Below are 115,343 nucleotides of genomic sequence, written 5' to 3'. Positions count from 1 at the left end.
TGCGACTACAAAAATAAAGATGTGAAAAGCCTGAACCTGCGTGAATGGAAGTGTCCTTCTTGTGGTATGTATCATGATAGAGATGTGAACGCAGCGGAAAATCTGAGAAAAGAGGCCATAAGGCTCCTAACCGTAGGAATTACGGGGATTGCCTACTCATAAAACTGGGGGATACCTTAGTGTTCGTAGGAATCCCCCACTTCAAACAGCTCGTTAGAGTGTTAAGTGGGGGTAGTTCAAGCTGCCAATTTTTTGTGTGTATGATGTTTACGATAACGTCCACGCATTGCATAGGCAATTTGCGGGATTGCAATACCGATTAAAATAAGTGATACACCGAACCATTGTGAAGATAGCACAGCTTCTTTTAAAACGAATACAGACATAATGGTTGTAACCGGTAGTTCTGCTGCACCGAGAATAGTCGCTAAGCCAGAACCAATTTTCGGAATACCGATTGTAAAGGCGATAGAAGGAATAACGATACTAAATGTTCCTAATCCTAAACCGTATTTCCAAAGTCCTTCAGAAATTGCACCGCTAAAAATAAATGTTGGCGGGAATACAATCATTACTAAAGTTAAAGCGCCAGTCATTAAGAGAACACCACGTGGTAATGAAGGTACCTCAACAGCAACTTTTCCGCTCACGAAAATGTATGTTGCGAATGTAACAGCAGATAATAAGCCTAGTATGATTCCAGTCATATCGAAATCACCTGCTGATTTTTCTAGTAAACCACTTGATAAAAATGTACCTGCAAGTAAGAAAATAACGGAAATTACCTTTTCTCTTGAAGGTAATGTTTTTGTTGCGACTGCTTCAATAATAATTCCGACCCAAACGAATTGGAATAAAAGTATAATTGCAATAGATGCTGGTACAGTTTTTAATGAAGCATAATAAAAAATTCCAGTGAAGCTTGCAGATGTACCTGCAACGAATAAAATTAATGCTTGTTTTAATGGAACACGATGTCTAGAAAATAGAAGTGTAATAGCAAGCAAAATAATCCAACCGAACAAATATTGGCTGCCAATTACCTCTCCAAGTGAAAATCCTTCTGCATAGGCAAGTTTAACGAAAATAGCTAAAATCCCATAACTACACGCTCCTAATAAAACTAAAAGAGAATAACGAAGCATGAAAAATTCCTCCCATCTATATGAAATTGTTCCGTAACGGACATATATAACTAGAGGGAAGTATACAAAATTAAAAATAAAGGGTCAAATAAAAGAAAAGTGTGACATTTTATAGAATAATAATAAAAGTATGATATTTATGCATAATCTTGAAATTAATAATAATAGAAGTATTATAAAATTAGCTTTGTATTGTATAAAGATAGCATTTGAAAAAAATATTTTTTAATCAATATGTATGTAGACGTACTCGTAACGTGCTAATCATTTGAGAAACTATGTTACCTTTGTTATGTTAATAACAATTAGAGAAGTTTCGTAGTCCAATTGAGATTTTTCTATATAATAGAAGGAAATGAAAACGTTTTTTTGAAACTGTGTGAAAGGGTAGTTTCTCTTATTATCACGTTGGAAAAGTGATTTCACGAATTGTTCACAGTATTTTTATATGTTTTTGCTACAATATGTAAGGAGAGGAGTGGAATAATGCAAGATATTAGTATTTTTTTAGCGTTTGGCGCCGGGTTTTTATCATTTATTTCCCCATGTTGCTTACCGCTTTATCCGGCATTTTTATCGTACATAACAGGTATGTCGGTTTCTGAGTTGAAAGAAGAAAATGCAATGCTTCGCAAAAGAAGTATGATACATACAGCGTTTTTCTTACTTGGATTTTCAATTATATTTATTGCAATTGGATTTGGTACAAGCTTTATTGGAGGCATCTTTACAAATTATAAAGATTTAATTAGACAGTTAGGTGGTATATTTATCATCGTGTTCGGTCTTATTATTGTCGGTGTGTTTAAACCGAAATTTTTAATGCAAGACCGTAAATTTACGTTTAAAAATCGTCCGAGTGGCTATTTGGGATCTGTTTTAATTGGATTGGCATTTGCTGCAGGGTGGACACCTTGTACAGGACCTATTTTAGTATCTGTCATTGGATTAGCAGCAACGAACCCAGAATCAGCAATGATTTATATGATTGCATACATACTTGGATTTGCCATCCCATTTTTCGTGTTATCATTCTTTATTACGAAAATGTCTTGGATTAAAAGAAATAGTATGAAATTCATGAAAATTGGAGGATACGTTATGATTGTCATGGGTATCTTCCTATATTTTAACTGGATGACGAAAATTATCGTATATTTCTCAAGTTTATTTGGTGGTTTTACCGGTTTTTAGTATTATTCTGTGAAAATGTTGGAAATACTAACGGAAAAGCATATAATGAAAGTATATTTTGCATATAGCCACAAAAAAGGATGAGAAAATATGAACATAGTTGTTTTATCCAGTATCGTTGCTGTTTGTATGGCTGTTGGTGCGATGTTTATTCGTTTAAAAGCAGCTAAGAAACCTGCAACATTGAAAAAAATTATACTTCCACCATTTTTTATGAGTACGGGAGCATTGATGTTTGTTTTTCCAGAATTTCGATTAACTCCAGCAGAAATGTTAGAAGCAATTGGCGTCGGTTTGTTTTTCTCCATTTTTCTTATTAAAACATCTAAATTTGAAATTAGAGGACAAGACATTTATTTGAAGCGTTCAAAAGCATTTGTTTTTATATTAATTGGATTACTTGTCGTGCGGATTGTATTTAAAACATACTTAAGTCAATCTCTTGATTTAGGACAACTTAGTGGCATGTTCTTCTTACTTGCATTCGCGATGATTGTATCATGGAGAATTGCGATGTACCGTTCCTTTACGAAATTACAGAAGGAAATGGAAAAAGAAGATGGTTTTTATAATGAAAAAGATATGAAACTAACTTAAAACTGTATATGTAATAAATAAAAAGACAGCGTTTTTGACGCTGTCTTTTTATTTATATTGTTAACACCTTCTGTCCCAGCCACGGCGTATAAAATGTGTACCATCAAAAAAACAATTTAAATTTGGTGATACAAATGGACCGATAAACGGAATGATGTTTGGTTCTGAGGTTTCGTCAACAGAAATCGGTGGTTTAGTAGGGTCAGGTCTAAGCGTATATCTGACTCGCGCCGTATTTCGAATAAGGCCATTTTGTGGTTCGCTTGTTACTTGTACGATGAAGCGAACGATAACTGCTTCTCCTGGATTAACCGTATCAATTAGAATACCAATAGTTGGATTACTTCCAGGACGTAAAACGCCGTTTACTGTTACTGAATCTGGATAGAAAGTAACTTCGGGAGGCAGTGAATCGGTAATGAGTACATTATTTGCAGGAATAGTGCCATTGTTAGTAAAGGTAAGTGTATATGTGATGAAGTCACCGAGTTCCACACTATTTACATTCGCGGTCTTAATAAATGTGTTTGGCTCATTAGGGTTTACTTCTATTGTAATTGGTGGTGTTGTTGTCGTTGTTGTGACGGGTGGTCTAGTAGGATCAGGTTGAGAAGTATACGTAATGGACGCAATATTTGTAATCATTCTATTAGCTGGAATTGTAATAACCTGTACTTGGAATGAAATCGTTACTGATTCTGTTGGATTAAGGCTTCCAACAGGAATTCCCGTGGATGGATTTGCGTTTGGTACTGGAATGTTATTAATTGTGACACTGTTTGGAATGAATGATGTACCGGTAGGAATTGAATCTGTAACAGAAATGTCGGTGATAGGAATCGTACCTTCATTTTGGAATGTGATAGTAAACGTGATTGTATCACCTACTGAAACGATGGATTTATTAGCGGTTTTTAACGGATTAATAGTCCCGATATTTACAGGAGTAATTGTAGTAGGTGTAGGCGTAGTAACGGATACAGGTGGCTTATTAGGATCTGGTTGATATTGGAATGAAACGTTACCTTGGTTTTGAATTTCTCCGCTTGGTGGAATGGAAGTAACTAGGACGCGGAAAGAAATCGTTGCGGATTCAGAAGGAGCAAGTGTTGAAACAGGGATGCCGGCTGCGGGATTTGCGGTTGGTTGCGGCACGTTGTTAATTGTGACACTATCTTGAATGAACGAAGCACCGACAGGAATTGTATCAGTTACAACTATATTATTAGCAGGAATGGTACCTGTATTTTGGAGTGAAATTGTATACGTAATGATATCACCTAGTGTAACTGTTTCCGGCGTAGCTGTTTTTTGCGGATTTAATATAGCTGTATTTACATTCGTTGTGTTAATTGGAGTAGGGTCTGTAATGGTAATAGGGGGTTCACCAGGAACTGGTTCATATGTGAAAGTAACAGTTGCTTGATTTCGAATGATACCACCAGGTGGTACGCTTGTTACTCTCGCTTGGAATTGAACAGTAATTGTATCATTCGGATTGACTGTTCCTACAGGTATACCCGCTACAGGATTTGCTCCAAGATCAGGAACACCATTTATTATAACGGTACCTGGAACAAATGTTAACCCATTCGCTAACGGGTCAGTAATGATAACGGAAGTTGCTGGGACTGATCCACGATTTTGAAACGTTATGGTATACATTATAATCTCATTTATATCTACAATTTGTTTGTCTGTTAGTTTATTTGGGTTAGGTGTAGGTGTAATAACAGATACTTCAACAGTTGGAGTAGGATCTGTAATGGTAATAGGTGGTACGCCAGGGTTTGGCTGGAATGTGTAAGTGACAGTTGCAGTGTTTTTAATTATACCATCTGGCGGGAGTGCAGTTACAGTAACTTGGTAAGTTAGCGTAACAATTTGCCCTGGCGTTACAGTTCCGACATTTACACCATTATTTGGATTTGCTCCAGGTGAAGAGACGCCATTAATCGTAACGCTATCTGGAATAAAAGTAGTACCACTTGGAGTAGGGTCTGTAATAATCACATCTGTCGCATTAATATTCCCGATATTTTGGAACGTAATTGTATAAGTGACAGTATCACCAAGATTAATAATTTGAGGGTTTGCTTGTTTGTTAGGATTAATAGTAACTTCACTTACTTGCGTCTTTGTAGTAGGTGTAGGGGTAGTAACAGACACAGGTGGTCTAGTAGGGTCTGGCTCATATTGGAATGAAATCGTCCCTTCATTTTCGATAAAACCTGTCGGTGGTATTGATGTTACTTGAACTTGGAAAGTTATAACGACCGAAGTGTTAGGTTCTAATGTACCGATAAGAATTCCGGAACTAGGAATGATGCCTGGTTGTGTAACACCATTTATCGTAACGCTATTCGTTATGAAAGTGGTACCGGCTGGAATCGGATCGGTTACAAGTACATTTGTTGCAGGGACAGTGCCTGTATTTTGCAAGGAGATTGTATACGTGATTGTGTCACCTAGTAAAGTAAATACTTTATCAGCGGATTTTGTAGGATTCGTTGTTGCTGTGTTGACATTTGTAGTAGTAGGTGGCGTCGGAGTAGTTACCGTTACTGGAGGTTCTCCAGGATTAGGTTGGAATGTGTAGGTGATAGTAGCTTCATTTACAATAATTCCGTTAGATGGTATTGAAACAACGCGAACTTGGAAAGTTACAACTACGGATTGACTAGGATTTAACGTGCCAAGGGGTATGCCAAGAGCTGGGGCAACATCACTAGTAGGGGTACCGTTAATAGTTACGCTATTTGGAATGAAAGTAGTACCATCTGGAATTGGGTCTGTAAAAACTATGTCTGTCAGTTGTACTGTTTGTAAGTTTTGGAAGGTAACGGTGTACGTAATGACATCATCTATATCAACATTGTTTCGATCGGCTGTTTTTGATGGATTAATAATGCTGTTAATAATCTCAGTATTAACTGGAGGGGTTTTTTCTGTTTCTGTAATAGGAGGTTCATTTGGATTTGGCTGAGAGGTAAAGTTGATTGAACCAACATTTGTAACAACACCGTTAGGAGGTATATTTGTAATCGTTACCTGGAACGTGATGGTTACTATTTGATTAGGCTGTATTGTGCCGATAGGTATCCCGATACTTGGATCAATACCTGGTTGTGGAATACTATTTACTGTAACAGAATCTATAATAAATTGTGTACCTACTGGTGGTGGATCCATGACAGATACATTTGTCATAGGAATATTTCCGATGTTTTTAAGTGTAATCGTATAAGTGAGTGCATCTCCAATGTTAGCAACTGATAAATCTACTGTTTTAGTTGACTCTAACTCTGCGTTTTGTACAATTGTTTCTGCGATTGGAGTAGGTGTGGTTGTTGTAATAGGCGGAAGAGTAGGGTCTGGTTGAGATGTGTAAGTGACATTTGCTTCATTTGAGATAATACCATTTGGTGGTAGAGCAGTTACTTGTACTTCTAAAGTAACAGTTACTATTTGTCTAGGGTTTAATGTATCAACTGGGATTCCTGTTGTTGGTGTTAAATTAGGTTGTGAAATGCCATTAATCGTAACGCTACCAGGAATAAATGTAGTTCCAGTAGGGATAGAATCAGTAATAATAACATCGGTTGCAGGTATATTACCATTGTTTTGGAGAGTAATTGTATAAGTGAGTGTATCTCCAATACTTGCAAACTCGCGATCTACTGTTTTTTGGGGGTCTGGATTAGCAGTACGAACTGGTAATGTTACAGTCGGGGTTGTTTCTGTTGTTGTAATAGGTGGTTCGCCAGGAGTTGGTTGCGAAATATAGGTCACGCTTGCTGTATTTTCTATTTTTCCGTTAGGTGGAATATCATTTATTTGTACTTGGAACGTAACGGTGACGGTTTCGTCAGGGTTAACTGTACCGACGGAAATGCCTGTAATTGGACTTACACTAGGTTGAGGGATAGTATTTACTGTAACGCTATTCGTAACAAAAGTTGTACCAGATGGTAAAGAATCTGTAATGGTTACACTTGTAGCAGGTATAGTTCCTTGGTTTGTAAATGTGACGGTATAAGTTACAATATCGCCAATTTCTGCAAACGTAAGGTTTGCTGTTTTTGTTGGACTTATGACTACAGTTTGGATAGGAGTCGTTGTTTCAGGAGTTGTTTCTGTTTTTGTGACTGGGGGTAAATTTGGATCAGGTTGATAAGTAAATGTTGCACTCCCTTGATTGCGTATTTCGCCGCTAGCAGGGATGTTTACTACGCGTACTTGGAAAGTAATGGTCACTCGTTCGGATGGTGCTAAAGTTCCAAGTGAAATTCCTGATGCTGGATTGGTTCCGGGTTGAGAAATCCCATTAATCGTAACACTATCTGGAACAAATACAGTACCAGCAGGGATAGAATCTATTACTGTTACATTCGTAGCAGGGACAGTACCGGTGTTTTGGAATGAGAGCGTATAGGTAATGATATCATTTAATGCAACGAAGGAGCGATCAGCTGTTTTTTGTGGATTTAGTGTTGCGGTATTAACTGCCGTTTCTGTTTCAGGAGTTGTAATAGTTGTCGTAACAGGAGGTTCATTCGGATTTGGCTCATATGTGAATGTTATATTTGCTTGATTTCTAATAACTCCCCCAGGCGGGATACTATTTACTACACCTTGGAACGTAACTGTAATACTTTGACCAGGATTTACAGTACCGACTGGTATACCGATTTCGGGATTTTCTCCAAGTTGTGATGTTCCATTCACGACAACGCTACCTGGAACGAATGAAACACCAGATGGAAGTGTATCTTTCACAATAACATTTGTTGCGGGGACAGTCCCTCTATTTTGGAATGTTACGGTAAAAGTAATCGTATCTCCTAAATCAGCAATTTGTTGATTTACTGATTTTGTAGTTGTCGGATTTGGATTGTTAACTGCCACATTAACTGTAGATGTTGGGGTAGTTGTCGTAACAGGAGGTTCATTTGGATTCGGTTGATATTGATAAGTGAAGGATGCTTGGTTTCTAATTGTTCCGTCTGGAGGCAAGCTTGTAACGGTAACTTGATAGGTAACTGTAACTGTTTCCCCGACATTGACTGTCTCAAGTGAAATACCGAGCTCTGGGTTTTCGCCAGGTGTAGGCACACCATTAATTGTGACGCTATTTGTAATGAATGCTGCTCCAGGCGGTATAGGGTCAGTAAGGTTCACATTCGTAGCAGGAACAGTTCCTAAGTTCTGGAATGTGACTGTGTAGGTAATTGTATCTCCGATATCGACAAATTGACGATTAGCAGATTTCGTCGGTGTAACAATAACAGTATCTACGTGTGTTTCAGTTATAGGAGTTGGTGTGATTTTAGTAACAGGAGGTTCTGAAGGGTTTACTACATATGTTGAGGATACGGTACCTTGATTTTGAATAATTCCGTTTGGAGGAACGCTAATAACACGGACTTGAAAAGTAATTGTAGTCGCTTGATTTGGATTTAATGTCCCAATTAATATACCGTTTGCAGGATTCGCATTTGGTTGTAGAACTCCGCCGACTGTAACACTATTTGGAATGAAAGATGTTCCATTTGGTATAGGATCAGTAAGAATTACGTTAGTAGCGGGAACAGTCCCATTGTTTTGTAAGCTAATCGTATACGTAATGATATCACCAATATCGACGAAGGCTTGATTAGCAGATTTTGTAGGGTTAACTGTAGCGGTATTAACAGCCACTGTAGTAGGTGTAGTCGGTTCAGTCATTGTAACAGGTGGTAGGTTCGGATCAGGTTGATACGTATAAGTTGTAGAAGCCTCGTTTGTAATAACACCGCCAGCTGGCACTTGTGTAACAAGAACTTGGAATGAGAGTGTTTTTGTTTCACCAGGATTAATTGTACCAACTGGAATTCCAATTGCAGGGTTAGAGTTTGGAACAGGAGCGTTATTTAAAACTACGCTATTTGGAATAAATGTTGTACCAGCAGGAATTGTATCTGTAAAAATTACGTTTGTAGAAGGGATAGTGCCATCGTTGTTAAATGTGACAGTATAGGTAATGATATCGCCAATATCAACAGCGGTTTTATCAGCCGTTTTTATAGGATTCGTAATGGCTGTATTAACGGGTACAGTAGTAGGGGGAGTAGGGTTTGTTGTTGTAATTGCGGGTTTTGTTGGGTCAGGTTGATAGGTAAAGGTTACATTTCCAACATTTCGAATGACACCGCTAGAAGGAAGGGCGTTTACTTGAACTTGGAAAGTAACCGTTGATGTGGAGCCAGCTGCAATGGTTCCAACTTGTATACCGCCAGATGGATTTACACTAGGTTGTGCGGTACCATTTACTGTCACGCTGTTTGGAACGAAAGTAGTTCCAGCCGGGATCGGATCAGTCACAATAACATTAGTTGCGGGTATATTTCCTGTATTCGGTAAAGTAATCGTATACGTAATAATATCACCAATATCAGCAATTTGTGGACTAGCAGTTTTTGTTGGATTTACAATTGCAGTTCGTACAGAAGTGTTAGTTGGAGGTGGTGTTATCGTAGTAGTTATTGGAGGTTCAGTCGGGTTCGGTTGTGATGTAAATGTTACATTTGCTTCGTTAGTAATCGTTCCATTAGCTGGAAGGGAAGTGACTTGGACTTGAAATGTGACAGTTGTAGTTTGACCAGCAGGAATCGTACCTAGCGGAATGTTTGTTGGTGTTACGCCAGATTGTGTCGTTCCATTAACTGTCACGCTATTCGGAATAAAAGTAGTGCCAGTAGGAATGGGGTCAGTGATAGAAACGTTCGTTGCTGAAATATTACCGCTATTTGGAACGGTAATTGTGTACGTAATGATGTCACCAATATTCACAATTTGTTGGTTTGCACTTTTAGTTGGATTAATGATAGTGGCATTAATTTGTGTTTCAACTATATTACTTGTAGAGTTTCTATTAATTGGTGGTTGGTTTGGTGGATTATATTGAAAGCTTGAGGTTGCGCTATTTGGAATAGGGTTTGGTGTAGGGAGAGTATTAACTCGAACTTGAAAAGTAATTGTAGCACTCCCGTTTGCTGCAATTGTTCCTACATTTATACCGGTAGCAGGATTATCGGTTGTAGAAGTACCATTCACTGTAACGCTGCCTGGGACAAACGATGTGCCGGCAGGAGGTATATCTGTAACGATAACATTATTAGCGGCTAATGGAGCCTCATTTGTAGCGATAATTGTATACGTAATCGTATCACCGATCGTAGCGATTGTTTTATCGACTGCTTTTGTTAATGCGACATTGGCTGTGAAAATATTTGTATCAACTATATTGCTTGTTGCTGTTCGATTAATAGTGGGTGCGTTAGGAGCTGGTTGAAATGTGTATCCAAATGATGCTACGTTACTGGCGATAGGTGGGGTAGGAATACTTGTTACATCTACTTGGAAAGTAATTGTAGCAGAACCACCAGCAGGGATGTTATTAATAGGAATTCCAGTTGAGGGATTGCCAGCTGTTGGAGTACCGTTAACAGTTACACTGTTTGGAACGAAAGTGGTGCCAGCTGGTATAGGGTCTGTAAATGTAACGTTTTCGGCAGGAAGTGTTCCAGTATTTTGGACAACGATTGTATAGGTTAAACGACTTCCTATTGTTGCTATTGCCATTAGATTCGTCCTTTCTAAATGAATTTAAATCCGATCAATGATTCTATTCATAAAAATTCATGGAAAATGAGCTCGTCATTGCATCCTATTCAAATATAAATGAATAGGAATAGGCAAAGGCTTTTTTTTCCTAAATGAGCTCGTACGTATATAAATGGAACTTTTTCGTTTTGCTCGCATTAAATGAAATAGCGAGGAAATATTTATTTTCATAGGAAGGAAGTGAAATTTTTGGCTTTCGTACAAACATATACGAAAACGGATTCTTTATTTATGGTGCATACAGGAAATACAGTAGGTATGCGTGGTATTACAACAGCGACGGCTTATCAATACAACGCATTAATTACAAGAAATACTGGATCAACTTTTGCAGGAGTTCCGTCTTCTACAGATCCGTTAACTTTCGCAGGAACGACGAATGATTGGACATTAAATGGTTCTTGGGCAAGGTTAAATCCTTCACTAGCAGACGTACCAGCAACAGCCACTGTAGATTTTGCAATGTTAGTTTGGCAAGGAACATTGGGAGGAACTGTTACAGAAGCGGTAGTAAATGCGAATACTCCGACATTCAGAACCCCGGATGATGTGACTCATACTATTACAAGTACGCCTGCGTGGGGAGAAACAAGATCGAGTGGGACATTTCAAGGTACGATTTATACACGTGCAGCTAATGTAACAAGTATTCTTCAAGGGCTCCCTGGTCGTGCTGTAGGTGATTATTTTGTAGAACGTGTTCCAACGACAAATCCACCTTTGCAAGGAACAGGGGTAGGGTGGGCATTAGTTGTTGTGTATCGTGATAATTCATATCCTGTTAGGAATGTTAGTTTATATAGTGGATTACTTATTTCTACATTGGGTGAGACAGCGACGATTTCAAATTTCATCACTCCAGCTGTATCGCCGGTTAATGCTCGTGTATTTACAATGGCAATTAATGGTGATACAGATGCGACAGGTGATAGATTTAACTTAAATGGTACTGGACTTTCAGGACCTAATAATTTAATAAACAACTTTTTTGCTTCACAGGTAAATAATTATTTAGGAAATTTAGATACAGTTGGAAGTTTTGGGGATAGAAATATGCCAATTGGTACTTCTGCGACTAACCGTCGTGCGGAATTTGATGTGACAAATGTACCTGCAAATGGCGTATTAGCAGCTGCATCCACTTCTACTACGGTTAATATCCCAAATACATTCGATTATATTTACGCTGGTGCTGTTGGTTTGCAAATAGATTTAGCGGAGGCACGTTTAACTGCTACAAAATCAGTAACTGTAAGTTGAAATAATAGGAAAAGTTAATGAAAATTTTTATCCTAATAGGAGTGAGTTCTATTGGCTTTTGTTCAAGCTTACGGTAAAAATGATAACTTATTTATGATACACACAGGCAATACGATGGGAATGCGTGGTACTGCTAATACAAACTTTGCTTACAATGCACTTATTACATTAAATACTGACTTAACTTTTGGAGGGGTTCCTTCTTCAACAGATCCAAATACATTTGGAGGTACGACAAATGATTGGACGCTAGATGGTTCATGGGCTGAATTAAATCCGTCAACTACTATTGTTCCTGTTACGGCGGTTGTAGATTTTGCATTACTTGTTTGGTCAGGTGGGTTAGATACGGCTGTTACAAACGCTGTTGTTGATGCGAATCCACCAAATTTAGTTACGCCTGATGGAACGAGTACACAAGTGACAATAAATTCAGCGTGGTCATCAGGAGGGACGAATTTACCTTTCATAGCCAATGTTTATAATCGAGCAGCAGATGTTACATCGTTACTACAAGGGTTACCTAACCGAGCAGCAGGAAGATATAGCGTAACAAGATTACCTACGCGTCAGCCAGTGGGTTATGGTGCAGGATGGTCGTTAATTGTTGTATATCGTGATTCCTCATATCCGATGAGAAATGTGAGTTTATTTCCAGGTTTTTTATTATCAGGGACACCACAAACTCTTTCAGGATTCTTTACACCAGCTACAGGAACGGTGACGGCAAGGAGTTTTGTAATGGCAGTGAATGGTGATCCGAATTTTACAGGAGATAACTTTCAATTGAACTCTGTAACATTAACGGGACCGAATAATCCGTCGGGGAATTTTTTTAGAGGGCAAGTGAATGACATTAATGGAAATTTAAATAAAATAGGTAGTTTTGCAGATCGGAATTTTTCTGGAACAACTACTAATGCAAATGCGAGAGCTGAATTTGATATTACAAATGTAAATGCAACAGGTTCTATTGCACCAAATACGACATCTACACAAGTAAACATTACAGGTACAGGCGATACGATTTATACAAGTGCGGTTGGATTACAAATCGACTTGGCAGAAGCTAGATTAACAGCTGTAAAATCGGTAACTGTAAGTTAAAAAAGATTGCTATAGGCTAGCAATCTTTTTTACGATGAGGATTTTGTGAGTAAAGATTCATAATGAGAATAATCAATCTCTTTTTCTTGTAGTTTTTTTACTAAAAATTTATGATCACGCTTCGGTGTAGCAATAATATATCCTTTAATGATTAAATCTTGTGTAATTTGAGAGGCTTTTTCTTGTAATGCAAGTTCTCCGATTTTACCAGCGATTTTTGATTTAGCAACATCGCGAAATAGTTCTGGAACAGGACTTACGAGCTCTTCTAACAATTTTTTTTGTTCGTCATCCCATAAATGCCTAGTTTTATTAATATAGTGCTCTTCCCAATCTAAAATGGACATCCCATCTTCTTTCGGTAATCGTTTTAAAAATTTTCTGAACATAAAATATCCACCGATAGACATAAGTCCTAATAAAATAACAGTCCATAGCACAATAAACCAACTGAACCATCCTTCGAGCAAGTATATCCCCCCTTAATGATTGCGGTTTTCTATTATTCATATTATAAACAGTGAGATTCATAGAAAGCAAGAACGCTTGGTCATTTTGACCAAGCGTTATCATTTAAACGAAGTATAGTTGTTCCACACATAAATTATTATTATCATCTTCTACATATTCAATGATTAATGTGCCAACTTTACGATCTTTATCTTCAGTTGTGAAAATAGAGTAAGAAGTAAAACGTGCTGTTGATAGGCCGCTTATATGTGTAGGTAAAGAAATGTAGTCGTTATCGCGGAAGAATTCCATCAGTTCAATATCCTCAAATTCTTTTCGGTCAACTTGTTTGTTTGTATAGCGGCGTTGAAGTTGTTTTAAAGACTCATTCCAAGAAATTGCTTTTGTATCGTATACCATTGTTCTATCTCCTTACTGTATGTAATCATTAAGAACATACGTTCTAAACTAGTATACTCTTTTTATTAGAAAAGGGAAAGCAAAAAATAATGTAAGCTTGGATTTCCAAGCTTACATTATTGATGCATCCGTCATAATCTCTATTTTTTATTATAAGTTAGATAAGAATAAGAAACAAGATGATATATATATTGTTGATAGTATTGAAAATTCTGTATATTATAGATGTACTAAATTGCAAGGGAATGAGAGGAATGGCATATGTAATTTCACTCCAAGGACCGATGGCAAGTGGAAAAACAACATTGGCTAAAAGGTTAGAGCGATGTGGACTTTCAGTTATATATGAAAATCCATATCCAATTGTAGAAAAGCGAAAACAATTAAAATTGGATATGAATTCAAAAGAAGGATTTATTATAAACCAAAAAATGTTTATGGAAGCAAAAATAAAGGAGTTTCAAAATGCGAAAGATTCAGTTTTAATTTTTGATCGTGGACCAGAAGATATTGAGTTTTACACACTTTTTTATCCAACAATTATAGGAAAAGAGTGGGATATAGAAACTGAATTGAAAGATGAATTATATCAATTAAGAGAATGCCGCTCAGATGCGATATTTTATTTAGATGTCACGAAAAAGAATGTATATGATAGAAAAAATAGTGATAGGACAAGAAATAGAAGTACATTTGAGGAGCAATTTAAATTAGTAGAAACTGAAAAGGAATGGTATAAACAATTTCCTGTAACTTATGTGGACACGAATAGGTTAACAATGGACGAATTAGAGACATATTTTATGAGATGGTTGAAGGAGAGAGGGTTATGAAAAAAATACTTTTATTTGTGTACCCAACATTTGCGGAGTTTGAAATAACGGTAGCTACGGCATTGCTGAAAAATAAATTTGAAATTATTACAGCGAGTGTAACAAAAGAATTGATTATAAGTGAAACAGGTTTGCAAGTGCAACCACATATAGAATTAAGTGAAGTGCGTGTAGAAGAATATGAGGGGATTATTATTCCAGGTGGAGATGCAATACATATGAAGGATGCAGAAGTACTCTTTACAGTCATTTGTCAATTTTATGAACAAGAAAAATTAGTAGCTGCTATTTGTGCTGGACCGTATGCGCTAGCAAAAGCAGGCTTATGTAAAGAAATCTCGTATACGGTGACTATCGATTATCAAAAATTAGATTGTTTTCCAGTAGAAAATTTTGTGTATGAAGAAGTTGTGCAACACTCAAATGTTATTACAGCACAGGGGCATGCATTTGTACCATTTGGAATAGCGATTGCCTCTTATTTTGGAGTAGCGAACGAACATAATATAAATTTTTATGGTGGTAAGGGCAATGTGATGATGGAGAAACTTTTACCTGAGAATGTATAAAAGCTAGCGAATGCTAGCTTTTTTCTTTTTGACATCGATAAATGGCTAACGTTTTCGGATCGCGCCATATACCGTTATGAATTGCCAATTCATTTTCTACTTCTTCTTTTAGCCATTCCTTCATTTCGACGTGAAGATATGTATTATCAGGTATATTTAGTGACGGAAACATGCTAGAAATATAGTTTACAATTGGAGTAGCATGATGGAAAACGAGTGCATTATGAATAATAGTTTCTTCGACAGTTGGAAAAACAGATTGTAATATCTCTTTACCATTTTCTAAACAAAATGAAGTGACTGATGATGTTGTTTTCGGTAGATCAAATGCGTCTAGCATGCGGTTGCACATTTCAACGATACGAGATAATGTGGTGTCAGAATTTGTTGTAGCTAAAAGTGAGCCACCAGGACGAATTACTTTATGGAATCCTTGAATTGTTTTTTCGACATCTTTCATATGATATAACATATGTCTTGCGACGATCCAGTCGTAGCAATTAGCTTCGAAAGGGAGTTTACCAGCATCACCTAGTTTCCATTCAATTATGCTATTCTTTATTGCAGCTTCAGAAAGCATCGTTTTTGATTGATCAAAACCGGTTAGTTGTCCTTTATGCCCGTTAGTTTGTAAAAGAGAAAGAAAATTCCCGTTAGCGCATCCAACCTCTAATATTTTTTCGTCTCCTTGAAGTTGTAAATGTTCCGTGACGAGTTCATCTAAATTCACTTGTTTTTCTTCGTAATGTTTATGCGTATCGATACGTATTTGTAAATGGTTGCTTACGTTGTATTGGCGTTTTACATCATTCATTTTTTCACATTCCACCTTCGTGCAAAATTGCTGAATAGCATGTGTTAATACGTCGGTTTTCTTTAAACCTTCATATTGAAGTGCAGATTCAAACCTTTCAAGTAATTTTTCTTCAATTCGAAAATGAATATCTTTTCGCTTCGTCATTGAAATATCGCCCCTTTGCATCTGTTAGTGAGACTATAGCACGCCTGAAAAAATTGTGTAAATCATTTGTGTACACAAATGGAGAAGATGAAAAAAATGTTTGAATGTGAGTTTAAACTATTGACGATTTAACCGTTTTCATATATTCTTAAATTAAGAAATATTCAAATAATTAAAAGAAATGAGAGAGTCACATGCTTCTTCAAGGAACACATCGAATTGGTCGTATGGCCATGCTGTTGGCACTTGCGGATGAGAATGAAAGCCCTGTATTATCTATTCCAAAAGGTTGGAAGTATTGTACTGGGAAAGTGGGTTCGATGAATTCGCAAAAAGTTGTAGCAGCAATGGAAACAGCGGCTAAGAGCAACCAAGTTATTGAAACAGACGTTTACAGAGAAACACATGCACTTTATCATGCAATTATGGAAGCTTTGTACGGAGTGACGAGAGGTCAAATTCAGTTAGCAGACGTTCTTCGTACAGTAGGACTTCGATTTGCGATTGTGCGCGGTACACCATACGACGGAAAAAAAGAAGGCGAATGGGTTGCTGTTGCATTATATGGAACGATTGGTGCACCTGTAAAAGGATCTGAGCATGAGGCGATTGGTTTAGGAATTAATCACATATGATTTGCCCATAGTCTATTAGTTAGAAGGGGGCCTTACTTTTTTTAGGACAGAAGTCTGTCTTAAAAAGATAAGGTCCCCTTTTGCCTTTTTAAGGAGGAAAAAGAATGATTACGTTAACAGGACACACATTGACAATTGAAGAAATGAAGAGGTTGTTACTTGAAGGAGAAGGTGTAACAGCTTGTCCAAATAGTATGCAAAAGGTGGCGGAGTGCCGCGAAGTAGTTGAGAAAATTGTAGAAGACGGAAAAGTAGTTTACGGTATTACAACTGGATTTGGAAAGTTCAGTGACGTGCTTATTCAAAAAGATGATGTAAAGGCACTTCAACACAATTTAATTCAGTCACATGCATGCGGGATAGGTGATCCATTCCCTGAAGAAGTATCGCGCGGTATGTTAATTTTACGAGCGAACACGATGCTTAAAGGCGTATCTGGCGTTAGACCGCTTGTTGTAAATATGCTTCTTGAGTTTGTAAATCGCAAAATTCACCCAGTCGTTCCGCAACAAGGTTCACTTGGTGCGAGTGGTGATTTAGCACCTTTATCTCATCTTGCACTTGTATTATTAGGAGAAGGTGAAGTGTTCTATAAGGGGAAACGCGTTCATGCGATGGTGGCTCTTACAGAAGAAGGTCTTGAGCCGATTGAACTTGAAGCGAAAGAAGGGCTTGCATTAATCAATGGTACGCAGGCAATGACAGCGCAAGGAGTTCTTTCTTATATAGAAGCTGAAGCAACTGCTTATCAAGCGGAATTCATTGCTTCGATGACAATCGAGGGGTTACAAGGCATTATTGATGCATTTGATGAAAATGTTCATAAAGCACGTGGTTATAAAGAGCAAGTGGAAGTAGCGAGCAGAATTCGTGACATCCTTCATGATAGTAAATTAACAACAAAACAAGGAGAACTACGAGTACAGGATGCCTATTCACTTCGCTGTATCCCGCAAGTACACGGTGCTTCTTGGCAAGTTTTAAATTATGTGAAAGAAAAATTAGAAATTGAAATGAATGCAGCAACAGATAATCCGTTAATCTTTGATGGTGGGGAAAAAGTAATTTCGGGTGGTAATTTCCATGGTCAACCGATTGCGTTTGCGATGGACTTCCTAAAAGTAGGAATGGCGGAACTTGCAAATATTTCAGAGCGTCGAATTGAACGTTTAGTAAATCCGCAATTAAATGATTTACCTCCATTTTTAAGTCCAGAACCAGGACTTCAGTCTGGTGCAATGATTATGCAATACGCAGCAGCGTCACTTGTTTCTGAAAATAAAACGTTAGCACATCCGGCAAGTGTTGATTCAATCCCGTCATCAGCTAACCAAGAAGACCACGTAAGTATGGGAACAATCGCTTCACGCCATGCACATCAAATTATTCAAAACGTAAGACGTGTTCTTTCAATTGAAATGATTTGTGCGATGCAAGCTGCAGAATATCGCGGTATTGAAAACATGAGTACAGTGACAAAGAGCTTCTACCATCAAGGTCGTCAGCAAGTACCTTCTATTACTAATGACCGTATATTCTCAACGGATATTGAAAATATTGCGTATTGGTTAAAAACGAATTATTCGATAAAAGAAAGATTAGATGTAAACGCAGCACTATAAAATGAGAAAAGGGAGAGATTGAAATGGAAAAAGTAAAACAAACAATTCGCGCGCCAAGAGGTACTGAGTTACAAACGAAAGGATGGGTTCAAGAAGCTGCACTTCGTATGTTAATGAACAATTTAGATCCTGAAGTTGCTGAAAAACCAGAAGAATTAGTTGTATATGGCGGAATTGGCCGTGCAGCTCGTAACTGGGAAAGTTATCAGGCGATTGTAGATTCATTAAAAACGTTAGAAAGCGATGAAACATTACTTGTTCAATCAGGAAAACCAGTTGCAATCTTTAAATCACATGAAGATGCACCACGCGTTCTTTTAGCGAACTCAAACTTAGTACCGAAGTGGGCGAACTGGGATCACTTCCGTGAACTAGAGAAAAAAGGTCTTATGATGTACGGACAAATGACAGCAGGAAGCTGGATTTATATTGGAACACAAGGTATTTTACAAGGAACATATGAAACGTTTGGAGAAGCGGCACGTCAACATTTCGATGGTTCATTAAAAGGTACAATAACACTGACTGCTGGTTTAGGTGGTATGGGTGGTGCACAACCTCTTGCTGTAACGATGAACGGCGGTGTTGTTATTGCTATTGATGTTGATAAGCGCAGCATCGATCGTCGTATTGAAAAGAGATATTGTGATATGTATACAGAATCGTTAGAAGAAGCATTAGCAGTTGCGAACGAGTATAAAGAGAAGAAAGAACCAATTTCAATTGGTTTATTAGGAAATGCGGCAGAAATTTTACCAGAGCTAGTGAAGCGTAATATTACGCCAGATTTAGTTACGGATCAAACATCTGCTCATGATCCATTAAACGGTTATATTCCAGTAGGCTACACATTAGAAGAAGCAGCAAAACTTCGTGAAGAAGATCCAGAACGTTACGTACAATTATCAAAAGAAAGCATGACAAAACATGTAGAAGCAATGCTTGCTATGCAAGCAAAAGGCGCAATTACATTTGATTATGGAAATAACATTCGCCAAGTTGCTTTCGATGAAGGTTTGAAAAATGCGTTTGATTTCCCAGGATTCGTTCCGGCATTTATCCGTCCATTATTCTGCGAAGGAAAAGGACCATTCCGCTGGGTAGCACTTTCTGGTGATCCAGAAGATATTTATAAAACAGACGAAGTAATTTTACGTGAATTCGCTGACAATGAGCATTTATGTAACTGGATTCGTATGGCTCGTCAGCAAGTTGAATTCCAAGGTCTTCCATCACGTATTTGTTGGCTTGGTTACGGTGAGCGTGCGAAATTTGGTCGCATCATTAATGAAATGGTTGCAAATGGTGAATTATCAGCACCAATCGTTATCGGCCGTGACCATTTAGATTGCGGATCAGTAGCATCTCCAAACCGTGAAACAGAAGCGATGAAAGACGGTAGTGATGCAGTAGCAGACTGGCCAATTTTAAATGCATTAATTAACAGTGTAAACGGTGCAAGCTGGGTATCTGTTCACCACGGTGGCGGCGTTGGTATGGGTTATTCACTTCATGCTGGAATGGTTATCGTTGCAGATGGAACAGAAGCAGCAGCTAAACGTATTGAGCGCGTATTAACTTCTGATCCTGGTATGGGTGTTGTTCGTCACGTTGATGCAGGATATGACTTAGCTGTGGAAACTGCGAAAGAAAAAGGCGTAAACATTCCAATGATGAAATAAGGAGGAGAAAACATGCTGGACACTTTACTAATAAATATCGGTCAATTACTAACAATGGATCAAGAAGATGGCTTGTTAAGACGGGAAGCGATGAACACGCTTCCTGTTATCGAAAACGGTGTGGTTGGAATTGAAAATGGTGTAATTACTTTCGTTGGAACAGCGGAAGAAGCGAAAGGACTACAAGCGAAAGAAGTTATTGATTGCGGCGGGAAAATGGTTTCTCCTGGTCTTGTTGATCCGCATACTCACCTTGTATTTGGTGGATCTCGTGAAAATGAAATCGCACTAAAATTACAAGGAGTTCCATATTTGGAAATTTTAGAACAAGGCGGAGGTATTCTTTCAACCGTAAATGCAACGAAAAAAGCGTCGAAAGAGGAACTTGTTCAAAAAGCGAAATTCCATTTAGACCGTATGCTATCTTTCGGAGTTACAACTGTAGAAGCGAAGAGTGGTTACGGATTAGATGATGAGACGGAATGGAAACAATTAGAGGTAACTGCACAATTACAAAAAGAGCATCCGATTGATTTAGTTTCCACATTTTTAGGTGCTCATGCAGTTCCGAAAGAGTATAAAGGTAGATCGAAAGAATTTTTACAATGGATGTTAGACTTATTGCCAGAAATGAAAGAGAAGCAATTAGCTGAATTCGTTGATATTTTCTGCGAAACAGGTGTGTTCTCTGTCGAAGAATCAAAAGAGTTTTTATTAAAAGCGAAAGAACTTGGCTTTGATGTGAAAATTCATGCAGATGAAATCGACCCACTTGGTGGTGCGGAAGCAGCAGCTGAAATTGGTGCAGCATCAGCCGACCATTTAGTTGGTGCTTCTGATAAAGGAATTGAAATGCTTGCAAACTCTAATACAGTAGCCACCTTATTACCAGGAACAACTTTCTATTTAAATAAAGAAAGCTTTGCGCGCGGTCGTAAAATGATTGATGAAGGTGTTGCAGTTGCGTTAGCAACAGACTTTAACCCAGGTAGCTGTCCAACTGAAAACATTCAGCTTATTATGAGCATTGCAATGCTGAAGTTGAAAATGACACCAGAAGAAGTTTGGAACGCGGTAACAGTTAACTCTTCTTATGCTATTAAACGAGGTGATGTAGCTGGGAAAATTAGAGTTGGTCGCAAGGCAGATGTAGTTTTATGGGATGCTTATAATTATGCTTACGTACCGTATCATTACGGCGTAAGTCATGTGAATACAGTATGGAAGAATGGTAATATTGCATATACAAGAGGTGAACAATCGTGGAGCACGGCCACTATTTAAAGAAGAATACAAAGTTTATCGATCGTGAAGTGACGAAATGGAGTGAGATGATTAAAGATTGGGAGGAAGGTGTAGAAATATTCGGTGCTGCCTTAATTGGAGCACCCCTTTCTAAACCATCTATTAGTCATTCAGGAGCGAGCTTTGCTCCAAAAACAATTCGTGCGATGTTAGATGCGTATAGCACGTACGCAATTACAGAAGAGCACGACATGAAAGAAAGTGTCTTATATGATTGCGGTGATATTACGATGCATGTGACAGATATAAAAGAAAGTCATAACAGAATTGCAAAAACAGTTGGTCATATTACGAAAGTAAATCCGAGCATGATACCAATCGTTCTTGGCGGTGATCACTCGATTAGTTTTCCAAGTATAACAGGATTTGCAAACAGTAAAGGAAAGGTCGGGATTATTCAATTTGATGCCCATCATGATTTACGTAATTTAGATGATGGTGGCCCATCAAATGGTACACCGTTCCGTAGTTTACTAGAAAATGGTGTCATTACAGGGAAACAACTCGTTCAAATCGGAATTCGCAATTTTTCAAATGCGCGAGCGTACCATGAATATGCAAAAGAACATGGCGTGACAGTGTATACAATGAAAGATGTACGAGAGCGAGAAATCAAAGATATTATGACGGAAAGTATTGAAGTATTAAGAAAGCAAGGTGTGACTTCTATTTACATTTCTCTTGATATGGATGTACTAGATCAAGCATTTGCACCAGGTTGTCCAGCAATTGGTCCTGGAGGAATGGATAGTACGACTTTACTTGATGTGATTGAATTTCTTGGTAAAGAACCGCTCGTTCAAGGGATGGATATTGTAGAGATTGATCCAACGCTTGATTTTAGGGATATGACGAGTCGAGTAGCCGCGCAAGTGATTATGAGTTTTCTTTTAGCGAGAGAGACAGTCCAAAAGCAGGTTAGTATATAGGCGTGAAATTAATAGGGAATGTTTAACGATTCCGTATAAAAAACACATTACTACTTATATGTAGTAATGTGTTTTTATGTAAAAAGAGAAGGTAAAATTAGAATGTATATATGTGTGGAAAAGTTAATAAGATTGCGGGTTTTTAGTGATATTTTACGAATTTATTTTCTTAGTTCGAAAGGATTGACATGAAAAATAATTTTATGATAAAATAAAAATTTTGCTAAAAAATCAATTGTGTGTTAAGATTGAGAAGGTTACCATATATGGAGGTGGATTATTTGTTTCAAATTGGCGATAACATTGTTTATCCAATGCACGGAGCAGGTATAATTAAAGCCATAGAAGAGAAGGAAATCGCAGGAGAAAAACAACAGTATTATGTTATAAAAATGTCGGGTAGTAACATGGAAGTAATGATTCCGGCAGGGAGAATATTGAGCTCAAATATACGACCAGTCACGGATATAACGGCAATAGCACACATATTGGATATTTTTCAACATGGAGAATCTGATAGATTACTTACGTGGAAACAAAGGTATAAATTGAACACTGATAAAATAAAGACGGGTAAAATACAAGAAGGTGCTGAAGTTGTACGTGATTTATTACGTATGCAGAAAGAAAAAGCACTTAATGCAAGCGAAAAGAAAATGTTAGATAACGCACACGAATTTTTGATTAGTGAACTGGGATTAATTGAAGGTATCACAGAAAGTCAAATAAAAAGCTTTTGTTAAGATTCATTACAAATAATGTATTACATCCCAAAAAAGATTTTGAATTTTTTGGGAGCATAATTATAGAAAATTAATCCTTTCAAAGACATTCAACTCTTTCAAACCACTTTTAGAGCATTAACCTCTTTTGTTATTACTACAATCAAATCCATTTTTATTTTTTAATTCTTTACGAATGTTCGAAGTTTAATCAAACACTTCGATAGAATAGTTACTTGATTTTTGCAATCCTGATTCACACTGGCGCGGACGAGGAGCCGTAAGGATGAAAGAGAGGTAGGGCTTTCATTGTTTTAGGTTTATAAGTTATTATTTTTAGAAGAATACCGAATTACTTTCACCACTATTGTTAAAGTTTTTTTTATGTGAAGAGATAAACGAATTGTTAGCCATATATGGTCAACAAAAAAAGGTTTCCTGCCTAGGAAACCTTTTTTTAGTTGTATCATTCTATTTTTTGATATTCGAATGTTTGATGGTAAAGGCGTATAAATTGACGTTACTATCTAAAAGTAAGTATGATGCGTTTATAGTAAGAATTTTTTTAGGGGGAAGAAAAATGGCAAGTTCAAATAATAAAGCAGCAAGTATTTATGAAGGAACAAATATAAACGCGTGGGGATCTTTTGAAAATATTGAAGAAATAAAGTTATTTAATCCGATTCAAATTGGACCTTGGTCTCTTCGTAATCGCATAGCAATGGCACCGATGACGAGATGTTTCGCAAATCATGAAACAGGAGTCGTTGGTGCTGATGTAGTAGAGTATTATAGAAAACGTGCCGCTGATGGAGTTGGATTAATTATTACAGAGGGAATCGTCATTAGCCCAAGGGCAAAAGGTAATCCAGGAGTACCTGGGATTTATACACAAGAACAAATCGATTCGTGGAAGCCTGTTACAGAGGCAGTACATAAAGAGGGCGGAACGATTATTGCTCAAATATGGCATGTTGGTCGTATGAGTCATCACGAGATAATTGGTGGGCAAATGCCGCAAGCACCGTCTGCTATCGCTGCAGAGGGAAATGTTCCGCGTTTTCGTAAACCATTTGATACGCCAGAAGCAATGACGTTAGAAGAAATACAAGAAGTTATCGGTCAATACGCACGAGCTGCGAAGAATGCAATTGAAGCTGGATTTGATGGAGTAGAAATTCACGGTGCACACGGATATTTAATCGATCAATTTACTTATGAGTTTGCAAATAAGCGTACTGATAAATACGGCGGAGAATTAAAGCAAAGGTTAATGTTTATGAAAGAAGTAACGGAGGCTGTAATAGAAGCTGTTGGGGCTGATAAAACACTTCTTCGCTTTTCTGCTTTCAAAGGTGATAATCCTACTTATATGTGGGAAAACCCTGAGCTTGCAATTGAAACGTTTGTAAATATGTTTAAAGAAGTTGGATTAACGATGATTCACCCTTCAACGATGAATTATACGGCAGTTATTGCTGACGGAAAGAATTTTCATCAATTAGTAAGAAAATATTGGGATGGTACGATCGTAGGAGTAGGGAATTTAAATCCGAAAGAGGCTGAAGAAGCACTGCAAGAAGGAACGCTTGATGTAGCGGCATTTGGAAGACCTTTAATTGCTAATCCAGATTTTGTTCATCGAATTAAAAATGCTGAAAGTTTAGTTGAATATGATGCGAAAGAGCATCTTGCTACATTAATTTGAATAAAGATAAAAGGAGAACACATCAGGTGTTCTCCTTTTATTATGGATTTTCATAGGAGGAAGCGGGATGAGTGAAACGCTACTCATTATTATTAGTATATTGCTCTTATTAATGCTACTATTAATCATTTTTTTTATTATTACATTTTTTATTAAAAAACGGACGCATCATTCTATATTAAAGTTACATCCATACTTAGGAAGAATGCGTTATTTACTTGAAAAGATAGGGCCGGAATTTAGGCAATATTGGTTTGATCATGATACGGACGGGAAGCCTTTTTCACGTTATGATTTTCAAAGTGTAATGTTTCTAGCAAAGTACCGTTCTGAAATACTTGGTTTCGGATCAAAACGAGATTTTGATGCATCTGGCTATTATATTGCTAATACATTATTTCCAATATTAACAGATGAACTAAGTGTGAATGTAGCGCAAGAACGTGAAGGGAAAAAGTATGTAATTCATAAAGAAGGGTTATTTTCACGGAGAGAAAAATTGACAGCGGATACAACGAATCTGTGGTTATATGAAGAAGACGATGCGGTTATCGTCGGTGAAAATCGTAAATATCCATGGAAACTGTATGGCATGTTTGGCGCATCAGCAACTTCTTACGGTGCGATTGGCGAAAATTATATTTTAGCGAGTGGTTTTGGCGCGAAGCTGGCTGGCGGTTCATGGATTAATACAGGAGAAGGCGGTGTAATACCGGAACATTTACATACAGGTGCGAATATCGTTGCGCAAATTGGTCCAGGTTTATTTGGTTACCGTGATGAGGATGGTAAGTTTTCAATGGAGAAATTCATGGAGAAAGCAAAAGAAAGCAATATTAAAGCATTCGAATTGAAATTTGGGCAAGGTGCGAAAATACGTGGTGGCCATCTAGAAGGACAAAAAGTAAATGCAAAGATTGCTTCTGTTCGTAATGTACGAGAAGGAGAGACAATTAATTCACCGAATCGATTTACATTTTTAAATAATGCTGCGGATACACTTTATTTTATTCAGCGTTTGCAAGAAAATGGCGGTAAACCAGTCGGTATGAAAATTGTAATTGGACAGCAGGAGCCGTTGGAAGATTTATTCAAAACGATGAAAGAGTTAAACATCTATCCAGATTTCATTACAATTGATGGCTCAGAAGGTGGATCAGGAGCAACGTATAAATCGATGGCAGATAGTATGGGAATGCCCCTTATTCCAGCGTTACTAACTTGTATTGATACAGCGAATCATTATGATGTTCGGGACAAATTCAAAGTGTTTGCCTCGGGGAAATTAATTACACCAGATAAAGTGGCAATTGCTTTAGCTATTGGTGCAGATGCTATAAATTCAGCACGCGGGTTTATGATGGCAAGTGGCTGTATTATGGCGCTCCAATGTAATTCGGGGCAATGTCCGTCTGGTGTGGCGACGACGAATCCTCATTATCAAAAAGCGTTAGATCCGTATGAGAAGAAATGGCGCGTAATGAATTATGTTGTTAGTATGAGATATAGTTTGTTCTCACTTGCGGCAGCAGCGGGAGTCAAGAGTCCGCGTCATTTAACGAGAGAGCATATTGTGTTTAAAGATGAGGTGGGGCGGGTGGTGCCTCTTTCGGAATTGTTTCCAACTAGTAAATAGATAAGCTACGTTTAATAGATTAAAAGTCATACAATTGTATGGCTTTTTAATTTGGAAATGAGGAGCGAAGAAGTGCCTGTTTTGTTTTCTGAATATTTTTACTTTAATTCATTTTGAAAGCGGGGTAATCCACTGTGATAAAGGCATTTATAAAGGTTTTTACATGTAGTAAAAAGTGCTTGTTCACTTGAAAGAACAAAAAATGTTTGATAAGGTAGGGAACCATAAGCGAAAACAAGAAAATAGAAAAAGTCATTTTTCGAAATTTTGAATGGCTTATGTAACTAAGGGAGAGATTTTGTGAAGATTGAAATTATGGTTTCGCTTGCTATTTATATGGCAGGTATGTTGTATATCGGTTATTGGTCTTATAAGAAGACATCCGATTTATCAGATTATATGTTAGGCGGAAGGGGACTCGGTCCAGCAGTTACAGCTTTATCAGCTGGTGCTTCTGACATGAGTGGTTGGATGCTAATGGGATTACCTGGTGCGATGTATGCAACAGGATTATCAAGTGTATGGATTGCGATAGGTTTATTAATAGGTGCTTATGCAAACTATTTAGTTATTGCCCCGCGTTTGCGAACGTATACAGAAGTGGCAAATGATTCAATTACGATTCCAGACTTTTTAGAAAATCGATTTAAAGATCGTACGAAAATACTTCGTTTTGTCTCCGCTATCGTCATTTTAGTATTTTTCACATTTTATGCGTCGGCTGGTTTAGTTTCAGGTGGACGTTTGTTTGAAAATTCTTTTAACCTTGATTATAAAATTGGTTTATTTGTAACTGTCGGTGTCGTAGTTGCTTATACACTATTCGGTGGCTTTTTAGCAGTAAGTTGGACCGACTTTGTGCAAGGCTGTATTATGTTTATTGCTCTTGTATTAGTGCCAATTGTTGCTTTTACAGATGTGGGCGGTGTAACAGAAACATTCAATACAATTAAGCAAGTTGATGCATCGCATTTAGATATGTTTAAAGGGACAACAATTCTTGGGATTATTTCATTTTTAGCATGGGGTCTTGGGTATTTTGGACAACCGCATATTATTGTCCGCTTTATGGCAATTACTTCTATTAAAGATTTAAAAACTTCTCGTAGAATCGGTATCGGTTGGATGACGATTTCAATTATAGGTGCAATGCTTACTGGTCTAATTGGTATTGCTTATTACGCTAAAAATAATGCAACGTTACAAGACCCAGAAATGGTCTTTGTAACATTCTCAAACATTCTATTCCATCCGTACATTACTGGGTTTTTATTATCAGCTATTTTAGCTTCGATTATGAGTAGTATCTCCTCGCAATTACTTGTTATTTCAAGTGCAGTAACGGAAGATTTCTATAAAACATTTTTCCGTCGAAACGCAAGTGATAAAGAACTTGTATTTATCGGTAGGCTGTCAGTATTAGTAGTAGCCATGATTGCAGTTGCTTTAGCGTATCATCCAAGTGATACAATTTTAACACTTGTCGGTTATGCTTGGGCAGGATTTGGTTCAGCATTCGGACCCGCTATTTTATTAAGTTTATATTGGAAGAGAACGAACAAATGGGGCGTTCTTGCCGGTATGATTGTAGGTGCAGTAGTTGTAATTACTTGGGTACAAATTCCAAGTTTAAAAGCGACTATGTATGAAATGGTACCTGGATTCTTCTGTAGCTTATTAGCTGTTATTATTGTAAGTTTAGTAACGAAAGAACCAGTGAAAGCAATTCATCGTGAATTTAATGAGATGGAAGCAGTGCTGGAAGAGGAAACAAAATAATTAGCGAAGAGAGTAAACTGGCGTTTACTCTCTTTTTATTTAAAATGAAGATAAGGAACTTGTTGACAACTAAAAGTAAGTAACTTATAATAAATTTGAGTTCGAAGTAATTTGTGCTTTGAATAAAGGTTTCAAATGGAGTAAATATTTTTTTAGGAATTATCTCGAATTTGAGATAATTTTGATAAACTAGACATTTATGTGTGATTTCATAATCGATATCTCGAATTCGAGATAAAATTATCATGACGGATTTTACTTTGCAGTATGGACAAAATGAATAATGAATTTTAATGTATAAAAATTTTTATAAGGGACTAAAAAGGAGTGAACGAAATGGAAAAGAAAACAATGGGGATCCATCATATTACAGCAATCGTAGGACATCCACAAGAAAATGTAGATTTTTATGCTGGTGTATTAGGGTTACGTTTAGTGAAACAGACTGTGAATTTTGATGATCCAGGGACTTACCATCTTTATTTTGGGAATGAAGGAGGAAAACCTGGAACAATTATTACGTTTTTCCCATGGGTTGGTGCTCGTCAAGGCATTATTGGGGATGGTCAAGTAGGCATTACGTCTTATGTCGTACCAAAAGGTGCAATGGAGTTTTGGGAACATAGATTAGAAAAATTCGATGTTGCGTATACAAAAATGACTCGATTTGGAGAGCAGTATTTAGAATTTGATGATCCACATGGTTTGCATATAGAATTAGTAGAAAGAGAAGAGGGCGAATTAAATAATTGGACTTTTGGAGAAGTTACGCCAGAAGTAGCCATTAAAGGATTTGGCGGTGCTGTTCTTTTATCTGCACAACCTCAAAAAACTGCTGAATTGTTAGAGCATGTTATGGGTCTTGAGAAAATTGGAGAAGAAGGTGAATTTGTTCGATTCCGTTCTTCTGCTGATATTGGGAATATTATTGACTTGAGGTTGTCAACAATCGGGCGTGGTCAAATGGGTGTTGGTACAGTTCACCATATTGCTTGGAGAGCGAGTGACGATGCCGATCAACTAGATTGGAAAGAGCATGTATCTCGTTTTGGATATCACGTAACTCCTGTACAAGATCGAAATTATTTTAACGCGATTTATTTTAGAGAACATGGGGAAATTTTATTTGAAATTGCAACAGACCCTCCTGGTTTCGCTCATGACGAATCGTTAGAGACGATGGGTGAGGAATTAAAGTTACCGGAGCAATATGAATCACATAGAAAACAAATTGAACAAACACTTCTACCATTTGAAGTGAGAAATTTAGATTAAAGTGATTGAAAGGGGAAAAGGATTATGATGAAACATGTTTTTCAAAAAGGAAAAGATACGTCAAAACCAGTGTTGTTATTACTTCATGGTACAGGAGGTAATGAATTAGATTTATTACCACTTGCAGAAATAATTGACCCAGAAGCATCTGTATTAAGTGTTAGAGGAAATGTATTAGAAAATGGCATGCCACGTTTCTTCCGTAGATTGGCAGAAGGCATTTTTGATGAAGAAGATTTGATTTTCCGTACGAAGGAATTAAATGAGTTTTTAGATGAAGCTGCAAAAACATATGAATTTGATAGAAATAACATTGTAGCTATCGGTTATTCAAATGGAGCAAACATTGCTGCAAGTTTATTATTCCATTACGAAAATGCGTTGAAAGGTGCTGTGCTTCATCACCCAATGGTACCTAGAAGAGGAATGAAATTGCCTAATTTAGCAGAGAAATCCGTGTTTATCGCTGCCGGGACAAATGACCCGATTTGTTCATCAGCAGAGTCAGAGGAATTGAAGGCGTTATTAGAAAGTGCAACTGCAAACGTAACAATGCACTGGGAAAATAGAGGGCATCAATTAACAATGGGTGAAGTAGAAAAAGCAAAAGAATGGTATGACAAAGCATTTTAAAAAAGAAGCATCTGCTAACAATTAGTAGATGCTTCTTTTATTATTTACGATTGAATCGTAAGATGAGATGAAGAAAGTGGCAATTGAATATCAACGATCGTACCTTTATTTAATTCGCTTGAAATGTGTAATTTACCATGATGTTCCTCAATTATTTTGTAACACATCATTAATCCTAGTCCAGTTCCCTTTTCTTTTAAACTATAAAACGGTTCGCCTAGACGAGAAATACGATCTTCTGGGATACCGCAACCTTCGTCAATAATCCGTATTAAAATGAAAGTATCATCTAATGGTTTTGTTTGGATGAAAATATTTCCGCCATTTGGCATCGCTTCAATCGCATTTTTTAATATATTTATAAAAACTTGTTTTAATTGGTTACCGTCACATTGAATATCATGTGCGTAATCAAAATGATCCATAATGATGTGAACGCTATGCATAATAGCATTTGGTAAAATAAATGTAACTACCTCTTCAATCAATGCTTGTATGTTACAAGTTTTGATTGATAATACTTGTGGCTTAGACATCGCCATAAATTGACTTGTAATAGATTCCATTTGTGAAATTTCACTTAACATAACATCGATATACCATTTCTGCTCCTCATTGATTTCAGGGAGTAACAATGTTAGAAAACCTTTTAGAGAAGTGAGTGGATTTCGAATTTCATGGGCAATTCCAGCTGTCAGTTGTCCGACTACTGCAAGCTTTTCTGATTTTCGTAATAATTTTTCTGTTTCTTTTAGCTCGGTAACGTCTCTTCCCATTACGATAAGACCTTTACGGGAGCCGTCAGGATGATAGAGAGGAACTTTCGATATACTTAAGATTAGGTCGAAATCATCTCTATGAATAATAAATTCCTCACCATGAAGAATTTGTCTTTGTTGCCATGCTAGTTCGTCGACTTCTTCACAATGTAAAAAAGCTTCTCGGTACGCTTCATTATATTGAATGAGTTCACTATCTTTTTTTCCGTGGTAAGGTACATGATGGAAATTAAAGCAAGAAAGTGCGTAGTCATTTGCTTCAAGCCAGCGTCCTTCATGATCTTTAAATATAACAAACGCAGGCATGGAGTCCACTAATGTACGTAATCTCTTCTCGCTTTCTTTCAGCATATTCTCAATTCTTTCTGATTTTTCAAGAGGTTTCATAATGGCATATACGCCAGCTAGACGATTTTGGACAAAAATAGGAACTAGTTTTGTCACGACGTCTAATAAGAATCCATTTTTATGATAAATAGATAAAATATACTCTTGTTGATTATCCGCTTCCGTATTCTTTATATTTTGTAATACTTGCTCAGAAATATGGGCTTCTAAAATAGAGATAATATTTTTCTGTTCTAATTCTAAAGAAGTGTAACCTAATATTTTTTCGGCAGAAGGATTTATATGTAGAATAACTCCCTCTAAATTTAATGAAATAATACTATCAGGATTGTGTTCAAACAGAGATGCATACATTTCTGTTAAAGAACAATCTTGTATATGTTTTTGCAAACGTCTAGAAATGTTCGGATGACGTTTTTTTTGAGTTGATGAATATTTTTTACGACTCATAATAGTTCCTCCGTACAAATAGCATCTAAAAAGATTTGTCTATTCATAACTATAATATAGATGTAATGTGTATTTCTATAAAAAATGGAAGTTATATAATAAATTTTGTTTTCTTTATTTTTGAAAATTGATTATAAGGTGGTAATAAGGGAAGTTTATATTGTTTTATAAATCTTTTGTAAGTTACAGCGGTGTGGTTTCCTTATAATATTAGGATAGAAGAGGGGGAGAGAAAATGAAAAATTATATTCAAGGGATTGATCATGTGCAAGTAGCTGCGCCTGTAGGATGTGAAGAAGAAGCACGAGAATTTTATGGTGAAAAAATTGGTATGGAGGAAATACCAAAGCCAGAGGAATTAAAGAAGCGCGGTGGATGTTGGTTTAAGTGTGGAAATCAAGAGATTCATATCGGAGTTGAGCAAAACTTCAACCCAGCAAAAAAAGCGCATCCGGCTTTTTATGTTATAAAAATTGATGAATTTAAACAAGAGTTAATAAAGCAAGGTATTGTAGTAATAGATGATCATGCACGACCAGATGTAATTAGATTTTATGTGTCAGATCCGTTCGGAAATCGAATTGAATTTATGGAAAATAAAAACTAGGTGGAAATTCACCTAGTTTTTTAACTTTTTCTAAACAATCCTAATACTTCAACCGTTTCTGTAATGTTAACGAATGCATGAGGATCAATTTCAGAGATTGTTAATTTCATACTTGCCAATTCTTCACGAGAAACGACGGTCATAAGTACACGTTTCTTTTCGCTTGAATAAGCACCTTCGCCATCAAGTAATGTAATTCCACGTACAACAGTTGAAAGAAGTTGTTTTTTCATTTTTTCTGCTTCATTTGTTACAATCATAAGTGTAACCTTTCGATGTTTCGTATGAATGGCATCGATAACTTTACCAGTTACATAAATGGAAAGTAAGCTTGTAAGTGCAACATCCCAAGTGAAGAAGAATCCTGCAATTATTACAACGACTGCATTTAAAATAATAAGGAATCCGCCGAGTTTAATGTCTCTTTTGCGAGACAACAACATACCGATAATATCAAATCCACCAGTTGATCCATTACAGTTAAAAACAAGACCGATACCAGCTCCGGCAATGACACCACCAAAGATAGATGATAAAAGCGGATCTGTTGCGACGACTTTCACTGGGACGTAGTATAATGCAACAGATAATACAATAACAGAGATAATAGTGTTAAAAATGACTTTTTTTCCAAGACCTATGTATCCTAAAATAAGGATAGGTAAGTTTAATACAAAGTTAATAATACCTGTGTTTACAGGAGTTACAATCCCTAAAATAATAGCAATTCCGCCAATTCCACTACTTAAAATTTTGTGGGGGATAAGGAAAAGATTAAAGGCAATCGCAATAATAATAGAACCAATAATAACACCAAGAAATCTGACCATCTCTTTCCCGTCCTTCACTAAAAAATTCATATTATTTCAAGATTATATATGATATTGAAAGTTTTGGGTAAAAACAGTTTATTTCGGGAAATTAGATTAATCAAAAGAATTTGAGTATTTTATTATTTGAAAGGGGATACAGTTGTGAATATAAAAACATATCAACAGAAAAGCCCGTTGAAGCAAGAATGTGAGGATTCTTATTTTTGTAATGAAGAAAAAAAGATTTATGGTGTATGTGACGGTGCAACACCGCTCGTACCCTTTCGTGATGAAAAGGGACATAATGGAGCATACATCGCTTCACATTTATTTGCAAGTTATTTTGCTTCATTACGTGAAAATCATAGTTTACCAGTTGCAGTTGCAAAAGCAAATGAAGCATTGCAAAGCAAAATGTTAGAGTATGAAGTAGATACGAGAAAGAAAGAGCATTTGTGGTGCACATGTATTGCGGCAGTGCAAATAGTTGGTGAGAAAATTGAATATGCACAGTTAGGGGACTGTATGATTGTCGCAATATTTCAAAATGGAACGATGCAAGTATTAACGAAAGACACGGTTGAAGGAATTAGTAAAAGAGCAAAAAAGAAGAGAGAAGAAGATCGTAAAAGAGGGTTATCTGTGCCAGAAGAACATGTTTTTCAAAATGTGAAAGAACAGTTAAAATACAATCGTTATCTTGCAAATATGCAGGGCGGGTATTCCGTTGCAAATGGAATGAAAGAAGCGATACATTATTTACAATATGGTGAATTACATATAGATGAAGTAAGCGGGATTTTTATTTGTTCAGACGGATTATTCCACCCAGATTGGCCAATCGAACAAACTGTTGCATATATAAGAAAGAATAGTATAAAGGAATATGTAGCCATTATTGAAGAGCTAGAAGGGAAAAAGAGAATAAGACCAGATGATAAAACAATAATGATTATTGATTTGTAAGGGGGATGTTCAAATGGAAATTAAATGTGTTAATTTAACATTTCAAGATGAATTAGTTCCTTTAGAAAAAGTAAACAAACTGATTATCCACCATACATCCGAAGATGGATGGGATGTGTATAAAACACATGAATTTCATCAAAAAGTAAGAGGATGGAGCGGGATCGGTTACAATTATTTTATTGAAGAAGATGGAACTATAGTCGAAGGACGAGGTTTACATATTGGAGCGCATGCGAAAGATAATAATAGAGATACAATTGGGATATGTATGACGGGTAATTTTGATAAATATGATCCAACTACCGCACAAATGAATGCATTATATTCTTTATGTAAAATGTTTATGAAGCAGTTTGCTATAAAGAAAGAAAATATACTCGGTCATAGGGAGCTAGAAGGCGTTACAAAAAGTTGTCCTGGAAAGCGTTTTTCTATGGTAGAGTTAAGAAACGTACTATCTTACATATAGAGGAGTAATAAATAATGATGAATATAAAAATACCAAATGATAAAAAAGAAGAGCTAGTAGCACAAATTCAACAATTTTTCGTTGAAGAAGATTTAGATGAAATTGGGCGCTTTCAAGCAGAGCGTTTAATAGAAGAAATGATTAAATTAGTAGGACCATTTGCATACAATCAAGCAATTGGAGATGCTAGAAAACTTGTAACAGAGAAACTATCTAATATTGAAGAAGATTTGTATGTGTTAGAGAAGAATGAAGGGAAGTAAACTTTCTCCAATTATAAAATAAGTATTTGCCACGGCTTCTTTCCGATGTTTTGGTTGGAAAGGGCCGTGAAATTGTTTTTGATCATATAAAATAAAACCTCTTTTTGGTCAGGATCCTAGAATTAAAAAACGTTACTCTTTCTTAACAAGCTAGATGAGAAAGAATAACGTTTTTTTAGATTGAGATTAAAAATATATTATCTTAATTTTATCTTTTTTTAATAATTTATTTATGGGCAATTTATAGTTGCTATTTATAATTCCTATATATAACAGCTATGGATACTACGAAAAAAACTTGGAGGTGTAAGCGATTAGCTGTAATTAAAATTTAAAACATGAATTGCTCACATAGAATCTTATTTTGGAAGATAAGTGGTGTAATTCTTTGTTAAATGAAGGAAGGGATTGGAAAGCGATGAATAAAACAATTTTAAAAACATGTATCATATCAGCAGTTTTAGGTGGAAGTCTATTAAGTGAAACGACTGGAGAGGTGAAAGCAGAAGCGGTTACAGCAAACACGAATCATACTGGTGTATTCAAAGATGTTCCAAAGGGACACTGGGCATATGAGGCGATTCAGCAATTAACAGGTAAGAAAATCATTTTTGGCTATGATGATGGAAGATTTGGGTTTGGAGATAACGTAACACGCGAACAGGTTGCAGCTTTAATGTATCGTTATTTTAATATGGAAGAAAACAAAAATTATGAGAACCCATACAGTGACGTAAGTGAAGATTCAACAAGCTATATAAAGGAAATTTTATCTTTAACAGAAATGGGTGTTTTTAAGGGGGATGAGCATGGAAACTTTAGACCGCAGGCATCGTTAACACGTGCAGAAATGGCGCAGGTTCTTACAAATGCTTTTCATTTAAAGGCAAAGAGTGATCACACTTTTACTGACGTTTCAACGAACTCATGGGCAAGAAATGCGATTAGTGCTGTTCAAACAAATAATATTGCAAAAGGAGTAGGAGAAGGGAAATTTGCTCCAAGTATGGATGTGACGCGTGAACAGTATGCACAATTTTTATATAAAGCAATACAAGGAACTGAGCAAACTAAACAAACGAAAGGGCAATTACTAGCTAGCATACTTGGTGAAACAAATTGGCAAGGGACAAAAGTCTATGACAAAGATCATAATGATGTAACGAAAGAAAATCAAAATTTCATTGGGCTTGCAAAATATGATGCTAAAACTGCAAGGTATGAATTTTTTAATGCAAATACAGGAGAGAGTCGTAATGATAGCGGTACCTTTTTTATAACGAATGATGGGAAGAAAAGAGTGCTAATTTCTGAAACGCAAAATTATCAAGCTGTTGTTGAATTAACGCAATTAGATAAGCAGAAATTTACATATAAAAGAATGGGGAAAGATGTAAAAGGGAACGATGTAGAGGTGTTTGTTGAACATATTCCGTACCATGAAAAAGAACTTTCTTTCACGCGGCCTGATAAAAATTTGGAAAGCTCGACAGGTAAAATAGTTAAAGATGTTGATGGAGATGAAATTTTATCTAGTACACTATGGAACGGAACTGTGGTATTAGACGAACAGGGTAATGATGTAACAAAATATAACTCAAACTTAATCAGTCTAGCAAAATACGATAAAAATACAAATAAATACGAGTTTTTCAATGTGAATACTGGAGAAAGTCGTGGAGACTACGGTTTCTTTGATGTTGTACATGGTAATAAAATAAGGGCCCATGTTTCGTTAGGAAATAATAAATATGGTGCGGTTCTTGAACTTACTGAGCTAAATAAAGAGAAATTTACGTATACAAGACTAGGGAAAGATGCGAATGGAAAAGATATAAAAATCTTTGTTGAGCACGAACCGTATACAGGTGACCTAAAACCAATTTTCACAAAGTAAGATGTAAAATAGTTGTTTATAGACAAAAAGATGCCTTCAGGCATCTTTTTGTCGTTTTAAAATGATTTTACAGGTAAATATAAAATACAAATTCTTTTTTCTCGGATCTAGTAACTTCCTACTTGCACCACCATACATCTTTGTTCTGTTTTATTTATTCTCTTTATGATCTTTATATTCATGTACTTTCTCTTTTACATTACCAACCGTATCTTTAGCAGTGCCTTTTACTTTATCCCATTTTCCTTCGGCTTGTAATTTTTTGTTGTCAGTTACTTTCCCAACAACTTCTTTTACTTCACCCTTTACCTTATCAATAGCACCTTCTACTTTTTCTTTTAGACCATGATCATGTTTAGTCATACATTTCTCCTCCTTGTAGTTTGATTAGAATTCTCTTTTCATATTGCAAGTTGAATGATGTATCTAGTAATAGCGTAACAAATCTAGTTTGAATATTCAAATGATTAATAGGATAGAAAAGGAATTGTCATAGAATGTATAAGATTGTAATGGAAGGAGAAAGAATGTTAATTACATGTCTTTTGCAGTCCATATTGATTTTGTATAAGCAATTTTCATATGGGCACGTTCCATATTATTTTGACTGCCGCTACCGAAACTTGCTTGTCCAACTATTAAATTACAATTGAATTCAATAGCTGTTTCAATTCGTTTTTGAATTAATGCAGTATGACAGCCGTTACGTTGAAATTCTGGCAGAGTAGCAGAAGCAGCTAATGAAGCAACACCGTTCTTTATATAGAGAACTCCTATACTAGCAGGAGTGTTTTGAACTTCGGCTATGAAAAAATGCCAGCCGGGTTTATTGTAGAGAATTTCGTTATTTTGGCGCACGCCATCTTTTGTAAAGGACGGCATATTAAATCCACGTACATATATGTCGGCAAACGTATCAAACTCATTTTCTTTCAGGTGGCGTACTGAAATATGAGAAGGAAGAAGGGGCGAATCTTCTCTCGGTATACTATATAAAGCGGTATGGAAGCTGGATTGGTACAACCCTTTTTCAGATAAGTATTGAAATAGTTTAGTTGTGCCTTGAGCTGGTGTAATTTCAAAGCGGCAAGGGATTTGTAGTGATTGATAATAAGAGATAATTTCATCTATCTCATCTGTATTTGTAAAGGTGACGCCTTTTACTGTGTTAAAAGCAGGACCAGCAATTATTTTTGATGAAAAGGCGGTGGCACTCCCGAACTTTTTCATTTGTACTTGCATTGGATTTCCGTTTATTGCTTGCAGTAGCGTTAATCTAGAAGAAAGCATATGTATTTCTGCGCTTTCAATTTCTTGTGCTGTATTGAGCGTTATAATAGTACTCATAAAATTCCTCCATTAATAAATATATTTCATAGTACATATACGATGTTTGTTCTGAGATTCCTGTTGAAATGTAAGAGAATAAGAGGTTTTTTGGAAGGGAAATGGAAGTGAACTGTCGAAGGGAGTGGAAACAGATTAAAGGTGGTGCTCTCATGAAACAGAAAGACGTGCAGACATGCTCTTATTGTGGCTCACATCACATCGGGGAAGGTGAGTTTATCGGCTATGCACAAATACGGAAAAAGGAGACGATGTTCACATCTTCACCAGTAGATGCTTATATTTGTACAGATTGCGGGAATATCCTTTTATTAAAAGTACGACATTATGAAAAGTTTAAACAGAAGCCGTTATGATTATGGAAAAGTGTTTTTATTAGGGAAATTAATAGGAGTAATATTTTACATATATATGAGTATGCCTTATATAAAGAGATGACAACATATACTGTGTGGGATGCTTATTAATCGTTGCACAACGTACAAAAATGTATAGAAGAAATTGTGAATTAGTATGAGAAAGAAAAATTAGCCCTTCCTGGAATATCTTATACCGAAAACTCCTTTAAATGAATAGGGGAGTTTTTGTTTTTTTCTGTAACAATAATTACTTTTAATTGTTATAATTGGTTATTGAGGTGGGGGCGGGCTGCCCATAAAAGTCCGATTGGTTCAACTAATAATCAGTGGGGGGATGAAGAAAACCCCAACTGATTAAAGTTTCACTTTATTAAAAGAAACTGCTGAGAAAATGTGGATGGCTATTACGTAAGTAAAGAAGTGGCAGAAGGATATATAGTGTACGGACAAAAGATTTCAAAATATATCGCGTTAGGGTTTAGTTTGCTCATTTTATCTACAACACCGTATTTATTATTTAAAGAAAATGCAACAATGTCGAAATTCCTTGTCATTATCATTGCCGCCCTTGGAATTGGAGCAATGATGATACCTGCAACGATAGAAGAGAGTCGATACAATGTATTGAAAAAAGAAGAACTACTATTTGATCAAAACTTTCTAAAAGAATTGACAAAAAGATATGAAGTAATTAAGAAGAAGTATGCTGCAGTGATGATTGTTGGATTTTGTTTTATAGCCGCAGGCGCAATCCCGTTTTTGTTTGAGAAAAAGCATATCACTTCAGGAGAATTAGTTCAATATTATCCGTACTGTTTTGTATTTATTGCAATTGGAGTCTATCTTTTTATTCGTGTTGTCGGAGTGTGGGAGATGTATCGAATTTTAGTAGAAAATAAGGAATACAGTAATCGATTTATTTTTAAAATGAAAAAGAAAGTAAGGAAAAAGGTAGATAGTTTATAAAAAATAAAAAACATGTTTCGAATCAACGTATTCAAAACATGTTTTTTATCGTTCTGAATTATTTCTAAAGAAATAATTCAGAAAATACAGAAAAATGTCGTAATCATTTGTAGAAGTCTGTTATAATAAATGAAAAATGAAAAGGCTTTAAAGGGGGATGTAACCAATATGATGATGAATGTACCGCTCACAATTAGTTCTATGATGGAAAGAGCAGAGAAACTGTTTTCGAAGAAAGAAATTGTTTCACGGACACATGATACAATTACGACGTTAACGTATAAGCAGTTAGGTGAAAGGACGAGAAGGCTTTCCAGTTCGTTAAAAAAATTAGGAATTAAAGAAGGCGAGCGTATAGGAACGTTAGCGTGGAATCATCATCGACATGTGGAAGCTTATTTTGCTATTCCTGGTATTGCTTCAGTTTTACACACAATTAATATTCGTTTATCTCCTCAACATATTTCATACATTATTCAACATGCAGAAGATCGCATTCTACTTATTGATGAAGATCTCGTACCACTCGTTGAAAATATTCAATCACAATTATCAACTGTACAAGCCTACATTATTATGACTGATAAAGATGAACTTCCAAATACTACGCTAGAACCTGTATATCATTATGAAAAACTATTAGAAGAAGGCGATCCAAATTTCCAATTTGTAAAAGATATTGATGAAAATACACCTGCTGGTATGTGTTATACGTCAGCGACTACAGGAAATCCAAAAGGTGTTGTATATACGCATCGTAGTACTGTACTGCATTGCATGGCACTCGGTTTAGCGGATACAGCTGCTTTATCGGAAAGTGATGCGGCAATGGCGATTGTACCGATGTTCCATGTGAACGCTTGGGGACTTCCTTTCGCTGCTACTTGGTTTGGATCAAAACAAGTTCTTCCAGGACCGATGTTTACGCCAAAAATTTTATTAGAAATGATTCAATCAGAAAAAGTAACATTAGCGGCCGGTGTACCGACAATTTGGCTCGGTGTATTACAAGAGTTAGAAAATAATAGTTACGATTTATCTAGTATGACGAGAATACTATGCGGTGGTGCAGCTGCACCGAAGAGTGTTATTAAAGCATTTGAACAGAAACACAATGTTCCGTTCATCCATGCATATGGTATGACTGAAACAAGCCCACTCGTAACACTTGCACGTTTAAAAAGTTATGAAACAGAATTATCGTATGAAGAGCAATTAGAAATTCGATCAAAACAAGGGTATCTTGTTCCTGGTGTAGAGATGAAAGTAGTCGGTACGAATGGTGAAGTGAAGTGGGATGGTACAGAGATGGGAGAACTATGTTTACGAGCACCATGGATCGCTGAAAGCTATTATAACGATGATCGTACTGTCGAAGGTTTTCGTGATGGTTGGTTATATACAGGAGATGTCGTTACGGTTGATGAGGAAGGCTGCGTGAAAATCGTCGACCGTACGAAAGATGTGATTAAAAGCGGGGGCGAGTGGATTTCCTCAGTTGACCTTGAAAATGCTTTAATGGCACATGATGCTATATTTGAAGCGGCTGTCGTTGCCGTTCCTCATCCGCAGTGGCAAGAGCGACCTGTTGCCTGTGTTGTTCAAAAGAAAAATAGTACAGTAACGAAAGAAGAAATATATGAGTTTTTAAAACCACAGTTTGCGAAGTGGTGGTTACCAGACGATATTGTATTTATGGAAGAAATACCGAAAACATCTGTTGGGAAGTTTTTAAAGCAGGCGCTTCGGAAAGAACTTGAGCATTTGCATAAAGAAAAATAATTAAATTTATATTTGTAAACCGATACGGAAAATAAGTTGACAAAAACTAAATAGAAATATAATATAACTCCTATAATATGTTATCTAAAAATCATTTTAAGTTTACAAATAGGAGGAGCAAATATGAATACAAAAAACTTAGTTTTCGTCGCTTTATTTAGTTCTATTATGGGAGTGTTAGGGTTAATACCTCCAATTGCTCTTTCTATTACACCAGTTCCTATTACATTACAATCACTCGGTATTATGCTTGCTGGTGGGTTGTTAGGGGCACGTCTTGGTGCGTTAAGTCAGCTTATTTTCTTACTTATTGTAGGAGTAGGAGCACCATTACTTGCTGGTGGACGCGGTGGTCCAGGTGTATTTGTTGGACCAAGTGCAGGATATTTACTTGGTTATATCGTTGGAGCGTTTGTCATTGGTTATTTAATTGAGCGCTTACGTGAAGTTTCTATAATAAAGGTATTATGTATTAATATAATTGGTGGTATTTTCGTAGTTTATGTATTTGGTATTATTGTACAAGCTTTCGTAATGGATATTTCTATATGGCAGACGATGAAAGTAAGTGTCGTATTTTTACCAGGCGATTGCATAAAAGCGATTATAGCAGCAATTCTTGTAACGAAATTACATCGTTCATTGAAACATATTATTACGCCTGCTCTAAAGAGTGGGAAATATACAAATGCAGGATAAGAAAGAGAAGAAACACGTTCATTGCGTGTTTCTTTTTATTATTTTGTAAAGGAAGGACGTCTCAAATGGGGATTACAAAAGAATATAAAGAGCATGCCTCTTTACAACCAAATAAAATAGCAATAAGGGAAAATAATCGAGTTTTAACATATAAAGATTGGTTTGAGTCAGTGTGTAAAGTTGCAAACTGGTTGAATGAAAAAGAATCGAAGAATAAAACGATAGCAATTGTATTAGAAAATAGTATAGAATTTTTACAACTATTTGCTGGCGCTGCTATGGCCGGATGGGTTTGTGTACCATTAGATATAAAGTGGAAACAGGATGAGCTCAAAGAAAGAATTGCAATTAGTAATCCGGATATGATTGTGACAGAGCGATATAAGGTAAATGATCTACCGGATGAAGAAAAAAGAGTAATAGAAATTGATGAGTGGAAAAGAATGATAGAGAACGATCTGCCTACATATTATCCTGTAGAAAATGTAAAAAATGCTCCGTTCTATATGGGATTTACATCAGGATCGACTGGGAAGGCGAAAGCATTTTTACGTGCACAACAATCGTGGGTTCATAGTTTCGATTGCAATATATATGATTTTCATATAAAAAAAGAAGATTCTATTTTAATAGCTGGGACGCTCGTTCATTCTCTTTTCTTATATGGCGCAATAAGTGCATTATATGTAGGGCAAACAGTGCATATAATGAAAAAGTTTATTCCAGATCAAGTACTAGATGAGTTAGAGGCGGAGCATATTTCGGTCATGTATACAGTTCCGACAATGCTAGAATCTTTATATAAAGAAAATAGAGTAATAGAAAATGAAATGAAAATTATTTCGTCAGGAGCGAAATGGGAAGCTGAAGCGAAAGAAAAAATAAAGGGTATATTTCCTTATGTGCAAAAATATGAATTTTACGGTGCATCGGAACTAAGTTTTGTAACAGCACTAGTTGATGATGAGAGCGATAGAAGGCCCAATTCAGTAGGGAAACCTTGTCACAATGTGCAAGTTCGAATATGTAATGAAGCAGGAGAAGAAGTGCAGAAAGGCGAGATAGGAACTGTTTATGTGAAGAGTGATCAGTTTTTTATGGGATACATATTGGATCAGGTTTTCATTCCGGAGCTGACTGCAGATGGCTGGATGACAGTACGTGATGTAGGTTATGAAGATGAAGAAGGCTTTATTTATATTGTCGGTAGAGAGAAGAATATGATTTTATTTGGAGGAATTAATATTTTCCCAGAAGAAATAGAAAGTGTATTGCATGAACATCCAGCTGTTGATGAAATAGTTGTAGTTGGTGTGAAAGATAGTTATTGGGGTGAAAAACCTGTCGCCATCGTAAAAGGAAGTGCTACGAAGCAACAATTAAAAAGTTTTTGCTTACAACGATTATCCTCGTTTAAAATACCGAAAGAATGGCATTTTGTAGATGAAATACCGTATACAAATAGCGGGAAAATAGCTCGTATTGTAGCAAAAAATATGATTGAAAACCGGGAGAAGATATATGAATAGAGCGGTTATTGTAGAAGCGAAAAGGACGCCCATTGGTAAGAAGAATGGGATGTTTAAAGATTATGAAGTTCAGCAATTAGCAGCGCCGCTTCTTACGTTTTTAAGTAAAGGAATAGAGAGAGAGATAGACGATGTTATATTAGGGAATGTTGTTGGGCCGGGAGGAAATGTTGCAAGATTATCTGCTTTAGAAGCAGGACTTGGCTATCATATTCCTGGTGTAACGATTGATCGGCAATGTGGTGCGGGTTTGGAAGCGATTCGCACCGCATGTCATTTCATTCAAGGCGGTGCAGGTAATTGCTATATTGCAGGAGGAGTAGAGAGTACAAGTACATCACCATTTCAAAATAGAGCGAGATTTTCACCAGAAACAATTGGTGATCCTAATATGGGAGTGGCGGCTGAATATGTTGCAGAGCGTTATAATATATCGCGAGAAATGCAAGACGAATACGCTTGTCTTAGTTATAAACGGACACTGCAAGCATTAGAAAATGGATATTTACAAGATGAAATACTTTCTTTTAATGGATCTTTAGATGAGGCTATAAAACGAGAAATGAAGTATGAAAGAATGATTAAAAGAACTAAGCCCGCATTTTTACAAAATGGTACAGTAACGGCAGGTAATTCGTGCGGTGTAAATGATGGGGCATGTGCCGTTCTTGTAATGGAAGAGGGGCAAGCCCGAAAATTAGGATATAAGCCTGTACTTCGTTTCGTTCGTAGTGCTGTAGTTGGAGTGGATCCAAATCTTCCGGGAACTGGTCCGATATTTGCAGTGAACAAATTGTTAAAAGAAATGAATATAAAGGTAGAAGAAATCGATTATTTTGAAATAAATGAAGCATTTGCTTCAAAGGTTGTTGCTTGTGCAAAGGAGTTACAAATTCCTTTTGAAAAATTAAATGTAAATGGTGGAGCAATTGCGCTTGGTCACCCGTACGGTGCATCTGGTGCTATGCTCGTAACACGTTTGTTTTATCAGGCACAAAGGGAGTATATGGAATATGGAATTGCGACGTTAGGAATTGGTGGTGGAATAGGGCTTGCTCTATTATTTGAAAAAGTAGAAGACTAGAAAAGAACTAGTTTTCTACTTTTTGAGGAACATAAGCGTTGCTACCAGGTTTTGCTTTTATTTCATTCCAAGCAGCGATAGCATCAGCTTTTGATTTTCTTTTGTTATTTGGATCTTCGAAAAAGTCGCGAGTAAAGCAATTATATTCAAACTGCGCACTAATAGTTGTTTTATAAGTAGGGTCTTTTTTACGTTCGTTTTCTTCATGCCAAAAAGTTATCGCATCTTCATATGTTTTTCCAACATTCTCCTTAAAAAACTTTTGAAGAGCTACTGTAAAGCGGAAGTTTGCTCCGATTTTTTCTTTGAAAAAAGCACGAACATCTTCGCTACAGCGGTGATTGTTAGTAATAATCGTTTGAAGAGAAAGTTCTTTATAAGAGAGAGAAGCTTTACTCACCTTTTGACTAGAGCTGTTTTTTAATATTTTACCAGTATGTAAATAATGTGAGATACGCTCGGTTATTTCAATCTTAGAGCCACTAGCTGGTAACCCATGCTCACGACAAAATGTTTGGAGTTCTGCTTTTAACCAATAAAAGTTTTGGAAATCTTCAAGTGATATAAACTTTGTTAAAGGTGGACGCATGAATGTAACAACTACTTTCTTCCATAATTTTCTTTGATTATAAAACATACGTTCTTTTTATGGAAGGATTAATTGTAAATATAATGGGAAGAGGAGATTATATATGGAAAATGTAATGCAAGTTCGTGTTACGGGAATTTTAATTGAAGGTGAAAAGATTTTGTTAGTAAAGCAAAAGGTGGCTAATCGCAATTGGTCTTTACCTGGAGGAAGGTTAGAGAATGGTGAAACGTTAGAAGAAGCGATGATCCGAGAAATGAGAGAAGAAACAGGGTTAGAAGTTAAAATTAAGAAGCTACTCTATGTTTGTGATAAACCTGATGCTAGCCCATCTTTATTACATATTACGTTTTTGCTTGAAAGGATTGAAGGTGAAATTACGCTACCTTCTAACGAGTTTGATCATAATCCGATTCAAGATGTGCAAATGGTACCGATTAAAGATTTAAGTCATTATGGTTTTTCGGAAACTTTTATCACTCTTATAAGTGGCGGTTTTGTAAATGCAGGGAGCTATCAAGGCTTGAAACAAAATATAGGCTTGTAAATATAGTTGAAGGATAGCCGTTAGCTATCCTTCATAAACATGTTTTACACGGCTGACTGTAAGGAAGAAACAAGTTGATTTAAAAATTCATCACCGGTCATAGACGCTTTTCCGCCGCCGCGCGCACTCTTTTTATTTCCGCCACCTTTTCCTTCAATGGCAGGAAGAGCATCTTTTAAAAGTGCGTTCATATCAAGTGTGACTGTTTTTCCGCAAGCGAGGATGCATTGTAGTTTGTCATCATTTTCGATAACGAAATATGTAAGGGCATGTTCTTGTTGTTCTGTAATAATAGCAGAAAGCTTTGCGATTTCTTGCATAGAACGATTTTTAAATACTTTAGAAATAAGTATGCCAGCATGTATTTCGGCAGGCTGTTGCAGTAGTTCATTTGCCTCTGCATATAATAATTTTTCATTCATTGTTTGTATTGCTTTTTCGTTTTCTTTTTGAGAAGTAAGCAGTTGTGCTACTTTTGTCGGAATATCATTCTCGCTACTGTTTAATTGTTTAGAAACATCTTTTATAATTTGTTGCTGTTGCCCCATAAGTTTTAGTGTGCGCCAGCCAGCGATAAAGGTTAATCGTATGCCGCCTTTATTACGCTCCCATCCTAATACTTGAATAGGACCTACTTCACCTGTATGTTTCGGATGTGTTCCGCCACAGCCGTTGTAGTCTAAGTTTTCAATTATAACAACACGTATATTTTCTGTTAAAGTCGGTTCTTTACGAAGGGGCAACGTTTTCGCTTCTTCTAAGTTCATCCACTGGATGCGGATTGGATGGTTTTCAAAAACAATTTTGTTTGCAATTTGTACTGCTTTTTCAACCGTTTCTGCATGGAGATTTTCTGTTTCTAAATCAATTGTTACCGTCTCTTTACCAAGATGGAATCCGATCGTAGGTATGTTAAAATGGTCCCAAAAAGCAGCGGATAAAATGTGCTGAGCTGCATGTTGCTGCATATGATCAAAACGGCGCTCCCAATTGATTTTACCTTCTACTTCTTCAGTATGTAATTGTTCTACAATAAAGTGACGAATTTCTCCATTTATCTCTTCTACATTGATTACATCGATATCATTTAATGTGCCGGTATCATACGGTTGTCCGCCACCTGTCGGATAAAATGCCGTTTCGTTTAAAATAACGTATAAGTTACCGTCTTTATCATAATCTTGCTTTATAATTTTAGTAGTAAAGTCTTGCTTATAAGCATCAGTGTAATATAATTTTTTCTCCAATTTTCTTTCCCCTTTCGTGTTCACTAGTTTCATTGTAAAGCAATTGAAATTAGTTTCCTAATATTTCAGAAGAAAGAAACTATTTTTAGAATTTTCTTGCTATAATAAGAAAAAGAAAATGCGGGGGTGGAATGAATATGTTATATGAAAACGGCGTAGATAAAATGCTTAGTTTAAGCAAAAATATTTCTGAATTGTATCGAGAATTAAATGAAATGACCCGGATTTTAACGGACTGTAATCGAGAAAGTGTGAAGTTCGATCGGTTATATGTAAAAGAGGTACTGTGGAAGAAAGAAGATGTAATAGAGAAATATGACCAGCTACTTGTGCAACTTTGTATAAATGAATGCTTTGATCTAAAAAGTGTCATTACAGGGGAATATAAGTATACATATGAAGAAGTAGAAAATATCGTTTTACAATTTAATGAGAAGTATAATGTCACAATTTTAATTAAGGATGTTTGTAAAGAATTACAGTTTACATACGGCATAGATATGGATATAACGAGAACAACTCGAGTATCAACAGCTCAAGTATAAAAAGGGAAAAGAAAGCAGATCCTTTGCTTTCTTTTTTCATGTAAGAACAGGGAGAGTAGGTTTTTTAGATGAAGGGGAAGTTGCAAAATATACATCCATTAGGAATGACAATTATAATAGGGACTTTATTTGCGAGGTTTGCCACGTCAATGAGTATTCCTTTTTTAGCAATTTATTTAACGACTGTTAAAGGTGTATCAGCTGGAATGACGGGTGCTATTATTGGAACGAGTGCACTTGTTGGAGTTTTTGCTAGTTTTATTGGAGGGAATTTATCGGATCGATTCGGTCGAAATATGATTATAATATGGTCCATGATTGTTTGGGTGTTTGTATTTATAGGCTTTTCGTTTGCAAATCATGTTTTAAGTTTCTTTTTATTAAATGCTCTCAATGGATTATGTAGGTCCTTTTTTGAACCGACGTCAAGAGCATTATTATCAGATTTAACGAAACCAGAGTATCGTTTACTCGTATATAATTTGCGTTACGGTGCAATCAATGTTGGAGTAGCGATTGGTCCACTTGTCGGATTACAGATTGGAAGCGCAAAATCAACAATTCCGTTTTTAGTGGCAGCTGGAGTATACATTCTATATACAGCTATATTAGCATTCCAATTTAAGAAGTATCCAATTGAAAAAAAGAAAGTAAATACAGAAAAGCCTGTCACAATGTTAAATGCAATTCGCATTTTGCGAAAGGATGTCGTATTTTTAGTTGCCTTATTCGGTATTATTTTGAGCAATTGTGGTTTTTCTCACTTAACGACAACAGTATCTCAATATTTTGCAAATGCACATATATTTCAGGATGGGGTGAAATTATTTTCATATATGTTAGCTTTAAATGCGATTGTTGTAGTCGTAATTCAATATCCTGTTATTCAAATGTGTAAAAAGTATACACCGTTAGTATCCATTATGGTTGGAACTTTATTTGTGAGCGGAGGATTGTTTGGATTTGGAATAGTAGAATCTATGCTAGGTGCTGCTATGTGCACAATTATTTTTACAATTGGAGAAGTTCTCATGTTTTCAATGACGGACGTATTTATAGATGATATAGCTGTTTCGCATTTAAAAGGTACATATTTTGGAGCAATGGGATTTTCAGGAATTGGAGCAGTAATTGGTCCATGGTTTGGGGGAGTACTTCTCGATTACTACGGGTACCAAAATGGATTTATTGTCTTTTTAGCGCTAGCTATATTTTCAACTGTAGCATTTCCTGTACTTTTAGTTACAAAAGGTTTATTGAAAAAAAGGGATGATAGAAATTGTAATTTAGAATTACATGCGAAATAAAGTGAAACTTTAATCAGTGGGGGGTTCATCCCCCACTGATTATCAGCCCTCACCAATCGGACGTTTACGGACAGTTGATCTCCCACCTAACTTCTTTGCTCCAACTGCATTTTGAGGTGGGAGTTTTACTGTCCGTTAACGCGGGATAAAATAAGCCCCAGCAGATGACTGGGGCTTATTTTTGTATTTATCCCGCTATTGACGGGCAGTAAAACTTCCATTGATTAAAGTTTTACTTTATTTTAATTCTCAATTTGAAAAAGAACTTTTTCCTCATGTTTATTAGCAACTTCGTTTTTGGAAATATGAATGGCTAAATATCCATTCTCTAAGCAGGCTAGCATCTTCTTATAAATAATATTAGCGGGTAAAGGAATGATCCGCTGCAAAGAAATATTTTTATGAAGTATGCAAATGTTTAGGCCTGTCTCCATCTTTTTAATGACTACATTTTGTTCAGATACATTCGGTACATCTGTTTCCAAAATGTACTCTTGTTCAGTTTCGCAAAGGTCAATATGAATTTGGTTTGGGAAACTAAAGTTACTACAAGAATCAGAACAAAATTGATCCATCCATTCTTCGAAACCATCAACATGAAAAAGACAATCCTTCTTTTTCTTGCCCATGTAAGACACCCTCCGTAAAATCTCAATTCATACTATGTTATGCATGAATGAAGTAGGGGTGAAGAATAAATGGAAAAATATAAACATTGTATGTGATAAAGGTAGCTAGTGTGAGCCTTTTGTTTTACATATCATGATGTGCATGATTTTTTTGGCGTGAATGGTTACGGTTTTTTACTTTATGAGATCCGCTTAATGGTTCAGGTTGTCCCTTTTTTTCTTTTGCTTCACGATTGTTTTTTCCCATTGTATGTGACACCTCCTCTTTCTCTTTAGAATGAGAGAAGTTTGCAAATTTATACGAGAATGTTTTTAGAAAAAAAGGTAAAGATAAATGGGACTAACTATTATGGAAAGGGGATTATATAATGCCATATCATAAAGATAAACAACAAGCTTTTCAAGCAGCGCAGCAAGGAGTTACACAAGCAGAACATGCATTTAACAACATTGTAAAAAATGATCCAAACTACGGTCATGACTTAAAAGAGTTGCGCCAAGAGGTTCAGGAGGCGTATGAACAGATTCAAAATGCATTAGAAGTAGCTTCGGAAACACAACGCCCACAACTTGAGCAATACGAAAATAATCTCCAAAATATTATGCAACATGTAGATCAATTAGAAAAGTAAATGAGGTTGTTGTGTATTCGGCAACCTCTTACTTTCATGAACATTATGCGAAAACAGAAAATTTTTCTATTCGTTTTCTCTTTATTATGCGCAGTACATATATTTCAAGTTGAAAAAGTGGAAGCGAAAATGTTGCTCAGAAAAGAGCTAGAACCAACTGGCTATGTAACGTGGGAAGTACCTAATAATGAAAAGATTATTGCCATTACATTTGATGATGGACCAGATCCAACTTATACACCACAAATTTTACATTTATTACGTCAATATAAAGCAGAAGCGACATTTTTTATGATTGGATTTCGAGTTCAGCGTAATCCATATTTGGTGAAACAAGTGTTAAAAGAGGGACATGAAGTTGGAAATCATACGATGAATCATTTGTATGCGAGTAATTCATCAGATGAAAAATTAGAAAATGATATTTTAGATGGAAAGAAATATTTTAAAAAATGGGTGAAAGAACCTTTGCTATTCCGTCCTCCTGGCGGATATATTAACGATGCTGTATTTAAAACAGCTAAAGAAGCTGGATATCAAACTGTTCTATGGTCGTGGCATCAAGACCCGCGTGATTGGGCGAATCCAGGGGTTGAATCCATTGTAAATCATGTAGTGAAACATGCTAAAAGTGGAGATATTGTATTGTTACATGATGGAGGGAATGATCGTAGTCAAACAGTAGCAGCATTAGCAAAAATTTTACCTGAGCTGAAAAAACAAGGTTATCGATTTGTGACGGTTTCGGAATTACTACTTTATAAACATTAGAAAAAATCCCAAAAGGAAATGGACCTTTTGGGATTTTTCGTTACTGGTTCTTTTTACGTTTCTTATTATTTTGTCGCTCTGCGGGAGTTAAAGGCTCATTTGCAAATTCTTCATTGTAACCAGTTCCTTGACCTTGTGCAGATGCAGCATTCATTCCTGAAATAGTATGATTTGCTTTTCTTTTACCCATTTTATTTCACCTCTATAACTTTTTTTGTATGTTGAATGATGAGCAGTTCATAGTATGTATGAACTATAAGCAAAGCGCTAATAGAGCACTTTACTTTATGGTAATAGTATTCATAAGGAGCACGAACACTATTCAAATTTAGAAACATAAAGAAAACTTATGATAATCTATAAGTTTCTTATTATTTACTTATTTAGAAAGTTGTAATAAGATATTATCGTAAGGTATTGAAAAGTTTGTCTACATTTTATATTCAGACAACTTAGCCACGTTTAACAGGGGGGAAACATAATGGTCAAACATAATCCATTTCAATCACGTGCAACTTTTGAAGTAGATGAAAAAACGTATCATTATTATGATTTGAAAGCGCTTGAAAACGCAGGGGTTGGCAACGTATCTCAATTACCATATTCCGTGAAAGTTTTACTTGAATCCGTACTTCGTCAAGTAGACGGACGTGTAATTACAGAAGAACATGTTACAAATTTAGCAAAATGGGGAACGAAAGATGTGCAAGATATCGATGTTCCATTTAAACCATCACGTGTAATTTTACAAGATTTCACTGGTGTTCCGGCTGTTGTAGATTTGGCTTCGCTTCGTAAAGCAATGGCAGACATGGGTGGGGATCCTGATAAAATTAATCCAGAAATTACTGTAGACCTTGTAATTGATCACTCTGTACAGGTTGATAGAGCGGGTACGGCAGACGCGCTTGCATTCAACATGGACTTAGAGTTTAAACGTAATGAAGAACGTTATAAATTTTTAAGCTGGGCACAAAAATCATTTGATAACTATCGTGCAGTTCCACCAGCTACAGGTATTGTACACCAAGTAAACCTTGAATATTTAGCGCCAGTCGTTCACGCTGTGAAAAATGCTGAAGGTGACTTAGTTGCATATCCAGATTCATTAGTTGGAACAGACTCACATACAACAATGATCAACGGTATCGGCGTTCTTGGATGGGGCGTTGGTGGTATTGAAGCAGAAGCAGGAATGCTTGGACAGCCTTCATACTTCCCAGTACCTGAAGTAATCGGTGTGAAATTAACTGGTACACTTCCAAGTGGTACTACAGCAACTGACGTTGCATTAAAAGTAACACAAGTATTACGTCAAAAAGGTGTAGTTGGTAAATTCGTTGAGTTCTTCGGTAATGGACTAAAGAGCATGCCTTTAGCTGACCGTGCAACAATTTCAAACATGGCACCAGAATACGGCGCAACTTGTGGATTCTTCCCAATCGACGACATTTCATTAGAATACTTACGTTTAACAGGTAGAGATGAAGAGCAAATTCGCGTTGTTGAAGAATATTGTAAAGCAAACGGTTTATTCTATACGGCAGACAGCAAAGATCCAATTTACACTGATCTTGTTGAAATTGATTTAAATACAATCGAATCTAACCTTTCTGGACCGAAACGCCCACAAGATTTAATTCCACTTTCAGATATGAAAGATGCGTTCCACAAAGCTGTTTTAGCACCAGTTGGAACACAAGGACTTGGGTTTAATGAGCAAGAGTTCGATAAAGAAGTGAAGGTTACATTAGAAGATAAAGAAGTAACGATGAAAACAGGTGCGATTGCAATCGCTGCAATTACAAGCTGTACAAATACATCAAACCCATACGTATTAATTGGGGCAGGTTTAGTTGCGAAGAAAGCAATTGAAAAAGGACTTGTAGTACCTGAGTACGTAAAAACATCATTAGCACCAGGATCTAAAGTTGTTACTGAATACTTAGATAAGTCAGGTTTAACAACATATTTAGATCAATTAGGTTTCCAAACAGTTGGTTACGGCTGTACGACTTGTATCGGTAACTCTGGTCCATTAGCAGAGGAATTAGAAGAAGCAATCGCAGCAAACGATTTATTAGTAACATCTGTTTTATCTGGTAACCGTAACTTTGAAGGTCGTATTCACCCGCTTGTAAAAGCAAACTACTTAGCATCACCACCACTTGTTGTGGCATATGCACTTGCAGGTACTGTTGATATTGACCTGAAAAATGATGAAATCGGTAAAGACGCAAATGGCAATGCTGTATACTTCAACGACATTTGGCCATCAGCTAAAGAAATTGAAGATGTAGTTCAAAGCGTTGTTACATCTGAACTGTTCAAGAAAGAATATGCTCAAGTATTTAACAGCAATGAGCGTTGGAACGAAATCCAAACTTCAAACGAAGCTTTATATACTTGGGATAATGATTCAACTTATATTCAAAACCCACCATTCTTTGAAGGATTATCTAAAGAGCCAGGTGAAGTTGAAACGTTATCAGGCTTACGCGTAGTTGGTAAATTTGGTGATTCTGTAACGACAGACCACATTTCACCAGCAGGTTCAATTGGTAAGCACACACCAGCTGGACGCTACTTATTAGAAAACGGCGTACAACCAGTTGACTTCAACTCTTACGGTTCTCGTCGTGGTAACCATGAAGTTATGATGCGTGGTACATTCGCGAACATCCGTATTAAAAACCAAATCGCACCAGGAACAGAAGGCGGATATACAACATATTGGCCAACTGGTGAAGTAACATCAATCTATGATGCTGCTATGAAATATAAAGAAGATGGCACAGGCCTTCTAGTTGTTGCTGGTAAAGATTACGGTATGGGAAGTTCTCGTGACTGGGCTGCGAAAGGTACAAACTTATTAGGTATTAAAGCAGTAATCGCAGAAAGCTTCGAACGTATTCACCGTAGTAACCTAGTATTAATGGGTGTATTACCACTTCAATTTAAAGATGGCGAAAGCGCTGAAACGTTAGGTCTTGTTGGTAACGAGTCATTTGAAATTCAAATCGACAAAACAGTTAGACCACGTGATCTTGTAAAAGTAGTTGCAACTGATGCAGATGGCAACGAAAAACAATTTGAAGTAGTAGCTCGTTTCGATAGTGAAGTTGAAATTGACTACTACCGTCACGGTGGTATCTTACAAATGGTTCTTCGTGAGAAAATTGAAGAATCTAAAGTGTCAAACTAAATAATTGAAATGACCGAGAAGGAAGCTAACAACTGTTAGCTTCCTTCTTTTCTGGAAAGGGATGAAACCAAATGGTTTCATCCCTTTCTTTTTAAGATAAAAATGGAGGGAACATCATGAAAGAATATTGTTACCGTTACAGAAAGAAAAATTATTAATAATAGCAGCTATATGCAGTGGTTCCTTCGCAGTTATTTTAAACTTATCCCGTCCAATTTTCATGGGATTAATTGTAGATAACCTTATTCAACGGGAGCCGAAGGAAGCGTATCTTTACATTACTTTGTTTGCAGTTAGTCGTTTTTTGATGGGGATAAACAACCTTTCATTTGATTATGTAAGCTCAAAGGTAAGTCAGCGAATATTACGAGAGAAGCGTATAGATGTATTACGTCATTTTCTCTCATTACCATTTGAAGAGAGTGAGAAGATTAAACAAGGAGAGTTAGAGACGTTAGTTGTGTCTGATATTCCAAATTGGATCAGATTATATGGTTCTATATTAATAGAATATATACACGCTATTGCACAATTTATAGGTGCGTTTATGGCACTACAACATATAGATATAAAGTTCATATTGTGGGTAACTCCATTTTTATTTTTAAGTGCAACGGTTCCGGTGTTGATGAGGAAAAGGTAAGAAATATTGTAAGCACTGCTCTTATCTTTATTCAGCGTCATTTATTTGATACTCGATAGATTCTGAATGATTCAGATCAACGTTAAAAGTAGCAGTCATAAAGAAAGTTGCAATTCCGAGAATTAAAAAAAGGACGAATGAGACTAGAGAGACGTAGAGACAAATACGCCCTACTTTCTTTTTTTCAAGATCTTTACTAAAGAGTGAAATGATCCATGTAATAATACCGATTGGGTATAAAAGAAAACTAAGAATATATAATGTTGTTTTTTCGAATGAATTCATAAACAATCCCCCTTTTGTTGAAGTTTATATCATAACGAGAGTAAAAAGGTGAATGGGTCCATAAGAAGATAAGCGATACTTAATCTGTTTTTCTAATTATATGATAAAAAGGAAAAAATTACACTTTAAATAATAATATTCTAATTATTTCGACTATGAATATTTCCAAGCTTGTCCGTATAAGCTAAAATAAGGTATATAGTATTTTAGTAATTAAGTTATAACAAGATAAACACGTTAGGGTGATATAAAATGTGGCGGAAGCTTACGATTATTGTAGTGTTACTTTGCTTAGCGGGATATGCAGCTTATGAACAGTTTGGTAAAAACGATCAGGCGGTACAAGGGGAGCAAGAAAAAAGTGAAGCTGCTATGAAAGAGATGATTGCAAGTAATGGTATTGAAATAGGGAAGAGTGCACCAGACTTTGTATTAACGAAGTTAGATGGAACGAATGTAAAGTTATCAGATTTAAAAGGAAAGAAAGTAATTTTAAACTTTTGGGCAACGTGGTGTGGACCTTGTCAGCAAGAAATGCCGGATATGGAGGCTTTCTATAAAGAACATAAAGAAAGCGTAGAAATTTTAGCAATAAATTATACGCCTTCAGAAAAAGGTGGGGGAGTAGAAAAGGTAAGTAATTTTGCTAAAGAAAAAGGAATTACTTTTCCTATTTTATTGGACAAGAACATTGATGTAACGACAGCGTATAAAGTAATTACGATTCCAACTTCGTATTTTATAGATACGAAAGGTGTCATTCAAGATAAGTTCATTGGACCGATGACGCAAAAAGAGATGGAGAAACGGATTGCTAAATTAAAATAACGGTGAGAAGGTAGAGGTGGAAAGTTACCATTTCTGCCTTTTCTTTTTCATGTAGTGATAGCAACATGTTATGATAAAAGAAATATAAACGTTTAGAGGTAAAGGAGTGTTTGGAGTGGGGAATATATCCTTACCGTTAGATTATGTTGTAATTGATTTTGAAACAACAGGATTTAACCCTTATAATGATAAAATTATTCAAGTCGCAGCAGTGAAATATCGCAATCATGAACTAGTAGATCAATTTGTTTCCTATGTGAATCCAGAGCGTTCAATTCCGGACCGAATAACGAGTTTAACAGGTATTACAAATTATCGTGTCTCGGATGCACCGACGATTGAAGAAGTGTTACCTTTATTTTTAGCGTTTTTACATACAAATGTAATTGTCGCTCATAATGCATCTTTTGATATGCGCTTTTTGAAAAGTAATGTGAATATGCTTGGATTACCGGAACCTCGAAATAAAGTGATTGATACTGTGTTTCTAGCAAAGAAATATATGAAGCACGCGCCTAATCATAAACTTGAAACGTTAAAGCGAATGCTCGGCATTCGTTTAAGTTCTCATAATGCATTTGATGATTGTATTACTTGTGCAGCTGTTTATCAAAAATGTGCCTCTATTGAAGAAGAGGCGAAAAGGAAATCGAATAGGGAAGTGCTTGATGAAACAGCAGTATATGAAGCAGTAAAAGGGATACTTGTACGAAATAAACGTGATATCGAATGGGTTCGTTGTATGAATGTAGGAAGCTATTTAGATATAAAGGCTTTTTATCCAGTTATGAGAGTAAAAGTAAAAGGGCGAAAGAAATACATATTAACAGAGATATTAGAAGATGATGTGAAAGAAATATGTACGAGTTTAAAATGTGAACCGGCGTTAAAAAGTGAAGTTGGTAATACGAGAATTATGCTTAATAGCTTAGAGGACGTCTTGAAATTAGAAAGTTATATTTTAGAACAGTATGATTTCGTACTGCAAGCGCTAAGTGAATATAAGCGAAGTGAAATGAATGCGGATGAAAAGCTAAAAGAATATTTAAATATGATGGTATAGAAAACTCCGTGTACGTTTTATTGTACACGGAGTTTTTTTAGGAGTATTAAAACATAAAATTTTCTTGCAAATCTGATTAAAGAGTTTTTCCTTTGCTCATACTATGTATAGTAAGAATGCGAAGGAGAGAGGGTGAACAGCGTGAGAAGAAGTCGCCGTAAATCATTTGACGAACTTGTGAAAGAAAATAAACAACAATTATTAAGCGATCGCGATGCAATCGATCGTATTGAAGAGCGTATTGAAAAACGTTATGAAATGAAACTTTTTAAGCAAGCTGAATAATTCTTAACACTAGTACGATACTAGTGTTAAGGAGGCGATAGTAATGGGTAATCCGAAAAAGAATTCAAAAGACTTTGCACCGAATCATATTGGAACACAATCAAAAAAAGCTGGTGGCAATAAAGGAAAGCAAATGCAAGACCAAACAGGCAAACAACCGATTGTTGATAACGGTTAAAAAAGGGAGAATGTTATCATTCTTCTTTTTGTGATGAGTAAAAAAGGGCTGACTTATGTCAGCCCTTTTTCGTAATCGTAAAGTTTTCGACGAGTAAACGCCAATTTTGCGGGAATGGTAAACCGATCTTCCAGTAGCTAATGCCACCAATGCCTTGTTCTTTCATTAAATTGAATTTACTTTGAATAGATCTCGAATCTTCAAACCAAACTTCGTGTTGTACACCATTTTCATCGAAATAATTAAAATGAGGAGCCTGTGCTGTGAAATCATAGCGGATCGGAACATTGTATTTACGAGCTAGTGCAACAGCTGCGACAGAGCTAATTGCTTTTGCAGGCGGGTTTCCTTGTTTGAACGGAAGTTTCCAATCGAATCCGTATAAATTTTGTCCCATCATAATTTTTTGCGGAGGCATTTGAGATTTTGCGTATTGAAGTACTTCTTTTACAGGACCGATAGGAGAAATAGCCATCGGTGGTCCGCCCTGCCAACCCCAGTCGTATGTCATAATGACGACGAAATCAACAATTTGACCTTGTGCTTTATAATCGTGAGCTTCGAAAAATTTTCCTTTTTGATTGGAACTTGTTTTCGGTACAAGTGTTGTACTTAGTGTGTACCCGCTAGGTAAGCGTGTTTTCACATTTCGTAAAAAACGATTATACGCTTCGCGATCTTCAGGTGCTACGCTCTCGAAATCAAAATGAATGTCTCGCATGCCATATTTTTCAGCTGTTTGCAAAATGTTTGTAATAAATTTGTTTTGAATTGTTGGGTCTCGTAAAATAACTGATGTCAGATCGGCACTGAAATTTCCATTTTCGATGTTCGTAATAACGAGCATAGGAATGGTGTTGCCTTGCGTTGCAATATTAGCTATTTTAGCTGTTTCCGTTGGTTCTTTTAACGTACCATCTCTTTTTGCCTCGAAACTGAAGTAAGCTAAATATGTTAAAAATGGATTAATGGCACGTGTAGCATTAACTAAACTTTCTTTAATAGGTATAGTTGAAGGTTGTAAATAAGCGATGGATTCTACTGCTCGTTTCGTCCCTTTCGGTATATATAATTGCTGCCCAACGTGGAGAATGGATTTTAAAGATAAGTTATTCACTTTAGCTAAACTAGCGAGAGGGACGTTATATGTTTGAGAGATTCGATATAGGCTATCGCCAGGCTGTACATAATAATTATTCCCTTTCGTATTCACAATTAGTGCCTGACCAACAACGAGTGTTTCAGCTGGATTGAGTCCGTTGTCTTTTACTATCTCGTCAGGTGTGGATCCGTATTTTGATGCCAAGCTATATACGCTATCCCCGCTACGAACCGTTACAATTTGAATCATATGCTTGCTCCTTTCGGTAAAAGATTCACTGTTTTTATTTTATTTTTGATTCCACTGTATTATGATTAAATGTATGCAAGGTAGCAGAAGTGAAAGAAGGCGAGTACATATGTTTGTAGCAGAACATGAAGTTGAAATCCGTTATGCGGAAACAGATCAAATGGGTGTTGTTTACCATTCAAATTATTTAGTGTGGCTGGAATTAGGTCGCACGAAACTTATACAAGATTTAGGGTTTTCATATGTTGAAATGGAGAAAGAGGGCATTATTTCTCCTGTGTTAGACTTGCAAATTTCATATCGTAAAGCGATGCGTTACGGTGAAAAAGCAATTGTGAAAACGTGGGTGGACACTGTCAGCCCGCTTCGCGTTGTATATGGTTATGAAATATATAACGGTGATGGAGACCTTTGTATTACTGCAACTACGACGAATATTTGTGCGAAAAAAGAAGGATTTCGCCCTGTATCATTTAAAAAGTTATATCCTGAGTGGTATGCGAAATATGAGGAAATTAAGAAAAAATAAAAAAAGTGTGGCAGAAGCCACACTTTTTTTATTTTTCATAATTAAATTGCGGGAAATCATCACCATCGTTAAATGTAACAGATAAATTATGTCCATCGAAGAACCACTCATCATCGCCTTCAATAAAGAAGTTAATACCTTCTTCTTGAGTTTGAACAGCAGGATGTGCAGGGTCATCTTTACGAATACCTAAAGAAAGTCCTTTTTGCACAGTACTGCAACCGCCGTATTGTACGAAAAGGCGTAGTGTTTCACCCGATTGTAAGTTTAATTCGTTTTTATACCATTGTGCTGCTTCTTTTGTTACGGAAAGATTCATGTATAGTTCCTCCAAATTATGTTGCTTTTTCTTTAGTATAAAAAATAACGCAAAAAGACGCTATTAATATGCTTCACGTTTTCTTTTTGCGTTATGTGGGTTACGATCTTATTTTTGCTTTTTTGAAAAGTTTGCTTTCGGTTCAGTTTTATTTATAATTCGTCCGATATTTGCACGGTGTTTATAAATAACCATACCTGCTAATAAACACATCGCAATAATGAAGATTTTATCCCCGCTAACAATGGATGCAATAACAGCAACGACGGCTGTTACCATAGAAGAAAGTGATACGTATCTTGTTGTAAATAAAAGGCTGAAAAAGACAACAGCTAATATTGCAAAAACAACTGGAGAGTAGCATAATAGTACGCCAGCGGAAGTTGCAACAGCTTTACCACCACGGAATTTTGCGAAAATCGGATACACATGTCCAAGAACAGCTGCTAATCCGAACCATAGTGGGTGCACATCTAATCCGAAAATAATCGGTAGACTTGTTGCTAATGTACCTTTTAAAATGTCAGCAATTGTAACGATAAAACCTGCTTTTTTCCCTAGTGTGCGGAATGTATTTGTTCCGCCTAGATTACCGCTTCCGTGCTCACGAATATCGATTCCGTAGCCAATTTTTCCAACGACTAGTGCGAATGGAATCGAGCCAAGTAAGTAGGCAACGATAAATAAAAGATATGTAGTAACCATAAGTTCAGTCTCCTTTATTCAAATGTGTTGATAAAGGGTAAAAAGAGTTTTTCCCGTATATTGTACCATACATTTGTAAAGAGCACATTTCTTTTTTGTAAATGAAAAATTCATTATTTCGTGAAAAAAATTTCACAGGAATGTTACATTTCTCACAGAAACAATCAGACTATATGTAGTAACATTTTAATCAAAAGACAACAACATATTGGTGGAGGGTTATAAATGTTACAAAAAAATACACGTGGAGAAGAATTAATGAGAGTGTTTGAGACGATTGTCCACGGCAATGAACAGGATTTAATGCAAGAAAATGCAAATGTAGATGGCCGCTCTCCGATGGGAGTAATGGGAACGTTCGCATCTGAGAGTGCGAAATATTACGCTGTTGAAAATTTATTGTCAGATCAAGTGAAAAAAGCGATAAATCAAAATATATTATATCCACATGACTTAGACTTTTATGCGACGGGAACGACGACTTGTTCGCAAATTCCGTTAGCGCAAATGCTCGCGAACGGTTTTCATACCGGACATGGGCATATGAGACAACCGCAAGACATTAAAAGTGCATTGGCCCTTTCATCTATTATTTTTCAAGCGAATCAAAATATGCAGCACGGTGGCCAATCGTTTGCACTCTTTGATATTGATTTAGCTCCGTATGTGAGAAAAACAGTAGCGAGACATAAGAAACGATTGCAGTCATATCCGCTTACGAAAGAACAAATAGAAGAATTTGCATGGAAAGAAACAGAAAATGATACGTATCAGGCGTGTGAAGCTTTCATTCATAATTCAAATAGTATGCATAGTAGGGGCGGGGGACAAGTACCGTTTATTTCTATTAATTATGGAACAGACACATCAAAAGAGGGACGGTTATTAGTTAGACAGCTTTTAAAAGCGACACAAGCTGGTCTTGGTAAAGGGGAAACACCCATTTTTCCGATTCAAATTTTTAAAATGAAAAAAGGTGTGAACTTTGAAGAATGCGATCCGAACTACGATTTATTTGAATTAGCGTTAGAGACAACGGCTGAACGATTGTTCCCTAACTTTTCATTTTTAGATGCGCCATTTAATGCCGTGCATTATGACGGACGACCAGAAAGTGAAGTATGTTACATGGGATGTCGTACCCGTGTTATGTCTAACATACACGGAGAAGAAACAGCGATTGGAAGAGGGAATTTATCATTTACGTCTATTAACTTAGTGAAACTAGCGCTAATTAGTGGTTCAAAGGAAGCGTTTTTTGAAGCGTTAAATTATTACTTAGATTTAGGAATCCAGCAATTATTAGAGAGATTTGAGTATCAATGTACGAAGCGAGCAAGAGATTTTCGATTTTTATACTCACAAGGCGTATGGCGTGGTGGAGAAAAGTTACAGCCTGAAGATTCTGTAGCATCCATTTTAAAGCAAGGGACGTTAAGTCTTGGTTTTATCGGTCTTGCGGAATGTTTAGTAGCTTTAACAGGAAAGCACCATGGAGAAGATGAAGAATCATGGAAACTCGGGTATGAAATCATTTCCTTTATGAGAGATAGAATGGATAAAGCGACAGAAGAACATGAATTGAATTTCTCAGTCATTGCAACTCCTGCAGAAGGGTTATCAGGAAAGTTTGTGAAAAAAGATAGGGAAGAATTTGGCGTGATTAGTGGTATAACGAACCATAATTATTATACGAATTCATTCCATATCCCAGTTTACTATAACATTCAAGCGATAAATAAAATTCGTTTAGAAGGACCTTTCCATGCCTTATGTAACGGGGGACATATTACGTATATTGAACTAGACGGAGCAGCTATGCATAACAAACAGGCGTTAAAACAAATTGTACAAGCGATGGCAGATCATGGCGTTGGGTACGGTTCAATTAATCATCCAGTTGACCGTTGTAAGTGCTGTAGTTATCACGGAGTTATTGGTAATGAATGCCCAAGTTGCGGAAATGAAGACGAGGCTAATATAGAAAGAATTCGTCGTATAACAGGTTATCTTGTAGGAGATATGTCGAAGTGGAATAGTGCGAAACGTAGTGAAGAGATGGATCGGGTGAAGCATAAATGAAAGTGATGAACATCATTCATGATAGTGTAGTAGATGGGGAAGGATTGCGGACAGTCGTGTTTTTTGCGGGCTGTCCGCATCGTTGTTTCGGTTGCCATAATCCGAAATCGTGGAATATTTGTAATGGAACTGAAATGACAGTAGAAGAAATTGTGAAAGAGATTGCAAGTAATCCATTAACTGATGTAACATTTTCAGGTGGAGATCCATTTTTTCAAGCTACTGATGTGAAAAAAGTAGCAAAAGCCGTGAAAGAATTGAAAAAAAATCTATGGATGTATACAGGTTATACGTTAGAAGAGATACAGAGTTCTCAAAATAATGATATGATAGAGTTGTTACATTATGGGGATGTTTTAGTCGATGGAAGATTTGAAATCGAGAAAAAAGATTTAACACTTCCATTTCGCGGAAGCTCCAATCAACGTATTATTCGATTGAAAGAGTAAAAAGGCGGGATAGATGATATGAATAAAACAGTATTACTTGTTGAAGATGAAAGAAGACTACGTGAAATCGTTAGTGATTATTTTCGTAATGAAGGCTTTGAAGTAATCGAAGCAGAAGACGGAAAAATAGCGTTAGAATTATTTGCAGAGCATGAAATTGATTTAATTATGTTAGATATTATGTTACCAGAAATAGATGGATGGTCTGTTTGTAGACGAATTAGAAAAGAATCAGCAGTACCAATCATTATGCTAACAGCACGTTCGGATGAGGATGATACATTACTAGGGTTCGAATTAGGTGCAGATGAGTATGTAACGAAACCTTTCAGTCCGAAAGTGTTAGTAGCTCGCGCAAAGACGTTATTGAAACGTGCAGATGGCGTGGTAGGAGTAGCGGAAGAGAATGCTATGTCTTTAGCTGGAATAGAAGTAAATCGTCTATCTAGAACCGTTTTAGTAGATGGAGAAGAAATTATATTGACACATAAGGAATTTGAACTTCTTGTTTATTTAATGGAGAACAAAGGAATTGTGTTGTCACGTCAACATTTATTAGATCAGTTATGGGGATATGATTACTACGGTGATGACCGAACGGTTGATACTCATATTAAAAAACTACGAAATAAGCTAGGAGATAAAGCGAAGCATATCGGTACTGTTATTCGAGTTGGTTATAAATTTGAAGAATAACGGTTAAATTACTATGCACTTTAGCTTCGGGATATAGCAAAATTATACTCTCTTTTGTAGGTGGAATGTACAAAAAATACTTTTCTTGTCTACAATGATAGATAAGAGTATTTTTTTAATTGGATTTCACGATGAGTTCACAAGAAGGACACAGACTGTGACTATACTGAAAGTACGAATTCACCAGAGAGGGGAAATAAAACATGGGATATTACGACGGACCGAATTTAAATGAAGAGCATAGTGAAACGAGAGAAGTGAGAAAATCAGGCGGTAAAAAAGGTTATTTTTTCACAGGTTTAGTCGGAGCGGTAGTTGGAGCTGTCACAATTAGTTTTGCGGCACCTTATATGCCATGGGCTCAAAATAATGGAGCTGCTGTATCATCATTTAGTACGGATTCAAAAGTTGAAGGTACTGTAGTTCCTGTTGTCAATAAAGCAAAAAATGAAACTGATTTACCTGGTATGATTGAAGGCGCGAAAGATGTTGTTGTAGGTGTTATTAATATGCAACAAAATATTGATCCATTTGCAATGCAACCGACAGGCCAAGAACAACAAGCTGGTTCAGGATCAGGTGTTATTTATAAAAAAGCAGGAGATAAAGCATATATTGTAACAAACAATCATGTAGTAGACGGAGCAAATAAACTTGCTGTAAAACTAAGTGATGGTAAAAAGGTAGATGCAAAGCTTGTAGGGAAAGATCCTTGGTTAGATTTAGCTGTTGTAGAAATTGACGGTGCTAATGTAAATAAAGTTGCAACTTTAGGTGATTCAAGTAAAATCCGTGCGGGTGAAAAAGCGATTGCAATCGGTAACCCACTAGGGTTTGATGGAAGTGTAACGGAAGGTATTATTAGTAGTAAAGAACGTGAAATTCCAGTAGATATCGATGGCGATAAGCGTGCAGATTGGAATGCTCAAGTTATTCAAACAGATGCAGCGATTAACCCAGGTAATAGTGGTGGTGCGTTATTTAACCAAAACGGTGAAATAATTGGGATTAATTCAAGTAAAATTGCACAACAAGAAGTTGAAGGAATTGGATTTGCTATTCCAATTAATATCGCAAAGCCAGTTATTGAATCACTTGAAAAAGACGGAGTAGTGAAACGTCCAGCTCTTGGAGTAGGTGTCGTTTCATTAGAAGATGTGCAAGCTTATGCAGTAAATCAATTGAAAGTACCGAAAGAAGTAACAAATGGCGTTGTGTTAGGTAAAATTTACCCAATATCACCTGCAGAAAAAGCTGGTTTAGAACAATATGATATTGTAGTAGCATTAGATGATCAAAAAGTAGAAAACTCACTTCAGTTCCGTAAATATTTATATGAAAAGAAAAAAGTAGGCGAGAAAGTAGAAGTTACATTCTATCGTAACGGTCAAAAAATGACGAAAACAGCTACATTAGCAGATAATTCAGCTACAAAGAATCAATAATTGAAATAAAAGAAAGTCTCTTTCATATTGAAAGAGACTTTCTTTATCGGCTATACTAAAGGAATAGGAGGGATAAATCATGACAATTGAAAACCCAACTCGTACGGAAATTGGTGAAGTATTAAAGAAAAGCAAAACGATTGCAGTTGTTGGATTATCGGATAAGCCAGAACGTACATCGTATATGGTTTCAAAAGCAATGCAAGATGCTGGGTATCGCATTATCCCAGTAAACCCAACAGTAGATGAGGTGCTTGGAGAAAAAGCAGTTGCTTCACTAAAAGATATTAAGGAACATGTTGACATTGTAAATGTATTCCGCCGTTCAGAATTTTTAATGGATGTTGCGAAAGAGTTTGTAGAGATTGATGCAGACGTTTTTTGGGCACAATTAGGAGTACAAGATGAAGAGACATATAAACTTTTGCAAGAAAAAGGCTATACTGTAATAATGGATCGTTGTATAAAAGTAGAACATGCGATGACAAAATAGTATAAATTTAAAGGTAGAAAGATTGATTCAGCCCTCATTAAAGGTAAATAGGGCCGATGAACGAGGTGTTCATCATGAGATTTTTTAAAGGCTGTTTTTGGGGATTGTTACTTGTTATCCCGTTTTGGATATTGATCATTTGGATCATGACAAAGGTTTGGAATGTGTAATCTTGGCATACATATCCATTTCACGTTGACAAACGATTATTTTTCTGAAATAGTAGCCTAGAGGAATCCTTGTGAAAAAACAAGGATTTTTCTATTGAAAATGGTATATAAAAGAGATAAGATAACTTGCCAAAACTATAGTCGAGGCGTTATTCTATAATAGAAACATATGTTCTGATTTGATTAGGAAAGGGGCAAGGAGTTTGGCAAAGCATCAGTTCCAATATAATGAAGATGCAATTCAAGTGCTAGAAGGACTTGAAGCCGTTCGAAAACGCCCGGGTATGTATATCGGGAGTACGGATAGCCGTGGATTGCATCATTTAGTATATGAAATAGTAGATAACTCCGTTGACGAAGCGTTAGCGGGATTTGGCGACGAAATTTCTGTCGTAATACATAAAGATAATAGTATTAGCGTTATAGATAAAGGGCGAGGAATGCCTACGGGAATGCATAAACTTGGAAAACCTACACCTGAAGTTATTTTAACAGTACTTCATGCCGGCGGTAAGTTTGGTCAAGGTGGTTATAAAACGAGTGGTGGTTTACACGGTGTTGGGGCATCGGTTGTAAATGCCTTATCAGAATGGTTAGTCGTAACGATTAAGCGTGACGGAAATATTTATGAACAACGCTTTGAAAATGGCGGTGTTCCTGTAACGACGCTTGAGAAAATCGGAAAGACGAAAGAATCTGGTACGACAATGCATTTCAAACCAGATACAACGATTTTCAGCACAACAAATTACAATTACGAAACATTATGTGAAAGATTACGTGAATCTGCATTCTTATTAAAAGGGATGAAAATTTCAATAAAAGATGAGCGAAACGATTTAGAAGATGTCTTTCATTATGAAACAGGAATTGAAGCTTTCGTTTCATACTTAAACGAAGAAAAAGATTCAATCCATCCGGTTGTATATTTTACTGGTGAACAAAATGGAATTGAGGCAGAGCTAGCATTTCAATTTAACGATGGCTACTCAGAAAATATTCTTTCGTTTGTAAATAATGTACGTACAAAAGATGGTGGAACACACGAAGCTGGATTTAAGACAGCAATGACTCGTGTGTTCAATGAGTATGCTCGTAAAGTTTCACTATTGAAAGAAAAAGATAAAAACTTAGAAGGTACAGATATTCGTGAAGGTGTAGCGGCTATCGTTTCTGTACGTGTACCAGAAGAAGTACTTCAGTTTGAAGGACAAACGAAAGGTAAACTAGGTACAAGTGAAGCTCGTTCTTCAATTGATGCCATTGTATCAGAGCATTTAGCTTACTTTTTAGAAGAAAACCCAGATGTAGCTACACTTCTTGTGAGAAAAGCAATTAAAGCAGCGCAAGCACGTGAAGCCGCTCGTAAAGCGAGAGAGGAAGCTCGTACTGGTAAAAAGAAAAAGAAATCAGAAGGTACATTAAGTGGTAAGTTAACACCAGCACAATCACGTAACCCGCAAAAAAATGAACTATACCTAGTAGAGGGTGACTCTGCCGGTGGTTCTGCGAAACAAGGACGAGACCGACGTTTCCAAGCGGTATTACCGTTACGTGGTAAAGTAATCAATACAGAAAAAGCAAAGCTTGCTGATATCTTTAAAAATGAAGAGATTAATACAATCATTTACGCTATTGGCGGTGGTGTAGGGAATGAATTCGCTGTTGAAGATATTAACTACGATAAAGTTGTAATTATGACTGATGCCGATACAGATGGTGCGCACATTCAAGTATTGCTATTAACGTTCTTCTACAGATATATGAAACCACTTATCGAAGCTGGCAAAGTATTTATTGCACTTCCTCCTTTATACAAAGTAAGTAAAGGAAAAGGTAAGAGTGAAGTGATTGAGTATGCATGGTCTGATGAAGAATTAGATGGTGTAACAAAAAAGGTCGGTAAAGGCTACATGTTGCAGCGCTATAAAGGACTTGGTGAAATGAATGCTGATCAATTATGGGAGACAACTATGAATCCTGAAACACGTACGTTGATTCGTGTGAAAATTGACGATGCATCAAGAGCGGAGCGCCGAGTTACGACATTGATGGGTGATAAAGTAGAACCTCGCCGTAAATGGATCGAACGAAATGTACAATTTGGTATGCAAGAAGAAGGAAATATTTTAGAAAATGAAATGATTATGGAGACGGAGGTGGAATAACATGCAGGCAGAGAAGTTTCATGACCTCCCGCTTGAAGACGTGTTAGGTGACCGCTTTGCACGTTATAGTAAATATATTATTCAAGATCGCGCGCTTCCAGATGCGCGTGACGGCTTAAAACCAGTACAAAGACGTATTTTATATTCCATGTATGTAGAAGGAAACGTACATGATAAAGCGTTTCGTAAATCAGCTAAAACAGTCGGTAACGTTATTGGTAACTACCATCCACACGGTGATTCCTCTGTATATGAGGCGATGGTACGTTTAAGTCAAACTTGGAAAGTACGTAATGTTTTAGTTGAAATGCATGGTAATAATGGTAGTGTTGATGGCGATCCAGCAGCGGCAATGCGTTATACAGAAGCCCGCTTATCACCAATTGCATCTGAGTTATTACGCGATCTTGATAAAGAAACAGTGGAATTTGTGTCAAACTTCGATGATACGAGTGAAGAACCTGTTGTACTTCCAGCGATGTTCCCGAACTTATTAGTGAACGGATCTACGGGGATTTCAGCTGGTTATGCAACAGAAATCCCTCCGCATCACCTTGGGGAAGTAATTGATGCAACGATGATGCGTATTGATAAGCCGAATAGTACTGTTGATGATTTATTAACAGTTATGAAAGGACCAGATTTTCCGACTGGTGGTATTATTCAAGGGATCGATGGTATCAAAAAAGCTTATGAAACAGGAAAAGGTAAAATTATTATTCGTGGAAAAGCGGAAGTTGAAACAATCCGTGGTGGTAAGCAACAAATCGTTATTACAGAAATTCCGTATGAAGTAAATAAAGCGAACCTTGTTAAAAAAATGGATGAATTACGTCTAGATAAAAAACTAGATGGAATTGCTGAAGTACGTGATGAGACAGATCGTACAGGTCTTCGCATCGTTGTAGAGTTAAAAAAAGAAGTAAATGCTGAAGGCATTTTAAATTATTTATATAAGAATACAGATTTGCAAATACCATATAACTTTAATATGGTAGCGATAAATAATCGTCGTCCGACACTTATGACATTACCTAAGATTTTGGATGCATATATTGGGCATCAGAAAGAAGTAGTTACGAGACGTTCACAATATGAATTACGAAAAGCAGAAAATCGTCAACATATTGTAGAAGGATTAAAGAAAGCATTATCGATTTTAGATGAAGTGATTGAAACAATTCGTGCTTCTAAAGATAAGCGTAATGCGAAAGATAATTTAAGTGCGAAATTTGGATTTACAGAAGCACAGTCAGAAGCAATTGTTTCGCTGCAACTATATCGTTTAACGAATACAGATATTACAGCGCTAGAACAAGAAGCAGACGAGCTCAATAAGAAGATTATAGAGTTACAGTCAATTTTACAAAGTGAAAAAAGACTTCTTCAAGTTATTAAAACAGATCTGAAGAGAGTAAAGAAAACATATAGTGATGATCGCCGTGCTATTATTGAAGAACAAATTGAGGAAATTAAAATCGATGTGGAAGTTATGATTCCGCAGGAAGATGTCATCGTTACTGTAACGAAAGAAGGATATGTGAAACGAACAGGTTGGCGTTCACATAATGCATCGAACGGGAAAGACTTCGGTATGAAAGAGGGTGACATCTTACTGGAGCGATTCGATACGAATACGACAGAGACAGTCCTCTTATTTACGAATAAAGGAAACTATATATATCTGCCAGTATATGAAATGCCAGAAATTCGTTGGAAAGATTTAGGTCAACACGTTGCGAATCTCGTTTCACTCGAGCGGGATGAAATGATTATTTGGGCGACCGTCGTACCGAATTTTGAAGAAGAAAAACGATTTATCGTATTTGTTACACGAAATGGTATGATTAAGAAAACAGAATTAAACCAATATAAAGTTCAGCGTTATTCAAGAGCGTTCGTCGCTGTGAATTTGAAAAAAGATGATTATGTTGTAGATATATTTGCAACAGATGGAACGAGTGACATTGTTCTTGCAACCTATGGTGCATATGCACTTATTTTCCATGAAGATGAAGTAAGTCCAGTTGGTGTTAGGGCTGCTGGTGTGAAAGCCATTAATTTAAAAGAAGATGACTATGTTGCTTCTGGTAAACCGTTAAATGGTGAAAAAGATCAACTTATTCTTGTTACGCAGCGAGGAGCTGTAAAACGTCTTAAAGCATCGGAAATTGAAAAATCAACGAGGGCGAAGCGAGGTCTTGTTATTTTCAAAGAATTAAAACGAAATCCATACCGTATTGTCGGTATTGAAATTGTTCGAGATGATGAACTAGTGTACATGAAGACAGAGAAGCACATCGTAGAAGAAATTGATCCGAAAGCGTATCGCAATAAAGACAGGTATAGTAACGGTAGTTTAGTACTAGATGTTAATGATACCGGTGAAGTTATTGAAACGTGGACGAAAAAACGACCGGAGTAAAGAAAAGCATCTTGCTATGAATAATGGCAAGATGCTTTTTTCTAGGCAAATTATTATGTAAATAATAATAATCTTGTTATAATAACTGAATGAAATCGTTCTCATAAAGTGAAACTTTAATCAGTGGGATTTTCTTTATCCCCACTGATTATTAGTTGAACCAATCGGGCTTTTACGAGCAGTTGATTCTTCACTTAATTTCTTTGCTTTCGTTGAATTTTGAGGTAGGAATCTTACTGCTCGTTAAAGCGGTACAGATGGAGGGGCAATATGAAAAAAATAGGTGTAGGGATTGTAGGATTTGGATTTTCTAGTACAACATTTCACATCCCATTATTACAAACGATAGAAGAATACGATATTCGTGCTATTTTATCTTCAAAAGAAGAACTAGTGAAACAAGCATTACCAAATGCTGAAGTTGTTGGCACAATTGAGGAATTAGTAAATCGTGCTGATATTGACTTAGTGGTCATTACTTCACCGAATACAACTCATTTTCCATATGTAAAAGAAGCAATTTTACATGGTAAGCATGTGGTTGTGGAGAAACCATTTGTTGTTTCAATTGAAGAAGGGGAAGAGCTTATTTCGTTAGCAGAGCAACATAATGTGGTAGTAAGTGTATATCATAATCGTCGTTTTGATAATGATTTCTTAACGATAAAGAAATTGTTAGAAGAAAATAGAATAGGGAATTTATACGCATATGAAGCGCATTTTGATCGTTTTCGTCCGAATGTACGTGATCGCTGGAGAGAAAAAAATTTACCAGGATCAGGTATACTGTATGATTTAGGATCGCATTTAATTGACCAAGCATTATCATTATTTGGGAAACCAGATGCGATAAGTGCAGATGTAATCAAACAACGACCAGGTGCAGAAATTGATGACTACTTCCATGTTGTACTTCATTACGGAGTTAAGCGTGTAATTTTACATAGTAGCAGTTATGTAAAGCAAGCAGGTCCACACTTTACACTGCATGGAGATAAAGGTTCTATCGTGAAATACGGTATGGATTCACAGGAAGAGCAATTAAAAAATGGAATGAAGCCAGGCGATAACGGTTATGGAGTAGACAGTGAAGAGAATTTTGCTACTTTAGATAAAGAAGAAAGCTTAGAGCGTATTCCGACAGAAGTCGGCTGTTATGACATGTATTATAAAGGTGTAAGAGATAGTATTGTAAATGGTGAAAAACCACCTGTAACAGCACAAGAAGGCTTAGAAGTTATAAGACTTATTCAATTAGCGATTGAAAGTAGTGAAACGGGTAGAGTCATCACTGTAAAGTAAAAAAGACACGAATTTCGTGTCTTTTTTATTAGGAATATGTGAATATGGCTAATTATTTAGCTTAATCGTTTGTCATACATTAACTGGATTTGTATGCCGTAAGGGTCTTCAATAATACCATATGCTTCACTAAATATATTTTTTTCTAGCGGAGAGATTATTTTCACATGCTTATCGGAAATTAAATTATTATAAAACCTTTGTATTTCTTCTAAATTAGCGCTTTGAATGCAAAGTGACATGTTGTTTCCAACGTTATAACGTTCCTTAGGATTCATTGTATCTTCTGCTATCATTAGCTTTGTATTCCCAATTTGTAAAACAGAGTGAGCAATATGATCTTTATTTTCTTTTGTAATTTTAAAGGAACGATCTCTTTTCGCCAGTTCTTCATACGTAACAATCATTAAATTCTTCGCTTCTAAATTACGTGTATAAAAATTAATTGCCTCCTTTGCTTGCCCATTCATTGAAAGAAAAATAGCTATTTCTAATGTCATAAATATATAACTCCTTTATTAGTTAATAATTATAATATAGACTAAAAAGGTTTCAATACATGACACCTTTCGGGAGGGGAATATGAAAAAAACGGAACGAATAAATGATATGCTTATTTACTTAAATAATAAAAGATATTTTAATTTAAAGGATTTAATGGTTAGATATGATATTTCAAAAAGTACCGCGTTGCGAGATATTCAATCACTGGAAGAAATAGGTGTACCGATATATTCTGAACTAGGTAGAAATGGAAGTTACAAAATTATAGAAAATAGTGTGTTATTGCCAATTTATTTTAGTGTGGATGAAATGTATGCGTTATACTTTTCAATTCTTACACTAAATGGATACAAGACAAAACCATTTAATATAGAAAGTATAGCGCTTGAAAATAAATTGAAACATGTACTACCGGATAATGTGAGTAAAAATATTTCGATTATGGAGCGAACGCTTTCCTTTGAAGTAACAAATCATAGCAATTTTAGCCCGTACTTAAAAGAAATTTTACAAGGGATTTTTACTGAGCGAGTTTATCATTTAACATATTTAAAAAAAGATGCGAAGAAAGTATTGGTCGCCCAATTTATTCGAATCGAATCTAAATTTGGCCAGTGGTATGCTAAAATATTTAACTTTGAGACAAATCATGTTCAAATAATTAGATGTGATAAAATTCTTTCTATTGAGGAAACAAGCAATACGAATCCAAAAAATCTTGAAGAGTTGCTAAGTTATCTTACTAATTTTCATAGAAAGCCTGATGCAACTGATTTTATTGTCATTGTTAATCAAAAAGGAAAAGACATTTTTGATAAAGAGAATTATCCTTCCATGAAGATACAAAAAGAAAATGAAGATTATATTATAACAGGCTATTTTAATAAACAAGAAGTTGATTTTATCTCGAACTATTTTCTGAATTTCGGTGAAACAATTATCTCAATTCAGCCAGTTATGCTAAAAGAGTTAATCTATAATAAGGTATTATCTATAAATCAGCATCTAACTTCTTTAAGATAAAGTTAGTTTTAATCATTTTTTTGACATGAAAAAGCCCTGGAGATTTAAATATCCAAAGGGCTTTTTTGTGATGGTATTTGTTCTTTAGAAACATTATTTTTCTGGGACAGACAGTCCATAAAAGAACATCGTAACGATATCTTGTATATGTTTTTCGCGATCTCCTTCAAGAAGCTGTGCCCCGAAATCATCACCTAATTTAGTGAACATTTGAATGTATAGCAACATCATTTCTTTAGTAAGATGAGGATTAATTTCATTTTTTTGCTGTGCTTGTTCTAATATTTCTAAATACCAGGGTAGGATTTTTTCGTTTTGATAACTATAAATAAACTCGCGGAGCTCTTCATCTCTTTGCATCATTTGCAGTAACATATCGGGCTGAAATAAACCACCGGTGTCCATTTTTCGTACAATCATTTTTTGCATCATATCATGAAAAGGTAATTTTTCTTCTGCAAGTTTTTTATAATATTGAAACTCAGATGTAATAAATTCTTGTATAAGTTCTCTAAATAACGCGTCTTTACTTCCGAAATGATTATAAATAGTAACTTGAGAAACGCTTGCTTTTTTTGCAATATGTTCTATTTTCACTTCATTAAATCCACGTTCTGAAAATAATAAGAAGGCTGCCTCTTTTATGGCACGTTTTTTCTTTTCTTTCACTTTTTCAAAGCCGTTCAATGCAATCACCTCAATTAAAATATACAAGAAAAAATAATGGAAAACAATATTTTTGAAATATGGACATATAAATATTTCAAAAAGTTGTTGCGAATATGAAGGATGAGGAGTACAATGATTTTGAAATATCACATATTAAATATTTCAAAAAATGAGGTGGAATTATGATTTCAGTTCAAAATGTAACAAAACAATTTTCAAATGGAAAAGGTTTGTTTCATATTACATTTGATGTTAAAGAAGGGGAAGTATTTGGTTACTTAGGACCAAATGGTGCTGGGAAATCCACAACAATTCGTAATTTAATGGGATTTATAAAACCGACAGATGGTAAAGCGACAATTTTTGGATTAGATTGCTGGGATGAAGCAGCGAAAATTCAAAGAGAAGTTGGTTATTTACCAGGAGAAATTTCTTTTATTGAAGGAATGAATGGATTAGAGTTTTTGAAGTTAATGCAAGGAATGCGTGGGCTAAAGGATACGAAAAGACGAGATGAATTAATAGAACGTCTACAATTTGATGTGAAAACACCGATTCGAAAAATGTCTAAAGGGATGAAACAAAAAGTAGGCATTGTTGCTGCTTTTATGCATGATCCGGAAGTGTTAATTTTAGATGAACCGACTTCAGGACTCGATCCACTTATGCAGCAAGTATTTATAGATTTAATAGTAGAGGAAAAGCAAAGAGGGAAAACAATTCTTATGTCGTCGCATATTTTTACTGAAATTGAGCGTACGTGTGATCGAGTAGCGATTATTAAAGATGGTCGCCTTGTAACGGTTGAAAATATTCATGATTTACAAAGTATGAGACGACAGGTAATAGATGTAACCGTATCATCGCAAGAAGAGATTGAATCTCTTACAAAATGTAATTTGCAATTTGAAGCGGTGAAAGGAAGAGAAGCATCGATTATTGTACAAGGAAACTATCAAACTGTTTTACAAACACTTTCAAACTATAATGTAACGGCACTTCAAACGAGAGCAATGGATTTGGAACATTTATTTATGCATTATTACGATAAGGAAGAAGGGGTAAAGCATGAATAAGCAATTGTTTTTAGCTAGTTTGAAAGAAACACAAAAAAGTATTTTGAGTTATGCAACTGGTGCAGCTTTATATTTATGGTTGATAATTTGGATCTTCCCTTCAATGGTATCGGCGAAAGGGCTAAATGAATTAATAAATGCTATGCCTGATAGTGTGAAAAAAATTGTTGGTATGGAAAGTCCGATTCAAAACGTAATAGATTTTTTAGCTGGCGAATATTATAGTCTATTGTTTATTATCATATTAACAATTTTTTGTGTAACAGTTGCAACGCATTTAATTGCTCGTCATGTAGATAAAGGAGCGATGGCATACTTGTTAGCAACACCTGTATCTAGGGTGCAAATTGCAATCACGCAAGCATCTATTCTTATATTGGGACTACTGATTATTGTAGCTGTTACGTATGTTGCGGGTATAGTAGGGGCAGAATGGTTTTTAGAAGATAATAACTTAAATAAAGAATTATTCCTGAAGATAAACGTAGTCGGAGGGCTAATATTTTTAGTTGTTAGTGCTTATTCATTTTTCTTTTCTTGTATATGTAATGACGAAAGAAAGGCACTTAGCTACTCAGCAAGTTTAACTATTTTATTTTTCGTAGCGGATATGGTAGGTAAATTAAGTGATAAGTTAGATTGGATGAGAAATATATCATTATTTACGCTATTTCGTCCGAAAGAAATTGCTGAGGGAACGTATAATATATGGCCGGTGAGTATAGGTTTAACTGCTGGAGCACTTTGTATTTTCATAGTAGCGATTGTAGTATTTAAGAAGAGGGATTTACCGTTGTAAAGTTGAAAGTCCACTGCTAGAGTGGGCTTTTTTTGATGAGGAGGAAACGAATGAATCATTTGTTTCGGGTGCAGCTATATGTAAATGATATCGAAAAGTCATTATTGTTCTATGAAGAAGTAATTGGTTTAAAGCTGTATAAAAAAGGTATGCATGTAGCGCGTTTTAATCACGACCAGTTTTCTTTATTACTAGTCAGTGATGCAAGATTGAATAAAAATCATTATTTTTACAATCGAAAAGAAATGAAGGGAATGGCTTTGAACTAATTATTGTGGTCAATCGTATTGAAGAAATATATGAACGTTGTAAAGAGAAGCGGTGCACAATACAAGAAGAAATTTAAACTTACTCATGGGAGATAAGGGAATTTAAAGTTTTGGTTCCAGATGGATATTTCCTTAGAATTACATCTGAGTAAAGGTAAACATGAAGAATATTTACCTTTTTTATGAAAATATTCAAAAAAATGAACCTTTTTCTAGGCTCATCCGTCTAATACATGTAAAGTTAAATTTGAAGTGAGGATGAAACAGGAGGAGCAATTGTGAAAGTAATCCCTTTATATAAAATGATTGTAAGAGAAGAAACGGATGTTTCCTTAGCGAAAAAAGGTGATCATGAAGCGTTTATGGCGCTTATACATACAGAAAAAGTGAAGATGTATCGTATTGCAAAAGCTATGTTACGCGATGAGACAAATATAGAGGATGCGATACAGGCAACAATTTTAAAAGCCTATGAAAATATAAAAAAATTAAAGAAAGAAGAGTTTTTTCAAACTTGGTTAATTCGAATTTTGATAAATGAGTGTAACAATATTATTAGATCATACAAAAAGATAATGGTAATAGAAGAAAATGATTACAATATGAGTGCTTATGATCAATATGAAGATATAGATTTGTGTAATGCAATTCAATCATTACATGAAGAATTAAGAGCTGTTACGGTGCTTTATTATTATGAAGATATGAATCAAGAAAGTATTGCCAAGCTTTTTGAAATACCAAAAGGAACAGTGAAATCCAGATTGTCACGTGCGAGGGAACAACTGCAAAAACGATTAAAGATGGAATAGGGGGTGTATAGGATGGATAACGAAAAATTATTTGATGAGAAATTAAAAAAGAGAATAAAAGAAGAGAATGTTATAGTACCGCCAGAGTTAAATGAAAAGATTAATAGTACACTGCACAATCTTCCGGTCAAAAAGAAAGGTTACAGAGTTTATATGATGGCTATAAGTGCTGCGGCTCTAACACTTTCAATTGTGTCCATGTCGGAGTTTTCTGATCAAATTTTTGCTCAAAATGGTGGGGTATTTGAATATGTAAAGAAAAAGGCGTTTTCTGATTATGAAAACGAAGAAGAAATAAAATCGAACGTAAATTATCCAGATAAAGAAAAGATTCATGAAAAAATGCTGGATTCTATTGATCATTTTAAAAATATTTCAGGACAATTTGAGGAATATTCTAGCTCATCAAGAATTGCTACAACATATAGGTATACGATTGATACGGAGAAACAAAGGGGTATCTCTTCGAAAGAAGATAAGCTAACGAAAAAACAAACAATTATATATAACGAGGGCAAGAAAAAAGAATTTGATGATGAGAAGTACACATATAAAGAAACGAAATGGAGCCCGAAAGAAAGAAATAATGAACTATTAAAATTAAATCCTACAGAAAGGTTATTGAGAAAATCAGGCGAGAAAAAAAGGTATGATGATGAATATATAGGGTTTGCGAAGTATAGTATTCAATCAGAATTTGCTGATTTATTAATCCGATATAAAGATTGGAATTATAAAGAAACAAAGTATCTTGGACTTGATTGCTACAAAATAGAAGGGACAATAAACATAGAAATGCCTGTAAGTACATCTGAAGATTTAAGAGGGAAATTTGAAATGGTTGTAGAGAAAAATACGGGGATTATGCTAAAATTCCTTAGTTTCCACGAAGGTATGATTCAATATTCGATTACGACTGAATGGATACAAATAAACAAAGGATTGAAAGAGAATGTATTTCAAAAGGATAGCGCTAAGTATGAAAAATTGAAAAATATATTAGATGAATAGAAAACGGAGGGAACGATATGGAGAATACCTCTTCTTCAAGAGAAAAGAAAAATAAAAGAAAATATAAGAAGACAATGATAATAAGTGTCTTGTTAGTAGTATTACTATTTGGCGGAGTTGGATATGGTACTTATATATATATGAAAACTTCTAATCTCGTACAAAAGTCTAGTTTGAATTTAGCACGTGGTGAAAAATCAAATTTACGTGAGGAAACTGTAAAGCCAATTGCAAACAATGTTTCACTTTTAATTATGGGAATTGATGAAAATCAAGAACGACAAAAGGAGTATAATGGTGCATTTCATACAGATGCACTCCTGTTAGCTACTTTTAATAAAGATGATAAGACAGTGAAATTAACGAGCATACCACGTGATACATATACATATGTTCCAGTTGAAAAGAAAAAAGATAAAATAACGCATGCGTATGGAAGTGGTTTCGTTAAAAATGGTAAAGATGGAGGACCGCAAGCGTCAGTGGAAGCAGTAGAAAAGTTGCTACAGGTGCCAGTTGATTATTTTGTGAAGTTTAATTTTAATTCATTTACTAAAATTGTTGATGGATTAGATGGGATTGAAGTAAATGTCCCAGTTGAATTTACGGAGCAAAATAGTAAAGATGAACCTGACGCAATCCATTTGACAAAGGGACTACAAAAATTAACAGGGGAAGAAGCACTTGCACTGGCAAGGACGCGTCATATTGATAGTGATGCAATGAGAGGTCAGCGTCAACAACTTGTTATTGAAGCGATGTTAAGTAAATTAAAAAATGTAGGCTCAATTACGAAGCTAGAAAAAATAGTTGAGGCGGTTGACGGCGATTTTAAAACAAATTTAGTAATGGATGATATTTTATCATTTTATAAATACGGTTTAAACGGTTCAGTTGAAAAAATACAATTAGCTGGTGATGATTTATATTTACCTAACGGTCCAAATGGGCAACGTGTATATTATTATAACCCTAATAAAAAAGATCTACAGAGTTTAAGTAATACGCTTAGAACACATCTAGGATTAAGTGAAAAGCAGATTGAGGAGAATTGAAGCAGGCGAAATGTCTGCTTTTTATTGTGTATAATAGTATGGCATTTATTTCTCAATGTTATATACTATTTTAAAATTAAAGATAATAGTGTAACATAAAGTTGTGGTTTAAGTTAAATAACAAGGGGGCTATCACATAGAATACATGTCATTGATTAAAATAGTTTGGGAGAAATGAAAAACAGGGGAGTATTAAAAATGAGAATTGTAAAGAATTTAACATTCCAAGTTATTGTGGCAATTATTTGTGGTATTGCAGTAGGGGCAATTTGGCCTAGTGTTGGACAAGAGATGAAGCCAATTGGTGAAACGTTTATCAATATGATTAAAATGGTCATTGCACCGATAATCTTTTTAACGATTGTGCTTGGTATTGCAAGTATGGGAAGTATGAAAAAGGTTGGTCGTGTTGGTGGTAAGGCACTATTATATTTTGAAATTGTTACAACAGCGGCTTTAATTATTGGTATCATCGTAGCGAATGTTGTACGTCCCGGAGATGGATTAGATCCTTCAAAACTAAAGGGCGGAGATGTTTCACAATATGTACAAAGCGGACAAGAAATGCAATGGATGGATTTCTTTTTACATATTGTGCCGTCTAACATGTTTGAAGCGTTTGCAAAAGGTGATATTTTACAAGTTCTGTTCTTCTCTATTTTATTCGGTGCAGGGTTAACGATGCTAGGGAAAAATGGACAACCGGTTATCGACTTTTTTGAAAGATTATCGAAAGTATTTTTTAATATTTTATCTATTGTTATGAAGTTAGCACCGGTTGGAGCATTCGGCGGGATGGCGTTTACAATTGGTAAATATGGTTTAAGTACGTTAATACCACTTGGTAAATTAATGATTTGTGTATATGCAACAATGGCATTATTTGTTTTTATTGTTTTAAATTTCATTTGTAAACTGTACAAATTTAGTTTGTGGAAATATTTAATACATATTAAAGAAGAATTACTCATTGTTCTCGGTACATCATCATCAGAATCAGTATTGCCGCGAATGATGACAAAGATGGAAGACTTCGGATGTTCGAAGCCGGTAGTAGGTTTAGTCATTCCGACGGGATATTCTTTTAACTTAGATGGAACAACGATTTATTTATCGATGGCTACTATATTTTTAGCTCAAGTCTTTCACGTCGATCTTTCACTAGGTCAACAATTAACTATAATAGCTATTTTGTTAGTTACATCTAAAGGAGCAGCGGCAGTAACGGGCGGGGGATTTATTGTACTAGCATCTACTTTATCTGCAATGAATGTTATCCCGTTAGAAGGGTTAGCGCTATTACTTGGTGTAGATCGTTTCATGTCAGAAGCACGTGCTATCGTCAATTTAATTGGTAATGGTATTGCGACTGTAGTTGTTGCAAAAAGTGAAAATGAATTTGATGATGAGAAGTATACGAGAGTAGTAGAGGAAATGAAAAGAGAGAAAATGGCCGGGTAAAAAGTCAGCTTTGCTGACTTTTTTATTTTTGTAGGAAAAGGGTTGTTAAAAATATACAGTATTTATTAACTATAATTCACAGAGATTTAGGGTGCAAATATAATAAATACTATTAAAATGGTACATTTATATGAATAGAAAATAGAATTTGAATATTATATAGAATTTTTATAAATATTACTGTAAAAAAATAATTTTTTAAAAATTTTCAATAATAATACTTTACAAAATTCAAAAAATTAGTAGAATAAGAATTAATAAGAATCGTCTGATAAATATATAGAGAAAAACAGAATTATCAGAAAATTCTTGATTAGTTATCGTTTAGAATTAGGGAGGGTACAGAAAATGAAAAAGAGAAAAATAAAAAAACTAACAGCAGTTGTAGCACCAGTTTTAGCAATGAGCATGGCATTAACAGCATGTTCTACATCAGGCGGAGATAAAAAGACAAGCACAAACTCAGGTGGAGATAGCAAGTCAGGAGAAAAACTAGCAGCAAAACAAGTGTTAAATCGAACAGTAACACAAGAGATTCCGACAATGGATTCTTCAAAATCAACTGATACAGTATCTTCACAAATGCTAGGGAATACGATGGAAGGTTTATATCGTCTTGATAAAAATAATAAGCCAATTCCAGCAGCGGCAGAATCTAGTACGAAGAGTGAAGATGGTAAAAAATATACATTTAAACTACGTAAAGATGCAAAATGGTCAAATGGTGATCCAGTAACTGCGAAAGATTTCGTATATGCTTGGCAACGTCTATTAGATCCAAAAACGGCTGCTGAGTATGCATTTATTGCATTCCCAATTAAGAATGCAGAAGTGGTTAATAAAGGAGAAAAACCTGTAGCTGACTTAGGGGTGAAAGCGGTAGATGATCTTACGCTTGAAGTTGAATTAGAACAAGCTGTACCGTACTTCTTAAACTTAGTAGCATTCCCATCGTACTACCCACTAAATGAAAAATACGTAAAAGAAAAAGGCGAAAAATTCGGTTTAGAGTCTGATACAACAGTATATAACGGACCGTTCGTTCTTAAAGATTGGAAGCATGAACAAGGATGGCAATTAAAGAAAAATGATCAATATTGGGATAAAAAGACTGTAAAACTTGAAGAAGTTAACTTTAGTGTTGTTAAAGAGCCAGCAACTCTTATCAATTTATATGATAGCGGACAAGTTGATTTCGCTTTATTAAATGGAGAGTTCGTTGACAAATATAGAAGTAAGAAAGATGAATTCGGCACATATTCACAAGTAAGTACGTACTTCATTCGTATGAACCAAAAACGTGATGGACAAGATACACCATTAAAGAGCAAAAAATTACGTGAAGCAATTGCGCTATCAATTGATAAAAAGAATTTAGCAAATGTAATTTTAAATGATGGATCAAAAGAAGCTGACTTCTTAGTACCAAAAGGATTAGCAACTGGACCAGACGGTAAAGACTTCCAAGAAACATTTAAAAACGGTTTGAAACCAGATGCTAAAAAAGCTGCTGCAGCTTGGGAAGAAGCGAAAAAAGAGCTTGGAAAAGATCAAGTTACAATTGAATTCTTAAACTATGATACTGGTAATGCGAAAAAAGTTGGAGAATATGTAAAAGATCAAATTGAGAAAAACTTAAAAGGTGTGACAGTTAACATTAAACTTCAACCATTTAAGCAAAAACTAAAATTAGAATCTGAGCAACAATATGATATTTCATACGGTGGTTGGAATCCAGATTATGCAGATCCAATGACATTCTTAGATATGTTTGAGTCTAAGCATTCTCATAACCAAATGAGCTTCTCTGATCCTAAATATGATGAAATGGTGAAAAAAGCTGGTACTGAATTAATGGGTGATGCGAAAAAACGCTGGGAAGAGTTAGGGAAAGCTGAAAAAACATTACTTGAAGAAGATGTAGCGATTTTACCTTTATATCAACGTGGAGATTCTTATGTTTTACAACCAAATGTAAAAGATGTAGTGAAACATAATATTAGTCCAGAATTTAGCTTCAAGTGGGCATATGTAACTGAAAAATAATAGAGTTAAAAAAGCATTTTAAAGTGGCTTAGCTACTTTGAAATGCTTTTTTTGTCAGCTGAAAATATTAATTTTTAGCGCAGTTAAATACAGAAGAATAAGGTGTATAGTATGTACATATAGTAGATGGGGGATAAATCATACTAAATTACGAAAAATAAAAATCAGAATATTTAAAATAAAACTATTTACAAACGCGAAAAAAAGAGTAGAATAACATTAGTTGTAATTTTCTGAAAAAGCAAATTGTTCGCAAAGGGTCTCTCAAGGTTTGGTAATGTACATATAATTGGGGAGGGTACAAAAATGAAGAGAAAAAAGATGAAAAAGTTAACAGCAGTTGTCGTACCAGTTTTAGCGATGAGTATGGCGTTGACAGCGTGTTCTGGATCTGGTGGGGAGAAGAAATCAACTACGACGTCTAGTGGTGGTGGAGAAGAGAAAAAATCAGAAATTAAATACGCAGCGAAACAAGTGTTAAATCGTACAGAGAATCAAGAAATTCCAACGATGGATACTTCTAAATCTACTGATACGCTAGGGGCGCAAATTTTAGGAAACACGATGGAAGGATTATATCGTCTTGATAAAGATAATAAGCCAATTCCAGCTGCAGCAGAATCTAGTACGAAAAGCGAGGATGGCAAAAAATATACATTTAAGTTACGTAAAGATGCAAAATGGTCGAATGGTGACCCTGTAACGGCGAAAGATTTCGTATACGGTTGGCAACGCTTACTTGATAAAAATACAGCTGCAGAATATGCGTTTATTGCTTACTATATTAAAAATGCCGAGGCAATTAATAAAGGTGAAAAACCTTTAACAGATTTAGGAGCAAAAGCGGTAGATGATTATACGCTAGAAGTAGAATTAGAAAAGCCAGTACCATATTTCTTAAATTTACTAGCATTCCCGTCATATTATCCTTTAAATGAAAAATTCGTAAAAGAAAAAGGAGATAAGTTCGGTTTAGAAGCAGATACAACATTGTATAACGGACCGTTCGTTATGGCTTCATGGAAACATGAACAAGGATGGCAGCTAAAGAAAAATGATAAGTATTGGGATAATAAGACTGTAAAATTAGAAGAAATTAACTATAGTGTAGTAAAAGAAGTTGCGACGAAAGTAAACTTATATGATACAGGATCAATTGATTTCACATTATTATCAGGAGAATTCGTTGATAAATATAAATCAAACAAAGAAGAGTATGGTGAGTATTCAGAAGCAAGTACATACTTCTTACGTTTAAATCAAAAGCGTAACGGACAAGATACACCGTTAAAGAGCAAAAAACTACGTGAAGCAATCGCATTATCAATTGATAAAAAAGGTTTAGCAAACGTAATTTTAAATAACGGTTCAAAAGCAACAGACCAATTAGTACCAAAAGGACTTGCGACAGGACCAGACGGTAAAGATTACCAAGATACATTTAAAAATGGTCTGAAATATGATCCGAAAAAAGGTGCAGCAGCTTGGGACGAAGCGAAAAAAGAACTTGGAAAAGATCAAGTGACTATTGAATTACTAAGCTACGATGATGGAACTGCGAAAAAAATTGCTGACTACTTTAAAGACCAAATTGAGAAAAACTTAAAAGGTGTAACGGTTAATACGAAAATTCAGCCGTTCAAACAAAAATTAAAATTAGAGTCAGCACAAGATTATGAAGTTTCGTTTGCAGGTTGGAGCCCAGATTATTCGGATCCAATGACATTTATTGATATGTTTGAATCGAAGAGCCCGTATAACCAAATGAGTTATTCGAATCCAAAATACGATGAAATGGTAGCGAAAGCAGGTAATGAATTACTGTCTGATCCGAAAAAACGTTGGGAAGCGTTAGGAAAAGCAGAGAAATTGTTCCTTGAAGAAGATGCAGGATTAGTTCCTTTATACCAAACAGGAAGAGCATATGTAATGAAGCCGAATGTAAAAGGCATTGTGAAACATAACATCAGTCCAGAGTATAGCTTTAAGTGGGCGTATGTAACTGAGGATGGCGGAAAGAAATAATAAGAAAAAAGCATTTCAAAAGTGGTTCATATGCTTTTGAAATGCTTTTTTCTTATGGATAGGAGAATAAGATACATAGAAATTTTGAGGTCATCTTTAGAATTCTACAGAAGGAATTTAATAAGGTAGCTACTGATATCATTTATATAAGAAGAATAAGAGGAGGTATGTTTACATATAGTAGATGGGGGATAACTCATATAGTAGTAAAATAACAAGTTACTATCATGAAAAAATAAAATATTTAGAAAATTTATAAAACTACTTTACAAAACTCAAAAAAACAGTAGAATATTAATTAATAAGAATTTTCTGATAACAAAAGTTAATAGAGAATCTCTAAATGTTAATAGCGTACATATAATTGGGGAGGGTACAAAAAATGAAGAGAAAAAAGATGAAAAAATTAACAGCGGTTGTAGCACCAGTTCTAGTAATGAGTATGGCATTAACAGCTTGCTCTGGATCAGGGGATAAAGAGAAAACAAGCACAACACCGAAAAGTGGCGAAAAAGAAGGTGGAAAATTAGCTGCAAAGCAAGTACTTAATTTAACAGAGGCTCAAGAGATTCCATCTATGGACTCTGCTAAAGCAACAGACCAAGTATCGTTTCTTGCTTTAAACAACGTAATGGAAGGTTTATATCGACTTGATAAAGATAATAAAGCAGCACCAGGGGTTGCTGAATCATATAAAAAGAGTGAAGATGGTAAAAAATATACATTCACATTAAATAAAAATTCGAAATGGTCAAATGGAGACCCTGTAACAGCGAAGGATTTCGTGTTTGCTTGGAAGCGTGCGGTAGATAAAAATACAGCAGCGGAATATGCATACATTATGTTTGATTTAAAGAATGCAAAAGCAATTAATGAAGGAAAAGCAGAGCTTGATACGTTAGGAGTAAAAGCTGTAGATGACTACACATTAGAAGTAGAATTAGAAAATCCAGTTCCTTACTTTGTAGAGTTAACTTCATTCGGAACATTCTATCCGTTAAATGAAAAGTTTGTAAAAGAAAAAGGAGATAAATTCGGTTTAGAAGCAGATACAACGTTATACAACGGACCGTTTACATTAACAGACTGGAAACATGAACAAAGTTGGAAGCTAAAGAAAAATGCACAATACTGGGATAATAAAACAGTTAAGCTAGAAGAAATCAACTTTAACGTAGTAAAAGATAGCGGTACACGTGTCAACTTATATGAAAGTGGACAAATCGACCGTGCTGGACTGACATCTGAAATGGTTGACAAATATAAATCAAATCCAGACTTCTATACACAAAAAACACCATCAACGTTCTTCTTACGTTTAAACCAAAAACGTGGTGGGCAAGATACAGTATTAAAGAACAAAGATTTACGTTTAGCGATTGCAAAGGCTTATGATAAAAAGGGCTTAACAAATGTAATTTTAAATGACGGTTCTACACCAGCAGATTACTTAGTACCAAAAGAATTTGCGAAGAGTCCAGATGGAAAAGATTTCCGTAAAGATAACGGAGATATTTTAAAAACAGATGTGAAAAAAGCAAAAGAGCATTGGGAAAAAGCGAAAAAAGATCTTGGAAAAGAGCAAGTAACGATTGAGCTATTAAACTACGATAGCGATAATGCGAAAAAAGTAGGGGAGTTCTTAAAAGGAGAACTTGAGAAAAACTTACCAGGTTTAACAGTGAATTTGAAAAACCAGCCGTTTAAACAAAAATTAAAATTAGAATCAGATTTAGATTATGATTTATCTTACGCTGGTTGGGGCCCTGACTACTTAGATCCGATGACATTCATTGATATGTTCGTTACAGATGGTCCTCATAACCAAACAGGATATTCAAACCCTAAGTATGATGAAATTGTACAAAAAGGTAAAGGTGAGCTATTAACGAAAACGAAAGAGCGTTGGGATAGCTTACTGAAAGCGGAGAAAATGTTACTTGATGATGCTGTAATTGCACCATTATATCAACGTGGTGATGCTATCGTTCAAAGACAGAAAGTAAAAGGTATTGTTCATCACCCAGTTGGTGGAGATTACAGCTACAAATGGGCATATATTTCTGAAGATAAGTAAGAGAGAGGGCGCGCGATGCGCCCTTTTTTTATGCACTTTTCCTCCGTCCCAGAATATATAAAATAAAAAAGGGAGAATCCCATGAAACGAAATACTTACATTGATTTCTTAGCTTATTACGGAATAGGTAGTGCTCATCCTGGAGGTTTTACGTTAACGAAACAATTGTTAGCACAACTACCTTTTAAATATGGAGCGAATGTCCTTGAGATAGGTTGCGGTACGGGGAAAACAGCGGCGTATATGACAAAAGAATGTGGTTATAAAGTAACGGCGGTTGAAAAGAATGATATTATGGTTCAAAAGGCGAAAGATAGATGGTCGTTTGAAGGAATAGATATTCAATTAATTGAAGGAAGTGTAGAGCAATTACCTTGTTTGCATGACTCATTTGAGTTCGTACTTGGAGAATCGATACTCGCTTTTACAGAGAAAGAGAAGGTTATCTCGGAGTGCTATCGTGTACTACAGAAAGACGGTAAGCTTGTTGTCATTGAAATGATTATTGATAGGCACATTGATAAGAATGAGGAAGAAAAAATTGCTCAATTATACGGGATGAAAGAATTATTAACTGAGAGTGAGTGGGTACAATTATTTCAGAAAGCAAACTTTAAGCGGGTTACTATTGCTGGCGGTGGTACAATTGCAGAAACAATCTCTGGCTATATAGAAGAGCCGGAATGGAATGTATCCTCACATATTCCAAATGACTTATATGAGGCATGGGTACAGCATGAAAATGTACGAATTATGTATCAACATATTTTAGGTCATCGCATTTTTATATGTGAAAAATAAAGAAAGAGAGTTGGCTAAAGATAGTCAACTCTTTACTATGTTAAATGAAAAATAATGCAGCTAATGTAATTCCGAAGATGAAACCAAATCCCAGTTCGACGCCCCAGCCACAACCGCCGCCTCCCCAGCCGCCGCAACTACCACAACCACGACCGCCACATCCACAGCCGCTGAATCCACCACCACAACCAAATCCGCAACTATCACATCTGCTAATGCCACCGCAAAGATCACAGCCACCGTTTGCATATGCGTCATAGTATCCAAATCCTGTATCAAAAGATGAGCGCTGTTGCACTGGTTCAATCCATACAGAGCTTTTTGTCACATCAATTATTTTGCCTAAATGAATGCGACCATCACGATCTTCAATTCGAACGACTTTACCGAAATAACGTTGGCACGTATCGTAACATTTTTGTCTATGCATGTTCTTTCCTCCTTCCCATTACAGTAATACGATATGTAATGGGGACAAGTGCGGCTTGTACGAATGCCCTATCTATCATAATTGTTATAGAAAGGGGAAATATAGGAGAAGGATATATAAGGAGGAAAAGGAAATGAAATCTACAGATCAGTTTCAGATATACGAAGTACGGTGGGAAGAGTTTATTGAAGCCTTACGAGAGGAAATGAAGAAGCAAGTTGGGGCAGATATTATTGATACAGTAGTTTGCAATTTAGAAGATGGTTTTGAAGTGTATACATATGTGCAGGGGGATTTGGATTTTGAATATAAGGAAGCGCTGGAAAGGAAATACGGGAGCGATGCAAAAACTCCTAATGTGTTAACGATTATGTTATTAGCAAGTATTTATAGTACAAGTGAAGAGAATATCCGCTTACATGCAGATCATAAAGATAATCCGATTGTTGAAGTGTATGTGAAGCAATAAAACACGCTGTGAAGGCGTGTTTTTTATTTGTATGATAAAATGTTAGAAAATTAAGAAAGATGGTTATGATTTGAAAATTAAACATCTTAATTTAACAGTTTCAGATGTAGCAGCTACTAGAGAGTTTTTAGAAAAATATTTTGGTTTAACTTGTAGCGGGGCAAGGGGAAATGGCTTTGCAGTTATGCGTGATAATGATGGGTTTATATTAACGTTAATGAAAGGGAAAGACGTACATTATCCACAAACATTTCATGTAGGATTTCCACAAGAAAATAATGAACAAGTAGATAAGATAAATCAAAGATTGAAGGAAGATGGATTTTTGGTTGAGGCCCCTAAACGTGCACATGCGTATACATTTTATGTGGAAGCACCTGGTGGATTTACAATTGAAGTGATGTGTTAATTCAAAATCAAACTTTTTGTTATGTGTTTTCAATATAAAAAGTAGGAAAAGTCTGTTTTAAGTGTAGAGCTTAAACAGGCTTTTTTACTTATAGTATCGGATAGGAAACGCTAGAAGGAATCATATTCAGTTTATATAACTGTTTACATAATAAAGTTATGCTGTGTTAGTTGTCCAAAAATACAAGTCATATATCTTGTATCCTCTCATAAATTTAAACATAGGAATTTGTCTACAAAGGTGGCGAAGCCTCATCATGAAAATTCGAATTTGTGCCACATTCATGTTGTTTCTATTTATATGGTTACATCCTTTTTGGACTTTTGCAAAAGGAGAGGAGGCAAAGGAAAGGGTCGTTTCACTTGTATATGATGATTCGGGCAGCATGAGAAATAACGATCGCTGGAAATATGCCAATTACGCTTTGCAAAGTTTAGTTGCGCTATTAGATGAAAAAGATAAATTTTCGTACGTTCCAATGAGCAAGCCTAATGATTCATTAAACATTTCGTTAACGAAGGATAAGAGACAAACAGAAATTGAGGGAATTGGAGCATGGAAAACGTATTTAAATACTCCGTTTAGCGCAGTAGAAACGGCGATGCAATCTATAAAAAAGGAAGCAGATATAGATGGGAAACGTGAATTTTGGCTTATTGTCTTAACTGACGGGGCATTTAATGACTTAGAGAAAGATAAGGTTGGCGGAAAAGAACAAATTACACAGAAGTTAGCACAGTTTAAGAAGGATATGGATGCAAAAAAGATATCGTTACATCCAATTTTAATTACGATGGAAGAGGATTTAGGACAGCAAGAAAAAGCACAACTAAATACGTTTAAAGAAATATGGAAGAAAGAGATAAATGGAGTTAAGATGCCATCTAGTGGAGAGGATGGTATTGTAAAAAGCGTCAATCAAGTAGCAGCATTAGTTGCAAATCGTGATCCATTCTCCTCTGTTGAATCGATTGTAAAAACGAAAGTAGTAGGGAAGAAAGTAGAGATTACAACACCATTTCCATTAAAGCGTATGACGCTTGTACGACAATCGCCTTCCTTGTCTAATTATCAGGTCACACAAATTTCTAAACCATTACAATTACAATCTTCTTTTTCCATACATGCACCAGGAGAAGCGAAATTATTCGGAAATATAGTTCATATCAGTACGGAAAATCAGGAAGTTATTAAACCAGGAACTTATACGATAGAGGTGGACCAGGATATTGAGAAAGAAGGACTACAAGTACTAGTTGAACCGGCGCTTAACTATACTGTTTCTACTTATGACAAAGATGATAGTAGTCAAAAAAATGTGGAAAAAATGTACGAAGGTGCTACTGCTGTTATTGAAGCGAAGCCTACGGAATTACCAATTCAGTCTTCATATTTTCAGGCAGAAGTAGAAATAGACGGAAAACAGTATCCGATGAAGTGGGACGATAAAAAACATGTATTTTACTACGAAATGAAGATTGATAAAGGGTTAGTACGTGGGAAAGTTCATATGAACATAAAGGGTTTTTACAGACAAACGAAAGAATTTAAAATCGAAGTAACAGAAAGACCAAAATTATCACTACAAACGATTACGAAAGATTATGAAGAAAAAGTAACAAATTTAGAGAATAGTAAACCGTTTATTATACAACCACAGTTAGATGGTAAGCCGATGACAGAAGGGGCTGTAAAGAAATTATTAAAATCTACTGGTGTCACATTTAAACAATCAATCAACTATGAAATAAAACAACAGGGTAATCAAATTTATATTTATCCTCGCCCTCATTACTCCGACACATTCAATTTCACAGATACCGGCACCGTAGAAGCTACCATCGTAGTGCAAGATTCAAAATTACAAGAAGTAAAGAAAAAAATATCACTTCATATTCAAAATGCACCGTTTTATGAAAAATATGAGCTTATTTTTAAGTTTGTTATTCCTATCACTTTATTACTGTTAGTAGTAGGAATAATCGTTTTAGGATGGATTGTTCGTCCAAGATTTCACCGGAAAGCACTATTGTATTACGAATGGGATCAAGAAGTAGCGAAAGATTGGCTATATCAATCTGAACCAGAGTTACTTAAAAATAAATGGTGGAAGCACTATTTTGGTATTCCATTCCGAGCAGAAAGAAAGACCGTGCAATCCGTTACGTTTATAGCAAAAAAAGGATCGAAATCGATATTTGTAGCGAAAGATTCCCAAGTAGTAGGAATGATTATTGATGGGATGTTTATAACAGAGGATGAGGTTGGAATGGAACATAAGACGCTATATCCAAATGAACTTTTAGTAATTGATAGAGGATATGGTAAAGAGATTTACAGGTACGAGTGTGAATAGTAGATAGGGCAAAGGGGGGGGATTTTAGCTTTCCCTCCTCTTTTCAAACAAGCAAGAATAGGAAGGTGGTTCACATGACGTTACAAGTTCCAACGATATTAATTGGTTTAGGTGGAATCGGTAGTACTGTGACACATCAAATATATGAAAGGCTACCTGAGGAGCGCAGAAAAAAGGTAGCAATGCACGTATTTGATACAGATGTGAATACATTGAGTAAATTTGATCATATTCGAAAGTTTAAGACGCAAACGAGTTCTAGTAAAACGCCAAGAGAGTATATTGCGGGAGACCCAACGATTCCTGAGTGGTTTCCAATGGATCCGACTATACTTGATAAACCGCTGACAGAAGGGGCAGGACAATTACGCGTCATTTCCCGTTTAGCGTTACGTGCTGCGATGAAAGAAGATAAATTGACATCCTTTTGGCAAGAAATTGAGAAGATTTTTCCGGTTACAAGCGATCAAACGGAATATGGAGTACGTGTCATTATCGTAACGTCACTAGCGGGCGGAACAGGTTCAGGGATGTTTCTGCAAATTGCATTATATTTACGTGAAATGCTTCGGAAAAAACTGCAACATCACAACATTTTAATACGCGGTGCGTTTCTGATGCCAGACGTTTTAGTTAAGACGAGAACGGTTAGTGCGAAAGAGTTTGAAACGGTGCAAGCAAATGGCTACGCATCGTTAAAAGAATTACATGCGATTACACTCGGTTCTACAGGAGAACTATCCAAACGCGGTGGTGTCACGATTGAATTAGAGTATCGTCCTGATCAGGTAGATGAAGACGGAAGAACGAATCATACGATTAAACAGCATCATTTACCGTACAATTATTGTTTCTTATACGATTACGAAAATCTACATGGACACCATCTGCATAATTTATCAGATTATATGGAGCAAATGGCAAATACGATTTATTTACAGTTATTTAGTCCGATGTCTGCCAATCATTTTGCACAGGAAGATAATCAAATTCAGCAATTAGCAGAATCGAGCGGGAAAGGGCGATATTGCGGGGCAGGAACGGCAAAGATTATTTATCCGTATGAGCACGTGTTAAAATATTGTGCTTTAAAATGGGCTGTGCAAGGTTTAGATGAATCGTGGCTTCATTTAGACCAACTGTTTCAAGAGAAGAAACAAAGATACGATCAAGATGTAAAGCGTGGTATGCAACGTGAAAAGCCAGAGCGTGGGAAAAGTTATTTAGAAGACTTAGAACATCTTGCTACTCGTCCAGAACAGGCTCATATTTTCTATAGACAAATGTACAATGAAACACGTGAAGGAGCAGAGGGCGGTAAGGTCGGCGTTGCAAAATCTAAACTGTTTTTAGAAGCTGTAGAAAGTTATGTACAGCGTACGGTGCAAAAAGACGAGGAATTAAATCGTCTACAGCATGAGTGTAAAATTTCAGCTGCGAAGCTGAAAATGATGGAGCAAATGAAAGGTGAAGTAGCAAGAGTGGATCATGCGGTTCGTTTATATGGGTATGCGATTCCGAGCCGTGTACATGAACATGTAACGACACTATTGTATGACATGATTGAATCAGACCGTTTTTCGCCAAGTGGTTCTGAAGGCCAGTCATATCAACTAAATACATGGTTTTTAAAGAAAACAGATCCTGTTCATCCAGTATCAGCTCGCTTTATGTTATATGAGATTCGAAAGCAGTTAGTCGAGAAAATGAATCGACTACATGAAAATAATGAACAAAAGCGCAATTTAATTCAAAACTACGATAAGAAATTTAATGTGAGTAATATTGATGGAACGGTAACAGCTGTTCGCCGAGTAGAAATCGCGCAGCAACAAGGCTGGTTTGGAAAAATGATGAATAATCAGCAGCGTTTGTTTAAAAAAGAATTTGAAGATATTGTAACGCAGTACGTACACAAATTAAATGAGTATCGTAAAGAAATGCTATTAGAACTCGTTTATCAATCACTATATCAAGCAGTTAATAAAATGATTCAATATTGGGAAAGGTTTTTTGATAATTTACACGAGACACGTGAAAATTTATTGTTCGAAATTCAAAAACGAAGCAAGGAATTTGAAGGGAAAACAAACCCAACGAATGTATACGTATTAGCTGAAGAGAAGTTGCAAGAAAAGATATGGCAAGATATGCAGCAACATTTAAATTTAGGAGTATTACCGAAAGATATATCTGCGGAAATTTATATGAGTTTATACGGGGAATATTGCAGGGATGCGAAAACGGAAGAGATTCAATCGAAAAAGGTAGAAGATTTTTATCGTGAGCACATACTAAGTTATTGCTACGATGAATTACAAATACGCTATCGCGATAAATTAGAACTGAATATCGTTGAGGCGTTACGAAAAGAAGCGGATTATAAGAAGCGTGATCGTGATGAATACGTCCGTGAAAAAATTGAAGACTTGTTCCATTTAGCAAGTCCATTTGTGCCGAAAGTTTCCCATCATAGGGAATTACAATATTGGGGTATACATCCATCTTTAAAGAAAGAACTACAAGAGGAATTAATTCAAGAAATGTTTAAAGAAAAAGATACAGTACATGAAGCTTTTTCGCCATTTGAAGTCATTTGTTATCGTGCGCATTACGGTTTATCATTGCAAGACTTCCCTAAGCTTTCGTCTGGGCATATTGCAAATGGATTTATGAATGATAAAGGTGATTATTTTCAGTCATACTATCGCCGTGTGAACAAGTTGAATAGTAAAAAATCTAGTTTAACGCCACATTTAGATAAGTATTGGCACTTACCAGCATTCATGCCAGACTTAAATGCAACGCAAACGAAGTTGGATTACGATAAATGTAATCGAGCTCTTCTATACGCGTATATGTATCGTTGGATTAGTTTAGTTGCTGTTGATGGTCAGTTCGTGTATCAATATAACGGCGTTGGACGTAGCTTCTTAATTCAGTCGATGGGAAAAAATATTTCAAGTGAAAGTTACAAATTACACAGAGCGTTGCTTCATAATCCGTTTATTTATGAAAACATCTTATCCAGATTCGAAGAAGAACAAGAAAAGGCGATGATACAAGGCGGACATTTATATACACATCCGTTTGTATTAGGTGCTCAAGATATTAGATGGCTTCGTAAAGAGCATGTCCATAATATTTTAGATATGATTTTAATGTATGACCGTGAAGCAAAATATGACCCAACGCTAGAAGAAACTTCTGATGAATTATTGAGGCTATTCCTTGATGAAATTGAGTTGTATTTCCAAAACTATTACGGTACAGGTGCCGATATGGTTGCAAAGAAAGAGAAAGAAATGTTTATTAAACAATTGTGGGATCGTTCGTATGCGAAAGGTTATGTAGATCCAAATAGTGCTCCTTATAAAAAATGGCAAAATTTATTAAGCGTTCATGATGAAGAGGAAACGCCAAAAACGAATGTATAATGAATGAAAAGGGAATCCTTAAAAGTGGCAATACAACTTTAGAAAAGAGGGATTCCGATGCCGTTTTTAGGAAGTGTATATCAAATATTTGGATTGTATCCAGAAATTTATTATGGAATGATTTCAGCTGAACTTGCAGAGCAGCAAAGATTGGAACAAGCGGAAAACGAAGAGCCAGAAATAGAAGCTTAACTGTATAGGAAGATTCAAAATAAATATGATAACACGTTACTTGCTCTTTACACGTATAAGAGCAAGTAACGTGTTTTTATTATTTAATAATCCCGTTTTCTAAAATTTTAATAGTAGGTACTACTTTCACATTCGCTTTTGAAAAGGCACTCGGCCAATCGTCTTCAACTTCTTTCCATTCTTTATATTGAAAGGCTCTCGCATAGTCACCAAATCCGAATGGATCAAGTTGTTGTTTTTGAATTTTGTGGATTAAATCGTTTAGATCTTTGTTCAGTTGTTTTGTAATAAGTGAAGTTAATTTCTTTCTAGCTTTATCTATATCCATGTTGAATGTAAGTTCAGATACGGAAATTTTAAAATCCATTGCAATATTAAATTTGAAGTGGTTGTCGCTATAGCCTGTGTGAATGTCGCGATTCATGCTAAGAACATTTATTGTTACGAAATCGTCACCTTCTGTATCTTTTCGATGACTATTACTTTCAACTGAATGAGAAGGGATTTTCAGTGTAAGTGAAACAGGTATATTCGCTTTTTTTTGCAACATAAGAAGAAGGGCACTTTCATATCGATTTAAAGACATCTTATAGATTCCGCGAGAAGTTAATAGTGCAGAGCCGGTAACAATCACATCTTTTTTTTCTTTTTTTATTTCTGAAATAGTAGGTGTTATACCTTTATTAAACGTTTGCCTATGAAATTCATGGAATGTCGTAAACACGGTTCGATTGTATAGTTTGTTCGTATTAATTAAATCTGTTAAATACTCAGGAAGAGCAGGCTTATCCTTAAAGTTATTATATATAACGGAAGAAATGGGACCGTCTACTGCAACCATGCGCATATTTCCAGTGTTTTTAGGGTCGCGATACCAAACATCAAGGTAAGGCATAGCTCCTTCTTGTTTTAAAAACTTCGTGCTAAATAAAATGAGTTGTAACTTTTCTGTAGATACTAAACCGCTACTTGAGCTATTAAATGTCGCTTTTGCTTCTCGAGGTGTATGTACTATTGCTTCATGAGTTTCGAACTTTTTTTCTACATCTTCATTAAAAATAGGGTTTACGTGATACACCATTAATTTTCCTTTTGCTTTTGCATCAAAACCGTAAATTAATGAAATCGATTGTTTTTCTAAGTCGAGTCGATCTCCACAGCCTGTTAAAAATGTTATGAGAAAGCAAAATATAATGAAAGGAATAAAGCGTCTCATTTAAATTTTTCTCCTTTTCCAATATTGATAAAGTGTCATGTATAAGAGAAATACGACTGGGAATAGAAAAACGATAAAATAACTTGCAGTTCCCCAAAATTCTCGCAACGCACTTATTTGATAAGAGGAAGGGATATAAAAGAACAGAATGAAAGTACAACCGAATAATAAAAACCAAATAGGTAATGAACTCCCTTTTTTGTTAAGTAATTGATTGATTCCATCTGAAGCAGTAAAAATATAAGGAATGCAAGAATCAAAAATGATAAAGAGATAAAATGACAAAAAGATAATTTCAAATCGTTCCAGAAAAGAAAAGTGAAATGGTGTAACGAGAGAAAGGGTAGGCCATAAAAACTTCGTTATACCATCTGGGCTAAAATACAGGAAAGAAACGAACGTCACTTGCAGGTAAACGAATAAAGTAATCATATTTGCGATAACGATTCCTTTTCTTGCAGATGATTTATTACTGAGATAAGGATAAAGGACGAATGCAAACTCAAATCCGAGAAAGGCAATAATAGTTGATTTTACTGTGTTGAAAACCGGTATCCATCCCTCTTTAAGGAGAGGAAGAAGATAGACCCAGTGCCCATCTTTAAGTGGGATAAATAATAGTAATGGCATCCAAAGTGTAAATAAGACAGTAAAAACAGCATAGCGGCTAATAATAAGGACACCTTTACATGCGAGCATAACCATTGGAATAGATAGTAACATCATAATTAAAAACATTGGAGATCTAGGCAAAATCCAAATGTGAATAACGTATAAGAGAGAGAAAATTAAGGAAACAGCTGCAAGCACAGCATATAAAACCCAAAAAATCATTCCTACTCTTCCTAGCCACTTCCCAAGATAACGAGTTAGCACATCAAGTAAATGATATCCAGGATGCTTCTCCATAATTTTTACGATACATAGACTGACTAAAGTAGTGATAGCACATCCTATAATAATAGACATCCAGCCATCTGTATTGGCCCCTTGTGCAACTTCACGTGGTAGTGTAAGTACACCGAATCCTACTTGAACACCACTAATCGTTAAAATGTATTGAAATAAACTAATCTCCCTCTTTGCGCGCTTTGTCAATTATTTTCCTCCGTTTCTTCTATATCCGGTTGTCGATTTTCTTGTTTTAAGTTAAGGGATAGTGGTCGTTTCTTCATTAGTTTCCATGGCAAACGCACAAGAACGTCTTTTAAATCCGTAGCAAATGATGGAGAAAAAGGACTACCGTAAGGAACACCAAGTGATTCCATAGAAAGAATATGGATGATGATAACTGACATTCCAACCATAATTCCAATGACCCCGAATAAAGAAGCGATTATCATCATTGGAAAGCGAAGAATCCGAACTCCTGCTGACATTTCCAGATTGGGGATGATAAAAGAAGCGACTGCGGTAATAGATACGACGATAACCATAACATTACTTACGATTCCTGCTTGAACTGCAGCTTGTCCAATGACAATTCCTCCTACGACGCCAATCGTTTGTCCAACGGGACCCGGAAGTCGAACTGCAGCTTCGCGGAGCATTTCAAGTACTAATTCCATCAAAAGTGCTTCTAATATGGGAGGGAAAGGAATTTTAGCTCGAGATTCTCCAATTGTTAATAATAATTTAAGTGGAATCACTTCATAATGGAAGGAAATCATAGCAATATAAAGAGCCGGAGCAAATATTGCAATAAATAATCCGGTGAAACGAAGTAATCGTATAAAAGATGGAATGATAGGTCTAAAGCTGTAATCATCTATTGTTTGAAAAAAAGATGAAAAGGTCATAGGTCCAATTAATACGCCTGGTGAGCGATCGACAACAACAGCGATTCGTCCATCCAAAATGTGATGAGCTGTTGTGTCTGGGCGTTCGGTTATTGATAATTGCGGAAAGAGAGTGTAGGAATTATCTTCAACAAACCCTTCTAATTCTCCGGTAGTAATAATAGCATCCACTTTGATTGATTCAATGCGGCAGGCCATTTCTTGTACGACATCTTCGTTTGCAACGTCTGCTAAGTACAGTAAAAAAACCTTTGAAGTAGCTCGTTTACCAACAGTGAACTCCTTCACTTTTAATTCGCGATTTGGAATATATCGACGAATAAGTGCAAGGCTGTCGCCCGCTACTTCATTAAATCCTTCGTGTGAGCTTTTTATGGAAGTTTCTGTTGTAGGTTCTTCAATACTTCTTTTTGGTGCCGATTGCGTATCTAGTTCTAACGCTGTAAGTTGTCCATGTATGAATAAAATGCTTTTACCATATAAAAGGGACTGTTCAATGTCTGACCACTGCTGAACTTTTTTTACATTTCCGATTGTAACGGAAGATTCCCAAAAATCGTCCTCATTCCACTGTTTAAATAGGAGGGGGCGAAGAATATCAATGTTAATAACAGTTTTATCTACAAGTCCTTCCATATATATAAGAGCGGCTTCTTTTCCGTTTTTTAACGGAAAAGTGCGTGTAATTAATTCTGGAATACCGCTAAACAGTTTGGACAAGTGTTTTAAATTAAGGGGAAGAGAAGAAGAGATAGCTTTATTTAATAAGTGATCAGCTTGCTCTTGTGCAGAAAAAGACTTTTCACCACGTATCCATTTATTAAAAGACCCCATTTATTTGCTTACTCCTTGTTATGTTTTATATGGGTTATTATGGATAGTTCCATGCTGATATATGCGTAGATTAAATTTTATATTGTATAATTTTAGCTTTAACGCTATAATTATAGTGTTAAAGATGGAATCGTGATATGACCTGTTATGAATCTATCGTTTTATTTATGAATAAATGGATTGGTATTTTAGCAAGATGTGCTAATAAACTACTCCACCATGATAATAACGTGCCGAAATGTGGTGCGTATATTTTCGTGGTGGAGTTTTTTTTATTCTCAAAAAGGGGGAAAGACCATGAATGACAACATGGTTCATATTACAATTGACGGAAAAAAGTATGCAGCGGAGCCAGGTTCAACGATATTGGGTGTTATTAATGAGAATGGGATTGAACATCCACAAATTTGTTACGTGCCAGAAGTAGATCCTATTCAAACATGTGATACTTGTATTGTAGAAGTTGACGGAAAGTTAATGCGCTCTTGTTCGACAATGGCGATAGAAGGTATGAACATTGAACGTAATTCTGCTCGTGCAAAAGAAGCGCAAACAGAGGCGATGGATCGGTTATTAGAAAATCATTTATTATACTGTACAGTATGTGACAACAACAATGGGAACTGTAAACTGCATAATACAGCAGAATTAATGGAAATCGAACATCAAAAATATCCTTATGAACCGAAAGTAGATGTAAGTGAAGTTGATATGACGCATCCGTTTTATCGCTATGACCCGAATCAATGTATTGCATGCGGTCAATGCGTTGAGGTGTGTCAAAACTTACAAGTAAATGAAACGTTATCGATAGACTGGGAAGCGGAACGCCCACGAGTTATTTGGGATGAAGGAGTAAATATTAATGACTCTTCATGCGTGAGCTGTGGTCAATGTGTAACCATTTGCCCTTGTAACGCTTTAATGGAGAAAACGATGCTCGGTGAAGCTGGATTTATGACGGGATTAAAACCAGATATTCTTGAACCGATGGTAGATTTAATTAAAGAGGTTGAGCCTGGATATAGCGGTATTTTTGCGGTATCAGAAGTGGAAGCAGCCATGCGTGATACTCGTACGAAGAAAACGAAAACAGTATGTACATTTTGTGGTGTAGGTTGTTCATTTGAAGTGTGGACGAAAGGGCGTAAAATCCTTAAAGTACAGCCTTCTTCTGATGCGCCAGTTAACGCAATTTCTACTTGTGTAAAAGGAAAATTCGGTTGGGATTTCGTAAATTCTAAAGAAAGAATTACGAAACCTTTAATTCGTAAAAATGGAGCGTTTGTTGAATCTACATGGGAAGAAGCATTGAATGTAGTTGCAAGTAAATTAGGATCGATTAAAGAAGAGTACGGTAAAGATGCTATCGGTTTTATTTCTTCATCAAAAATTACGAATGAAGACAATTATGTCATTCAAAAATTAGCTCGACAAGTATTTGAAACGAATAATATTGATAACTGCTCACGTTATTGTCAATCACCAGCAACAGACGGATTATTCCGTACCATTGGTATGGGCGGAGATGCTGGAACGATTAAAGATATCGCACAATCCGGTCTTGTTATGATTGTAGGTTGTAATCCGACAGAAGGTCATCCTGTTTTAGCTACACGAATTAAACGTGCACATAAATTACACGGACAAAAATTAATTGTGGCTGATCTTCGTAAAACAGAAATGGCAGAGCGTTCAGACGTCTTTGTTAGTCCAAAACAAGGAACAGATCAAGTATGGTTAATGGCTGTTACGAAATATATGATTGATCAAGGCTGGCACAATCAACGATTTATTGATGAGAATGTAAACTTCTTTGAAGATTTCAAAGAGAGTCTTACAGAATATACACTTGAATATGCAGAGAAAATGACTGGTATTTCAAAAGAAACACTTATTCAAATGGCTGAAATGATTCGTGATGCAGATGGTACATGTATCCTTTGGGGTATGGGAGTAACGCAAAATACAGGGGGATCTGATACTTCCGCTGCGATTTCAAACTTACTTCTTGCAACTGGTAATTATCGTCGTCCAGGTGCTGGTGCATATCCGCTTCGAGGTCATAATAACGTACAAGGTGCTTGTGATATGGGTACTTTACCAGGATGGCTTCCTGGATATCAACACGTTACTAACGATATGGAACGTGCGAAATTTGAAATGGCTTACGGAGTGAAAATTAATAGTGAACCAGGTCTTAATAATATAGAAATGCTGCACGCAATTGACGAAGGGAAAATGAAAGCTATGTATCTTGTCGGAGAGGATATGGCTCTTGTAGACTCTAATGCGAACCATGTACACGAAGTGTTATCAAGCCTTGATTTCTTCGTTGTGCAAGATGTTTTCCTTTCTAAAACTGCTCAATATGCAGATGTTGTATTACCAGCAGCACCGTCTCTTGAGAAAGAAGGTACGTTCACAAATACAGAGCGCCGTGTACAAAGACTATATCAAGTACTTCCTACGCTTGAAGAGGCGAAACCAGACTGGTGGATCGTGCAGGAAGTTGCGAATAAATTAGGTGCAAACTGGAATTATAGCCATCCAAGTGAAATCTTTGCTGAAATGGCAAGCTTATCACCACTATTCTCACAAGCAAACTATGAAGTGCTAGAAGGATGGAATAGTTTCCACTGGGGAAGCTTTGATGGTACGAATACACCATTACTTTTCCAAGACGGATTTAACTTCCCGGATAAAAAGGCTCGTTTTGCGATTGCTGACTGGGTACGTCCAGCTGAATTCCCAGCGGAGTTCGATCTTCACATTAATAACGGTCGTATGCTTGAGCATTTCCATGAAGGAAATATGACAAATAAATCAACTGGTATTCAAACGAAAGTGCCTGGCGTTTTCGTTGAAATTTCTCCAGCGCTTGCAAAAGAACGTGGAGTGAAAACAGGTTCATTAGTTCGCCTCGTCTCTCCGTTTGGAGCGTTAAAATTACGTGCACTTGTAACAGACCGTGTAAAAGCGAATGAGTTATATTTACCGATGAACTCTACAGATAATGAAACAGCGATTAATTTCTTAACAGGTCCTGCAGTTGATACGCGTACAAATACACCTGCTTATAAACAGACGAAAGTGCGTATGGAAGTGCTAGAAGTTGATGGTGAAAATCCGATGCCAAAAGTGAACCCACGCAATAAAAAACGTCACCCTCAAGCTGGCATTGAGGTACAGCGTAAGTGGGCACGTCCAGGGTATGTGCATTTAACGGATAAGTAGGAGGAGGAAAATATGGCTGCACCTATAAAAATGATTCAAAAACAAGAATTAACTGAGGAAGAAATAAAACAGCAAAAACTAGATGATTTAAAAGAGCTTCTAGCTAATAATGAAGAAGCTTTAAATCAAATGTTTAATATTGTCGGGGAATTAAATGACATCGGAATGCTAGAAGCCGCAAATTCTATGCTAAAGGCGAAAGAACCAATCGCAAAGATTGTTCTTGGCCAAGTGACTCGTGAGCCTGTTACAAATTTAATTAATAATATGATGGGTGCTGCAGGTGCTTTAACAGAACTTGATCCGGAACTTACGAAAAAGCTTATAGGTAGCTTATTAGTAGGACTAGAAGAAGGTAATGAACATCTAGAGAGTAATAAAAAAGTAGGAGTATTTGATCTTATGAAAGTATTGAAAGATCCAGACATTAACCGTGCTATCGGGTTTGGGCTTCATTTCTTAAAAGGTATGGGTAAAGGGTTAAAAGACGAATAATCTTCATAAAGTGAATCTTTTCGCCCAAATGTTTGTACGAAATAGTTTGGGCGGAAGGATCATTTTGATAAAATATATAATAAAGTAAAATGAGGATTTTTTGGAGGTATAATTGTATGTCAAAAAAAGTACATGAATTTAATGATATGATACGAAAACTTCGAAAGGAACTTTTCGGAAAAGGACCAGAAAGAATTCATACTGTTTTTGCTGAAAATATGGCGATTGCGACCCTTTACGGAAACTTAACACCTACTGAAAAATTCATTTCAAGTACGATGGACGGTGCAGAAATGGTTCATTTGGCTAGAACGAAAATGATTCAAGAAGTGTATGCTGCGAATTCCCGTGAACATTTGGAGGAACTTGTTGGAGCGAAATTAGTGAATTTATTTTCAGATATGAAAGTAGAGGAAGATATTGCAGTTTCGGTATTTGTTTTTGATAAAAATATAACGTGAGAGAAGGATACTGATCGTGAAACCGATACAGGTAGAAAGAGAAATCTTTCGTTATGAACAAGGGGCGTTTAAACATATAGAGGACAGCATTGTAACAGAGTTTCCAGTCACGATTAAAATGAACGGACAGGAGTTTGTTACAATGGTTAGTACTCCAGAATATATAGAAGATATGGTAATAGGCTTTTTAGCATCTGAAGGAATTATTCGGAAGTATGAAGATATTGATGACATATGGGTACAAGAGAAAGAAGGATTTGTACATGTCACGGCGACAAAAGTGAATCCGTATTACGAACAAATGCAAAATAAACGTTATATTACTTCATGTTGCGGCATGAGTAGACAAGGGTTTGTTTTTGCAAATGATGCATTAAGCGTGAAAAAAATGAATGGTGTCCATGTACAGGTTACTGCAGAAGACTGTTTTCGATTAATGAAAGAAATGCAGCAATCTGCAGAGACATTTCGTCATACAGGTGGCGTTCATAATGCATCTTTGTGTGATGTGAATGGCATTATTTTAAGCAGAATGGATATCGGTAGACATAATGCATTAGATAAAATTTACGGTTATTGTTTAAAAAATAATATTTCTATAAAAGAGAAAATTATAGTTTTTAGTGGTCGTATTTCTTCGGAAATATTATTAAAAGTTGCAAAGATTGGTTGTGAAATTATACTTTCAAAATCAGCTCCAACTGAGTTGGCTTTGCAACTAGCAGAAGAATTAGGTATTACGACGATAGGGTTTATTCGGAATCAATCCTTAAATGTATATACGCATCCAGAGCGTGTTTTAAATATAAAATAAGTAAAAGCGAGGCAATAAATATGAAATCTGTCACATTAGACAAACTACAACGTCCTTTAAAGGATTTACGTATTTCTGTTACTGATCGCTGTAATTTTCGCTGTCGTTATTGTATGCCAGAAGAAATATTTGGTCCTGATTATTCGTTTTTGTCTAATGATAAAATTTTATCTTTTGATGAGATTGAAAGGATAACACGTATTTTTGTTTCTTTAGGTGTAAGAAAGTTACGGATTACGGGTGGAGAACCGTTACTTCGAAGAGGTCTTCCGCAGCTTATTGAGCGCCTTAATAAAATAGATGGTGTGGAGGATATCGGTTTAACAACCAATGGATCGTTACTTAAAAAGTTTGCTCCTGATTTATATAAGGCGGGTTTATCACGTGTGACAATTAGTTTAGATTCCTTAGAAGAAGAACGGTTTTTCTATTTGAATGGTAATAGAAGCAAAGTGCAAAGGGTACTAGAAGGAATACAGGCTGCAGCTGAAGTCGGTATGAAAATTAAAATAAACATGGTCGTTCAAAAGGGGAAAAACGAACAGGACATTTTGCAGATGGCGCAATACTTTAAGGAAAATAAACATATTCTTCGTTTTATTGAGTATATGGACGTTGGAAATTATAACGGTTGGGAATTAAAAGAGGTTGTATCGAAACAAGAAATAGTAAGTGCTATTCATCAAGTTATGCCATTAGAACGAATCGAAGCGAATTATGCAGGTGAAGTTGCCACTCGCTATCGTTATATCGGAAGTGATGAAGAAATAGGTATTATTTCATCAGTAACAGATTCCTTCTGTTCCTCATGTACGAGAGCCCGTATTTCTGCAGAAGGAAAATTATATACTTGTTTGTTTGCTTCTAAAGGAAATGACTTGAGAGAACTACTTCGATCTGGATACACTGACGATGAAATAATATATATCGTACGTGATATATGGAACAACCGAGAAGATCGTTATTCAGATGAACGCTTAAGTCATACAAGTAAAAAAAGAGCGCCTAAAATTGAAATGTCACATATTGGTGGTTGATATATAAGAGTGATGCTTTGATGAAGTATATACAAAATGGAAAGTATGCAACGTTTGTAGATTTTCTATTTTATAGTAAAAGTGATGATTGATATCTCTGTAAAAGATGTGCAGAGAAATTAAGCAGCATTCAAAAACCTTTATTTTGAGGAGGTTTTTTGAAGCTGCTTTTTTATTTGGAGAAAATGGAGGAATTAGTAATGGCATTTCATAAACCGGAACAAATTGCTGAACTCGTAATTGAGGCCGGTGTTCAAAAAGTAAGTCAAACGTTGCCAGCAATGCTTATTCTCGGTTTTTTAGGAGGAGCGTTTATTTCGCTAGGTTTTTTGCTTAACATTCGCGTTTTAGGTAATTTACCTGAGCGCTGGGGGAGTTTAGTCAATGTTTTAGGAGGAGCGGTTTTTCCTGTTGGACTAATGCTCGTCGTATTGGCAGGAGGAGAATTAATTACGGGAAATATGATGTCACTGTCTATGGCGCTATATGCAAAGAAAATTACATTGGTAAGTGTATTAAATAATTGGGTTTGGATTACTTTCATGAATTTTGTGGGAGCTATTTTCGTAGCGTATTGTTTCGGTCATCTCGGCGGATTAACAGAGGGAGATTATTTAAATAAAACGGTAGCGATAGCGGAAGGAAAGTTACATGAATCGTTTGGGAGAACTTTAATTTTAGCAATTGGTTGTAATTGGCTCGTTTGTTTGGCGCTTTGGCTCGCTTATGGAACGAGTGATTTTGTCGGGAAAATAATCGGAATTTGGATTCCAATTATGGCATTTGTAGTAATCGGATTTCAGCAAGTAGTAGCAAATATGTTTGTCATCTCAGCAGTTATTTTTGCAGGTCATCTGACGTGGATGGACCTTGCTAGAAATTTTGTTCCTGTTTTTATCGGAAATGTAATTGGAGGGGCTGGATTTGTTGGGTTTGCTTACTTTGCTTGTTATCAAAAACAACATTCTAATATGAAATAGAGTTTGTGAGAGGAAGGGTATGTAATGGCTGAGCGGTATTCACGACAACAGTTGTTCAAACCAATTGGGAGTAGAGGGCAAGAAAAAATTCGAAATAAACATGTGTTAATTGTAGGAGCAGGCGCATTAGGAAGTGCAAGTGCCGAAAGTTTCGTACGTGCAGGTATTGGTAAGTTGACGATTATTGATCGTGACTACGTTGAATGGAGTAATTTACAAAGGCAACAATTGTACTCTGAACAAGATGCGAGAGAGAAAATGCCGAAAGCAATCGCTGCTAAAAATCGGCTAGAACAAATTAATTTGGAAGTACAAATACATGCATTCGTAATGGATGCAGTTGCAGAAAATATGGATGACCTATTAAAAAATGTAGATGTAATAATTGATGCAACAGATAATTTTGATATTCGATTTATAATAAATGACTTATCACAAAAACATAATATCCCGTGGGTATATGGTTCTTGTGTTGGATCGTATGGTATGAGCTATACAATTATTCCGCAAAAGACACCGTGTTTACATTGTGTGCTGAGGAATGTTCCAGTTACAGGTATGACATGTGATACAGCTGGAATTATTAGCCCGGCTGTTCAAATCGTCGCAGCATATCAAGTGGCGGAAGCATTTAAAATTTTAGTAGGAGATTTCGCAGCAATTAGAAAAACATTTTTCATGTTTGATATATGGAATAATCAAAACCATTTTATAAAACTAGGGAAAATCAAAACAGACGAGTGCCCTTCGTGCGGCTTAAATCGAACTTATCCTTATTTATCATACGAAAATCAAACGAAGGTAGCTGCTTTATGCGGAAGAAATACAGTGCAAATTAGGCCAGTAGAAAATAGAAAGTACGATTTTGACGATATAGAAAAAGTATTAAATAAACTAGGGAAAGTAGATCGGAATCCGTATTTACTATCTTGCCAACTAGATGATTACCGCGTCGTTATTTTTCGGGATGGTCGTGTTTTTATTCATGGTACAAATGATATTTCGAAGGCGAAACAATTATATTATCGCGTATTCGGTTAATAGAAAGGGTTGTCAACAATGGAAAGAAGAGTGCCAATTACGGTTGAAGAAGCTGTTCGTAAAGTAATGGGATTTGCTAATGAGGGATTAAAGGAGCTACTACCTATTGAATTAGCTTATGGGCGTATATTAGCAGAGGATTTAGTAGCTGACCATGATGTACCTTCATTCAATCGTTCACCATATGACGGATTTGCTATTAGAGCAGAAGATACGAATGTAGCAAGTTATGAAACGCCAATTGTGTTTGAAGTAATTGGTGAAATTGGTGCAGGATCAATATGCCAGGAGAAAATAGGCCCGCTTCAAGCCGTTCGAATTATGACGGGAGCGCAAATTCCGAATGGGTGTGATGCGGTGGTTATGTTAGAGCTGACTCGTCAATATGAGGAGGATGGCAACAATTACATGGAAGTGAAGCGATCATTTAAAACGGGCGACAATATTTCTTTTCAAGGTGAAGATGCTCGTAAAGGAACGGTTCTTGCAAAGAAAGGGTCATACATTCATCCAGGTATTTCAGCTCTTCTGGCTACGTTCGGTTATAGTGAGGTGCCAGTGGCGAGAAAGCCTGTAATTGGACTATTAGCGACTGGTAGTGAATTACTGGATGTAAATGATTCACTACAGCCAGGGAAAATCCGAAATAGTAATACGTATATGATATTGTCTCAAATTCGAAGAGCGGGCGGCAGAGTAAAATATTTTGGGAAGTTTAGCGATGATTTTCATACATGTTTTACAGCTGTAAAAGAAGCATTAAGCCAAGTAGATATGCTTATTACAACAGGTGGTGTATCAGTAGGGGATTACGATTATTTACCAGCTATTTACGAAAAGTTAGGTGCCTCTGTTCTTTTCAATAAAGTTGCAATGCGGCCAGGGAGTGTTACGACTGTAGCACAATTAAATGGCAAGTTATTATTTGGTTTATCAGGAAATCCATCTGCTTGTTACGTAGGATTTGAATTGTTTGTAAGACCTTGTATTCGGACGTATATGTTTAGTGAAAAAGCACATGTAAAAAGAGAAAAAGCGTTATTAGGAGAAGATTTTTTAAAACCAAATCCATTTACAAGATTTGTGCGAGCAAAACTGACATATAACGAAGGACAGTTAATCGCTTATCCGTCAGGGTTTGATAAATCTAGCTCAGTTTCTTCTCTAGCAGAGACAAATATATTTATTGTACTTCCAGGTGGTACGAGAGGTTATAAAAAAGATATGTTCGTAGATGTTCTCTTGCTGGAAGATAACGAAGGTAGTGAATGGCCTGGAACATTTTATAAAGTGAGGGGTGTTTCTAATGGGACAAGCACTATTTGAAATTGTAGATATACCAATTTTAGTTGAAGAAGTAACGAATAAAGTCGCAAGAAGCGAAGCAGGTGCGATTACAACTTTTATTGGTACGGTGAGAGAGTTAACAAAAGGAAAACGAACGCTACATTTAGAGTATGAAGCGTATAAACCGATGGCAGTAAAGCAACTTACGAGAATTGGTGAAGAAATTTATGAAAAATGGCCGGACGCAAAAGTAGCAATTACGCACCGTGTAGGGCGGCTAGAAATCATGGATATTGCGGTCGTTATTGCAGTTTCATCACCGCATCGAAAAGTAGCTTATGAAGCGAATGAATACGCGATTGAACGTATAAAACGAATCGTCCCAATTTGGAAAAAAGAATTTTGGGAAGATGGAACGATGTGGATTGGAGACCAACTTGAAAATACGGCATATCCAGAAGGAAAACCTAAGAAGGAAGAATGAGAAGATGATTACAATTTTATTGTTCGCAAATTTGCGTGAGGAAGTCGGATCGGATCAATTAGTAATTTTAGAAAAACAAGAAATGACAGTGCAGCAAGTAAAAGAATGGCTCAAAGTAAGTTATTGTTTACAATCGCTTGATAGAGTGATGGTGGCTGTTAATGAAGAGTTTGTAATGAATGAAGAGATGATAAAAGCTGGAGATATAGTTGCATTCATTCCGCCTGTTAGTGGGGGATAATAAGCTTTTTCAGCAGTTGAAGCTCCAAGAAGATGTGGTATATAAATTCGAATACGAGAAGGGATGAGTTCTATGATTATGCAAGAACAAATAATGAACGCATTGAAACATGTAGAGGATCCGGAGTTACACAAAAGTATTGTAGAATTAAATATGGTTAGAGATATACAAATAAATGGAACAGAGGTTAAACTTGAAGTAGTGTTAACGATTCAAGGTTGTCCATTAAAGGCAAAAATTCAACAAGATGTGGAAGAGTCTCTGCAGGCAATTGGTGCGTCTAAAGTAGATTTGAAATTCAGTTCTATGACACAAGAAGAACGAGCTGCGTTAACAGAGAAGTTAAAGAAAAATAGTAGAACAGAAACCGGTATGCCGAGCATGCTTCGCCTTGATTCAGGGGTGCGATTTATTACTGTAACGAGTGGTAAAGGTGGAGTTGGAAAATCAACAGTGACAATTAATCTTGCAACTGCTTTAGCTCGTATGGGCAAAAAAGTGGGGATATTAGATGCAGATATATATGGTTTTAGCATTCCAGCTATGATGGAAACGAATCAAAAACCGACGATGATTGATCAAACAGCAATTCCAGTCGTTAGTCACGGTGTTAAAATTATGTCGATGGGATTTTTTACGGAAGGAAATAACCCGGTTATGTGGCGCGGACCGATGTTAAATAAATGGATTCAAAACTTCCTTGCGAATACACACTGGGGAGAATTAGATTATTTACTTCTTGATTTACCACCTGGTACAGGAGATGTTGCTATTGATGTTGCAGCAATGATCCCGCAGGCGCAAGAAATTATCGTTACAACACCACACAATGTAGCTTCATTTGTAGCATCTAGAGTAGGTGTTATGGCAAAACATACGAAACACGAGATTTTAGGGGTTGTAGAAAATATGGCTTATTATGAAGAACAAGATGGATCAAAAAACTATCTCTTCGGAAAAGATGGCGGCGAAATGCTTGCAGAACAATTGCAAACAGAAGTGATTGCGCAAATACCTTTTGCAAAACGAGAAGAAAATAACGGTTCATCTGTATATGATGAAGACTCTCTTGTAGGAGAAGTGTTTACATCGTTAGCGGAGGATATTATTTATAAAGGATAGAGGAGGAATTTTTTATGGCGTGTAATATCGATCATTCTATGGAAGATGTAATGAATAAGCTTGAAAGTCAAAAGGATTTTTTACCGGAAGGGATTTTTACAGGATTGAAGGGATTTTTGCAACGTAATCATCCACAGGAAATATTAAACGATATCTTTCACCTTTTAAAAAAGTATGACTTAGTTAGTGAAGAAGAAAGAGAGACGAGAAATACTCAATTATTGCTGATTATAAAATAAATACGCTTTGGCTTTTGTTTTTTCAGGAGGGGTGAATGTAATGGATATGAAAAAGATGATTGAAATGGTAGAAGCAACTAAAGTGACTGACGAAGAATTATCGATTTCTACTTTACACCAAAAGCTTGTGAAGTTATATAGTCAAAAAAATATTGCTGATTATACGGAGCTATTAAAATATATTTTATCATTATCTGTGCAGCTAAAATTACATCTCGTATTGAAATATTTTGGTGTGCGACCAGTTGTTGCCGCCGAAGAGCGTATGCAATTTCAAGAGATATTTAAATGCCTAGCTAAGAAAGATGATAATGGCAAATGGTTTCTAAATTTCGTTTCTTTATATGTAGGGCTAATTGTAGTTCTTCATTTTGATGAAAAAGAGATTGAGAGAAGTTTTTTCGATGAAATGGTAGTGGGTAAAGGGAATGAAATATAAGATTCTTCTCATAACATCTTTCTTTTTAATAGCTATAATTGGCCTTTTGATTGGTTATGTAAATATGAAGGTAACTCATTAATAAAAAGTGTTCTTCAGTTGTTTCCATCGTTTTTTCATGTTACCATTAAGCGAATTTTTCATAGGGAGAGAAAGCGATGAAATGGATTTATTTTATTATTATTAACGTTATAGCTTTTAGCCTTATGGGGCTTGATAAACGAAAAGCGAAGAAAAAACAGTGGAGAACGCCAGAAAGTACGTTGTTTTTATCAGCGGCAGCTGGGGGAGCAGTTGGTGCTTGGATCGGTATGTATATGTTCCACCATAAAACACATAAAAAGAAATTTGTTTTCGGTATACCGTTACTTGTCGTTATAACAGTATGTTTACTTTTTGCTGTATGAGAAATGTCGAAAGAATTGCAGATTGATTATTGGTAAAGTGAGCACGTGGGACCTTATAATGGAGAAAAAATGAGAAGAGGAGAAAAAGGAAGATGGGGAGTCAAACAGCACAGCAAAAAAAAGGGATTATATATGCGGCTGGTGCTTATACGATGTGGGGAATCCTACCAATCTATTGGAAATGGGTTGAGGAAGTTCCGGCAGATGAAATATTAGCACACCGCATTGTTTGGGCGTTCGTTTTTATGTTACTTGTATTAGGTGTTACGAAGAGGTTTCGTCAGTTTATTGGGGAGTTCGTGAATCTTTTTAAACGACCTAAATTATTAATGTCATTAACAATAGCTTCAGTCTTGATTAGCGGAAACTGGTTTGTCTACATATGGGCCGTTAATCATAATCATGTCATTGAAGCAAGTCTCGGATATTATATTAATCCGCTTATTAGTATTTTACTGGGTACAGTCGTTTTAAAAGAAAAGTTAAACTTTTGGCAATATGTTGCAGTTGGTTTAGCTGGAGTAGGGGTTATCATTTTAACAGTACGTTTCGGATCTATTCCGTGGGTTTCTTTATCACTTGCTTTTTCATTTGGATTATACGGATTAACGAAAAAATTGTTAAACTATGATGCAACAATTGGACTTACGATGGAAACGATGTTAGTGACACCGTTTGCGATTATTTATCTCGTTATGACAGGAGTGCATGGATTCGGTTCATTTGGATCTATTACCATGTTATCGACGTTATTATTAATAGGAGCAGGAATTGTTACAGCTTTACCACTTTTTTATTTTGCAAAAGGAGCACAACTTATTCCGCTTTATATGATAGGATTTTTACAATATATTGCACCAACGATTAGTTTAATTTTAGGTGTATTCGTATTTGGTGAACATTTCACATCTACTCATATGATTGCATTTTTCTGTATATGGGTTGCATTATTTGTATTCTCGGTAGCGAAAACAAAGTTCTTAGTTCAGAAACAACCGAAATTTATAAAAAATAAATCAGCAAAAGTATCATAATGCGTAGTATTTTCTACGCATTTTTCTTTATACTGATACTATATAGAATTTCCATTATAGCTAGTAGGGAGCTGAGAACGTGGAAACAATTTTACATAATGATCCGCTTATGGCCGCTGTAATTTCATGGTTTTTAGCACAATTAACGAAAGTAGTCTTTAAATTAGTTAAAACGGGTGAATTTGATTTTGCAAAGTTTTTCGCTTCAGGTGGGATGCCAAGTTCTCATGCTTCAACTGTTACAGCACTTGCAACCGGTGTTGGCGTTGTGGAAGGTGTGGAAAGTACCTTATTTGCTATTGCTGCTATCTTTGCAATAATTGTTATGTATGATGCTTCAGGGGTAAGACTTGCAGTAAGTAAACAGGCGAAAATATTGAATGAGTTTTTTCACGGTAGACAAACAGAATATAAGAAGTTAAATGAACTTGTCGGGCATACACCGTATGAAGTAGTAGTCGGTGCTTTAGTAGGGATAATTGTCGGAGTTGGATATTGTTTATGAGCGGAACATTTTATATGTTCTGCTTTTATTTGTTTTCATACATATTCAGCTACTTTTTTGAATATCGTTATACGGATTTCGAAAGGGTGGGTGAGTAACTTGTTATTATATGAAAAAGTGCATGAAGAAATAGCGAGAAGAACAACCGCACTTCAAACGATGCAACGGCGAGATGGAACGTGGCGCTTTTGTTTTGAAGGAGCACCGTTAACAGATTGCCATATGATTTTTTTATTAAAATTATTAGATAGAGATAAAGAGATAGAACCGTTTGTAAAAAGATTAGCATCACTTCAAACAAATGAAGGGACATGGAAATTGTATGAAGATGAAGTGGGTGGTAATTTATCTGCTACAATTCAATCTTATGCTGCCTTACTTGCTTCAAAAAAATATACAAAAGAAGATGCGAATATGAAGCGCGCGGAAATGTTTATAAATGAGCGTGGCGGGGTAGCACGTGCTCATTTTATGACGAAGTTTTTATTAGCGGTTCATGGAGAATATGAATATCCTTCGCTCTTTCATTTGCCAACACCAATTATGTTTCTCCAAAGTGATTCACCTCTCAGTATATTTGAGTTAAGTAGCTCAGCACGTATCCATTTAATTCCGATGATGCTGTGTCTAAATAAAAAATTTCGTATAAGGAAAAAGTTACTGCCAAATTTAAATCATATTTCGGGAGGGGGCGGAGAATGGTTTCGGGGGGATCGGTCTCCGTTGTTTCAAACGTTAGTAAGTGATGTAAAACAAATTATATCGTATCCACTATCTTTACATCATAAAGGAAATGAGGAAGTCGAACGTTTTATGAAAGAACGTATTGATGAAAATGGAACGTTATATAGTTACGCAACTGCCTCGTTTTATATGATTTATGCTTTACTTGCGTTAGGACATTCTCTTCAATCAACAATGATTCAAAAGGCTATAACAGGGATAACATCTTATATATGGAAGATGGAAAGCGGGAATCATTTGCAAAACTCTCCTTCAACTGTATGGGATACGGCGTTACTCAGCTATGCGTTACAAGAGGCCCACGTTCCGAAAGATAATAAGATGATTCAACATGCAGTAACATATTTATTAAAAAAACAGCATACAAAAAAAGCTGATTGGAGCGTACATGCACCAGCGCTTGCTCCAGGTGGTTGGGGTTTTTCGGATGTGAATACGACAATTCCTGATGTTGATGATACAACAGCGGTGCTAAGAGTATTGGCAAAAAGTAGAGGGAACGAAAATGTAGATTATGCTTGGAAGAAAGGAGTTACTTGGGTTAAAGGATTACAAAATAATGATGGTGGCTGGGGAGCATTTGAAAAAGGTGTGAAGAGCAATTTATTAGCAAATTTACCAATCGAAAATGCAAGCGACATGATTACAGATCCTTCTACACCAGATATTACAGGAAGAGTGTTAGAGTTTTTCGGGACATATGCGCAAAATGAATTGCCTGAGAAACAAAAACAAAGTGCGATAAATTGGTTAATGAATGTGCAGGAGGAAAATGGATCATGGTATGGGAGATGGGGGATTTGTTATATATATGGTACGTGGGCGGCTATGACTGGTTTACGGTCACTAGGAATTCCACCTAGCAATCCATCATTGAAACGAGCAGCTTTATGGCTTGAACATATACAGCATGAAGATGGTGGCTGGGGAGAATCATGCTACAGTAGTGTGGAAAAAAGGTTTGTTACTTTACCATTCAGTACACCATCCCAAACAGCATGGGCGTTAGATGCTCTCATTTCTTACTATGATAAAGAAACACCAGCCATTCGAAAAGGGGTTTCATATTTGCTTGCGAATCCTAGTGATGATGAACACTATCCTACCGGAACGGGTTTACCAGGTGGTTTTTACATTCATTATCATAGCTATGCCTATATATATCCGCTACTTACTTTGGCACATTATATAAAAAAATATAGAAAATAAACCGAGAGGATATCTCTCGGTTTATTTTGTTGGGTAGTAGGTCCCTGTTGAAAAAAATAAGGTTGTGCTTCCTTATTTTTCTGTTGACTGGCGTTTTTGACGTGCATCAGCGGCATTTGCACGTGCGTTTGCTTCTAAGTCATTGTGGTCAGCGAGTTCACGAGAGAACTCAACATCAATGCCATCAGCAGCTTTGTTTTGCTTGAAATTTTTTTTGTTCATTCGACACAATCTCCTTGCACTTTATCCCGCTTTAATGGGCAGTAAGACCCCCACCTCAAAATTCAGCGAAAGTAAAGAAGTTAGGTGGGGGATCAACTGCCCATAAAAGTCCGATTGGTTCAACTAATAATCAGTGGGGGATGGAGAAAACCCCCACTGATTAAAGTTTCACTTTATGCGACGTTGCAAAGTTAGTTTGACACAAATAGACTTTTTTATACAAAGAGGAATCGGAAGGCAAAAAGCCGAAATATACAGTATAAGTAATAGAAATGGGGGATAGGGATGGAGTTTTTAAATGGGAAAACAGCTGTTGTAACAGGAGCTGCACAGGGAATTGGAAAAGAGATTGCAAGGGTTTATGCAAAACTCGGGGCGAAAGTATTAATTAGCGATGTGAATGAAGAAAAGCTACAAAAAACGACACGTGAGTTATCAGATGAAGGATATGAAGTGAGCTTATATCGATGTGATGTGAGTAATCAAAATGAAGCGAAGTCGTTAATTGAATATGCGGTTCAAAAATTCGGAACATTACATATTTTGGTGAATAACGCTGGAATTACAAGAGATGCAATGTTACATAAAATGGAGAAGTCTTCTTGGGAACAAGTATTGCAAGTGAACTTAACGGGTGTTTTTTATTGTATGCAACCAGCGCTTCTTTATATGAGACAACAAGGGTATGGACGCATTATTAATATATCTTCAATTAGTAGAGAAGGAAACATAGGTCAAGCAAATTATGCGGCTACAAAGGCAGGCGTTGTAGGTTTAACGAAAACAGCAGCGAAAGAAGTTGGAAGTTTCGGTATTACGTGTAATGCGATTTGCCCAGGATTTATGGATACAGATATGACAAAAACGATACCAGATAAAGTGAAAGAGAAGATGGTTAGCGCGATTCCAGTTGGTAGAATTGGAACGCCAGAAGATATTGCGAACACAGCTGCCTTTCTAGCATCAGAATACGCATCCTATATTACAGGAGAAGTATTGAATGTGAGCGGAGGACTACAAGTTTAAAGGAATACATAATGAAAAGAACCTGACCGGATAGGTCAGGTTCTTTTTTTGTTAATTTAAGTTAAGCCAAACGCTCTTCACTTCTGTATAGTTATTTAATGCGTAAGATCCCATTTCACGGCCGAGGCCAGATTGTTTAAATCCTCCAAATGGAGATGCTGCATCAAAAACGTT

General features: G+C 36.0%; 107 protein-coding genes and 4 pseudogenes (2 of these 111 cut by a window edge). 85 read left to right on the top strand and 26 right to left on the bottom strand.

The features are described from left to right. Positions 1 to 162: the final stretch of an IS200/IS605 family element RNA-guided endonuclease TnpB gene (tnpB, locus tag FS742_RS18650; RefSeq protein ID WP_144614314.1), read on the top strand. 966 nt of this gene lie to the left of the window's left edge; 162 of the gene's 1,128 nt are visible here — the last part of the coding sequence; the start codon falls outside the window, past its left edge; it ends in the stop codon at positions 160 to 162. Positions 163 to 236: 74 nt separating this feature from the next. Here the strand turns inward: tnpB and FS742_RS18640 are convergent, their stop codons facing one another. Then, on the bottom strand, positions 237 to 1,145 hold the full coding sequence (locus FS742_RS18640) for an EamA family transporter (protein ID WP_000947026.1): 909 nt from the start codon (positions 1,143 to 1,145) through the stop codon (positions 237 to 239). Positions 1,146 to 1,631: 486 nt separating this feature from the next. Between FS742_RS18640 and ccdA the strand changes: the two genes are divergently transcribed. Then, positions 1,632 to 2,339: a cytochrome c-type biogenesis protein CcdA gene (gene ccdA / locus FS742_RS18630; protein WP_001152685.1), complete on the top strand. Its 708-nt coding sequence runs from the start codon at positions 1,632 to 1,634 to the stop codon at positions 2,337 to 2,339. Between the two features lie 90 nt (positions 2,340 to 2,429). After that, positions 2,430 to 2,936 carry a CcdC family protein gene (locus FS742_RS18625; protein WP_144614312.1) on the top strand — a complete coding sequence of 169 codons (507 nt, stop codon included), beginning with the start codon at positions 2,430 to 2,432 and terminating at the stop codon, positions 2,934 to 2,936. 60 nt (positions 2,937 to 2,996) lie between these two features. On the opposite strand, the gene FS742_RS18620 is transcribed toward FS742_RS18625, so the two are convergent. After that, positions 2,997 to 10,559, bottom strand: a complete 7,563-nt coding sequence (locus FS742_RS18620) for a DUF11 domain-containing protein (RefSeq protein ID WP_144614310.1) — start codon at positions 10,557 to 10,559, stop codon at positions 2,997 to 2,999. A 231-nt stretch (positions 10,560 to 10,790) separates the two neighbouring features. Here FS742_RS18620 and FS742_RS18615 point away from each other — a divergent pair, with 231 nt between their 5' ends. Continuing rightward, positions 10,791 to 11,861, top strand: a complete 1,071-nt coding sequence (locus FS742_RS18615; RefSeq protein WP_144614308.1) for a hypothetical protein — start codon at positions 10,791 to 10,793, stop codon at positions 11,859 to 11,861. Positions 11,862 to 11,912: 51 nt separating this feature from the next. Next, the gene (locus FS742_RS18610) at positions 11,913 to 12,968 is read left to right on the top strand and encodes a hypothetical protein (protein ID WP_144614306.1); all 1,056 of its coding nucleotides are present in this window, start codon (positions 11,913 to 11,915) and stop codon (positions 12,966 to 12,968) included. Positions 12,969 to 12,997: 29 nt separating this feature from the next. On the opposite strand, the gene FS742_RS18605 is transcribed toward FS742_RS18610, so the two are convergent. Further along, complete coding sequence (locus FS742_RS18605) at positions 12,998 to 13,438, bottom strand: DUF2621 domain-containing protein (RefSeq protein WP_144614304.1); 441 nt, start codon at positions 13,436 to 13,438, stop codon at positions 12,998 to 13,000. Positions 13,439 to 13,541: 103 nt separating this feature from the next. Further along, positions 13,542 to 13,838, bottom strand: a complete 297-nt coding sequence (locus tag FS742_RS18600; RefSeq protein WP_000262403.1) for a hypothetical protein — start codon at positions 13,836 to 13,838, stop codon at positions 13,542 to 13,544. 245 nt (positions 13,839 to 14,083) lie between these two features. Between FS742_RS18600 and FS742_RS18590 the strand changes: the two genes are divergently transcribed. Together FS742_RS18590 and FS742_RS18585 are read left to right on the top strand one after the other, a co-directional pair. Beyond that, positions 14,084 to 14,671, top strand: a complete 588-nt coding sequence (locus FS742_RS18590) for an AAA family ATPase (protein WP_144614300.1) — start codon at positions 14,084 to 14,086, stop codon at positions 14,669 to 14,671. Further along, positions 14,668 to 15,240 (top strand): DJ-1/PfpI family protein, encoded by a 573-nt coding sequence (locus tag FS742_RS18585; protein ID WP_144614298.1) that lies wholly within the window; start codon positions 14,668 to 14,670, stop codon positions 15,238 to 15,240. The genes FS742_RS18590 and FS742_RS18585 overlap by 4 nt, the downstream gene beginning before the upstream one ends. A 13-nt stretch (positions 15,241 to 15,253) precedes the next feature. On the opposite strand, the gene FS742_RS18580 is transcribed toward FS742_RS18585, so the two are convergent. Continuing rightward, complete coding sequence (locus FS742_RS18580) at positions 15,254 to 16,201, bottom strand: class I SAM-dependent methyltransferase (RefSeq protein WP_144614296.1); 948 nt, start codon at positions 16,199 to 16,201, stop codon at positions 15,254 to 15,256. A gap of 194 nt (positions 16,202 to 16,395) precedes the next feature. On the opposite strand from FS742_RS18580, the gene hutP reads away from it, so the two are divergent. The 11 genes from hutP (at position 16,396) to FS742_RS18525 (ending at position 30,127) form a co-directional block, all read left to right on the top strand. Beyond that, positions 16,396 to 16,836 (top strand): hut operon transcriptional regulator HutP, encoded by a 441-nt coding sequence (hutP, locus tag FS742_RS18575; RefSeq protein WP_000926516.1) that lies wholly within the window; start codon positions 16,396 to 16,398, stop codon positions 16,834 to 16,836. A gap of 104 nt (positions 16,837 to 16,940) precedes the next feature. Further along, entirely contained in the window at positions 16,941 to 18,458 is a 1,518-nt protein-coding gene (hutH, locus tag FS742_RS18570; protein WP_000631839.1) for a histidine ammonia-lyase, read from the top strand. A gap of 23 nt (positions 18,459 to 18,481) precedes the next feature. Beyond that, positions 18,482 to 20,140, top strand: a complete 1,659-nt coding sequence (gene hutU, locus FS742_RS18565) for a urocanate hydratase (protein ID WP_000416710.1) — start codon at positions 18,482 to 18,484, stop codon at positions 20,138 to 20,140. A 12-nt stretch (positions 20,141 to 20,152) separates the two neighbouring features. Further along, positions 20,153 to 21,424, top strand: a complete 1,272-nt coding sequence (gene hutI / locus FS742_RS18560; RefSeq protein ID WP_144614294.1) for an imidazolonepropionase — start codon at positions 20,153 to 20,155, stop codon at positions 21,422 to 21,424. Then, positions 21,403 to 22,374: a formimidoylglutamase gene (gene hutG, locus FS742_RS18555; protein WP_144614292.1), complete on the top strand. Its 972-nt coding sequence runs from the start codon at positions 21,403 to 21,405 to the stop codon at positions 22,372 to 22,374. Before hutI ends, hutG begins: the two co-directional genes overlap by 22 nt. A gap of 281 nt (positions 22,375 to 22,655) precedes the next feature. Next, positions 22,656 to 23,117: a CarD family transcriptional regulator gene (locus FS742_RS18550; protein ID WP_179192020.1), complete on the top strand. Its 462-nt coding sequence runs from the start codon at positions 22,656 to 22,658 to the stop codon at positions 23,115 to 23,117. 559 nt (positions 23,118 to 23,676) lie between these two features. Continuing rightward, positions 23,677 to 24,804, top strand: coding sequence for an alkene reductase (locus tag FS742_RS18545; RefSeq protein WP_144614290.1), 1,128 nt, complete (start codon positions 23,677 to 23,679; stop codon positions 24,802 to 24,804). Positions 24,805 to 24,871: 67 nt separating this feature from the next. Then, entirely contained in the window at positions 24,872 to 26,440 is a 1,569-nt protein-coding gene (locus FS742_RS18540) for an FMN-binding glutamate synthase family protein (protein ID WP_144614288.1), read from the top strand. A gap of 300 nt (positions 26,441 to 26,740) precedes the next feature. Further along, entirely contained in the window at positions 26,741 to 28,219 is a 1,479-nt protein-coding gene (putP, locus tag FS742_RS18535; RefSeq protein ID WP_144614286.1) for a sodium/proline symporter PutP, read from the top strand. A 336-nt stretch (positions 28,220 to 28,555) separates the two neighbouring features. Next, positions 28,556 to 29,494: a ring-cleaving dioxygenase gene (locus FS742_RS18530; RefSeq protein ID WP_144614284.1), complete on the top strand. Its 939-nt coding sequence runs from the start codon at positions 28,556 to 28,558 to the stop codon at positions 29,492 to 29,494. Positions 29,495 to 29,518: 24 nt separating this feature from the next. Then, positions 29,519 to 30,127, top strand: a complete 609-nt coding sequence (locus FS742_RS18525) for an alpha/beta hydrolase (protein WP_144614282.1) — start codon at positions 29,519 to 29,521, stop codon at positions 30,125 to 30,127. 44 nt (positions 30,128 to 30,171) lie between these two features. Here the strand turns inward: FS742_RS18525 and FS742_RS18520 are convergent, their stop codons facing one another. Next, positions 30,172 to 31,704 (bottom strand): BA3702 family sensor histidine kinase, encoded by a 1,533-nt coding sequence (locus FS742_RS18520; RefSeq protein WP_144614280.1) that lies wholly within the window; start codon positions 31,702 to 31,704, stop codon positions 30,172 to 30,174. 235 nt (positions 31,705 to 31,939) lie between these two features. On the opposite strand from FS742_RS18520, the gene FS742_RS18515 reads away from it, so the two are divergent. Continuing rightward, a complete protein-coding gene (locus tag FS742_RS18515) occupies positions 31,940 to 32,311 on the top strand; it encodes a VOC family protein (protein ID WP_144614278.1) in 372 nt (123 codons plus the stop codon). Between the two features lie 20 nt (positions 32,312 to 32,331). Here the strand turns inward: FS742_RS18515 and FS742_RS18510 are convergent, their stop codons facing one another. Then, positions 32,332 to 33,171, bottom strand: a complete 840-nt coding sequence (locus tag FS742_RS18510) for a YitT family protein (RefSeq protein ID WP_141669153.1) — start codon at positions 33,169 to 33,171, stop codon at positions 32,332 to 32,334. Between the two features lie 96 nt (positions 33,172 to 33,267). On the opposite strand from FS742_RS18510, the gene FS742_RS18505 reads away from it, so the two are divergent. From FS742_RS18505 to FS742_RS18490, 4 genes are all read left to right on the top strand, one after another. Beyond that, the gene (locus tag FS742_RS18505; protein WP_144614277.1) at positions 33,268 to 34,089 is read left to right on the top strand and encodes a protein phosphatase 2C domain-containing protein; all 822 of its coding nucleotides are present in this window, start codon (positions 33,268 to 33,270) and stop codon (positions 34,087 to 34,089) included. A 13-nt stretch (positions 34,090 to 34,102) separates the two neighbouring features. Beyond that, complete coding sequence (locus FS742_RS18500; RefSeq protein WP_000402967.1) at positions 34,103 to 34,561, top strand: peptidoglycan recognition protein family protein; 459 nt, start codon at positions 34,103 to 34,105, stop codon at positions 34,559 to 34,561. A 14-nt stretch (positions 34,562 to 34,575) separates the two neighbouring features. Beyond that, a complete protein-coding gene (locus tag FS742_RS18495) occupies positions 34,576 to 34,824 on the top strand; it encodes a DUF2164 domain-containing protein (RefSeq protein ID WP_000981070.1) in 249 nt (82 codons plus the stop codon). Positions 34,825 to 35,242: 418 nt separating this feature from the next. Beyond that, positions 35,243 to 36,721 (top strand): DUF4822 domain-containing protein, encoded by a 1,479-nt coding sequence (locus FS742_RS18490; RefSeq protein WP_144614275.1) that lies wholly within the window; start codon positions 35,243 to 35,245, stop codon positions 36,719 to 36,721. A 150-nt stretch (positions 36,722 to 36,871) separates the two neighbouring features. Here the strand turns inward: FS742_RS18490 and FS742_RS18485 are convergent, their stop codons facing one another. Both FS742_RS18485 and FS742_RS18480 read right to left on the bottom strand, forming a co-directional pair. Beyond that, a complete protein-coding gene (locus FS742_RS18485) occupies positions 36,872 to 37,084 on the bottom strand; it encodes a CsbD family protein (RefSeq protein WP_144614273.1) in 213 nt (70 codons plus the stop codon). Between the two features lie 171 nt (positions 37,085 to 37,255). Then, positions 37,256 to 38,068 (bottom strand): GNAT family N-acetyltransferase, encoded by an 813-nt coding sequence (locus FS742_RS18480; RefSeq protein ID WP_144614272.1) that lies wholly within the window; start codon positions 38,066 to 38,068, stop codon positions 37,256 to 37,258. 152 nt (positions 38,069 to 38,220) lie between these two features. Between FS742_RS18480 and FS742_RS18475 the strand changes: the two genes are divergently transcribed. The 7 genes and pseudogenes from FS742_RS18475 (at position 38,221) to FS742_RS18450 (ending at position 44,487) form a co-directional block, all read left to right on the top strand. Beyond that, entirely contained in the window at positions 38,221 to 38,424 is a 204-nt protein-coding gene (locus FS742_RS18475) for a hypothetical protein (RefSeq protein ID WP_144614270.1), read from the top strand. An 18-nt stretch (positions 38,425 to 38,442) separates the two neighbouring features. Next, positions 38,443 to 38,577: pseudogene (locus FS742_RS28295) on the top strand (GNAT family N-acetyltransferase); the annotation flags it as partial. A gap of 237 nt (positions 38,578 to 38,814) precedes the next feature. Beyond that, positions 38,815 to 39,393 (top strand): annotated as a pseudogene (locus FS742_RS18470) (helix-turn-helix domain-containing protein); the annotation flags it as partial. Positions 39,394 to 39,561: 168 nt separating this feature from the next. After that, positions 39,562 to 41,175, top strand: coding sequence for a long-chain fatty acid--CoA ligase (locus FS742_RS18465; RefSeq protein WP_144614268.1), 1,614 nt, complete (start codon positions 39,562 to 39,564; stop codon positions 41,173 to 41,175). 123 nt (positions 41,176 to 41,298) lie between these two features. Next, complete coding sequence (locus tag FS742_RS18460) at positions 41,299 to 41,874, top strand: biotin transporter BioY (RefSeq protein ID WP_144614267.1); 576 nt, start codon at positions 41,299 to 41,301, stop codon at positions 41,872 to 41,874. A gap of 65 nt (positions 41,875 to 41,939) precedes the next feature. Further along, a complete protein-coding gene (locus FS742_RS18455) occupies positions 41,940 to 43,403 on the top strand; it encodes an acyl-CoA synthetase (RefSeq protein WP_144614265.1) in 1,464 nt (487 codons plus the stop codon). Then, on the top strand, positions 43,396 to 44,487 hold the full coding sequence (locus FS742_RS18450; protein WP_144614263.1) for an acetyl-CoA C-acyltransferase: 1,092 nt from the start codon (positions 43,396 to 43,398) through the stop codon (positions 44,485 to 44,487). The genes FS742_RS18455 and FS742_RS18450 overlap by 8 nt, the downstream gene beginning before the upstream one ends. Before the next feature lie 7 nt (positions 44,488 to 44,494). Here FS742_RS18450 and FS742_RS18445 read toward each other — a convergent pair whose 3' ends face one another. Then, positions 44,495 to 45,076, bottom strand: coding sequence for a DUF6434 domain-containing protein (locus FS742_RS18445; RefSeq protein WP_144614699.1), 582 nt, complete (start codon positions 45,074 to 45,076; stop codon positions 44,495 to 44,497). A gap of 103 nt (positions 45,077 to 45,179) precedes the next feature. On the opposite strand from FS742_RS18445, the gene FS742_RS18440 reads away from it, so the two are divergent. Beyond that, positions 45,180 to 45,623: an NUDIX hydrolase gene (locus tag FS742_RS18440; protein WP_144614261.1), complete on the top strand. Its 444-nt coding sequence runs from the start codon at positions 45,180 to 45,182 to the stop codon at positions 45,621 to 45,623. Between the two features lie 44 nt (positions 45,624 to 45,667). Here FS742_RS18440 and FS742_RS18435 read toward each other — a convergent pair whose 3' ends face one another. After that, complete coding sequence (locus FS742_RS18435) at positions 45,668 to 46,870, bottom strand: alanyl-tRNA editing protein (protein ID WP_186327192.1); 1,203 nt, start codon at positions 46,868 to 46,870, stop codon at positions 45,668 to 45,670. Positions 46,871 to 47,007: 137 nt separating this feature from the next. On the opposite strand from FS742_RS18435, the gene FS742_RS18430 reads away from it, so the two are divergent. Both FS742_RS18430 and FS742_RS18425 read left to right on the top strand, forming a co-directional pair. Beyond that, positions 47,008 to 47,415, top strand: a complete 408-nt coding sequence (locus tag FS742_RS18430; RefSeq protein WP_144614258.1) for a hypothetical protein — start codon at positions 47,008 to 47,010, stop codon at positions 47,413 to 47,415. A 68-nt stretch (positions 47,416 to 47,483) separates the two neighbouring features. Then, entirely contained in the window at positions 47,484 to 48,722 is a 1,239-nt protein-coding gene (locus FS742_RS18425) for an MDR family MFS transporter (protein ID WP_144614256.1), read from the top strand. Positions 48,723 to 48,964: 242 nt separating this feature from the next. Here the strand turns inward: FS742_RS18425 and FS742_RS18415 are convergent, their stop codons facing one another. Next, positions 48,965 to 49,351, bottom strand: coding sequence for an Hsp20/alpha crystallin family protein (locus FS742_RS18415; protein WP_000516735.1), 387 nt, complete (start codon positions 49,349 to 49,351; stop codon positions 48,965 to 48,967). A gap of 124 nt (positions 49,352 to 49,475) precedes the next feature. Beyond that, entirely contained in the window at positions 49,476 to 49,598 is a 123-nt protein-coding gene (locus FS742_RS18410; RefSeq protein ID WP_000517650.1) for a small acid-soluble spore protein P, read from the bottom strand. A 121-nt stretch (positions 49,599 to 49,719) separates the two neighbouring features. On the opposite strand from FS742_RS18410, the gene FS742_RS18405 reads away from it, so the two are divergent. Then, on the top strand, positions 49,720 to 49,983 hold the full coding sequence (locus FS742_RS18405; protein WP_001146291.1) for a hypothetical protein: 264 nt from the start codon (positions 49,720 to 49,722) through the stop codon (positions 49,981 to 49,983). 45 nt (positions 49,984 to 50,028) lie between these two features. After that, positions 50,029 to 50,754: a polysaccharide deacetylase family sporulation protein PdaB gene (pdaB, locus tag FS742_RS18400; RefSeq protein WP_144614697.1), complete on the top strand. Its 726-nt coding sequence runs from the start codon at positions 50,029 to 50,031 to the stop codon at positions 50,752 to 50,754. 40 nt (positions 50,755 to 50,794) lie between these two features. On the opposite strand, the gene sspO is transcribed toward pdaB, so the two are convergent. Then, positions 50,795 to 50,944 carry an acid-soluble spore protein SspO gene (gene sspO, locus FS742_RS18395; protein WP_000518057.1) on the bottom strand — a complete coding sequence of 50 codons (150 nt, stop codon included), beginning with the start codon at positions 50,942 to 50,944 and terminating at the stop codon, positions 50,795 to 50,797. 291 nt (positions 50,945 to 51,235) lie between these two features. Here sspO and acnA point away from each other — a divergent pair, with 291 nt between their 5' ends. Next, positions 51,236 to 53,959, top strand: coding sequence for an aconitate hydratase AcnA (gene acnA, locus FS742_RS18390; RefSeq protein ID WP_144614254.1), 2,724 nt, complete (start codon positions 51,236 to 51,238; stop codon positions 53,957 to 53,959). 127 nt (positions 53,960 to 54,086) lie between these two features. Further along, a pseudogene (locus FS742_RS18385) lies at positions 54,087 to 54,622 on the top strand (ABC transporter transmembrane domain-containing protein); the annotation flags it as partial. Between the two features lie 7 nt (positions 54,623 to 54,629). Here the strand turns inward: FS742_RS18385 and FS742_RS18380 are convergent. Then, positions 54,630 to 54,887, bottom strand: a complete 258-nt coding sequence (locus FS742_RS18380) for a hypothetical protein (RefSeq protein ID WP_144614252.1) — start codon at positions 54,885 to 54,887, stop codon at positions 54,630 to 54,632. Positions 54,888 to 55,139: 252 nt separating this feature from the next. Here FS742_RS18380 and FS742_RS18375 point away from each other — a divergent pair, with 252 nt between their 5' ends. From FS742_RS18375 to sspN, 4 genes are all read left to right on the top strand, one after another. Next, positions 55,140 to 55,715 carry a redoxin domain-containing protein gene (locus FS742_RS18375; RefSeq protein ID WP_144614251.1) on the top strand — a complete coding sequence of 192 codons (576 nt, stop codon included), beginning with the start codon at positions 55,140 to 55,142 and terminating at the stop codon, positions 55,713 to 55,715. Positions 55,716 to 55,830: 115 nt separating this feature from the next. Next, positions 55,831 to 56,778 carry a 3'-5' exonuclease gene (locus FS742_RS18370; protein ID WP_144614249.1) on the top strand — a complete coding sequence of 316 codons (948 nt, stop codon included), beginning with the start codon at positions 55,831 to 55,833 and terminating at the stop codon, positions 56,776 to 56,778. Positions 56,779 to 56,919: 141 nt separating this feature from the next. Then, the gene (locus tag FS742_RS18365) at positions 56,920 to 57,063 is read left to right on the top strand and encodes an FbpB family small basic protein (protein ID WP_001254697.1); all 144 of its coding nucleotides are present in this window, start codon (positions 56,920 to 56,922) and stop codon (positions 57,061 to 57,063) included. A gap of 43 nt (positions 57,064 to 57,106) precedes the next feature. Then, entirely contained in the window at positions 57,107 to 57,241 is a 135-nt protein-coding gene (gene sspN / locus FS742_RS18360; RefSeq protein ID WP_000527987.1) for an acid-soluble spore protein SspN, read from the top strand. Between the two features lie 58 nt (positions 57,242 to 57,299). On the opposite strand, the gene FS742_RS18355 is transcribed toward sspN, so the two are convergent. Beyond that, positions 57,300 to 58,592: a glycoside hydrolase family 18 protein gene (locus tag FS742_RS18355; protein WP_144614247.1), complete on the bottom strand. Its 1,293-nt coding sequence runs from the start codon at positions 58,590 to 58,592 to the stop codon at positions 57,300 to 57,302. 109 nt (positions 58,593 to 58,701) lie between these two features. Between FS742_RS18355 and FS742_RS18350 the strand changes: the two genes are divergently transcribed. Continuing rightward, the gene (locus FS742_RS18350; protein ID WP_000495809.1) at positions 58,702 to 59,121 is read left to right on the top strand and encodes an acyl-CoA thioesterase; all 420 of its coding nucleotides are present in this window, start codon (positions 58,702 to 58,704) and stop codon (positions 59,119 to 59,121) included. 28 nt (positions 59,122 to 59,149) lie between these two features. On the opposite strand, the gene FS742_RS18345 is transcribed toward FS742_RS18350, so the two are convergent. Both FS742_RS18345 and plsY read right to left on the bottom strand, forming a co-directional pair. Next, positions 59,150 to 59,440, bottom strand: coding sequence for a HesB/YadR/YfhF family protein (locus tag FS742_RS18345; RefSeq protein WP_001054449.1), 291 nt, complete (start codon positions 59,438 to 59,440; stop codon positions 59,150 to 59,152). Between the two features lie 108 nt (positions 59,441 to 59,548). After that, positions 59,549 to 60,145, bottom strand: coding sequence for a glycerol-3-phosphate 1-O-acyltransferase PlsY (gene plsY, locus FS742_RS18340; RefSeq protein WP_000258967.1), 597 nt, complete (start codon positions 60,143 to 60,145; stop codon positions 59,549 to 59,551). 225 nt (positions 60,146 to 60,370) lie between these two features. On the opposite strand from plsY, the gene FS742_RS18335 reads away from it, so the two are divergent. From FS742_RS18335 to FS742_RS18300, 8 genes are all read left to right on the top strand, one after another. Beyond that, positions 60,371 to 62,227, top strand: coding sequence for an anaerobic ribonucleoside triphosphate reductase (locus tag FS742_RS18335; protein ID WP_144614245.1), 1,857 nt, complete (start codon positions 60,371 to 60,373; stop codon positions 62,225 to 62,227). Then, complete coding sequence (gene nrdG / locus FS742_RS18330) at positions 62,224 to 62,676, top strand: anaerobic ribonucleoside-triphosphate reductase activating protein (protein ID WP_144614243.1); 453 nt, start codon at positions 62,224 to 62,226, stop codon at positions 62,674 to 62,676. The genes FS742_RS18335 and nrdG overlap by 4 nt, the downstream gene beginning before the upstream one ends. An 18-nt stretch (positions 62,677 to 62,694) precedes the next feature. After that, positions 62,695 to 63,372 (top strand): response regulator transcription factor, encoded by a 678-nt coding sequence (locus FS742_RS18325; RefSeq protein ID WP_001044675.1) that lies wholly within the window; start codon positions 62,695 to 62,697, stop codon positions 63,370 to 63,372. 203 nt (positions 63,373 to 63,575) lie between these two features. Further along, complete coding sequence (locus FS742_RS18320) at positions 63,576 to 64,817, top strand: S1C family serine protease (RefSeq protein ID WP_144614241.1); 1,242 nt, start codon at positions 63,576 to 63,578, stop codon at positions 64,815 to 64,817. A gap of 79 nt (positions 64,818 to 64,896) precedes the next feature. Then, positions 64,897 to 65,310, top strand: a complete 414-nt coding sequence (locus tag FS742_RS18315) for a CoA-binding protein (RefSeq protein ID WP_144614239.1) — start codon at positions 64,897 to 64,899, stop codon at positions 65,308 to 65,310. A gap of 373 nt (positions 65,311 to 65,683) precedes the next feature. Next, a complete protein-coding gene (gene parE, locus FS742_RS18310; RefSeq protein WP_144614237.1) occupies positions 65,684 to 67,648 on the top strand; it encodes a DNA topoisomerase IV subunit B in 1,965 nt (654 codons plus the stop codon). 1 nt (position 67,649) lies between these two features. Then, positions 67,650 to 70,073 carry a DNA topoisomerase IV subunit A gene (gene parC / locus FS742_RS18305; RefSeq protein WP_144614235.1) on the top strand — a complete coding sequence of 808 codons (2,424 nt, stop codon included), beginning with the start codon at positions 67,650 to 67,652 and terminating at the stop codon, positions 70,071 to 70,073. Positions 70,074 to 70,343: 270 nt separating this feature from the next. Beyond that, positions 70,344 to 71,375, top strand: a complete 1,032-nt coding sequence (locus FS742_RS18300; protein WP_144614233.1) for an oxidoreductase — start codon at positions 70,344 to 70,346, stop codon at positions 71,373 to 71,375. Between the two features lie 56 nt (positions 71,376 to 71,431). Here FS742_RS18300 and FS742_RS18295 read toward each other — a convergent pair whose 3' ends face one another. Continuing rightward, a complete protein-coding gene (locus FS742_RS18295; protein WP_144614231.1) occupies positions 71,432 to 71,875 on the bottom strand; it encodes a VOC family protein in 444 nt (147 codons plus the stop codon). Between the two features lie 82 nt (positions 71,876 to 71,957). On the opposite strand from FS742_RS18295, the gene FS742_RS18290 reads away from it, so the two are divergent. Continuing rightward, positions 71,958 to 72,902 (top strand): helix-turn-helix transcriptional regulator, encoded by a 945-nt coding sequence (locus tag FS742_RS18290; protein ID WP_144614229.1) that lies wholly within the window; start codon positions 71,958 to 71,960, stop codon positions 72,900 to 72,902. Positions 72,903 to 72,995: 93 nt separating this feature from the next. On the opposite strand, the gene FS742_RS18285 is transcribed toward FS742_RS18290, so the two are convergent. Further along, positions 72,996 to 73,616 (bottom strand): TetR/AcrR family transcriptional regulator, encoded by a 621-nt coding sequence (locus FS742_RS18285; RefSeq protein WP_144614227.1) that lies wholly within the window; start codon positions 73,614 to 73,616, stop codon positions 72,996 to 72,998. A gap of 137 nt (positions 73,617 to 73,753) precedes the next feature. On the opposite strand from FS742_RS18285, the gene FS742_RS18280 reads away from it, so the two are divergent. From FS742_RS18280 to FS742_RS18230, 11 genes and pseudogenes are all read left to right on the top strand, one after another. Continuing rightward, positions 73,754 to 74,647 carry an ABC transporter ATP-binding protein gene (locus FS742_RS18280; RefSeq protein WP_144614225.1) on the top strand — a complete coding sequence of 298 codons (894 nt, stop codon included), beginning with the start codon at positions 73,754 to 73,756 and terminating at the stop codon, positions 74,645 to 74,647. After that, positions 74,640 to 75,446, top strand: coding sequence for an ABC transporter permease subunit (locus FS742_RS18275; protein ID WP_144614223.1), 807 nt, complete (start codon positions 74,640 to 74,642; stop codon positions 75,444 to 75,446). The genes FS742_RS18280 and FS742_RS18275 overlap by 8 nt, the downstream gene beginning before the upstream one ends. 50 nt (positions 75,447 to 75,496) lie before the next feature. Continuing rightward, positions 75,497 to 75,867: pseudogene (locus tag FS742_RS18270) on the top strand (VOC family protein). Between the two features lie 126 nt (positions 75,868 to 75,993). After that, a complete protein-coding gene (locus FS742_RS18265) occupies positions 75,994 to 76,527 on the top strand; it encodes a sigma-70 family RNA polymerase sigma factor (RefSeq protein WP_144614221.1) in 534 nt (177 codons plus the stop codon). Between the two features lie 12 nt (positions 76,528 to 76,539). Further along, entirely contained in the window at positions 76,540 to 77,538 is a 999-nt protein-coding gene (locus FS742_RS18260; protein WP_144614219.1) for an anti-sigma factor, read from the top strand. 17 nt (positions 77,539 to 77,555) lie between these two features. After that, positions 77,556 to 78,593 carry an LCP family protein gene (locus FS742_RS18255; RefSeq protein ID WP_144614217.1) on the top strand — a complete coding sequence of 346 codons (1,038 nt, stop codon included), beginning with the start codon at positions 77,556 to 77,558 and terminating at the stop codon, positions 78,591 to 78,593. 198 nt (positions 78,594 to 78,791) lie between these two features. Continuing rightward, positions 78,792 to 80,054 (top strand): dicarboxylate/amino acid:cation symporter, encoded by a 1,263-nt coding sequence (locus tag FS742_RS18250; RefSeq protein ID WP_144614215.1) that lies wholly within the window; start codon positions 78,792 to 78,794, stop codon positions 80,052 to 80,054. Between the two features lie 348 nt (positions 80,055 to 80,402). After that, positions 80,403 to 82,100, top strand: a complete 1,698-nt coding sequence (locus FS742_RS18245) for a peptide ABC transporter substrate-binding protein (protein WP_144614213.1) — start codon at positions 80,403 to 80,405, stop codon at positions 82,098 to 82,100. A 306-nt stretch (positions 82,101 to 82,406) separates the two neighbouring features. Beyond that, complete coding sequence (locus FS742_RS18240) at positions 82,407 to 84,125, top strand: peptide ABC transporter substrate-binding protein (RefSeq protein WP_144614211.1); 1,719 nt, start codon at positions 82,407 to 82,409, stop codon at positions 84,123 to 84,125. Between the two features lie 382 nt (positions 84,126 to 84,507). Next, entirely contained in the window at positions 84,508 to 86,202 is a 1,695-nt protein-coding gene (locus tag FS742_RS18235) for a peptide ABC transporter substrate-binding protein (protein ID WP_144614209.1), read from the top strand. 81 nt (positions 86,203 to 86,283) lie between these two features. Then, positions 86,284 to 87,003, top strand: coding sequence for a class I SAM-dependent methyltransferase (locus FS742_RS18230; RefSeq protein WP_144614207.1), 720 nt, complete (start codon positions 86,284 to 86,286; stop codon positions 87,001 to 87,003). A 40-nt stretch (positions 87,004 to 87,043) separates the two neighbouring features. Here FS742_RS18230 and FS742_RS18225 read toward each other — a convergent pair whose 3' ends face one another. Further along, positions 87,044 to 87,433, bottom strand: a complete 390-nt coding sequence (locus tag FS742_RS18225; RefSeq protein WP_144614205.1) for a hypothetical protein — start codon at positions 87,431 to 87,433, stop codon at positions 87,044 to 87,046. A gap of 133 nt (positions 87,434 to 87,566) precedes the next feature. Here FS742_RS18225 and FS742_RS18220 point away from each other — a divergent pair, with 133 nt between their 5' ends. From FS742_RS18220 to FS742_RS18200, 5 genes are all read left to right on the top strand, one after another. Beyond that, positions 87,567 to 87,902 (top strand): hypothetical protein, encoded by a 336-nt coding sequence (locus FS742_RS18220; protein WP_144614695.1) that lies wholly within the window; start codon positions 87,567 to 87,569, stop codon positions 87,900 to 87,902. 70 nt (positions 87,903 to 87,972) lie between these two features. Further along, on the top strand, positions 87,973 to 88,311 hold the full coding sequence (locus tag FS742_RS18215) for a VOC family protein (protein ID WP_144614203.1): 339 nt from the start codon (positions 87,973 to 87,975) through the stop codon (positions 88,309 to 88,311). A gap of 256 nt (positions 88,312 to 88,567) precedes the next feature. Then, positions 88,568 to 90,667, top strand: coding sequence for a vWA domain-containing protein (locus tag FS742_RS18210; RefSeq protein ID WP_144614201.1), 2,100 nt, complete (start codon positions 88,568 to 88,570; stop codon positions 90,665 to 90,667). A gap of 74 nt (positions 90,668 to 90,741) precedes the next feature. Then, positions 90,742 to 94,104, top strand: a complete 3,363-nt coding sequence (locus FS742_RS18205) for a tubulin-like doman-containing protein (RefSeq protein WP_144614199.1) — start codon at positions 90,742 to 90,744, stop codon at positions 94,102 to 94,104. A gap of 57 nt (positions 94,105 to 94,161) precedes the next feature. Next, entirely contained in the window at positions 94,162 to 94,296 is a 135-nt protein-coding gene (locus tag FS742_RS18200) for a phosphonate ABC transporter permease (protein WP_144614197.1), read from the top strand. 79 nt (positions 94,297 to 94,375) lie between these two features. Here FS742_RS18200 and FS742_RS18195 read toward each other — a convergent pair whose 3' ends face one another. From FS742_RS18195 to FS742_RS18185, 3 genes are read right to left on the bottom strand one after another with little or no spacing between them, the layout of a single operon-like run. Beyond that, positions 94,376 to 95,512 (bottom strand): Ger(x)C family spore germination protein, encoded by a 1,137-nt coding sequence (locus FS742_RS18195; RefSeq protein WP_144614195.1) that lies wholly within the window; start codon positions 95,510 to 95,512, stop codon positions 94,376 to 94,378. Next, positions 95,513 to 96,610: an endospore germination permease gene (locus tag FS742_RS18190; RefSeq protein WP_144614193.1), complete on the bottom strand. Its 1,098-nt coding sequence runs from the start codon at positions 96,608 to 96,610 to the stop codon at positions 95,513 to 95,515. Continuing rightward, positions 96,607 to 98,145 carry a spore germination protein gene (locus tag FS742_RS18185; protein ID WP_144614191.1) on the bottom strand — a complete coding sequence of 513 codons (1,539 nt, stop codon included), beginning with the start codon at positions 98,143 to 98,145 and terminating at the stop codon, positions 96,607 to 96,609. The genes FS742_RS18190 and FS742_RS18185 overlap by 4 nt, the downstream gene beginning before the upstream one ends. Positions 98,146 to 98,442: 297 nt before the next feature. On the opposite strand from FS742_RS18185, the gene fdhF reads away from it, so the two are divergent. From fdhF to FS742_RS18100, 17 genes are all read left to right on the top strand, one after another. Next, positions 98,443 to 101,382 (top strand): formate dehydrogenase subunit alpha, encoded by a 2,940-nt coding sequence (gene fdhF, locus FS742_RS18180; RefSeq protein ID WP_144614189.1) that lies wholly within the window; start codon positions 98,443 to 98,445, stop codon positions 101,380 to 101,382. Between the two features lie 12 nt (positions 101,383 to 101,394). Next, positions 101,395 to 101,877, top strand: a complete 483-nt coding sequence (locus FS742_RS18175) for a helical membrane plugin domain-containing protein (RefSeq protein ID WP_000729894.1) — start codon at positions 101,395 to 101,397, stop codon at positions 101,875 to 101,877. A 116-nt stretch (positions 101,878 to 101,993) separates the two neighbouring features. Continuing rightward, entirely contained in the window at positions 101,994 to 102,338 is a 345-nt protein-coding gene (locus tag FS742_RS18170; protein WP_000039580.1) for a Na-translocating system protein MpsC family protein, read from the top strand. Between the two features lie 16 nt (positions 102,339 to 102,354). Further along, the gene (fdhD, locus tag FS742_RS18165) at positions 102,355 to 103,152 is read left to right on the top strand and encodes a formate dehydrogenase accessory sulfurtransferase FdhD (protein ID WP_144614186.1); all 798 of its coding nucleotides are present in this window, start codon (positions 102,355 to 102,357) and stop codon (positions 103,150 to 103,152) included. 20 nt (positions 103,153 to 103,172) lie between these two features. Continuing rightward, positions 103,173 to 104,189, top strand: a complete 1,017-nt coding sequence (moaA, locus tag FS742_RS18160) for a GTP 3',8-cyclase MoaA (protein WP_222124849.1) — start codon at positions 103,173 to 103,175, stop codon at positions 104,187 to 104,189. 200 nt (positions 104,190 to 104,389) lie between these two features. Next, a complete protein-coding gene (locus FS742_RS18155; RefSeq protein ID WP_033656377.1) occupies positions 104,390 to 105,169 on the top strand; it encodes a formate channel in 780 nt (259 codons plus the stop codon). A 24-nt stretch (positions 105,170 to 105,193) separates the two neighbouring features. Further along, positions 105,194 to 106,210 (top strand): molybdopterin-synthase adenylyltransferase MoeB, encoded by a 1,017-nt coding sequence (locus FS742_RS18150; RefSeq protein WP_144614182.1) that lies wholly within the window; start codon positions 105,194 to 105,196, stop codon positions 106,208 to 106,210. Positions 106,211 to 106,228: 18 nt separating this feature from the next. Further along, a complete protein-coding gene (gene moeA, locus FS742_RS18145; RefSeq protein WP_144614180.1) occupies positions 106,229 to 107,536 on the top strand; it encodes a molybdopterin molybdotransferase MoeA in 1,308 nt (435 codons plus the stop codon). After that, positions 107,517 to 107,981, top strand: coding sequence for a molybdopterin synthase catalytic subunit MoaE (moaE, locus tag FS742_RS18140; RefSeq protein WP_144614178.1), 465 nt, complete (start codon positions 107,517 to 107,519; stop codon positions 107,979 to 107,981). Before moeA ends, moaE begins: the two co-directional genes overlap by 20 nt. Positions 107,982 to 107,985: 4 nt before the next feature. Beyond that, positions 107,986 to 108,222, top strand: a complete 237-nt coding sequence (moaD, locus tag FS742_RS18135; RefSeq protein ID WP_144614176.1) for a molybdopterin converting factor subunit 1 — start codon at positions 107,986 to 107,988, stop codon at positions 108,220 to 108,222. Positions 108,223 to 108,294: 72 nt separating this feature from the next. Continuing rightward, a complete protein-coding gene (locus tag FS742_RS18130; RefSeq protein WP_144614174.1) occupies positions 108,295 to 109,344 on the top strand; it encodes a P-loop NTPase in 1,050 nt (349 codons plus the stop codon). 14 nt (positions 109,345 to 109,358) lie between these two features. Next, the gene (locus tag FS742_RS18125; protein ID WP_144614172.1) at positions 109,359 to 109,583 is read left to right on the top strand and encodes a group-specific protein; all 225 of its coding nucleotides are present in this window, start codon (positions 109,359 to 109,361) and stop codon (positions 109,581 to 109,583) included. 40 nt (positions 109,584 to 109,623) lie between these two features. Further along, positions 109,624 to 110,022: a hypothetical protein gene (locus FS742_RS18120; protein ID WP_144614170.1), complete on the top strand. Its 399-nt coding sequence runs from the start codon at positions 109,624 to 109,626 to the stop codon at positions 110,020 to 110,022. Between the two features lie 158 nt (positions 110,023 to 110,180). Then, positions 110,181 to 110,429: a DUF1294 domain-containing protein gene (locus FS742_RS18115; RefSeq protein WP_016086864.1), complete on the top strand. Its 249-nt coding sequence runs from the start codon at positions 110,181 to 110,183 to the stop codon at positions 110,427 to 110,429. A gap of 92 nt (positions 110,430 to 110,521) precedes the next feature. Next, positions 110,522 to 111,463, top strand: coding sequence for an EamA family transporter RarD (gene rarD, locus FS742_RS18110; protein ID WP_144614168.1), 942 nt, complete (start codon positions 110,522 to 110,524; stop codon positions 111,461 to 111,463). 79 nt (positions 111,464 to 111,542) lie between these two features. Beyond that, on the top strand, positions 111,543 to 111,968 hold the full coding sequence (locus FS742_RS18105) for a divergent PAP2 family protein (RefSeq protein WP_016086866.1): 426 nt from the start codon (positions 111,543 to 111,545) through the stop codon (positions 111,966 to 111,968). A gap of 99 nt (positions 111,969 to 112,067) precedes the next feature. Then, positions 112,068 to 113,921 carry a terpene cyclase/mutase family protein gene (locus FS742_RS18100; protein WP_144614166.1) on the top strand — a complete coding sequence of 618 codons (1,854 nt, stop codon included), beginning with the start codon at positions 112,068 to 112,070 and terminating at the stop codon, positions 113,919 to 113,921. Between the two features lie 72 nt (positions 113,922 to 113,993). Here FS742_RS18100 and FS742_RS18095 read toward each other — a convergent pair whose 3' ends face one another. Further along, the gene (locus tag FS742_RS18095) at positions 113,994 to 114,143 is read right to left on the bottom strand and encodes a YfhD family protein (protein WP_001035806.1); all 150 of its coding nucleotides are present in this window, start codon (positions 114,141 to 114,143) and stop codon (positions 113,994 to 113,996) included. Positions 114,144 to 114,428: 285 nt separating this feature from the next. Here FS742_RS18095 and fabG point away from each other — a divergent pair, with 285 nt between their 5' ends. Beyond that, the gene (fabG, locus tag FS742_RS18090) at positions 114,429 to 115,169 is read left to right on the top strand and encodes a 3-oxoacyl-ACP reductase FabG (RefSeq protein WP_144614164.1); all 741 of its coding nucleotides are present in this window, start codon (positions 114,429 to 114,431) and stop codon (positions 115,167 to 115,169) included. Positions 115,170 to 115,220: 51 nt separating this feature from the next. Here the strand turns inward: fabG and dhaS are convergent, their stop codons facing one another. Beyond that, positions 115,221 to 115,343, bottom strand: the 3' end of a protein-coding gene (dhaS, locus tag FS742_RS18085; protein WP_000080277.1) for an aldehyde dehydrogenase DhaS. 1,362 nt of this gene lie beyond the right edge of the window; 123 of the gene's 1,485 nt are visible here — the last part of the coding sequence; the start codon falls outside the window, past its right edge — the gene reads right to left on this strand; its stop codon occupies positions 115,221 to 115,223.

The organism is Bacillus cereus (assembly GCF_007678085.1).
GTDB lineage: Bacteria > Bacillota > Bacilli > Bacillales > Bacillaceae_G > Bacillus_A > Bacillus_A cereus_BE.
The sequence above is the reverse complement of the archived record's forward strand: the minus strand, read 5'-3'. Positions and strand labels throughout refer to the sequence as shown.

What these genes read in the sequence shown, in the direction of transcription:
- FS742_RS18640 (WP_000947026.1), bottom strand. Translation starts at nt 1,145, where the DNA reads ATGCTTCGTTATTCTCTTTTAGTTTTATTAGGAGCGTGTAGTTATGGG.
- ccdA (WP_001152685.1), top strand. Translation starts at nt 1,632, where the DNA reads ATGCAAGATATTAGTATTTTTTTAGCGTTTGGCGCCGGGTTTTTATCA.
- FS742_RS18625 (WP_144614312.1), top strand. Translation starts at nt 2,430, where the DNA reads ATGAACATAGTTGTTTTATCCAGTATCGTTGCTGTTTGTATGGCTGTT.
- FS742_RS18620 (WP_144614310.1), bottom strand. Translation starts at nt 10,559, where the DNA reads ATGGCAATAGCAACAATAGGAAGTCGTTTAACCTATACAATCGTTGTC.
- FS742_RS18600 (WP_000262403.1), bottom strand. Translation starts at nt 13,838, where the DNA reads ATGGTATACGATACAAAAGCAATTTCTTGGAATGAGTCTTTAAAACAA.
- FS742_RS18590 (WP_144614300.1), top strand. Translation starts at nt 14,084, where the DNA reads ATGAGAGGAATGGCATATGTAATTTCACTCCAAGGACCGATGGCAAGT.
- FS742_RS18585 (WP_144614298.1), top strand. Translation starts at nt 14,668, where the DNA reads ATGAAAAAAATACTTTTATTTGTGTACCCAACATTTGCGGAGTTTGAA.
- FS742_RS18580 (WP_144614296.1), bottom strand. Translation starts at nt 16,201, where the DNA reads ATGACGAAGCGAAAAGATATTCATTTTCGAATTGAAGAAAAATTACTT.
- hutP (WP_000926516.1), top strand. Translation starts at nt 16,396, where the DNA reads ATGCTTCTTCAAGGAACACATCGAATTGGTCGTATGGCCATGCTGTTG.
- hutH (WP_000631839.1), top strand. Translation starts at nt 16,941, where the DNA reads ATGATTACGTTAACAGGACACACATTGACAATTGAAGAAATGAAGAGG.
- hutU (WP_000416710.1), top strand. Translation starts at nt 18,482, where the DNA reads ATGGAAAAAGTAAAACAAACAATTCGCGCGCCAAGAGGTACTGAGTTA.
- hutI (WP_144614294.1), top strand. Translation starts at nt 20,153, where the DNA reads ATGCTGGACACTTTACTAATAAATATCGGTCAATTACTAACAATGGAT.
- FS742_RS18545 (WP_144614290.1), top strand. Translation starts at nt 23,677, where the DNA reads ATGGCAAGTTCAAATAATAAAGCAGCAAGTATTTATGAAGGAACAAAT.
- FS742_RS18540 (WP_144614288.1), top strand. Translation starts at nt 24,872, where the DNA reads ATGAGTGAAACGCTACTCATTATTATTAGTATATTGCTCTTATTAATG.
- FS742_RS18530 (WP_144614284.1), top strand. Translation starts at nt 28,556, where the DNA reads ATGGAAAAGAAAACAATGGGGATCCATCATATTACAGCAATCGTAGGA.
- FS742_RS18525 (WP_144614282.1), top strand. Translation starts at nt 29,519, where the DNA reads ATGATGAAACATGTTTTTCAAAAAGGAAAAGATACGTCAAAACCAGTG.
- FS742_RS18520 (WP_144614280.1), bottom strand. Translation starts at nt 31,704, where the DNA reads ATGAGTCGTAAAAAATATTCATCAACTCAAAAAAAACGTCATCCGAAC.
- FS742_RS18515 (WP_144614278.1), top strand. Translation starts at nt 31,940, where the DNA reads ATGAAAAATTATATTCAAGGGATTGATCATGTGCAAGTAGCTGCGCCT.
- FS742_RS18510 (WP_141669153.1), bottom strand. Translation starts at nt 33,171, where the DNA reads ATGAATTTTTTAGTGAAGGACGGGAAAGAGATGGTCAGATTTCTTGGT.
- FS742_RS18500 (WP_000402967.1), top strand. Translation starts at nt 34,103, where the DNA reads ATGGAAATTAAATGTGTTAATTTAACATTTCAAGATGAATTAGTTCCT.
- FS742_RS18495 (WP_000981070.1), top strand. Translation starts at nt 34,576, where the DNA reads ATGATGAATATAAAAATACCAAATGATAAAAAAGAAGAGCTAGTAGCA.
- FS742_RS18490 (WP_144614275.1), top strand. Translation starts at nt 35,243, where the DNA reads ATGAATAAAACAATTTTAAAAACATGTATCATATCAGCAGTTTTAGGT.
- FS742_RS18485 (WP_144614273.1), bottom strand. Translation starts at nt 37,084, where the DNA reads ATGACTAAACATGATCATGGTCTAAAAGAAAAAGTAGAAGGTGCTATT.
- FS742_RS18480 (WP_144614272.1), bottom strand. Translation starts at nt 38,068, where the DNA reads ATGAGTACTATTATAACGCTCAATACAGCACAAGAAATTGAAAGCGCA.
- FS742_RS18475 (WP_144614270.1), top strand. Translation starts at nt 38,221, where the DNA reads ATGAAACAGAAAGACGTGCAGACATGCTCTTATTGTGGCTCACATCAC.
- FS742_RS18465 (WP_144614268.1), top strand. Translation starts at nt 39,562, where the DNA reads ATGATGATGAATGTACCGCTCACAATTAGTTCTATGATGGAAAGAGCA.
- FS742_RS18460 (WP_144614267.1), top strand. Translation starts at nt 41,299, where the DNA reads ATGAATACAAAAAACTTAGTTTTCGTCGCTTTATTTAGTTCTATTATG.
- FS742_RS18455 (WP_144614265.1), top strand. Translation starts at nt 41,940, where the DNA reads ATGGGGATTACAAAAGAATATAAAGAGCATGCCTCTTTACAACCAAAT.
- FS742_RS18450 (WP_144614263.1), top strand. Translation starts at nt 43,396, where the DNA reads ATGAATAGAGCGGTTATTGTAGAAGCGAAAAGGACGCCCATTGGTAAG.
- FS742_RS18445 (WP_144614699.1), bottom strand. Translation starts at nt 45,076, where the DNA reads ATGCGTCCACCTTTAACAAAGTTTATATCACTTGAAGATTTCCAAAAC.
- FS742_RS18440 (WP_144614261.1), top strand. Translation starts at nt 45,180, where the DNA reads ATGGAAAATGTAATGCAAGTTCGTGTTACGGGAATTTTAATTGAAGGT.
- FS742_RS18430 (WP_144614258.1), top strand. Translation starts at nt 47,008, where the DNA reads ATGTTATATGAAAACGGCGTAGATAAAATGCTTAGTTTAAGCAAAAAT.
- FS742_RS18425 (WP_144614256.1), top strand. Translation starts at nt 47,484, where the DNA reads ATGAAGGGGAAGTTGCAAAATATACATCCATTAGGAATGACAATTATA.
- FS742_RS18415 (WP_000516735.1), bottom strand. Translation starts at nt 49,351, where the DNA reads ATGGGCAAGAAAAAGAAGGATTGTCTTTTTCATGTTGATGGTTTCGAA.
- FS742_RS18410 (WP_000517650.1), bottom strand. Translation starts at nt 49,598, where the DNA reads ATGGGAAAAAACAATCGTGAAGCAAAAGAAAAAAAGGGACAACCTGAA.
- FS742_RS18405 (WP_001146291.1), top strand. Translation starts at nt 49,720, where the DNA reads ATGCCATATCATAAAGATAAACAACAAGCTTTTCAAGCAGCGCAGCAA.
- pdaB (WP_144614697.1), top strand. Translation starts at nt 50,029, where the DNA reads ATGCGAAAACAGAAAATTTTTCTATTCGTTTTCTCTTTATTATGCGCA.
- sspO (WP_000518057.1), bottom strand. Translation starts at nt 50,944, where the DNA reads ATGGGTAAAAGAAAAGCAAATCATACTATTTCAGGAATGAATGCTGCA.
- acnA (WP_144614254.1), top strand. Translation starts at nt 51,236, where the DNA reads ATGGTCAAACATAATCCATTTCAATCACGTGCAACTTTTGAAGTAGAT.
- FS742_RS18380 (WP_144614252.1), bottom strand. Translation starts at nt 54,887, where the DNA reads ATGAATTCATTCGAAAAAACAACATTATATATTCTTAGTTTTCTTTTA.
- FS742_RS18375 (WP_144614251.1), top strand. Translation starts at nt 55,140, where the DNA reads ATGTGGCGGAAGCTTACGATTATTGTAGTGTTACTTTGCTTAGCGGGA.
- sspN (WP_000527987.1), top strand. Translation starts at nt 57,107, where the DNA reads ATGGGTAATCCGAAAAAGAATTCAAAAGACTTTGCACCGAATCATATT.
- FS742_RS18355 (WP_144614247.1), bottom strand. Translation starts at nt 58,592, where the DNA reads ATGATTCAAATTGTAACGGTTCGTAGCGGGGATAGCGTATATAGCTTG.
- FS742_RS18350 (WP_000495809.1), top strand. Translation starts at nt 58,702, where the DNA reads ATGTTTGTAGCAGAACATGAAGTTGAAATCCGTTATGCGGAAACAGAT.
- FS742_RS18345 (WP_001054449.1), bottom strand. Translation starts at nt 59,440, where the DNA reads ATGAATCTTTCCGTAACAAAAGAAGCAGCACAATGGTATAAAAACGAA.
- plsY (WP_000258967.1), bottom strand. Translation starts at nt 60,145, where the DNA reads ATGGTTACTACATATCTTTTATTTATCGTTGCCTACTTACTTGGCTCG.
- FS742_RS18335 (WP_144614245.1), top strand. Translation starts at nt 60,371, where the DNA reads ATGTTACAAAAAAATACACGTGGAGAAGAATTAATGAGAGTGTTTGAG.
- nrdG (WP_144614243.1), top strand. Translation starts at nt 62,224, where the DNA reads ATGAAAGTGATGAACATCATTCATGATAGTGTAGTAGATGGGGAAGGA.
- FS742_RS18325 (WP_001044675.1), top strand. Translation starts at nt 62,695, where the DNA reads ATGAATAAAACAGTATTACTTGTTGAAGATGAAAGAAGACTACGTGAA.
- FS742_RS18320 (WP_144614241.1), top strand. Translation starts at nt 63,576, where the DNA reads ATGGGATATTACGACGGACCGAATTTAAATGAAGAGCATAGTGAAACG.
- FS742_RS18315 (WP_144614239.1), top strand. Translation starts at nt 64,897, where the DNA reads ATGACAATTGAAAACCCAACTCGTACGGAAATTGGTGAAGTATTAAAG.
- parC (WP_144614235.1), top strand. Translation starts at nt 67,650, where the DNA reads ATGCAGGCAGAGAAGTTTCATGACCTCCCGCTTGAAGACGTGTTAGGT.
- FS742_RS18300 (WP_144614233.1), top strand. Translation starts at nt 70,344, where the DNA reads ATGAAAAAAATAGGTGTAGGGATTGTAGGATTTGGATTTTCTAGTACA.
- FS742_RS18295 (WP_144614231.1), bottom strand. Translation starts at nt 71,875, where the DNA reads ATGACATTAGAAATAGCTATTTTTCTTTCAATGAATGGGCAAGCAAAG.
- FS742_RS18290 (WP_144614229.1), top strand. Translation starts at nt 71,958, where the DNA reads ATGAAAAAAACGGAACGAATAAATGATATGCTTATTTACTTAAATAAT.
- FS742_RS18280 (WP_144614225.1), top strand. Translation starts at nt 73,754, where the DNA reads ATGATTTCAGTTCAAAATGTAACAAAACAATTTTCAAATGGAAAAGGT.
- FS742_RS18275 (WP_144614223.1), top strand. Translation starts at nt 74,640, where the DNA reads ATGAATAAGCAATTGTTTTTAGCTAGTTTGAAAGAAACACAAAAAAGT.
- FS742_RS18260 (WP_144614219.1), top strand. Translation starts at nt 76,540, where the DNA reads ATGGATAACGAAAAATTATTTGATGAGAAATTAAAAAAGAGAATAAAA.
- FS742_RS18255 (WP_144614217.1), top strand. Translation starts at nt 77,556, where the DNA reads ATGGAGAATACCTCTTCTTCAAGAGAAAAGAAAAATAAAAGAAAATAT.
- FS742_RS18250 (WP_144614215.1), top strand. Translation starts at nt 78,792, where the DNA reads ATGAGAATTGTAAAGAATTTAACATTCCAAGTTATTGTGGCAATTATT.
- FS742_RS18245 (WP_144614213.1), top strand. Translation starts at nt 80,403, where the DNA reads ATGAAAAAGAGAAAAATAAAAAAACTAACAGCAGTTGTAGCACCAGTT.
- FS742_RS18240 (WP_144614211.1), top strand. Translation starts at nt 82,407, where the DNA reads ATGAAGAGAAAAAAGATGAAAAAGTTAACAGCAGTTGTCGTACCAGTT.
- FS742_RS18235 (WP_144614209.1), top strand. Translation starts at nt 84,508, where the DNA reads ATGAAGAGAAAAAAGATGAAAAAATTAACAGCGGTTGTAGCACCAGTT.
- FS742_RS18230 (WP_144614207.1), top strand. Translation starts at nt 86,284, where the DNA reads ATGAAACGAAATACTTACATTGATTTCTTAGCTTATTACGGAATAGGT.
- FS742_RS18225 (WP_144614205.1), bottom strand. Translation starts at nt 87,433, where the DNA reads ATGCATAGACAAAAATGTTACGATACGTGCCAACGTTATTTCGGTAAA.
- FS742_RS18220 (WP_144614695.1), top strand. Translation starts at nt 87,567, where the DNA reads ATGAAATCTACAGATCAGTTTCAGATATACGAAGTACGGTGGGAAGAG.
- FS742_RS18210 (WP_144614201.1), top strand. Translation starts at nt 88,568, where the DNA reads ATGAAAATTCGAATTTGTGCCACATTCATGTTGTTTCTATTTATATGG.
- FS742_RS18205 (WP_144614199.1), top strand. Translation starts at nt 90,742, where the DNA reads ATGACGTTACAAGTTCCAACGATATTAATTGGTTTAGGTGGAATCGGT.
- FS742_RS18200 (WP_144614197.1), top strand. Translation starts at nt 94,162, where the DNA reads ATGCCGTTTTTAGGAAGTGTATATCAAATATTTGGATTGTATCCAGAA.
- FS742_RS18195 (WP_144614195.1), bottom strand. Translation starts at nt 95,512, where the DNA reads ATGAGACGCTTTATTCCTTTCATTATATTTTGCTTTCTCATAACATTT.
- FS742_RS18185 (WP_144614191.1), bottom strand. Translation starts at nt 98,145, where the DNA reads ATGGGGTCTTTTAATAAATGGATACGTGGTGAAAAGTCTTTTTCTGCA.
- fdhF (WP_144614189.1), top strand. Translation starts at nt 98,443, where the DNA reads ATGAATGACAACATGGTTCATATTACAATTGACGGAAAAAAGTATGCA.
- FS742_RS18175 (WP_000729894.1), top strand. Translation starts at nt 101,395, where the DNA reads ATGGCTGCACCTATAAAAATGATTCAAAAACAAGAATTAACTGAGGAA.
- FS742_RS18170 (WP_000039580.1), top strand. Translation starts at nt 101,994, where the DNA reads ATGTCAAAAAAAGTACATGAATTTAATGATATGATACGAAAACTTCGA.
- moaA (WP_222124849.1), top strand. Translation starts at nt 103,173, where the DNA reads ATGAAATCTGTCACATTAGACAAACTACAACGTCCTTTAAAGGATTTA.
- FS742_RS18155 (WP_033656377.1), top strand. Translation starts at nt 104,390, where the DNA reads ATGGCATTTCATAAACCGGAACAAATTGCTGAACTCGTAATTGAGGCC.
- FS742_RS18150 (WP_144614182.1), top strand. Translation starts at nt 105,194, where the DNA reads ATGGCTGAGCGGTATTCACGACAACAGTTGTTCAAACCAATTGGGAGT.
- moeA (WP_144614180.1), top strand. Translation starts at nt 106,229, where the DNA reads ATGGAAAGAAGAGTGCCAATTACGGTTGAAGAAGCTGTTCGTAAAGTA.
- moaE (WP_144614178.1), top strand. Translation starts at nt 107,517, where the DNA reads ATGGGACAAGCACTATTTGAAATTGTAGATATACCAATTTTAGTTGAA.
- moaD (WP_144614176.1), top strand. Translation starts at nt 107,986, where the DNA reads ATGATTACAATTTTATTGTTCGCAAATTTGCGTGAGGAAGTCGGATCG.
- FS742_RS18130 (WP_144614174.1), top strand. Translation starts at nt 108,295, where the DNA reads ATGATTATGCAAGAACAAATAATGAACGCATTGAAACATGTAGAGGAT.
- FS742_RS18125 (WP_144614172.1), top strand. Translation starts at nt 109,359, where the DNA reads ATGGCGTGTAATATCGATCATTCTATGGAAGATGTAATGAATAAGCTT.
- FS742_RS18120 (WP_144614170.1), top strand. Translation starts at nt 109,624, where the DNA reads ATGGATATGAAAAAGATGATTGAAATGGTAGAAGCAACTAAAGTGACT.
- FS742_RS18115 (WP_016086864.1), top strand. Translation starts at nt 110,181, where the DNA reads ATGAAATGGATTTATTTTATTATTATTAACGTTATAGCTTTTAGCCTT.
- rarD (WP_144614168.1), top strand. Translation starts at nt 110,522, where the DNA reads ATGGGGAGTCAAACAGCACAGCAAAAAAAAGGGATTATATATGCGGCT.
- FS742_RS18095 (WP_001035806.1), bottom strand. Translation starts at nt 114,143, where the DNA reads ATGAACAAAAAAAATTTCAAGCAAAACAAAGCTGCTGATGGCATTGAT.
- fabG (WP_144614164.1), top strand. Translation starts at nt 114,429, where the DNA reads ATGGAGTTTTTAAATGGGAAAACAGCTGTTGTAACAGGAGCTGCACAG.